The sequence below is a fragment of the Mesorhizobium sp. WSM4308 genome (genome assembly GCF_002294905.1).
Lineage (GTDB): Bacteria > Pseudomonadota > Alphaproteobacteria > Rhizobiales > Rhizobiaceae > Mesorhizobium.
Genome location: NZ_NSFW01000001.1, coordinates 511,759 through 606,281, shown reverse-complemented (window position 1 = coordinate 606,281; position 94,523 = coordinate 511,759). Strand labels below are relative to the sequence as shown.

88 protein-coding genes and 4 pseudogenes (1 of these 92 running past the window's edge) are annotated in these 94,523 nt (G+C 63.5%); 55 read left to right on the top strand and 37 right to left on the bottom strand.

Features of this window, described 5'->3' with window-relative positions:
• Positions 1 to 194, top strand: a pseudogene (locus tag CK227_RS02880) (glutamine--fructose-6-phosphate aminotransferase); the annotation flags it as partial.
• 102 nt (positions 195 to 296) lie between these two features.
• On the opposite strand, the gene CK227_RS02875 reads toward CK227_RS02880, so the two are convergent.
• Positions 297 to 1,352, bottom strand: coding sequence for an ornithine cyclodeaminase (locus tag CK227_RS02875; protein ID WP_095771416.1), 1,056 nt, complete (start codon positions 1,350 to 1,352; stop codon positions 297 to 299).
• Positions 1,353 to 1,354: 2 nt separating this feature from the next.
• Positions 1,355 to 2,287, bottom strand: a complete 933-nt coding sequence (rocF, locus tag CK227_RS02870; RefSeq protein WP_095771415.1) for an arginase — start codon at positions 2,285 to 2,287, stop codon at positions 1,355 to 1,357.
• A gap of 133 nt (positions 2,288 to 2,420) precedes the next feature.
• Between rocF and CK227_RS02865 the strand changes: the two genes are divergently transcribed.
• Positions 2,421 to 2,861 (top strand): Lrp/AsnC family transcriptional regulator, encoded by a 441-nt coding sequence (locus CK227_RS02865; protein ID WP_095771477.1) that lies wholly within the window; start codon positions 2,421 to 2,423, stop codon positions 2,859 to 2,861.
• A gap of 68 nt (positions 2,862 to 2,929) precedes the next feature.
• Here the strand turns inward: CK227_RS02865 and CK227_RS37135 are convergent.
• From CK227_RS37135 to CK227_RS02850, 3 genes and pseudogenes are all read right to left on the bottom strand, one after another.
• Positions 2,930 to 3,042, bottom strand: a pseudogene (locus CK227_RS37135) (L-rhamnose mutarotase); the annotation flags it as partial.
• A gap of 35 nt (positions 3,043 to 3,077) precedes the next feature.
• Positions 3,078 to 3,752: a GntR family transcriptional regulator gene (locus tag CK227_RS02855; RefSeq protein ID WP_095771414.1), complete on the bottom strand. Its 675-nt coding sequence runs from the start codon at positions 3,750 to 3,752 to the stop codon at positions 3,078 to 3,080.
• Between the two features lie 167 nt (positions 3,753 to 3,919).
• Positions 3,920 to 4,768: a LysR substrate-binding domain-containing protein gene (locus CK227_RS02850; RefSeq protein ID WP_095771413.1), complete on the bottom strand. Its 849-nt coding sequence runs from the start codon at positions 4,766 to 4,768 to the stop codon at positions 3,920 to 3,922.
• 93 nt (positions 4,769 to 4,861) lie between these two features.
• Between CK227_RS02850 and CK227_RS02845 the strand changes: the two genes are divergently transcribed.
• A complete protein-coding gene (locus tag CK227_RS02845; protein WP_245318054.1) occupies positions 4,862 to 5,863 on the top strand; it encodes a bile acid:sodium symporter family protein in 1,002 nt (333 codons plus the stop codon).
• Here the strand turns inward: CK227_RS02845 and CK227_RS02840 are convergent.
• Positions 5,860 to 7,404: a GMC family oxidoreductase gene (locus CK227_RS02840; RefSeq protein WP_179296367.1), complete on the bottom strand. Its 1,545-nt coding sequence runs from the start codon at positions 7,402 to 7,404 to the stop codon at positions 5,860 to 5,862. The genes CK227_RS02845 and CK227_RS02840 overlap by 4 nt on opposite strands.
• A gap of 149 nt (positions 7,405 to 7,553) precedes the next feature.
• On the bottom strand, positions 7,554 to 8,186 hold the full coding sequence (locus tag CK227_RS02835) for a GntR family transcriptional regulator (RefSeq protein WP_019860102.1): 633 nt from the start codon (positions 8,184 to 8,186) through the stop codon (positions 7,554 to 7,556).
• 220 nt (positions 8,187 to 8,406) lie between these two features.
• On the opposite strand from CK227_RS02835, the gene CK227_RS02830 reads away from it, so the two are divergent.
• The 10 genes from CK227_RS02830 (at position 8,407) to CK227_RS02785 (ending at position 17,865) form a co-directional block, all read left to right on the top strand.
• Entirely contained in the window at positions 8,407 to 9,243 is an 837-nt protein-coding gene (locus tag CK227_RS02830) for a 2-(acetamidomethylene)succinate hydrolase (protein WP_095771410.1), read from the top strand.
• A 42-nt stretch (positions 9,244 to 9,285) separates the two neighbouring features.
• The gene (locus tag CK227_RS02825) at positions 9,286 to 10,425 is read left to right on the top strand and encodes an NAD(P)/FAD-dependent oxidoreductase (RefSeq protein WP_095771409.1); all 1,140 of its coding nucleotides are present in this window, start codon (positions 9,286 to 9,288) and stop codon (positions 10,423 to 10,425) included.
• A 69-nt stretch (positions 10,426 to 10,494) separates the two neighbouring features.
• Positions 10,495 to 11,085 (top strand): amino acid synthesis family protein, encoded by a 591-nt coding sequence (locus CK227_RS02820; protein ID WP_095771408.1) that lies wholly within the window; start codon positions 10,495 to 10,497, stop codon positions 11,083 to 11,085.
• A 30-nt stretch (positions 11,086 to 11,115) separates the two neighbouring features.
• A complete protein-coding gene (locus CK227_RS02815) occupies positions 11,116 to 11,574 on the top strand; it encodes a YbhB/YbcL family Raf kinase inhibitor-like protein (RefSeq protein ID WP_095771407.1) in 459 nt (152 codons plus the stop codon).
• Positions 11,575 to 11,644: 70 nt separating this feature from the next.
• Entirely contained in the window at positions 11,645 to 12,367 is a 723-nt protein-coding gene (locus tag CK227_RS02810) for a class II aldolase/adducin family protein (RefSeq protein WP_095771406.1), read from the top strand.
• A gap of 111 nt (positions 12,368 to 12,478) precedes the next feature.
• A complete protein-coding gene (locus tag CK227_RS02805; protein WP_095771405.1) occupies positions 12,479 to 14,110 on the top strand; it encodes a choline dehydrogenase in 1,632 nt (543 codons plus the stop codon).
• A complete protein-coding gene (fhmpcd1, locus tag CK227_RS02800; protein WP_095771404.1) occupies positions 14,107 to 15,036 on the top strand; it encodes a 5-formyl-3-hydroxy-2-methylpyridine 4-carboxylate 5-dehydrogenase in 930 nt (309 codons plus the stop codon). Before CK227_RS02805 ends, fhmpcd1 begins: the two co-directional genes overlap by 4 nt.
• 130 nt (positions 15,037 to 15,166) lie before the next feature.
• Positions 15,167 to 15,997: an ABC transporter ATP-binding protein gene (locus CK227_RS02795; protein ID WP_095771403.1), complete on the top strand. Its 831-nt coding sequence runs from the start codon at positions 15,167 to 15,169 to the stop codon at positions 15,995 to 15,997.
• The gene (locus CK227_RS02790; RefSeq protein ID WP_095771402.1) at positions 15,994 to 16,821 is read left to right on the top strand and encodes an ABC transporter permease; all 828 of its coding nucleotides are present in this window, start codon (positions 15,994 to 15,996) and stop codon (positions 16,819 to 16,821) included. The genes CK227_RS02795 and CK227_RS02790 overlap by 4 nt, the downstream gene beginning before the upstream one ends.
• 33 nt (positions 16,822 to 16,854) lie before the next feature.
• On the top strand, positions 16,855 to 17,865 hold the full coding sequence (locus CK227_RS02785) for an ABC transporter substrate-binding protein (protein WP_095771401.1): 1,011 nt from the start codon (positions 16,855 to 16,857) through the stop codon (positions 17,863 to 17,865).
• 37 nt (positions 17,866 to 17,902) lie between these two features.
• Here the strand turns inward: CK227_RS02785 and CK227_RS02780 are convergent, their stop codons facing one another.
• Positions 17,903 to 18,328, bottom strand: coding sequence for a hypothetical protein (locus tag CK227_RS02780; RefSeq protein ID WP_095771400.1), 426 nt, complete (start codon positions 18,326 to 18,328; stop codon positions 17,903 to 17,905).
• Positions 18,329 to 18,427: 99 nt separating this feature from the next.
• Here CK227_RS02780 and CK227_RS02775 point away from each other — a divergent pair, with 99 nt between their 5' ends.
• From CK227_RS02775 to CK227_RS02745, 7 genes are all read left to right on the top strand, one after another.
• The gene (locus CK227_RS02775; RefSeq protein ID WP_095771399.1) at positions 18,428 to 19,456 is read left to right on the top strand and encodes a BMP family protein; all 1,029 of its coding nucleotides are present in this window, start codon (positions 18,428 to 18,430) and stop codon (positions 19,454 to 19,456) included.
• A gap of 77 nt (positions 19,457 to 19,533) precedes the next feature.
• Complete coding sequence (locus CK227_RS02770; protein WP_095771398.1) at positions 19,534 to 21,102, top strand: ABC transporter ATP-binding protein; 1,569 nt, start codon at positions 19,534 to 19,536, stop codon at positions 21,100 to 21,102.
• On the top strand, positions 21,099 to 22,196 hold the full coding sequence (locus CK227_RS02765) for an ABC transporter permease (RefSeq protein WP_095771397.1): 1,098 nt from the start codon (positions 21,099 to 21,101) through the stop codon (positions 22,194 to 22,196). The genes CK227_RS02770 and CK227_RS02765 overlap by 4 nt, the downstream gene beginning before the upstream one ends.
• A gap of 3 nt (positions 22,197 to 22,199) precedes the next feature.
• Positions 22,200 to 23,135: an ABC transporter permease gene (locus CK227_RS02760; protein WP_095771396.1), complete on the top strand. Its 936-nt coding sequence runs from the start codon at positions 22,200 to 22,202 to the stop codon at positions 23,133 to 23,135.
• Between the two features lie 47 nt (positions 23,136 to 23,182).
• Positions 23,183 to 23,989 carry a 4-pyridoxolactonase gene (locus CK227_RS02755; protein ID WP_095771395.1) on the top strand — a complete coding sequence of 269 codons (807 nt, stop codon included), beginning with the start codon at positions 23,183 to 23,185 and terminating at the stop codon, positions 23,987 to 23,989.
• A gap of 25 nt (positions 23,990 to 24,014) precedes the next feature.
• A complete protein-coding gene (locus CK227_RS02750; protein WP_095771476.1) occupies positions 24,015 to 25,193 on the top strand; it encodes an alanine--glyoxylate aminotransferase family protein in 1,179 nt (392 codons plus the stop codon).
• A 38-nt stretch (positions 25,194 to 25,231) separates the two neighbouring features.
• On the top strand, positions 25,232 to 25,978 hold the full coding sequence (locus CK227_RS02745) for an SDR family NAD(P)-dependent oxidoreductase (protein WP_095771394.1): 747 nt from the start codon (positions 25,232 to 25,234) through the stop codon (positions 25,976 to 25,978).
• 74 nt (positions 25,979 to 26,052) lie between these two features.
• Here the strand turns inward: CK227_RS02745 and CK227_RS02740 are convergent, their stop codons facing one another.
• Positions 26,053 to 27,015, bottom strand: coding sequence for a dihydrodipicolinate synthase family protein (locus tag CK227_RS02740; RefSeq protein ID WP_095771393.1), 963 nt, complete (start codon positions 27,013 to 27,015; stop codon positions 26,053 to 26,055).
• Between the two features lie 108 nt (positions 27,016 to 27,123).
• Between CK227_RS02740 and CK227_RS02735 the strand changes: the two genes are divergently transcribed.
• The 11 genes from CK227_RS02735 (at position 27,124) to CK227_RS02685 (ending at position 37,129) form a co-directional block, all read left to right on the top strand.
• The gene (locus CK227_RS02735) at positions 27,124 to 28,164 is read left to right on the top strand and encodes a proline racemase family protein (protein ID WP_095771392.1); all 1,041 of its coding nucleotides are present in this window, start codon (positions 27,124 to 27,126) and stop codon (positions 28,162 to 28,164) included.
• Between the two features lie 100 nt (positions 28,165 to 28,264).
• Positions 28,265 to 29,392, top strand: coding sequence for a serine hydrolase domain-containing protein (locus CK227_RS02730; protein WP_095771391.1), 1,128 nt, complete (start codon positions 28,265 to 28,267; stop codon positions 29,390 to 29,392).
• 311 nt (positions 29,393 to 29,703) lie between these two features.
• Entirely contained in the window at positions 29,704 to 30,657 is a 954-nt protein-coding gene (locus CK227_RS02725) for a PilN domain-containing protein (protein ID WP_245318053.1), read from the top strand.
• A gap of 2 nt (positions 30,658 to 30,659) precedes the next feature.
• Positions 30,660 to 31,253 carry a type II secretion system protein GspM gene (gspM, locus tag CK227_RS02720; RefSeq protein ID WP_095771390.1) on the top strand — a complete coding sequence of 198 codons (594 nt, stop codon included), beginning with the start codon at positions 30,660 to 30,662 and terminating at the stop codon, positions 31,251 to 31,253.
• Positions 31,250 to 31,807, top strand: a complete 558-nt coding sequence (locus CK227_RS02715; protein WP_095771389.1) for a hypothetical protein — start codon at positions 31,250 to 31,252, stop codon at positions 31,805 to 31,807. The genes gspM and CK227_RS02715 overlap by 4 nt, the downstream gene beginning before the upstream one ends.
• The gene (locus CK227_RS02710; RefSeq protein WP_095771388.1) at positions 31,804 to 32,730 is read left to right on the top strand and encodes a hypothetical protein; all 927 of its coding nucleotides are present in this window, start codon (positions 31,804 to 31,806) and stop codon (positions 32,728 to 32,730) included. Before CK227_RS02715 ends, CK227_RS02710 begins: the two co-directional genes overlap by 4 nt.
• Positions 32,727 to 34,370, top strand: coding sequence for a GspE/PulE family protein (locus CK227_RS02705; RefSeq protein WP_095771387.1), 1,644 nt, complete (start codon positions 32,727 to 32,729; stop codon positions 34,368 to 34,370). Before CK227_RS02710 ends, CK227_RS02705 begins: the two co-directional genes overlap by 4 nt.
• Positions 34,370 to 35,587, top strand: coding sequence for a type II secretion system F family protein (locus CK227_RS02700; RefSeq protein ID WP_095771386.1), 1,218 nt, complete (start codon positions 34,370 to 34,372; stop codon positions 35,585 to 35,587). The genes CK227_RS02705 and CK227_RS02700 overlap by 1 nt, the downstream gene beginning before the upstream one ends.
• Positions 35,584 to 36,057 (top strand): GspH/FimT family pseudopilin, encoded by a 474-nt coding sequence (locus CK227_RS02695; protein ID WP_095771385.1) that lies wholly within the window; start codon positions 35,584 to 35,586, stop codon positions 36,055 to 36,057. Before CK227_RS02700 ends, CK227_RS02695 begins: the two co-directional genes overlap by 4 nt.
• A complete protein-coding gene (locus CK227_RS02690; protein WP_179296366.1) occupies positions 36,039 to 36,413 on the top strand; it encodes a prepilin-type N-terminal cleavage/methylation domain-containing protein in 375 nt (124 codons plus the stop codon). Before CK227_RS02695 ends, CK227_RS02690 begins: the two co-directional genes overlap by 19 nt.
• A complete protein-coding gene (locus tag CK227_RS02685; RefSeq protein ID WP_245433471.1) occupies positions 36,410 to 37,129 on the top strand; it encodes a general secretion pathway protein GspJ in 720 nt (239 codons plus the stop codon). The genes CK227_RS02690 and CK227_RS02685 overlap by 4 nt, the downstream gene beginning before the upstream one ends.
• A 21-nt stretch (positions 37,130 to 37,150) precedes the next feature.
• On the opposite strand, the gene gspG is transcribed toward CK227_RS02685, so the two are convergent.
• The 8 genes from gspG to CK227_RS02630 all read right to left on the bottom strand — a co-directional run bounded on the left by gspG (position 37,151) and on the right by CK227_RS02630 (position 50,957).
• Positions 37,151 to 37,621, bottom strand: a complete 471-nt coding sequence (gene gspG / locus CK227_RS02680) for a type II secretion system major pseudopilin GspG (RefSeq protein ID WP_179296365.1) — start codon at positions 37,619 to 37,621, stop codon at positions 37,151 to 37,153.
• A complete protein-coding gene (locus CK227_RS02675) occupies positions 37,621 to 38,115 on the bottom strand; it encodes an A24 family peptidase (RefSeq protein ID WP_095771384.1) in 495 nt (164 codons plus the stop codon). Before CK227_RS02675 ends, gspG begins: the two co-directional genes overlap by 1 nt.
• A 2-nt stretch (positions 38,116 to 38,117) precedes the next feature.
• The gene (gene gspD / locus CK227_RS02670) at positions 38,118 to 40,244 is read right to left on the bottom strand and encodes a type II secretion system secretin GspD (protein WP_095771383.1); all 2,127 of its coding nucleotides are present in this window, start codon (positions 40,242 to 40,244) and stop codon (positions 38,118 to 38,120) included.
• A gap of 496 nt (positions 40,245 to 40,740) precedes the next feature.
• The gene (locus CK227_RS02660; RefSeq protein WP_095771382.1) at positions 40,741 to 41,205 is read right to left on the bottom strand and encodes an Imm26 family immunity protein; all 465 of its coding nucleotides are present in this window, start codon (positions 41,203 to 41,205) and stop codon (positions 40,741 to 40,743) included.
• Positions 41,206 to 41,219: 14 nt separating this feature from the next.
• Positions 41,220 to 43,226, bottom strand: a complete 2,007-nt coding sequence (locus CK227_RS02655) for an RHS repeat-associated core domain-containing protein (protein WP_095771381.1) — start codon at positions 43,224 to 43,226, stop codon at positions 41,220 to 41,222.
• Between the two features lie 228 nt (positions 43,227 to 43,454).
• Positions 43,455 to 43,763 (bottom strand): hypothetical protein, encoded by a 309-nt coding sequence (locus CK227_RS02645; RefSeq protein WP_095771380.1) that lies wholly within the window; start codon positions 43,761 to 43,763, stop codon positions 43,455 to 43,457.
• 15 nt (positions 43,764 to 43,778) lie between these two features.
• Entirely contained in the window at positions 43,779 to 49,880 is a 6,102-nt protein-coding gene (locus tag CK227_RS36610; protein WP_179296363.1) for an RHS repeat-associated core domain-containing protein, read from the bottom strand.
• A gap of 438 nt (positions 49,881 to 50,318) precedes the next feature.
• The gene (locus CK227_RS02630; RefSeq protein ID WP_095771379.1) at positions 50,319 to 50,957 is read right to left on the bottom strand and encodes a MarR family winged helix-turn-helix transcriptional regulator; all 639 of its coding nucleotides are present in this window, start codon (positions 50,955 to 50,957) and stop codon (positions 50,319 to 50,321) included.
• Between the two features lie 119 nt (positions 50,958 to 51,076).
• Here CK227_RS02630 and CK227_RS02625 point away from each other — a divergent pair, with 119 nt between their 5' ends.
• Complete coding sequence (locus CK227_RS02625; RefSeq protein ID WP_095771378.1) at positions 51,077 to 52,606, top strand: MDR family MFS transporter; 1,530 nt, start codon at positions 51,077 to 51,079, stop codon at positions 52,604 to 52,606.
• 167 nt (positions 52,607 to 52,773) lie between these two features.
• Positions 52,774 to 53,793, top strand: a complete 1,020-nt coding sequence (locus tag CK227_RS02620; RefSeq protein ID WP_095771377.1) for an NADP-dependent oxidoreductase — start codon at positions 52,774 to 52,776, stop codon at positions 53,791 to 53,793.
• Positions 53,794 to 53,977: 184 nt separating this feature from the next.
• Here CK227_RS02620 and CK227_RS02615 read toward each other — a convergent pair whose 3' ends face one another.
• Positions 53,978 to 55,300 (bottom strand): MFS transporter, encoded by a 1,323-nt coding sequence (locus CK227_RS02615; protein WP_095771376.1) that lies wholly within the window; start codon positions 55,298 to 55,300, stop codon positions 53,978 to 53,980.
• A 215-nt stretch (positions 55,301 to 55,515) separates the two neighbouring features.
• Between CK227_RS02615 and cyoA the strand changes: the two genes are divergently transcribed.
• The 9 genes from cyoA to CK227_RS02570 all read left to right on the top strand — a co-directional run bounded on the left by cyoA (position 55,516) and on the right by CK227_RS02570 (position 64,693).
• Complete coding sequence (gene cyoA, locus CK227_RS02610; RefSeq protein ID WP_095771375.1) at positions 55,516 to 56,697, top strand: ubiquinol oxidase subunit II; 1,182 nt, start codon at positions 55,516 to 55,518, stop codon at positions 56,695 to 56,697.
• Between the two features lie 10 nt (positions 56,698 to 56,707).
• Positions 56,708 to 58,705, top strand: coding sequence for a cytochrome o ubiquinol oxidase subunit I (gene cyoB / locus CK227_RS02605; protein WP_095804124.1), 1,998 nt, complete (start codon positions 56,708 to 56,710; stop codon positions 58,703 to 58,705).
• 9 nt (positions 58,706 to 58,714) lie between these two features.
• Positions 58,715 to 59,341 carry a cytochrome o ubiquinol oxidase subunit III gene (cyoC, locus tag CK227_RS02600; protein WP_095771374.1) on the top strand — a complete coding sequence of 209 codons (627 nt, stop codon included), beginning with the start codon at positions 58,715 to 58,717 and terminating at the stop codon, positions 59,339 to 59,341.
• Complete coding sequence (gene cyoD / locus CK227_RS02595) at positions 59,338 to 59,715, top strand: cytochrome o ubiquinol oxidase subunit IV (protein ID WP_095771373.1); 378 nt, start codon at positions 59,338 to 59,340, stop codon at positions 59,713 to 59,715. The genes cyoC and cyoD overlap by 4 nt, the downstream gene beginning before the upstream one ends.
• On the top strand, positions 59,712 to 60,527 hold the full coding sequence (locus tag CK227_RS02590) for an SURF1 family protein (RefSeq protein WP_245318051.1): 816 nt from the start codon (positions 59,712 to 59,714) through the stop codon (positions 60,525 to 60,527). Before cyoD ends, CK227_RS02590 begins: the two co-directional genes overlap by 4 nt.
• Complete coding sequence (locus tag CK227_RS02585; protein WP_095771372.1) at positions 60,524 to 61,876, top strand: ATP-binding protein; 1,353 nt, start codon at positions 60,524 to 60,526, stop codon at positions 61,874 to 61,876. Before CK227_RS02590 ends, CK227_RS02585 begins: the two co-directional genes overlap by 4 nt.
• A complete protein-coding gene (locus tag CK227_RS02580; RefSeq protein ID WP_179296128.1) occupies positions 61,866 to 62,402 on the top strand; it encodes a response regulator transcription factor in 537 nt (178 codons plus the stop codon). Before CK227_RS02585 ends, CK227_RS02580 begins: the two co-directional genes overlap by 11 nt.
• A 318-nt stretch (positions 62,403 to 62,720) precedes the next feature.
• Entirely contained in the window at positions 62,721 to 63,329 is a 609-nt protein-coding gene (locus CK227_RS02575) for an isochorismatase family cysteine hydrolase (protein WP_095771370.1), read from the top strand.
• A 101-nt stretch (positions 63,330 to 63,430) separates the two neighbouring features.
• Positions 63,431 to 64,693, top strand: coding sequence for a DUF763 domain-containing protein (locus CK227_RS02570; RefSeq protein ID WP_095771369.1), 1,263 nt, complete (start codon positions 63,431 to 63,433; stop codon positions 64,691 to 64,693).
• A gap of 35 nt (positions 64,694 to 64,728) precedes the next feature.
• Here the strand turns inward: CK227_RS02570 and CK227_RS02565 are convergent.
• The 5 genes and pseudogenes from CK227_RS02565 to CK227_RS02545 form a co-directional block, all read right to left on the bottom strand.
• Positions 64,729 to 65,173, bottom strand: a pseudogene (locus tag CK227_RS02565) (PPC domain-containing DNA-binding protein).
• A gap of 56 nt (positions 65,174 to 65,229) precedes the next feature.
• Positions 65,230 to 65,547, bottom strand: a complete 318-nt coding sequence (locus tag CK227_RS02560) for a plasmid stabilization protein (RefSeq protein ID WP_095771368.1) — start codon at positions 65,545 to 65,547, stop codon at positions 65,230 to 65,232.
• A 102-nt stretch (positions 65,548 to 65,649) separates the two neighbouring features.
• Entirely contained in the window at positions 65,650 to 67,362 is a 1,713-nt protein-coding gene (locus tag CK227_RS02555) for an HAD-IIB family hydrolase (protein WP_095771367.1), read from the bottom strand.
• An 11-nt stretch (positions 67,363 to 67,373) separates the two neighbouring features.
• Positions 67,374 to 68,339 (bottom strand): SDR family oxidoreductase, encoded by a 966-nt coding sequence (locus CK227_RS02550; protein ID WP_095771469.1) that lies wholly within the window; start codon positions 68,337 to 68,339, stop codon positions 67,374 to 67,376.
• Positions 68,340 to 68,420: 81 nt separating this feature from the next.
• A complete protein-coding gene (locus CK227_RS02545; protein WP_095771366.1) occupies positions 68,421 to 68,621 on the bottom strand; it encodes a KTSC domain-containing protein in 201 nt (66 codons plus the stop codon).
• A gap of 138 nt (positions 68,622 to 68,759) precedes the next feature.
• On the opposite strand from CK227_RS02545, the gene CK227_RS02540 reads away from it, so the two are divergent.
• Positions 68,760 to 69,374: an alpha-ketoglutarate-dependent dioxygenase AlkB gene (locus CK227_RS02540; protein ID WP_095771365.1), complete on the top strand. Its 615-nt coding sequence runs from the start codon at positions 68,760 to 68,762 to the stop codon at positions 69,372 to 69,374.
• A gap of 22 nt (positions 69,375 to 69,396) precedes the next feature.
• On the opposite strand, the gene CK227_RS02535 is transcribed toward CK227_RS02540, so the two are convergent.
• Positions 69,397 to 70,182, bottom strand: a complete 786-nt coding sequence (locus CK227_RS02535) for an SDR family oxidoreductase (protein WP_095771364.1) — start codon at positions 70,180 to 70,182, stop codon at positions 69,397 to 69,399.
• 101 nt (positions 70,183 to 70,283) lie between these two features.
• Here CK227_RS02535 and uxuA point away from each other — a divergent pair, with 101 nt between their 5' ends.
• Positions 70,284 to 71,468 (top strand): mannonate dehydratase, encoded by a 1,185-nt coding sequence (uxuA, locus tag CK227_RS02530; protein ID WP_095771363.1) that lies wholly within the window; start codon positions 70,284 to 70,286, stop codon positions 71,466 to 71,468.
• Between the two features lie 13 nt (positions 71,469 to 71,481).
• Here the strand turns inward: uxuA and CK227_RS02525 are convergent, their stop codons facing one another.
• Both CK227_RS02525 and CK227_RS02520 read right to left on the bottom strand, forming a co-directional pair.
• Positions 71,482 to 72,342: a sigma-70 family RNA polymerase sigma factor gene (locus tag CK227_RS02525; protein WP_095771362.1), complete on the bottom strand. Its 861-nt coding sequence runs from the start codon at positions 72,340 to 72,342 to the stop codon at positions 71,482 to 71,484.
• Entirely contained in the window at positions 72,342 to 72,818 is a 477-nt protein-coding gene (locus CK227_RS02520) for a carboxymuconolactone decarboxylase family protein (protein ID WP_095771468.1), read from the bottom strand. Before CK227_RS02520 ends, CK227_RS02525 begins: the two co-directional genes overlap by 1 nt.
• Before the next feature lie 273 nt (positions 72,819 to 73,091).
• Here CK227_RS02520 and CK227_RS02515 point away from each other — a divergent pair, with 273 nt between their 5' ends.
• Entirely contained in the window at positions 73,092 to 74,531 is a 1,440-nt protein-coding gene (locus tag CK227_RS02515) for an FAD-binding oxidoreductase (RefSeq protein WP_095771361.1), read from the top strand.
• A gap of 124 nt (positions 74,532 to 74,655) precedes the next feature.
• On the opposite strand, the gene CK227_RS02510 is transcribed toward CK227_RS02515, so the two are convergent.
• A complete protein-coding gene (locus CK227_RS02510; protein WP_245318050.1) occupies positions 74,656 to 74,859 on the bottom strand; it encodes a hypothetical protein in 204 nt (67 codons plus the stop codon).
• Between the two features lie 522 nt (positions 74,860 to 75,381).
• On the opposite strand from CK227_RS02510, the gene CK227_RS02505 reads away from it, so the two are divergent.
• The 3 genes from CK227_RS02505 (at position 75,382) to CK227_RS02495 (ending at position 78,029) form a co-directional block, all read left to right on the top strand.
• Positions 75,382 to 76,401 (top strand): isopenicillin N synthase family oxygenase, encoded by a 1,020-nt coding sequence (locus CK227_RS02505; protein ID WP_095771360.1) that lies wholly within the window; start codon positions 75,382 to 75,384, stop codon positions 76,399 to 76,401.
• Between the two features lie 298 nt (positions 76,402 to 76,699).
• Positions 76,700 to 77,389, top strand: coding sequence for an SDR family NAD(P)-dependent oxidoreductase (locus CK227_RS02500; protein ID WP_095771359.1), 690 nt, complete (start codon positions 76,700 to 76,702; stop codon positions 77,387 to 77,389).
• 388 nt (positions 77,390 to 77,777) lie between these two features.
• Positions 77,778 to 78,029, top strand: coding sequence for a DUF768 domain-containing protein (locus CK227_RS02495; RefSeq protein ID WP_095771358.1), 252 nt, complete (start codon positions 77,778 to 77,780; stop codon positions 78,027 to 78,029).
• A gap of 59 nt (positions 78,030 to 78,088) precedes the next feature.
• Here CK227_RS02495 and CK227_RS02490 read toward each other — a convergent pair whose 3' ends face one another.
• The 3 genes from CK227_RS02490 to CK227_RS02480 are packed head-to-tail and all read right to left on the bottom strand — an operon-like array spanning position 78,089 to position 81,801.
• Complete coding sequence (locus CK227_RS02490; protein WP_095771357.1) at positions 78,089 to 79,225, bottom strand: P1 family peptidase; 1,137 nt, start codon at positions 79,223 to 79,225, stop codon at positions 78,089 to 78,091.
• A gap of 2 nt (positions 79,226 to 79,227) precedes the next feature.
• Positions 79,228 to 80,793, bottom strand: a complete 1,566-nt coding sequence (gene xseA / locus CK227_RS02485) for an exodeoxyribonuclease VII large subunit (protein ID WP_095771356.1) — start codon at positions 80,791 to 80,793, stop codon at positions 79,228 to 79,230.
• A 51-nt stretch (positions 80,794 to 80,844) separates the two neighbouring features.
• Entirely contained in the window at positions 80,845 to 81,801 is a 957-nt protein-coding gene (locus CK227_RS02480) for a LysR substrate-binding domain-containing protein (RefSeq protein WP_095771355.1), read from the bottom strand.
• 177 nt (positions 81,802 to 81,978) lie between these two features.
• Here CK227_RS02480 and CK227_RS02475 point away from each other — a divergent pair, with 177 nt between their 5' ends.
• Positions 81,979 to 82,269: a DUF1127 domain-containing protein gene (locus CK227_RS02475; protein ID WP_095771354.1), complete on the top strand. Its 291-nt coding sequence runs from the start codon at positions 81,979 to 81,981 to the stop codon at positions 82,267 to 82,269.
• 172 nt (positions 82,270 to 82,441) lie between these two features.
• On the opposite strand, the gene CK227_RS02470 is transcribed toward CK227_RS02475, so the two are convergent.
• The 4 genes from CK227_RS02470 to CK227_RS02455 all read right to left on the bottom strand — a co-directional run bounded on the left by CK227_RS02470 (position 82,442) and on the right by CK227_RS02455 (position 86,445).
• Positions 82,442 to 83,437, bottom strand: a complete 996-nt coding sequence (locus CK227_RS02470; RefSeq protein ID WP_095771353.1) for a DUF937 domain-containing protein — start codon at positions 83,435 to 83,437, stop codon at positions 82,442 to 82,444.
• A gap of 77 nt (positions 83,438 to 83,514) precedes the next feature.
• Positions 83,515 to 84,888: a glutamate--cysteine ligase gene (locus CK227_RS02465; RefSeq protein WP_095771352.1), complete on the bottom strand. Its 1,374-nt coding sequence runs from the start codon at positions 84,886 to 84,888 to the stop codon at positions 83,515 to 83,517.
• A 143-nt stretch (positions 84,889 to 85,031) separates the two neighbouring features.
• Positions 85,032 to 85,766 (bottom strand): 16S rRNA (uracil(1498)-N(3))-methyltransferase, encoded by a 735-nt coding sequence (locus CK227_RS02460; protein ID WP_095771351.1) that lies wholly within the window; start codon positions 85,764 to 85,766, stop codon positions 85,032 to 85,034.
• Positions 85,767 to 85,797: 31 nt separating this feature from the next.
• Positions 85,798 to 86,445 (bottom strand): hypothetical protein, encoded by a 648-nt coding sequence (locus tag CK227_RS02455; RefSeq protein ID WP_095771350.1) that lies wholly within the window; start codon positions 86,443 to 86,445, stop codon positions 85,798 to 85,800.
• An 87-nt stretch (positions 86,446 to 86,532) separates the two neighbouring features.
• On the opposite strand from CK227_RS02455, the gene CK227_RS02450 reads away from it, so the two are divergent.
• Together CK227_RS02450 and CK227_RS37780 are read left to right on the top strand one after the other, a co-directional pair.
• Positions 86,533 to 87,240, top strand: coding sequence for a type 1 glutamine amidotransferase (locus tag CK227_RS02450; protein ID WP_095771349.1), 708 nt, complete (start codon positions 86,533 to 86,535; stop codon positions 87,238 to 87,240).
• Positions 87,241 to 87,530: 290 nt separating this feature from the next.
• Positions 87,531 to 87,662 (top strand): hypothetical protein, encoded by a 132-nt coding sequence (locus CK227_RS37780; RefSeq protein WP_257784452.1) that lies wholly within the window; start codon positions 87,531 to 87,533, stop codon positions 87,660 to 87,662.
• Between the two features lie 44 nt (positions 87,663 to 87,706).
• Here the strand turns inward: CK227_RS37780 and CK227_RS02440 are convergent, their stop codons facing one another.
• From CK227_RS02440 to CK227_RS02430, 3 genes are read right to left on the bottom strand one after another with little or no spacing between them, the layout of a single operon-like run.
• Positions 87,707 to 88,474, bottom strand: coding sequence for a metallophosphoesterase family protein (locus tag CK227_RS02440; protein WP_095771348.1), 768 nt, complete (start codon positions 88,472 to 88,474; stop codon positions 87,707 to 87,709).
• Between the two features lie 37 nt (positions 88,475 to 88,511).
• A complete protein-coding gene (locus CK227_RS02435) occupies positions 88,512 to 89,648 on the bottom strand; it encodes an alpha-hydroxy acid oxidase (RefSeq protein WP_095771347.1) in 1,137 nt (378 codons plus the stop codon).
• Between the two features lie 25 nt (positions 89,649 to 89,673).
• Positions 89,674 to 90,477: an FCD domain-containing protein gene (locus CK227_RS02430; protein WP_095771346.1), complete on the bottom strand. Its 804-nt coding sequence runs from the start codon at positions 90,475 to 90,477 to the stop codon at positions 89,674 to 89,676.
• A gap of 208 nt (positions 90,478 to 90,685) precedes the next feature.
• Here CK227_RS02430 and CK227_RS02425 point away from each other — a divergent pair, with 208 nt between their 5' ends.
• The 4 genes and pseudogenes from CK227_RS02425 to glcE form a co-directional block, all read left to right on the top strand.
• The gene (locus tag CK227_RS02425) at positions 90,686 to 92,008 is read left to right on the top strand and encodes a DUF3422 family protein (RefSeq protein WP_095771345.1); all 1,323 of its coding nucleotides are present in this window, start codon (positions 90,686 to 90,688) and stop codon (positions 92,006 to 92,008) included.
• A gap of 279 nt (positions 92,009 to 92,287) precedes the next feature.
• Positions 92,288 to 93,783 (top strand): annotated as a pseudogene (locus CK227_RS02420) (FAD-linked oxidase C-terminal domain-containing protein).
• A gap of 4 nt (positions 93,784 to 93,787) precedes the next feature.
• Positions 93,788 to 94,372, top strand: a complete 585-nt coding sequence (locus tag CK227_RS02415) for a hypothetical protein (RefSeq protein WP_095771344.1) — start codon at positions 93,788 to 93,790, stop codon at positions 94,370 to 94,372.
• Positions 94,369 to 94,523: the beginning of a glycolate oxidase subunit GlcE gene (gene glcE, locus CK227_RS02410; RefSeq protein WP_095771343.1), read on the top strand. The gene runs 1,051 nt beyond the window's last position; 155 of the gene's 1,206 nt are visible here — the first part of the coding sequence; the start codon lies at positions 94,369 to 94,371; its stop codon lies off the right edge, out of view. Before CK227_RS02415 ends, glcE begins: the two co-directional genes overlap by 4 nt.

Sequence of the window (94,523 nt, the reverse complement as noted above, 5' to 3'; positions counted from 1 at the left end):
TCACCGATGCCAAGGGCGCCGCACAGGTGAGCGTCAAGACGATGGAGACGATCATCCTGCCGGACGTTCCCGAAATCATCTCGCCGATCATCTATGCGCTGCCGATCCAGATGCTGGCCTATTTCGCTGCCGTGTTCATGGGCACCGACGTCGACCAGCCGCGCAATCTGGCGAAATCGGTGACCGTGGAGTGACGGCAACGTCGATGGCCGTCATCTCGTCGAAGGGACGATCGACAAGACCTGCAGTCACTCTCAATGCCTGCGGGATCGTTCGCGGCATCCCATCGGTTCTGGTTATGCCGCGCTCTGCATGGCCGCTCTCAGCAGCATGCCATAGAGGTCGCGCGGTTCGTCCGGATCGGCCAGCAGATCGAGCTCCTCGTAAAGGCCCGTTGCCTGCAGCTGGTCGCGCACATAGCGCAGCGCCGAAAAGTCCTCGATGGCGAAGCCGACGGAATCGAACAGCGTGATCTGCTTGGCGTCCCGGCGGCCTGACGCCTGGGCGGCGATGACTTGCCAGAGCTCGGTCACCGGATGGTCGGGATCAAGCTGTTGGATTTCACCCTCGATGCGTGTCTGCGGCGGGAACTCGACGAAAATGTCGGAGCGCAGCAGGATGTCCCTGTGCAGCTCGGTCTTGCCGGGGCAATCGCCGCCGACGGCGTTGATGTGGACGCCGGCGCCGACCATGTTGTCGGTGAGAATGGTGGCGCATTGCTTGTCGGCGGTAACGGTCGTGATGATCCCGGCCCCTTCGACCGCTTCCTGCCCGGTTTCGCAGATGGTGATGTCAAACCCCATGCCAGCCAGGTTCTTGGCGCATTTCAGCGAGGCGGATCGGTCAATGTCGTAGAGCCTGAGCCGGTCGACGCCGGTCAGCGCCTTGAAGGCGATCGCCTGGAATTCCGATTGGGCGCCATTGCCGATGATGGCCATGGTGCGTGCGCCGCGCGGTGCCAGATATTTGGCCGCGACGGCGGATGTCGCGGCGGTGCGCAGCGCGGTGAGAATGGTCATTTCGGTGAGCAGCATCGGGTAGCCGCTGCCGACATCGGCAAGCACGCCGAACGCGGTGACCGTCTGCAAGCCCTGGCGCATGTTCTTGGGATGGCCGTTGACATATTTGAAGCCATAGAGCCGCCCGTCGCTCGTCGGCATCAGCTCGATGACGCCGTCATGGCTGTGTGAGGCGATGCGAGGCGTCTTGTCGAAAAGCTCCCAGCGGCGGAAATCTTCCTCGATATAGCTGGCGAGCTCGGTCAGGAAGCGCTCGACACCGATGGTGATCACCAGCTTCATCATCCGGTCGACGCTGACGAAGGGGACGATGTTCAGCTTTGCCGTGGTCATGATCAAAAGCTCCCGGAATGGCTGCGGGTCGGGCGGTCCATGATGCGGCGGCCCATCAGGCTCGCCGTCAGGTCGACCATAAGCGTCGCGGTTCGGCCACGCTCGTCCAGAAAAGGATTCAGCTCGACCAGGTCGAGACTGGAGACGAGGCCGCTGTCGGACAGCATCTCCATCACCAGATGCGCCTCGCGGAACGTCGCGCCGCCGGGAACCGTGGTGCCGACGGCCGGCGCAATCGACGGGTCGAGAAAGTCAACGTCGAGACTGACATGCAGCAGCCCGTCTTCATCAGACACGCGCGCCAGGAAGGCGCGCAGCAACGGCGCGATACCATGCTCATCGATGGCGCGCATGTCGTGCACTGTCACGCCCGCCTGGTTGAGCGCGCTGCGCTCGGCCGGGTCGACACTGCGCAGGCCCATGGTGCAGATGCGCTTGGGGTCCACCGCCGCCGGCAGGTCCGGGAAATAGCCGCTGAAACCCGGCTGGCCGCTGGCGTAGGCGAGCGGAACACCATGCAGATTGCCGCTGGCGGTCGTGTCCAGCGTGTGGAAATCCGGATGCGCGTCGAGCCACAGCACGAACAGCGGGCGCCCGGCCTCGGCGGCGCGGCGGGCGAGGCCCGACATGGTGCCGGCCGAGATCGAATGGTCGCCGCCGAGAAAGATCGGCATGGCGTCCTCGCTCGCCGTGTAGGCCGCCGCGGCAATGGCGGATGTCCAGGCCGATATTTCGGGCAAGGCCTTCAGCGCCAGATTGCCATGCACGACGCGCCTCGCCGTCACTGGCTGGACGGCGCCCATATCCTCGACGGTGTGGCCGAGGCCGGACAGCACCTCGGCAAGCCCTGCCGTCCTCAGCGCACTCGGCCCCATTTCGCAGCCCATTCTGCCGGCGCCGTCCTGCACCGGCGCCCCGACGATCTTGCAACGCATTGTTTTCCCGCGGCCAAAGTTCGAATGGCGAGAGGAGAACACGGCGAGCCGGCAATATGAACAGGTAGAATTGGCAATCCGAGAAGTATAACCTATCATAATGGCGGCCGAATTTATCAAAATGGGAATCCCGATGGATGCTTTGGACGAACGGCTCGTAACCTTGCTGCGGCATGACGCCCGGCGCAGCGTGTCGGACCTTGCCGTCGATCTCGGCGTCTCGCGCGCCACGGTTCGGGCACGCATGGAGAGGCTGGAACGGTCGGGCGACATCATCGGCTACACGGTGGTGCTGCGCGCCGACGCCGTCGATCAGCGCATCCGCGGCATCATGCTCATCGAGATCGAAGGCCATGCCGCCGACCGCGTGGTTCGGGCGCTGGGTGGCTTCCCGGAAGTCTCGACCATCCATACCACCAACGGTCGCTGGGATCTGGTGGTAGAGCTCGGGACGGCGTCACTGACTGATTTCGATGCGGTGCTACGGCGTATCCGATTGATACCCGGCATAACGGGCAGCGAAACGAGCCTGCTCCTGGCGACGCCGCGCACGACGCGGGCACGACTGACGTAAGCACACCTTCAATGAAGTTCTGGCGGCCGAGGACGTTCTCCCCGACGAAGCCGAGGGGAAATAGCGCGGATGTTGGCGCGGCTTATGACGGCGAGAACCTCCGCCAGACCGCGGCGTGGACGCGCTTGTATTCAGCGATCGCCTTAGCCTTCAGGCCGATGCACAGTCCCATTCTTCGCATGGGCTGATCGTATCCGTTGCGATCGACGGCGAGCGTCAGCCGAGAAGCTCGGCGGCGACTTCGAGTGTGTTGCGGAACGACGTCTCGAGATGATTCTCCATCGCCTGCGCAGCGCCCTCGGCGTCGTGTCGCTTCAGCGCGTCGAGAATGGCCTCGTGCTGCTCGATCGTCTGCTCGCCATAGCCGGGCTTGGGAATGGCGAGATAGCGGCCGCGGTCCATCTGCGCCTTGGAGATGTCGACGGCCCGCCAGATCATCGGCAGGCCGCAGATCTCGGCAATGGTGCGGTGGAAGACGTCGTCGAGCTGGATCGCGGTGGCATACCGGCCACGTGCTATGGCGAGCTTGTGCGCCGCCATATTATCCTCCAGCAGTTCGGCGGACGCCGGCGTCAGCTTGGCGGCGGCGCGCCTGGCGCTTTCCATCTCGAGCGCCCGGCGGATGACATAGGCCTCTTCCAGGTCGGCGCGGCTGATCGGTGCGACATAGGTGCCGGTCTGCGCCAGGATTTTCACCAGGCCTTCGTCGCTGATGCGCTTGACCGCTTCCCGCACCGGGGTGCGCGATACGCCGAGCGCCTCGGCGATGGCCACCTCGTTGATGACTTCACCCGGTTTCAACTGGCCGACGACAATCAGATTGCGGATCTTGTGATAGATTTGATCGCGCAGCGGCAGCGCCCGATTGAGTGTCGAAGGATCCAGCTCCATGGCAAATCCGTATCTTCGTTCGCCTGAGACGGTCAATAGAATGTCAATGCACCAGGAACATGGGGCCCAGGGTCTCCCTAACAGCTATGAGGCATCAGCCAGATGTTTCCGGGGGTGAAGGCTCTGTTCAACGTCAATTTCGTCGCAGGCATCCGCAACGCAATAGGTCAGCGCAGACCTCTCACCTTGGTCAGAATATCTTCCGACAGCGCCGAGACGAGCGCCCTGTCGGCGCCCTTGCTGGGGATCAGGACAAACTCCACATCCTCCAACGGCGGCAGGCGCCCGGATGGAATCTCTTTCAAACCCGAGGGCGACATGCTTTGCGGTTGCACCAGAACCCCCATGCCGGCCCGGGCGGCGGCGGTCAGGCCGCTCAGGCTCCCGCATGTGCAGACAATACGCCACGGCATGCGATGCCGTTCGAGCACTTCCAGCGCAATGCCACGCGTGACGCTCGGCGCGGGGAAGGCAATCAACGGCAAGGCCGCGAGCGACAGGACGTGTTCCGGATCGCGGGCGAGCCAGACAAGCGGCTCGCGATAGACGAGCCGGCCACGGCTGTCGCCCAGCCGACGCTTTGCCAGAACGAGATCGAGCTCGCCATTGTCCTGCATCTGGTAGAGCACGCCGCTCAACGCCACGGTCAGTTCAAGGTCAACGGATGGGTGAGACCGGACGAAATCCTCCAGCACCAGCGGCAGCCGGCTCGTCACCAGGTCCTCGGATACGCCGAGCCTCAACGTGCCCCGCAGCCTCTGTGCGGTGAAAAGCGCCTGCACCTGTCCCTCTATCGACAACAGGGTCCGGGCATGGCCGAGCAGGGCTTCGCCGTCTGGCGTCAGCACCACCTTGTGCGTATCGCGGGCCAGCAACTGCCTGCCAAGCGCGGCCTCCAGCTTGCCGATGTGCTGGCTGACGGTGGATTGCCCGAGCCCCAGCCTCTCCGCCGCGAAGGTAAAGCTTCCCATCTGCTGGACGGCGACGAAGCTGCGAAGTTGGACCAGATTGAGCATTGATATCTCAAATTACGATAACTGTTATTCCTTGTATCCCATTTCACAATGCACGAAAAGGCAGCACTGGACTTACTCTGGAGCGAACATGTCATGCGCCGCTTTCTGCCGGACACCTTTCTGATCCTCCTGTTGTGCACCGTCGCGCTTGCGTCGCTCGCGCCGGCGACCGGGACGTTCGCGGGATGGTTCGCGATCGCGACAAATCTTGCCGTGGCGCTGCTGTTTTTCCTGCATGGTGCAAGGCTCTCGCGTGATGTCGTCGTCGCCGGCCTGATGCATTGGCGCCTGCACCTGGTGATCCTTATGACGACCTTTGGCCTGTTCCCGCTGCTGGGGCTGGCGCTTGGCTATCTGCCCGCCTCGATCCTGCCCAAGCCGCTTTATCTCGGCATTCTGTTCCTCTGTGTCCTGCCGTCGACGGTGCAGTCATCGATCGCCTTCACCTCGATCGCCGGCGGAAACGTCCCCGCGGCCATCTGCTCGGCCTCCGCCTCCAACATCTTCGGCATGTTCCTGACACCCTTGCTCGTCGGCCTGCTCTTCTCCATCGGTGGCCATGGCGGTTTTTCGTGGGACGCGGTGAGCCAGATCCTGCTGCAGCTGCTCCTGCCTTTTGCGCTCGGACAACTGCTGGAACCGCGCATCGGCAACTGGATACGCTCCCGCAAGACACTGCTGATGCCTGTCGATCGCGGCTCGATCCTGATGGTCGTCTATCTGGCCTTCAGCACGGCGGTCGCCGAGGGGCTGTGGCACATGTTCTCGCTGCGCGACATTGCCGTGGTCGTTGTCGCCGACATGGTGCTGCTCGGCCTGGTGCTTGTGCTGACGACCTATGGCAGCCGGCTTCTCGGCTTCGACAGGGCCGACCAGATCACGATCACCTTCTGCGGTTCGAAGAAGAGCCTGGCGAGCGGCGTGCCGATGGCCAATGTGATCTTTGCCGGCCAGGGCGTCGGCGCGATCGTTCTGCCGCTGATGCTCTTCCACCAGATACAGCTCATGGTCTGCGCCATGATCGCGCAGAAATATGCCAAGGCGGCGCACCGGCCTGCCATACTGCAAGCCGAGCAAACGGCCTCGGTGGCTTAGTACTGTCGGGCGAAAGTCTCGGCAATCGCGAGGACCGCGGCATGAATCGGTCCCGCGGTGAGGTTGGGCATGATCGAGGCGTCCACGACAAAAAGATTGTCGAGCGCCTTGAGTCGTAGATTTGCATCGACGACGGCGTCCGGGTCCTTGCCCATTCTGCAGGTGCCGCAGGGATGGTGGTGCGTGATGACCGATCGCGCGATGAAGTCGTCCATCTCGGCCACACTGTTCAGCACGCCTGGCAGGAGTTCGCGCTCTCGCCAACCGGCGAGTTCATCTCTGTGCCCGATGGTCCGGGCTGCCTCGAGTGCTGTGCGAAACCGCTCGCGGTCTCGGCCGGTTTGCAAGTATGCCGGGTCGATGATCAACCGATCGCCGAGCTCAGGCCCACTTATGCGCACGCTGCCGCGGCTCGTCGGGTGGGTGATGCCGAACAGCAGCGAGTAGGCGGTGCCTGCGGCGGATGCCTTGAAGCGTTCCGACACGATCGGCGCGACACCGCAGCCAACGACAATTTCAGGCTGCCCGGCGGCGGTGAAGCTGTCAGCCCGCATATAGGCCATCGATTCCGAATGTTGGAGGCGCGATGGCGGCACCGGTTTGCGGGCCGCGTAAAGGTTGCCGGCGCCAAGCAGGTGATCCTGAAGGTTTCGACCGATGTCAGGCATATCGATCAGGCAGTCGACCCCCGCTGCATCGAGCACATCGCGCGGACCGATGCCCGAACGCATCAGCAAGGCCGGACTTTCCAGCGCTCCGGCACAAAGCACAATCTGATCCGCAAACACTTCGACCGAACCCTGTCGCCCCACGACCTCGAGGCTGCGGACCTGATTGCCCTCCAGCTTGAGCCGCCGCACCCGGGTGCCCGTGAGGATGGTCAGGTTCTCGCGGCCTCGAACCGCCTTTGTGAGCCAGGCATCCGCCGCCGTAACCCGGCGCCCGTCGCGAATGTTCAAGGAGTTCGGGGTGACGCCGATCATCTCTCCGCTGTTGTGGCCTTCAAGGCGAGGCAGACCCAACGATGCGCCTGCCTCGATGAAGGCGCGAGCAAGTGGACTGACTTCGTCCGCCGGCAAATGGATCGGCAACGGCCCGCCCTTGCCGTGAAGGCCGTCGCCACCAAGCGGGTGGTCCTCGATAGCCTGGAAAACGGGCATAAGTTCATCCCAACTCCATCGGCGATCCTCGGTTGCATCAACCCAGGCCTGGAAGTCTGACGGATGACCGCGCATATAGCCCATCGCGTGCAGGCAACTCGAGCCGCCGATCAACCGCCCGCGCGCCCAATGATGCACCCGGCCCGCGGTGCCGGCTTGCGGCTCCGTGCGATAATCCCAATCGTAGCTGCGGCCCTGCAGCGCCGGCCAGGCAGCAGGGTTCCAGATGTCCGGGTCCGTCGGCTCCTCGCCGGCCTCGATCAGCAGAACGCGGCTGCCTGGATCTTCGCTCAGCCGCGCGGCAAGCAACGACCCGGCCGACCCGCCACCGACGATGACGATGTCGCAATTCGGTGCGTGCTCTACATTGGCCCCGGTCATCGTCACTCCATCTGCCACTTGCCGGTTGCGATAGTCGTCATGTCCGACACCGACACGGAGAAACCCCGCGCATCGATCCGCCTTTGGCCGATCCGAAACGTCATGAAGGACTTCGAGTCTTCAGACGGAACCTCAGTCCATCGAAGAACTCAAATTCCGTTGTCCATGGATATCTTCGCCGCCGCTTTCGCCCTCAAGACGTGCTGCTTCGAGGCCTTGCGGGCGGCTTTCTCGTCGCCGGCGGCGATGGATTCGAATATCTCCCTCATCTCCGCCAAGCTGCTTTGTGCTCTGCCCTCCAGCGACATCGATCGTCCTCGAAAGAAGCTGATCCGCGCCACCAGACCGCGGTGGACTTCCTCCAGGATCGGGTTGCCGCAATTGGCGAGTATGATCGAATAGAAATCCGCGGCGGTCATCACCTGCGCCAGGCTGTCGTTGCTGGAAGCCGCCTCTTCGAATGCGGAAAGCGATTTCTCGAGTTCACGCAACTGTTCCGGAGAAATCCTTAGCGCGCATCGTCCCGCGGCCTCGACTTCCAGCAACTCTCGAACCTCGTAGATGGCGGTTGCCACCTCCCAGGAAAGTGCCGGTATCGACGGCCCGCGGTTGGGCACGATCTCGATCAGGCGCTCGGCCTCAAGACTGCGCAAAGCCTCCCTCAGCGAGGGGCGGCTGATGCCGAGTTGTGTGCACAGTTGACTTTCGATGAGGCGGCTACCCGGCTGAAACAACCCGGAGAAGATCGCCAGCCGTAACTTGTCGACGGTCTCCCGTTGCACTGTCCGTGGCGAAATCCGCAAATTCAAATCTGGGGGCATTGGTAACGTCTCATGGCCTTTGAGTCGCAAAACTGAAGCAGCATACGCCACGCCGTGCAAATTTGACAGCAGGATAGCCAGATTGTCAAATATGAAGATTGTCAGACAATCGGCTTGACGTGACCCCAGTCTGTATGATCCTTTTGCGGGAGACGGGCAGCGAGGCGAGGATCCAAGGATCATGGACATGGCGGCAGACATGGCTTCCGACCACTTCATCTCGCGACGCGTCGACATTGGCCGCATCACCTTGAACGTGCGCCAGAGGGGCAGCGGCCCCTTGATGCTGTTCTTCCACGGCATCACCTCCAACTCCGCCGTCTTCGAGCCCTTGATGGCTCGGCTCTCGGACCGGTTTACGACGATTGCGGTTGACCAGAGGGGGCATGGCCTCAGCGACAAGCCGGAAACTGGCTACGAGGCGAATGACTACGCGCACGACATCGCCGGCCTGATACGCACGCTCGATCGCGGCCGTGCCATCCTCGTCGGACATTCGCTTGGTGCTCGAAATTCGGTCGCGGCCGCGGCGAAATACCCGGATCTGGTGCGATCGGTCGTCGCGATCGACTTTACGCCGTACATCGAGACCGATGCCTTGGACGCGTTGGAAGCGCGCGTGAACGCGGGGAGCCAGCTTTTCGAGAATGTGAAGGCCGTCGAAGCATACCTCGCCGGCCGCTATCCGAACATTCCCGCCGACGCCATCAAGATCAGGGCTGAAAGCGGCTATCAGCCGGTCGACGGCGGATTGCGTCCATTGGCATCGCCCGCGGCAATGGCGCAGACCGCCAAAGGCCTGCGATCGGATCTGGTGCCCGCCTACCGAGATGTGACGAAGCCCGTCCTCATCGTTCGAGGCGAGGCGAGCAAGTTGGTTTCGGCGGCGGCACTGGCGAAGACATGCCGGCTGCGGCCTGACCTGCCCGTCGTCGTCGTACCGGGCGCCGACCACTACGTCAACGAGGTATCCCCCGAGATCACGTTGAAAGCCATCACCAACTTCATAGACGCTTGACGGCCGAGCGCCGTCTTCTTGCACGCAGCATCAGGATAGAAAATGGCCAATGTAAACAAAACTCCGGGCAAAACGCGTCGTGCCGAGGTCGCCGGCGGCGGCTTTGCAGGCCTGACAGCCGCCATCGCTCTCAAGCAGAATGGTTGGGATGTCAGGCTGCACGAAAAGAGTTCGGAACTGCGGGCATTCGGCGCGGGCATCTATCTCTGGCACAACGGCCTTCGCGTGCTCGAAGGGCTGGGCGCCCTTGACGGTGTTCTCCAGGGCTCGCACACGCCTCCGACCTACGAGACCTGGATGCACAACAAGTCGGTTTCCAAGGAGACGTTCAACGGTCTCCCCTGGCGCATCATGACCCGCAGCCACCTGCACGATGCGCTGGTCAACCGGGCCCGTGCCCTGGGTGTCGACATCCGCGTCAATTCCGAGGCCGTTGGCGCCGATCCGGAAGGGCGCTTGACCCTCCAGACCGGCGAGGTTCTCGAAGCCGACTTGATCGTCGGCGCCGATGGCGTCGGCTCCAAGGTCAGGGATTCCATCGGCTTCAAACAGGATCGCTGGGTTTCGAAAGATGGTCTCATCCGGCTGATTGTCCCGCGCATGAAGAAAGAGCTCGGCCATGGCGAGTGGGACAACACCATTGACATGTGGAACTTCTGGCCGCGTGTTCAGCGAATTCTCTATTCGCCCTGCAATGAGAATGAACTCTATCTCGGCTTGATGGCTCCGGCCGCCGATCCTCGTGGATCGAGCGTGCCGATCGATCTCGAAGTTTGGGTCGAGATGTTTCCTTTCCTGGAGCCGTGCCTGATCGAGGCGGCCAAACTGAAAACCGCCAGGTACGATAAGTACGAAACGACCAAGCTGGATAGCTGGACAAGAGGCAAGGTCGCCCTCGTGGGGGATGCCGCGCATGCCATGTGCCCGGCTCTTGCCCAGGGCGCCGGTTGCGCGATGGTCAACGCCTTCAGCCTGTCGCAGGACCTGGAAGAGGGCTCTTCGGTCGAGGATGCGCTTGTCGCTTGGGAGACGCGCATTCGCCCGATCACGGATCGCTGCCAGGCCCTGTCTGGCGACTATGCGGCGAACCGCTCGCTCTCGAAAGGAAACATGTTCACGCCGGCGGCGCTGGAAGCCGCCCGTTACGACCCGCTGCGCCGTGTCTACTCGTGGCCGCAGTAGCGTCGGGCCAGCCGGTCAAAGAATTAATCGGTGCGCGCGGAAACAGCGCGCGCCTTTCAGGAGATAAAGATGAATTATTCCAGTGAAGTCGAAAGAGATTATGATGTCAGGGGATGGTACTCCTCGGTCCAGGAAAGCCGGCATGACGGCGGCACGCCTGGCGAAACCCTCGTCAAAGTCGCGACTGGCGTTGTCATTCGCAATCCCTTCGCCGGAAAGTTCGTCGCCGAACTGTCCGATCTGACCAATCCGAGTGCAGCGATCGGTCATGCGCTCGGCGAGAGGGCCGTGGCGCTGCTCGGCAACAGGACGGTCGAAAGCTATGGTAAGGGCGGTATCGCGGGTACATCAGGCGAACAGGAACATGTCGTCGCCTGCATCACCACGGTGTTCGGAGATCCGCTGCGGCAGCAGGTGGGGGGCGGCAAGGCCTGGATCTCGTCGGTCAGCAAGGTCGCTGTCGCCGGCACGACCATCGATATCCCGCTTGCCCACAAGGACGAGCTCTATATCCGTTCCCACTACGATGCCGTTACCTTTTCCGTGCCGGATGCTCCGCGCCCGGACGAACTTCTGATCTGCGTCGCCGTCGCATCGGGTCCGCGCGTGCACCAGCGCGTCGGCGGCAAATCCGTCGCCGACCTCAAGGCCGGCGCCTAGTTCGATCGAATTGCTGAAAGGACGAATTCCATGCCCCTGAACATCAAGGACCTCAAGATCACGTCCGCGGATTTCCAGCCGCTCGGGAAAATGCGAGACGAGCATGCCGGCGACAAGGGCAACGTATTGCCCAGGCTCAGGGTCAGCGGCGTCCCGGCAGCGACGAAGGAGCTCGCGGTCATCTGCCACGATCCCGACGCGCCCCTGCCCAACGGCTTCACGCATTGGGTCGTCTACGGCATCGATCCGTCGACCACGGATCTTTCTGGAGCACAGGAAAAGTTCCGCGTGGGACCCAACGGCGCCGGCGGCAAGCAATATTACGGGCCTCAGCCCCCCGCTGGCCATGGAGAGCATCACTACTACTTCTGGGTCTACGCCCTGGACACGAAGGTCGAGGGGACGCCCACCAGGGAGGAGTTCCTGCAGAAATATGCCGGCAACATCATCGAGCAGAACCGGATCGTCGGCATCTACGAAAACAAGTGAAATCCACGGCCCTGGCGACCGATAACAACAACAAGAATGGTCGCCATCGCCGCAATGGGAGAATTTGGAAATGACAGACAACAGCCCCGCGCGTCAGAAGGTCTTCGAGGAACTCGTCACGGCAACGAAGATACTTCTCAACGAAGGCATCCTGGATACGTTCGGGCACATCAGTGCCCGGGACCCTGAGGATCCCCAGAGTTTCTTCCTGGCTCAGAAGCTTGCTCCGAGCCTGATAACGGTCGATGACATCCTGCGTTTCAATCTCGACGGCGAGACCTCGGACAACCGGCCGTCCTATCTGGAGCGCTATATTCACAGCGAGATCTACAAGGCGCGGCCGGACGTTCAGTGCGTGCTCCACAGTCATTCTCCGGCCGTCCTGCCCTATTGCTTCACCGACCAGCCGCTGCGGCCCGTGACCCATATGGGTGCTTTCCTTGGCGACGCCGTCCCGGTCTATGAGATACGCGACAAGCAGGGAGACGACACCGATCTCTTTGGCGGCAGCCGGAGCGTCTGCGGGGACATCGCTGAAAGCCTCGGGAACTATCCCGTCGTGCTCATGGCGCGCCATGGCGTCGTGAACGTGGGCAATTCCGTCCGGGAAGTGGTGTTCCGGGCCTTCTATCTTGAACAGAACGCCGCGGCGCAGACAGCCGGCCTGCAGATCGGCACCATCAAATATCTGTCGCCGGGCGAGATCAAGACGGCAGGAAAACTCGTCGGCGCCCAGATCGATCGCGGGTGGGATCACTGGTCGCAGCGCCTCAGGCAAGCGGGTCTCGCCTGATGTCCGTCGGGCTTTGAACATCAGCTGGAAAAGCTTGGTGTCGGCCAGGCTTTTCCAGCCTCCATCGCAATAGTTCTCTGACGCCGGGCGTCGGACGAAAGCAATGAAACCATGCCGCACGCGGAAAGTTACGATTACATCATCGTTGGAGCCGGATCGGCCGGTTGCGTGCTCGCCAACCGGCTGAGCGCCGATCCGCGATGTTCGGTGCTGTTGCTGGAGGCCGGCGGCTGGGACCGCGATCCGATGATCCACATCCCGCTTGGCTGGGGCAAGATTCTGACCGAGCGCCGCCATGACTGGATGTATTTCTGCGAGCCGGAAGACAATGTCGGCGGACGCAGGGTCGAGTGCGCGCGCGGCAAGGTCATTGGCGGATCATCGTCGACCAACGCCATGGCCTATGTGCGGGGAAATCGCGGCGACTACGATCGCTGGGCAGCAACAGGGCTCAGCGACTGGTCGTACGACAAGGTGCTGCCGTATTTCCGCAAGCAGGAAAGCTGGGAAGGGGGCGCGGACCAGTATCGCGGTGGCAATGGCCCGGTCAGCACCCAGTTCTGCCGCTACAAGGACACGCTGATCGACGCCTTCGCGCAAGCCAGCGTGCAGGCAGGCTATGAGCAGACGAAGGACTACAATGGCGAGCGGCAGGAAGGTTTCGGCCGCCTCCAGATGACGATTGCGAAAGGTCGGCGCGCCTCGACCGCGTCAGCCTATCTGCGGCCGGTGCTGAAGCGGCCCAACCTGACCGTTGTGACGGAAGCGAGCGCAACCAGGATCGTGCTGGAGGGTGCGCGCGCCACCGGCGTCACCATCAACCATCGCGGCGGCGAGCGCACGATTGTCGCCCGCAAGGAAGTGCTGCTTTCCGGTGGCGTGATCAACACGCCGCAACTCATGATGCTGTCGGGCATCGGGGCGCAGGATGAGCTTGCCGCGCACGGTATCCAGACGCGGGTCAACCTGCCGGCGGTCGGCAAGAACCTGCAGGATCACGTCTCGGTCATTCTCATGTACCGGCGCCGCGCTCCGGGCGGCCCTTTCCTGCGCAACATGCGTGCCGATCGGATCGGCTTCGATTTCGTCAAGACCTACCTGACGGGTCGCGGTTTTTCCGGCGACGTACCCGGCGGGGTTGTCGCCTTCCTCAAGAGCGGTCCGGCGCGACCCTTGCCGGATGTGCAGCTGCTCTTCACGGCGGCGCCGCTCGCGGCATGGCCATACTTGAAGCCGTTCAAGGCGCCGTTTGCGGACGGCTTCGCAACGCGCATCGTGGCGACACAGCCCGAAAGCCGGGGAGCGGTGAAACTGGCCTCGGCCGATCCTTCCGCGGCGCCCCTGATCCACCAGAATTTCCTCGCCTCGCCGAAGGATTGGGAGTCGCTTCGGGCCGGCTTCCGGGTGGCAAGGGATCTGGCCGCGCAGCCCTCCATGCAGCCCTTCATCGAGGCGGAGTTCTTTCCCGGCCCGAAGTGCCAGAGCGACGACGAGATCGACGAGCATATCCGCAAGACCTCCATCACCGTGCATCATCCGGCCGGGACCTGCCGGATGGGGGCCGATGCGGCCTCGGTCGTCGACCCGCAACTGCGGGTTCGCGGCGTCGCCGGGCTTAGAGTGGTGGACGCTTCCGTCATGCCCGACCTGATCTGCGGAAACATCAACGCGGCAGTGATCATGATTGCCGAAAAGGCCGCCGACCTCATCGCGAGCTCAAAAGAAAGCAGGGCAGTGCAATGATCCGAAATATCGCCATCATCGGCCTGGGTACGATGGGACCGGGCATGGCCGCCCGGCTCGCCAGAGGCGGCCTGCAGGTGGTCGCCTGCGATGTTGCCCCGGCAGCGATAGAGCGCGCGCGATCCATGCTGAGCGTGGCCGAGACCGTTCTCGACGCCTTGGGCATCGCGCCGCCGTCGGCCGGCGTCGGGACGGTTCGCTTCACCGACGATATCGGCGATGCGGTATCCGGCGCCGACCTCGTCATCGAGAACGTTCCTGAAAACATTTCGGTCAAGGCCGATGTCTATCGCACCATCGACAGTCTGATTGCCTCCGACACGATCGTCGCGTCCGACACGTCGGGTATCCCGATCACCAAGCTGCAGGCGCATATCTCGCATCCCGAGCGGATGGTCGGCATGCACTGGTCGAACCCGCCGCACATCATCCCGATGATCGAGGTGATCGCCGGCGAGACGACCGCGCCGCAAACCGTGGCGACGATCCGCGATCTCATCCGCTCGATCGGCTTGCTGCCGGTGGTGGTGAAGAAGGACGTCCCCGGTTTCGTCGAAAACCGCGTGCTCTATGCGCTGCTTCGCGAGGCGGTCGACCTCGTCGAGCGCGGCGTCATCGATCCGGAAGATCTCGACACATGCGTGTCCTGGGGCATCGGGTACAAGATCGCCGTGATCGGGCCGATGGCGCTGCTCGATATGGCGGGGCTGGATATCTACAAGTCCGTCTCGTCCTTCCTCAACGCCGATCTCTCCAATCGCGACGATGTCGCGCCCATGGTGCTGGAAAAGACCAACGCGTCGAAGTTCGGCATCAAGTCGGGCGAGGGCATGTTCTCCTATACGCCCGAGCAGACCAAGGCGCTGCAAGGCGAGAGGGCGCGCAAACTCGTCGCGGTGCGACGCATCCTGGAAGGCCGGGAGTAGCCAATGGTCTATCGAGCTCACAAAGCCGGCTGGGTTGGGGAGGTCGTAACGGCGGCCCCTTGTGCCAACGGCGCCTTCGCGGACTGGACGGTGCGGCTGCGGTTAACGCCGGCGCATGGGGTGGCAAGCCATGCGCGTTGAAACCATTCGAGCAGCCGGCGGCCGGCCCGCCCATATCCGTCATGACGACCTGATCTCCGCCAAGGGTGTGTCGGTGGTCATGGCCAAGCAACTGGTTCTGCAGAATATCGATCTTTCGGTGCCGAAGGGGTCGTTTGTCTCGCTTATCGGTCCGTCCGGTTGCGGCAAGAGCACCTTGCTCAAGGTCCTGGCTGGGCTTGTCGATCCGACGAGCGGCAGCGTTTCGATTGCCGGGCTTTCGCCTGTCGAAGCAGCGCGCAAGCGCATGATCGGCCTCGTCTTCCAGGACGCCAATTTGCTTCCCTGGAAGAACGCCGTCGACAACGCATCGATGCTGCTCGGCATCGCCGACAAGTCGCTCTCGCGTGCTAAGTTGCGGGCGCGCGGCCAGGAGATGCTGGAGCTGGTGGGGTTGGGCGACAGCGCCCACAAGCGCCCCCATGAATTGTCCGGCGGCATGCGCCAGCGCGTCGCCATCGCGCGGGCCCTGGCGCTCGATCCGGCGGTGCTGCTGATGGACGAGCCGTTCGGCGCGCTCGACGCCATTACCCGCGATGCCATGGGCCAGTCGCTGCTGGAGATCTGGCAGCGCACCGGCAAGACCATCGTGCTCGTCACCCATTCGATAGATGAGGCCATTCACCTGTCGCGCCATGTCCACGTGCTGGGGATCAAGCCTGGGCGGATCACCGAAAGCCTCGACATTGGTCTGCCCTATCCGCGCGACCTGTCGGTCACCGAGGATCCGGAGTTCGTCAGGCTGGTGGTTCAACTGCGCACTATGCTGCGCGCCAGCCATCAACCGGGAGGTGCGTCGTGAGCGATCAACCCACCACCAATTTCTCCGAGTCGCGGCCCGAATCGCGGCCTGCCTCAAGCTGGGGCGCGGCGACAGGCAGCTGGCTTCCGGCGGTCATTCTTCTGCTGGCGACGATCGTGGTGTGGGAAGCCGTGGTGCGGATTTTCGCCATATCCGCCTTCATCATTCCCGCCCCCTCCGAGATCGCGCAATCGCTGGTCGCGCAATGGGGAACGCTGATGCAAGCGACGCTGGTGACGGCGGGCGAGATCCTGTTCGGATTCCTTGTCTCTGTCGCGGTCGGCATTGCCATCGCGCTGGTCATCGTGCGCTTCGACTGGCTGGGGCGAGCGCTCTATCCGCTGGTGGTGCTGTTCCAGAACGTGCCCAAGGTGGCACTGGCGCCGATCTTCATCCTCTGGTTCGGCTATGGGCTCGCGCCCAAGATCGGCCTGATCCTGGTCATTGCCTTCTTCCCGGTGACATTGTCGATGCTGGCGGGCATGCAGTCGGTCGATCGCTCGCTGCTGTCGCTGATGAATTCGGTCGGCGCCAGCCGCACGCAGATCCTGTTCAGGATTCGCGTTCCGCATTCGCTGCCCAACCTGATGGCTGGAACCAAGATCGCCGCGACGCTCAGCGTCATCGGCGCCATCGTCGGCGAATTCGCCGGCGCATCGGACGGGCTCGGCTACGTCATCCAGTTCGCCTCGACCCAGCTTGATACCGCCCTGGTCTTCGCTGCCCTGCTCCTCGTCTCGGTGTTGGGCATAGCCTTCTACTACGCGGCCGAAATTCTCGAACGCATCGTGGTGCCGTGGGCGCCGAAATTCAGCCAGTCCTAGGTCCGCTCTCAACCAACGAAAAAGGGAACAAAAATGCTCAGACGCTCACTCATCAAGGCAGCCGCGCTTGCGGCGTGTGTCGGGACACTCGGTTTCTCGAGCGTCGCCCTGGCGGCCGACAAGGTCAACGTCCAGCTCGACTGGGTGGTGCGCGGCAACCACGCCATGTTCTTCGTCGGCAAGGAGAAAGGCTTCTTCGCCAAGAACGACATCGACGTCGCCGAGATCCGCAAGGGGTCGGGCTCGCCGGACGCCATGCGGCTGGTGGGCAACGAGAACGCTGATTTCGGTTTCGGCGATCTTCCCACGCTCGCCGTCGCGCGGTCGCAGAATGTTCCCGTCGTGGCCTTGGCGGCCGTCAACCAGCACTCGCCGCTGGCGATCATCTCGCTGGCGAAGACGACGAAGCTCACCAAGCCGGCGGATCTCAAGGGTCTCACCATCGGCATTCATCCGGCCGGTTCGACCTACATCTTCTTCAAGGGCTTCCTGGCGGCCAACGGCCTGACCGAGAAGGACATGACGCTGAACAGCGTTTCGCCGCCCTATGAAAGCTATCTGCTTCTGGGCCGGGTCCAGACGGTGGTCGGCTATGTCGATGCCGAGGTTCCCGAACTGGAGGCCAAGGCCGGCGGCCCCGGTTCGCTCAGCATCATGATGGGCTCGGACCATGGCTGGAAGGCCTATGGCTCGGGCCTGTTCACCTCGCAGACAATGATCAAGGACAAGCCCGAAATCGTCGCCCGCTTCGTCAAGGCGTACAGGGAGGCCTTCGACTATGTCGTGGCGCACCCCGAAGAGGCAGCCGAGATCACCGCCAAGGCCGCACCCGGCTACGCCGACAAGAAGGATGTGCTTCTGGCGCAGATCAACGCCGACATCGCGTCGACCTTCACCAGCCCGGACACCAAGGAACACGGCCTCGGCTGGATGACGAAGACGCAATGGGAGGAAACGCTGAAGACGCTTACCGATCAGGGCGTGCTCAAGGCGGCCTTGTCGGCGGACGACGTCTTCACCGACAAGTTCCTGGCCAAGGAATAGGCCGCGCCATGTCGCGGGCAAACGGATCGATGAGCGCCTACCGGCAGACCAGCGTGTCCTGCTCCACGCCGCAGGACACGGCGCGCGCTCCCTTGGCCGCGTCGGTGGGCTCAAGCGTGATCTGCACGCGGGTGGCGTATGCGCGGCCCGACAGGCCGCACCACAGCCGCTCGACCGGCAGGTTCTCGCGCTTGTCGTTGAGGATCGTGAACGTGCCGGTCTTGGCATCGAACCAGAGCTCGACGCGGGCGCTCTTGCCCGCCTCGACCGTCGCGATCCCTGCCGAATACCAGTGGGCGAAGTCGGCATTGCAGGACAGCCCTTCCTTGCCCGCATTCGAAATCGTCAACGGCACCATGTCGAGCCCGTCGGTGCCCTTGCGGACGATGACATGATGCAACTCGACCGCGTTGGCAAAGGATGTGAACGCCAGCGCCACAGGGAGAATGTAACGGATCTTCACTTTGCCTGAGCTCCATGGGTAAATTTTCTCAGGCAGTCTACCTCGCTTCTGCGCAATAACAACAAGAATATTGATTGGCAAATCAACGGAGAGGGTAACATGTTAAAGATTCTAAAAAGCAGTGTAAGTGCAGTTATACTTAGCGGTATCTTGATTGGTGGCGCTCTTGCAGGTGAAATCAAGTCGATCGCCATCCTGACGCCCGAAGAAGGCACCGATTACGGCTGGAACCAGCAAGGCATCGACGCCGCCAAGGCGGCTGGCAAAGCCGCCGGCGTCGATGTGGTCGTGGCCCAGGGCCTCGGCTATGGCGACGTTCGTCCGACCTTGCGCGAACTTGCGTCAGACGGCGCCAGCCTGCTGATCGCCCACGCCAGCGGCTACAACACCTCGGCGCCTGAAATCGCCAAGGAGTTGAAGGTTCCGGTGGCGATCGTCGACACGCCGAACGGCCTGGAGAAGGGCCTCGTTGCCGATTACACGCTGAGCGGCCACCAGGGCGCCTATCTCGCCGGCCGTCTCGCCGCCAAGGTGTCGCGTTCCAAGTCCGTCGGCATCGTCGTCTCGGGCGAACCGCCATCATGGAATTCGCAGTCGGCGGCGTTCGCGCAAGGCGTGAAGGCGGAAAACCCGGACGTCAAGATCACCTATGCGGTGATCGGACCGGCCGCCTACAGCGATGCGGCCGGCGGCAAGCGCGTCACCGAAAGCGTGATCGCCTCGGGCGCCGACATCATCTTCGGCCAGGGCAACGGTTCGAGCTTCGGCATGCTGCAGGCGGTCGAAACGACTAAGGCAGCGGATGGCGGCAAGGTCTATTTCATCGACGTCATCGGTGACAAATCGCCGATCGACAAGGGCTTCCTGCTGTCGTCGGTGGTGTGGAACATCGAGCCGGTCTATGCGGCCATGATCGCCGACATCAAGGCCGACACGTTCGGCACCAAGCACTACACGATCGGTCTCAAGGACGACTCGGTGAAGCTGCTGAAAACCGCTGCCATTCCGGACAATGTCTGGGCCGAAATCCAGACGCTGCGCGAAGACGTCATTTCCGGCAAGATCAAGGTCGATCCGGTCTATGACGCGGCCGCTGTCAGGGCGCTGATGACCAGCGTCGCCCAGTAAGCGATCACGGGTCAGCCGCCGGAGGGGTGATCCGTTCGCCCCTCCGGCCGATTACCATTCTTTGGTGCAGGGCTTTCATGAGCGGTTCTTCTTCATCGTCCGTTGTCGGGCGCGACATCGTCGCGCTTGAAGGCGTGACCAAGCGGTTTCCCGGCATTGTTGCCAATGACAGCGTCGACCTGTCGATCCGTCCCGGCGAGGTGCATGTGCTGCTCGGCGAGAACGGCGCGGGAAAATCCACTTTGATCGGCATGCTGTCGGGCCTGCAGCAGCCGGACGAAGGGCGCATACTGGTCGACGGCAAGCCAACGCCGATCACATCGCCGCGCCATGCGCTGGCGCTGGGCATCGGTACTGTCTTCCAGCACATGATGCTGGTGCCGACGCTGACGGTGGCGGAAAACCTGTTGCTTGGCGGACCCTGGTGGCAACGCCCCAGGACCGAGGAGCTCGAAGCGCGCGTCGCCGAGATCACCCGCAGTCTCGGCATCACGGTGAAGCTGCATGCCAAGGTGTCGGAGCTTTCGCTTGGCGAGCAGCAGCAGGTCGAAATCCTGCGCGCCATGGTGCGCAACAGCCGGCTGCTGATCCTCGACGAGTCCACCTCCATGCTGACGCCGAAAGGCATCGACGAACTTGGCGCGCTGATGCGTCGCCTCGTCGAGCAGGGCCTGGCCATCGTCTTCATCACCCACAAGCTCAAGGAGGCGGCGGCCTTCGGCGACCGCATCTCGGTGCTGAAGCTCGGCCGCAAGGTCGGCGAGATCCCACCCGAGCGGTTTCGCGCGCTGGGCGAACAGGCGATCATCTCGGAGATCGTGGAACTGATGTTCGGCAAGCAGAAGGACGATCCGGAAGCTGTCGAGCGTCCGGTCCGTACAGTGCGGGCCGAAGCGGCGCCGCTGCTTCAGGTCGCGGATCTGGCGGTCGCGCCGACCGACAATGCGCCCGGCCTGTCGTCGATCTCCTTCGACATCCGCCCGGGCGAGATCCTGGGCATCGCCGGCATCGACGGCAACGGGCAGAAGCAGCTGGCCGAAGCGCTGGCCGGCCAGCGCGCGGCGACCGGCGGTTCGGTGCGGCTGGAGGGCATCGCCATCGAGGCGCTGAGCGTCGGCGAACGCCGTCGGCGCGGACTGCGTTATCTGACCGACGACCGGCTCGGCGAAGGCACTGTCGGCACCTTCCCGGTTTCGATCAACTTCTTCCTCAAACAGGTCGGCGCTGCGCCGTTCTGGCGCCACGGCGTCGAGCAGCGTGGCGAAATCGACGAGCGCGCCGCCCAGCTCGTGCGCGAATACGACGTGCGCACGCCAAGCCTGAAGACGCCGGTCGCCCGGCTGTCCGGCGGCAACATCCAGAAGGTGCTTCTGGCACGCGAACTGGCCGAAGGCGCCAAGGTGGTGATCTTCAACAAGCCGACCTATGGGCTCGATCTCGCCAACACATTGGCGTCGCGCCAACGCATCCGCGATACGGCGGCCCGCGGCCTTGCCGTGCTGCTCATCTCCACCGACCTCGAGGAGTTGCTCAGCATGTGCGACCGCGTCGCCGTCATCGCCAACGGAGCGATCGTCGGCACGGTCGAGAACACGGACGATGCCCGCACCAGGATCGGCCGCCTGATGATCGGACTTGCCGCATGAGCATCGACACCGCCCCCACCACCAGTGCCGCCGCGCTCGATGCCACGAGCGCGGCGGCGACGCGTCGCGACATCCTGCATCGGCTGCTGATGACGCTCGGCCCGATCCTCATCGCTCTCGTCATAGCCGGCTGCATCCTGCTTGCCGTCGGCGTCGACCCGCTCGCCTATTACGGCTTCGTGCTGGAGAAAGGACTGTTCTCCCCGCTCGGCATCCAGCAAACGCTGACCCGGATGGCGCCGTTGCTGTTTCTTGCCGCCGGCCTGATCGTCGCCTTTCGCGCGGGCATGTGGAATCTCGGCGGCGACGGCCAGTTCCTGCTTGGCGCGGTGACGGCGGCGGCCAGCGCGCCCGTACTCGTTCAGATCATGCCGTCCTGGCTGGCGCAGACCTTTTCTTTCCTCATCGCCATGGCGGTGGCGATGATCTGGTCGCTGGTGCCGGCTCTGCTGCGTGCCTATCAGGGCGTCAACGAGATCATCACCACGCTGATGATGACGTTCCTGGGCACCTCGCTCGCCAATGTTCTGGTCAAACTGGTGTTTCGCGATCCCAGCACGACCGTGCCGCAGACACGTACGCTGCCGGTGGAAGACCGGCTGCCGCGCCTGTTCGAAACGACCATCACCAGCGGCCTGCTGCTCGGCCTGGCGGCGATCATCATCGTGCATCTGGCGATGACGCGCACGGCGTTCGGGCTGAAGCTCCGGATCGTCGGCGCCAATCCGCGCGCCGCGGTCCATGCGGGGCTCGGCGTGTCTGGCCTGACCGTCACTGTTTTCGCCATTTCGGCCGGGCTGGCCGGCCTTGCCGGCGCCGTCGACATCATCGGCGTCCAGGGTAACGTCCGCGCCGACTGGAATCCCGCCTACGGGCTGGCGGTCATTCCGGCCGTGTTCCTCGCCCGCATGAACGGCTTTGCCGCCATCGGTTTCGTGTTCCTGCTCTCGGTGCTGTCGATCGGCGGCGAGAGTGCGGCCCGGCGGCTCGGTGTGCCCAATCATTTCACGCTGGTGCTGGTCTCCATCGTGCTGATCGTGCTGGCGCTCGCCGAATATGTCGACCATCGCTACAACCAGTCGAGAAAGGCTTAGGGCATGACCGGGCTCTTCAGCGAAGTCTTTCTCAGTGCGCTGCTGTTCGGCGCCGTCACCGCGGCGATCCCGCTGCTGCTGGCCGGCCTCGGCGAGCAGATGTCGGAAAAAGCCGGCGTGCTCAACATCGGTATCGAAGGCATGATGCTGGCCGGCGCCTATCTCGGCTTCGTCGGCGCCTTCTATTCCGGGTCGTTGTGGCTGGGCTTCCTTACAGGTGCCGCCGGCGGCGTCGCGGTGGCGCTGATCATGGTGCTGCTGTGCGTGCGCATCGGGCTGAACCAGATCGTCATCGGCATCGCGCTGACGCTCGGTCTAGAAGGCCTGACGGCACTGCTTCATCATTTCCAATTCTCGCGCAGCTATCCCCGCCTGCCGGCGGCGGACGCTACCGTCATTCCGCTGTTGTCGGATATTCCTGTCGTCGGGCCGGCCTTCTTCAAACACCATCTGATCGTCTATCTGGCGGTCGCGCTGGTGTTCGGCATGGGCTATCTCTATCGGCGCACGCAGCTCGGCCTCAATCTGCAGGCGGCCGGCGACAAGCCGGCAGCACTCGATGTCGCCGGTATCGACGTCATCAGGACCCGGACGATCGCGGTGCTGACGACCGGCGCGCTGGCCGGGCTCGGCGGCGCCTATCTCGCCAATGTCGGGGCCGGCCTGTTCATTCCGTTCATCACCAATGGCGCCGGCTTTCTCGGCATCGTGCTGGCCATGCTGGCGCGCGGCCGCCCGGTCTGGGTGCTGTTCGGCGCCCTGCTGTTCGGCGTCTGCCTGTCGCTGACGACGGCCATGCAGGTGGCCGGCATCAACATACCGACCGACGTCATCCAGATGCTGCCGTTCCTGGCGGTGATGATCATGCTGGTGTTGTTCGGCCGGCGTGCCAGCCTTCCGGCGGCACTAGGCATTCCATACGAGCGCGGCGCGCGCTGACCACAATCAGATGCGCGGAAGGGACCCGCGCCAAACAGGAGGCAAGAATGTCGGATACCAAGGTCTACCTGCTCGACGGCGGCTCGCTCGTTCTCGACGGCTATCACGTGTTCTGGAATCGCGGCCCGGGCGGCGAAGTGCGCTTCCCCGTCTATTCGATCCTGATTGAGCATGCCGAGGGCCGGTTCCTCATCGACACCGGCTACGACTACGATCACGTCATGAAGGTGCTGCCCTTCGAGAAGCCGATCCAGGAAAAGCACCAGACCATTCCTGGCGCGCTTGCGCTGCTCGGGCTCGAACCCAAGGACATCGACGTCGTCGTCAACTCGCATTTCCATTTCGACCATTGCGGCGGCAACAAGTATTTTCCGCATGCCAAGAAGATCTGCCATCGCTCGGAAGTGCCGCAGGCGTGCAATCCGCAGCCTTTCGAACATCTTGGCTATTCCGACCTGAGCTTCTCGGCGGAGGCCGCCGAAGCGCGTGGCGCGACCGCGCAACTGCTGGAAGGCACGACGCGCGCCAACTCGACCTTCGAGGGCATCGACGGCGACGTCGATCTCGCCAAGGGCGTCAAGCTGATCTCGACACCAGGCCATTCGATCGGCCACTACAGTCTGCTGGTCGAGTTCCCCAAGCGCAAGCCGATCCTATTCACCATCGACGCCGCCTACACCCAGAAGAGCCTGGAGACGCTGTGCCAGGCGGCCTTCCACATCGACCCGGTGGCGGGAGTCAATTCGATGCGCAAGGTGAAGAAGCTCGCCGAGGACCATGGCGCCGAGCTGATGTACTCGCACGACATGGACAACTTCAAGACCTACAGGACCGGCACGCAATTCTACGGCTGACCGCCGCCAATCCGGAGACAAGATGATGCCCTATCCCGAACACGCCGATCCGGTCATCACCCTGACCGCGGGGCCGGTGAACGCCTATCCAGAAGTGCTGCGCGGCCTCGGCCGCACGGTGCTTTATGATTACGATCCTGCGTTCCAGCTCTTCTACGAGCGTGTGGTCGACAAGGCGCAGAAGGCGATGCGGCTGTCGAACAAGCCGGTCATCCTGCATGGCGAACCGGTGCTCGGCCTCGAGGCGGCGGCGGCGTCACTGATCGCGCCTGATGACGTCGTGCTCAACCTTGCCTCGGGCGTCTACGGCAAGGGCTTCGGCTTTTGGGCGAAACGGTACTCGCCGCATCTGCTCGAGATCGAGGTGCCCTACAATGAGGCGATCGACCCGCAGGCGGTCGCCGGCATGCTCAAGGCGCATCCGGAAATCACCATCGTCTCGGTCTGTCATCACGACACCCCGTCCGGCACCATCAATCCGATCGACGCCATCGGTGAGCTGGTTTCGGCGCATGGCGGTTATCTCATCGTCGACGCGGTCTCGTCCTTTGGCGGCATGAAGACGCATCCAGAAGACTGCAAGGCCGATATCTATGTCACCGGCCCCAACAAATGCCTGGGCGCTCCTCCCGGCCTCACCATGATGGGCGTCAGCGAGCGGGCCTGGGCCAAGATGAAGGCCAATCCCCTGGCGCCGCGCGCATCGATGCTCAGCATCGTCGATTGGGAAAACGCCTGGTCGAGGGACAAGCCGTTTCCGTTCACGCCGTCGGTCTCGGAGATCAACGGGCTCGATGTCGCGCTCGATCTCTACCTCAATGAGGGACCGGAGGCGGTGTGGGCGCGCCACGCGCTCACCGCCAGGGCCATGCGCGCGGGCGTCACCGCGATGGGCCTGGCGATCTGGGCCGCCAGCGACAGCATCGCGTCGCCAACGACTACCGCCGTTCGCACCCCCGACGGTGTCGACGAGAAGGCGCTTCGCCAGGCCGCGCGCGCCCGCTACGGCGTGGTGTTTTCGTCGGGCCGCGGCGAGACATTGGGGAAGCTGACGCGCATCGGCCATATGGGGCCGACCGCCCAGCCGATCTATGCGATCGCGGCGCTGACGGCACTTGGCGGCGCCATGAATGCCGCCGGCCAGAAACTCGCAATCGGAAAAGGCATCGAAGCGGCGCTGGCCGTTGTCGACGCCGACGCCTGAACAGACATCACCAGATCACGGATTGAGGGAGCATTTTCATGACTGAACGGCTTGCGGGAAAGACGGCCCTGGTTACCGGCGCCGCACAGGGTATCGGCAAGGCGATCGCCGCGCGGCTTGCCGCCGACGGGGCAACCGTCATCCTCAGCGACATCAACGCCGAAGGCGCCAAGGCTGCCGCCGCGTCGATCGGCGGGAAGGCGAGGGCGATCGCCTCCGACATTTCCGATCCGGCCTCGGTCAAGGCACTCTTCGCCGAAATCCAGGCTCTGACCGGAGGGATCGATATCCTGGTCAACAATGCCAGTATCGTGCCGTTCGTCGCCTGGGACGACGTCGATCTCGACCATTGGCGCAAGATCATCGACGTCAATCTCACGGGGACCTTCATCGTCACCCGCGCCGGCACGGACCAGATGCGCGCGGCAGGCAAGGCCGGGCGGGTGATCAGCATCGCTTCCAACACCTTCTTTGCCGGCACACCGAACATGGCGGCCTATGTCGCGGCCAAGGGCGGCGTGATCGGTTTCACCCGGGCGCTGGCCACCGAACTCGGCAAATACAACATCACCGCGAATGCGGTGACGCCCGGCCTGATCGAGAGCGATGGCGTCAAGGCGAGCCCGCACAACGAGGCGTTCGGCTTTGTCGAAATGCTGCAGGCGATGAAGGGCAAGGGGCAGCCGGAACATATCGCCGATGTGGTTTCGTTCCTGGCCTCCGACGATGCGCGCTGGATCACCGGCCAGACGCTGAATGTCGACGCCGGGATGGTCAGGCACTAAGTCAGACAGCGGCTGCTCAGCCCCGCGATGCAACCGGCGGCCGTAACCATGGCCGCCCGTCGCATCTGCCAGGCTCAGGCGGCGGACCTTGCAATCACACCGGGTTGCCTCGACCATTGGGCATACCAGCTGTCGAACAGTTTGAGCTGCGCTTCGGCATAGCCGCGCTGGCTGTCGGTCAGGGCATCCGTGTCGTTGAAGTGCAGCAGGTACTCGGGATTACCCTTCAGCACCATCATGTGCTTGAAATAGAGCACCAGGTCTGGGCCTTCGTCGAAGGAGGACAGCACGGCGAGCGCGGCGTCCAGTTCCAGCGCGCGCTGGCGGGCCTCGGCGTCGCCCTTGGCTGCCGCCTGGCTCAAGCCCACAAGGTGCAGCACTTCCTTTGGCAGGACGTTGCCGATGCCGGTGATGGCGCCGGACGCGCCGCAATTGACGAAACCGTGGAAGACCGCTGTGTCGACGCCGATCATCAGCGTGACCTCATCGTCGCGGCTGGTGATGTTTTCCGCCGCGTAGCGCAGATCCGACGGGCCGCCGAACTCCTTGAAGCCGACCAGGTTCGGATGTTCGGCGCGCAGGGCGAAGAACAGGTCCGCACGTGTGGCAAAGCCGTAATAGGGGCTGTTGTAGATGACCGCCGGCAGGTCGGGCGCGGCGGCAAGAATTGCCTTGAAGTGATGGCGCTGCGCCGTCACCGAGGGCCCGCGCGACAAGACACGCGGGATCACCATCAGGCCCCGGGCGCCGACCTTCTGGGCGTGCGCCGCATGCGCGACGGCCTTGGCGGTGTTGACCGCGCCGGTGCCGACGATCACCGGCACGCCGGCCTTCGCCAGGCGCTCGACGCCTTCCATGCGCTGCTCGTCGGTCAGGAGCGGCCAGTCGCCCATCGAGCCGCAATAGACCACAGCCGACATGCCGGCCGCGATCAGCTCTCGTCCCTTGCGCACCAGCGCGTCGAAGTCGGGCTGGCGGTCCTGCGTGCATGGGGTCATCAACGCCGGCATGCAGCCGGAAAAAACATTAGAGGTCATTTCGGATTCTCCTTGAGGCTTGCACGCGGATTGATCAGTTTGTCCCGAAGCGGCACGGCTTGCCAAGCAAAATAGTCGTGGCCGCCAGGGACCAACGCAGGAACAGCAATGCGCAGCAAAACCAGCATTCGTGTCGTCGGCTGTCATGCCGAAGGTGAAGTCGGCGACGTCATCATCGGCGGTGTCCTGCCGCCGGCTGGCCGCACGATGATGGACAAGATGATCACGATGGAGCGCGATCATGACCATATCAGGCGCATGCTGATCTGCGAGCCGCGCGGCAGCGTCGCGCGCCACGTCAACCTGCTCGTTCCGTCGACGCGCGAGGATTGCGCCGCCGGCGCCATCATCATGGAGCCGACAGAATATCCGCCGATGTCCGGATCCAACACGATCTGCGTCGCCACGGTGCTGCTCGAGACCGGCATGGTGCCGATGCAGGAGCCCGAGACGCGCTTCAAGCTCGACATGCCGGGTGGCGTCATCGAGGTGCGCGCGCAATGCCGCGACGGCAAATGCGTCTCGATCACGTTGCGCAACGCACCCGCCTTTGCCGAACGTCTCGACGCTGCCATCGAGGTCGAGGGGCTGGGCACGCTCATCGTCGACATCGCCTATGGCGGCATGTTCTACGCCATCGTCGATGCCAAGGCGCTCGGCTTCTCGGTCGCCCCCGACGAGGCGCGCGAACTGGCGGTGGCCGGCGAGAAGATCAGGCGGGCCGCGCGCGGGCAGCTCGATGTCGTGCATCCGCAATTCGACCATGTGCGCGGTGTGTCGATCGTCCAGTTCGCCATGCCGTTCCAGGGGCCGGGCAATGTCACGCGCAACACCTGCATTGTCTCGCCGGGCCGCTCCGACCGCAGCCCGACCGGAACGGGTACGTCGGCCCGCATGGCCGTGCTGCAGGCGCGCGGCATGATGGGCGTTGGCGACGTGTTGATCCACGAATCGATCATCGGCTCGCGCTTCACCGGCAGGATCGTGGAGCTGACGGAAATTGCTGGGCGCAAGGCCATCGTTCCGGAGATCACCGGCCGGGCCTGGATTACAGGCGAGCACAGCTACTATCTCGATCCGACCGATCCCTATCCCCAAGGCTACGTGCTGTCGGATACCTGGGGCACCTCCACCTCGGTGAAGCAGTAGGCCGAAGCCGGCAATTCACTGGACTGGCGGGTTCTCGCCAAGCCAGAATGGCCTCAACGGCGGCATGCCCGTCATATCAGTACCTGGTGAGAATTCACGCATGAACATGGATGGTATCTGCGATCCGCGCTTTGGTGCCGTGCGCGCGGCGTTTGCCGAGTGTTTCGTCGAGGGGCTGGAACATGGCGGTGGCGTATCCGTCGTCGTCCACGGCAAGACTGTCGTTGACCTGTGGGGCGGTCATGCCGATGCCGCGCGAACCCGCCCGTGGCGGCAGGATACGCTGATCAATGTCTGGTCCTGCACCAAGGGCGTCGTGGCGCTGGCGATTGCAATGTTGGTGGAGCGCGGCAGGCTGGACTATGCCGCACCCATTGCCCGTTACTGGTCGGAATTCGCGGCCGGCGGCAAGGAGCGCATCACGCTCGACCAGGTGATGTCGCACCAGGCGGGGTTGAATGGTCTTGCCGTGCCGATGGACGAGGCGGGTATGTTCGCCTGGACGCCCTTTGTCGACGCGCTTGCGGCCATGCCGCCGCTCTGGGAGCCCGGCAGCCGCTGCATCTATCACGCGCTTACCTACGGTCATCTTGCTGGCGAAGTGCTGCGACGCGTCGACGGACGAAGCATCGGCCGCTTCATCGGCGAAGAGATCGCGGGCCCGCTCGGAGCCGATTTTCATGTCGGTCTGCCGGCCGGTGAGGATTCCAGGGTCGCCGAGATGATCGAAGGCCCCGGTGCCTCGGACTGGGTCGACTTTGTCCGCGCCTCGCCCTTTCCCCACGCAGCCGACAATCCGGCGCCCCGTGCATTGGCCCCCAACGACCGCGTCTGGCGCGCCGCCGAGGTGCCGGGCGGCAATGGCCAGTCGACGGCGCACGCACTGGCGCGTATTTACGGCATGATGGCAGCCGGTGGCGTCTGGGAGGGCCATCCACTGATCGGCCGCGCGGCAATCGAAGCGGCGGCGCGTCAGCGTGTTCGCGGCACGGACGAAAGCTTCGCCGCACCCACCGCCTTCGCCGCCGGCTATCAGATGGAAGATCCGGTCTATGGCGGCCGTGCGTCGCCGCAAACGTTCGGCCACACCGGCTGGGGCGGCGCCATCGGCTTTGCCGATCCCGGTGCCGGCGTCGGTTTCGGCTACGTCACCAACCGCATGCTGGGTTTTGACGACATGGACCCGCGCCGCAAGATGTTGATCGAAGCCGTATACAACTCGCTCTGACTGAATGGCTGAGAGCCAGCCGGGTCGTTCGGGATTGTAGGCCCATCCTTCCGATGGAAGACACATAGCTCCCTCGCTATCCCCCGGCGTTCCAACAAAAGCTGTGGCTAATCCCTCTCCTGCGCCTTCGCAAATATCCGCATCACGCCACCATCTGTAGTAGTCTCGGCCTGAAACCCCGGCTGAGAATCAGCCGGGGCGGCGGGTGGTTGATTGTGGCGACATTCAACGCGCAATTTCTGGACTTTTTCGACTGGTGGCTCGATGAGCTGCGAGAGGTCTGGACGCGGGTTGTTCCCAGGAAAGAGCAAGTGTCCGCCGCCGACTGGATCGTCAGCCTGGCGGATGACGGCATTCGTGTGCGCGAGGCCAAGGCGCCGGAGTTCCAGTCGATCCCGCTGACGCTGACGGCTTCCTCCGACGAGATACTGGCACTGCTCCAAGGCGGGTCTCGGCGCAGGCGGCCGAGCTTCGATATCAGCATCCAGCCAGGCCTGTTCCTGCCCCGCCATCTCGCGGCGCGGCGGTTGCCGGTTCGGCAGGCACGCGACATGGCCGAACTCGACCTTATGGCTTCGACGCCGATCGACCCGGCGCAGGTGCATGTCGTCTTCGCCGCGACGGCGGCGCAGGACAGCGTCTACCACGTCGTCAAGGCCAAGACGCTTGCCGCCGTGCTGGACGCGGTCCGCCGCGCCGGCGGGTGCGTTCGCTGCCTGTCGCTGTCGCACCCGGCCGGCACGCTGCGCGCCGATCCGCTGAGCCTCGCCGCCATCTGGCCGCCGACGGCGCGTGACCGGCGTGCCAGGACCGCCTGGATTGCGGCCCTTTCGGTGCTGGCCGGGGCCGTGTTGGTGACCTTCGTGCATGCGCATTGGCGCGCCTGGCAGGCCGAGGCTGAACTGGATACGCAGATCGCCGATGCGCAGGTGCTGGCCAAGGCGGCGCGCACCTCGCTGCAGAAGCGCCAGGCCGGCATTGAGCGGATCGAAAAGATCCGCCTGGAAAAGAAGACGACGGCATCGCTGGTGCGCGTATGGGCCGAGCTGACGCATCTGCTGCCCGACACGGCCTGGCTGACCGATCTCTCGGCCAAGGGCGACGACCTGACCATATCAGGTTTTTCCACCTCGGCCGCCGAGCTGATCCAGCCGATCGACGCCTCGCCACTGTTTTCGGCGCCCGAATTCGCCTCGCCGGTGGTGAAGGTTCCCGGTCAGGACGGCGAGCACTTCACCATTTCGGCCAAGATCGGGGCGCTCTGACGATGCTCTCCGCCATCCTCAACACGAGGCCGACGATCCGCCGCCTGATTGCGCTGGCGATCGCCGCGGTCACGGCCTGTGTGCTTGCCTGGCTGGTGTTCGCGGCGTTCGACAGCGTCGCCTCCGCACAGGCTGGGATCGAGGAAAAGCGCGAGCTTCTCGGCCAGCTGCAGAGCGTGGCCGCCCTGGCAAAGCGCCTCGACAGCGCCGCCAGTCCGGAAGCCGCGGCCAATCCCGAATTTCTCACCGGCGGCAGCGAGGCGATCATCCGCGGCGGGCTACAGACCCGGCTGAACGCGATTGCCGCCGCCAATGGGGTCAGCGTGCTGTCCGCCGGCAATGCACCGGTGCTCAGCGAAGCCGGCGTCGATTTCATCGGGCTGCGGGCCAACCTTTCGGGGCCGCTGGAAGGCATCCACAACGCCATTCTCGCCATCGAGACCTCGCTGCCGGTGCTGTTCATCCGCGAAGCCACTTTGCGGACCACCGATGTCAGGCCGGCGGCGGGACGGACCGGCGACCCCGAGCTTTTCGCCGAGATCCTGTTTTACGGGCCTTTGCAAACGCAGATGGCACCCGCCGGGGTCAAGCCATGACCGGGAAATTCACCGGCCTGGCGATTGCGGCGGTGATCGCGGCCCTCGCTTTGGTCAATGTCGCGCTCTACGATACGCCTGTCGACATCACACCTGTGGCCTCCGGCAAGGGGCACGATGGCGGCCCAACCTCGGTGGCGGGATCGCTGCAATTTCCCGAAGCCGGCGATTTCAGCGAGACGTTCCAGCGCCCGCTGTTCACGCCGACACGCCGGAAATTCGTGCCCCCGCCGGTCGCGCCGCCTCCGGTGGAGGTTGCCGTTGCGCCGGTCGAGCCGGCGCCGGCGCCACCACCACCCGAAGCCCCACCGGCCGTCGCCCCATCGCTGCTGGGCATCAGCATTCACGGCAGCGCCGCGAAGGCGCTGCTGCGCGTCGCCGGCAGCGAAGCCGCGGTCTGGTATGGCAGTGGCGACACTGTTGACGGCTGGAGGGTGTCGGCGATCGACAAGGATCAGGCCGTGCTGGAGCGGGATGGCAAGCTGGCGCGCATCCCGCTTTATCCGCCATGGAAGAATGCGCCGCCGTCACTCCCGAGCGAACCGCAACTATGAGCGACCGCGCTCCCCATGACAGGGCGGGCACCAACTCGCGGGATGAAAGCGCCCGCAGCGGCTTCTCGCTGGTTGCCGTGCTGGTGTTCATGCTGATCGTCTCGGCGATCGTCGTCCCCTTTGCCGTGACGGCCAAAACACGGTTGATGATCGCCAACAGCGAGGTCGAACAGGAGCGCCTGTCGCTGCTGGCCGAAGGCCTCGGCAATGTGGTCGCGAGCATGTTGACCGGCACCTCCGGCCGGCAACAGTTTCCGCTGGATTCCACGCCGGCATCATGCCGGTCGGCGGGGTTCAGTTTCGCCGTGCGCGTCCAGGATCATGGCGGGCTGATCGATCTCAATGCCGCGGATGACCGCCTGCTGGAGCTTGGCTTCGCGGCGCTCGGCTTCGAGCAGCGGGCGTCGACCGAACTGGCCAAGGCCGCGCTCCGGTTTCGCGACAACGCCAAGCTGTTCGCCGACCTGCCGCGGTCGAGAAGCGCCGTCGGGCCGCCCGAGGACAAGCAGGCGCCGTTCGAATCCGTATCCGAACTGCAGGAGTTTTCGGCACTGTCGTCGATACCCCTGCGGACCTTGAATGGCGTTTTCACGGTCAACTCGAAGCGTGGCACGATCAGCGCCGACCGCGCGCCAGACCGTCTGCGCGCCGCCCTTGCCGGTGGCTCCAGTGCTTCGGTCGTTCAGGCGGTGGCCGATGCGTCCGCCTATACGGTCGAAGTGGTGGTGAGGCGGGACGGCTCCGGCATCGCGGGCGAGGCCGGGTTCATCATCGAAAAATCTCCGACGGGCGCGGCATTCTCGCGCGTCTCCCGGAGCCCGGCCGCCGAAGCCGGCGCATTGCCGCCAGTCGCCGGCACCGCCGGCTGCGAGGTGCTTTTCGGCAATGAGACGGCGCAGATCCTGCGGGGGTGGAGCTCATGAACGCTGCCGTCCAGACGAAGGAGATCGAAGCGTTTCTCGCCTTTCTCGAGGGCGAGAAAGTGCTGACCGCGCATGCCGCCCAACGCGCCTTGGGGGCATCGCGAACTTCGGGACATCCGTTCGATACGGTGATGACGGAACTTGGGCTGATCGGCGAGCAGGAGCTTGCCAGCAGCCTCAGCCGCTACCTCGACGCACCGATGCCGGTCGAGATCCCCGAACAGGTCAGCCCCGAAATGCTGGCAAGCGTGCCGCTGGCCTATCTCCGGGAAAACGCCATCCTGCCGCTGCAGATGGACGCCGAACGGCTTGTCGTCGCCGTGGCGGATCCTTTCTCCTCGGCCACCATCGATGCATTGGCCTTCCACTATGAGCGGACCCTGGCGCTGCGCATCTTGCCAAGGCGCCTGATCGCCGAATGCATCGACCGCATCGAGCAATCAGCGCTGGCTGCCGTTTCGAATGGCGGCAGCAACGGTGAAATCCTGGATTTCGGCCCTGACGACCTCGAGCGCTTGAAGGATTTTGCCCGTGAGGCGCCGATCGTGCGCTTCGTCGCCGAGACCATCCACAAGGCGGTCGACGCGAGAGCCACCGACATCCACATCGAGCCGCTCGAGGACCATGTCCGCATCCGCTTCAGGCATGACGGCATGCTGTCCACCGTCGACACCGCGTCGATCGCGATGCTGTCCGGCATCTCCACCCGCATCAAGATCCTGTCGCGGCTCAACATCGCCGAACGGCGCCTGCCGCAGGACGGGCGCATGCGTATTGCCGTGCGCGGCCGCGACGTCGACCTGCGCGTCTCGGTCATTCCGTCCATTCACGGCGAGGCCATCGTACTGCGCATTCTCGATCGCGCCGGCGTCGAACTGAAGCTGGAGAAGCTTGGCTTCGATGGTGCCGCGCAGGCCAAGATCCGCAACATGTCGCAAGCGGCCAATGGCATCGTGCTGATCACCGGGCCGACCGGCAGCGGCAAGACGACGACGCTCTATTCGATCCTGGCCGAGCGTTCGCGGCCGGACGTCAAGATTTTCACCGTTGAGGATCCGGTCGAGTACCGCATGGCCGGCATCACCCAGTTGCAGGTCAATCCCGCGATCGACCTCGACTTCGCCGCTGCCTTGCGCTCGATCCTGCGCCAGGATCCCGACATCATCCTGCTCGGGGAGATTCGTGATCGCGAAACGGCGCAGGTCGCGGTCCAGGCGGCCTTGACCGGCCATCTCGTGTTCTCGACACTGCACACCAACAGTGCCGCAGGCGCGCTGACGCGCCTGCGCGACATGGGCATCGACGGCTATCTGCTCGGCGCGACGATCCGCGGCGTCATCGCGCAGCGGCTGTTGCGCCGTATCTGCCCGACCTGCCGGGGCGCGGAGCAGACCGGACCGGCCTGCCGCACCTGCAACGGCTCCGGCTACAGCGGCCGTACGGTGACCTATGAAATGCTGCAGGTGTCGCCGCGCATCGCCGAGCTTATCGATCAGGGCGCCGGCGAAATGGAGATCGGCCGCATTGCCGCCGAGGACGACCTCGTGCCGATGTCGGTCCACGCAACCGCGCTTGCCCGATCGCAGGTCACCACCATGGACGAGGTGCGCCGTGTCATCGATCTCGCGGGCGGTGACTGATGCCGGCCTTCGCCTATCGCGCCTACCTGGCCGACGGCTCGACGGAGGCCGGCGTTCTCGATGCGTCGACCAAACAGGACGCCGCCCGCAAATTGGCGCAGCAGGGCCGCCGCTCCTACCATCTTGCGCCGGTGAACAGCGAAAGGCCGCAGCTTCGCCTGCCGGGGCGCAGCGCGCTGACGCTGACCCGCAGGGTCGACCTCAGCCGACTGTTTTCCGAGCTTGCGGTGTTGCTGAACGCCGGTTTCACGGTCGACCGCGCCCTGGGCGCGGTCATTTCCGGCGAAGCCAACCGGCAGCGGCGCCAGCAACTGCAATCGGTGCTCGACCTGACGACCGGCGGCCGGCCGATCGCCGAAGCCTTTGCCGCTCTGCCGGGCATCACCCCGGACGTTGCCGCCTTGCTTGCCAGCGGCGAGCGCAGCGGCAAGATGGCCTTTATCTGCCACCGGCTGGCGGACACGTTCGAGGCGACGGCCAAGCGCCGCGCCGCGATCATCGAGGCGCTCGCCTATCCGGCCTTCCTGCTCCTGGTCATGAGCGGCGCGCTGGTCATTCTGGCAACGATCCTGGTGCCGGCGCTGGAGCCGATCTTCGAGGGCTCATCGGCCCCCAAGCCGTTCACCATGACCATGCTTTCCGCCTTCGGCACGGTGTTCCGCGACTACCCCTTCATTTTCCCGCTGGCTGCGATGCTTGGCCTGCTTTGTTATCTCCTGCTGTCCCGTTCCGCCGGCGCCAGAAGACAGCTTTCGCGCTGGCTGTTGAAGATCCCGCTGATCGGCGCGCTGGTCAGGGACGCCGTGATCGCGCGCTATCTCGAAACGCTTGCGCTGCTGCTCGGCAATGGCGTGGCGATGACCGAGGCGCTTGGCCTTGCCGCCAATGTTTCCAGGCAGAGTTCGCTGGCGGCAAGCTTTGCATCGATCGAAGACAATGTCGCCAATGGCGCCCGCCTGCACGGCGCGATCGTCAAGGCAGGGATTTTCGATCACGCGACAATGTCGCTGGTCTCCCTTGGCGAAGAGGCCAATGCGCTTCCCGTGGTGCTGGATCGCGCCGCCAGGATGCTTCAGCTGACGCTGACGCGGCGGATCGACACCGTGCTGAAGCTGTTGACGCCGGCGCTGACGATTTCGCTCGGTTTTCTCGTCGGCAGCCTGGTCATTTCGGTGATGACGACGATCCTCAGCATCAACGATCTGGCGCTGCAATGACCGCGGCTTCCGGAGCCAACGCACCGGCGGATGCAACAGCAGGATTCACCCTGGTCGAGATGCTGGTGGTGCTGGCGATCATGGCGCTTGTCGCGGCCATCGCCGCACCGGGGCTGGTCAGCCACTATCGCACCAGGAGCCTGGAGACGGTGGCCGGCGACATCACCATGCGGCTGCGCCTGTCGCGCACATCGGCCATCGCCACCGCCCGGCCGAAGCAGGTCCTTGTCGATCTGGGTAGCCGTCTCATCCGTTTCGGCGAACGAGACAGTCTGGCCTTGCCGGACGATGTCAAAATGACCGTCATCACCGGCCGGGAGACTGTCGTCGCCGACCGGCAGACGGTGCTGACCTTCCTTCCCGACGGCCGCGCTTCCGGCATGGACATCACGCTGCAGCAAAAAGGCCGGACCGCGCGCATCGCGGTCAACTGGCTGACAGGGCTTCCGACATGGCGAACCCTGCCGTGACCGGGTCATTGCCCCAACCGTCATCCGAAGATGGATTCTCGATCCTGGAGATGATCGTCGCCATGACGATCCTGGCGCTCGTGCTGGGCATCGCCAGCCAGTCGATCGTGCTGGCCAGCCGCAGCATTGCCGCGGCCAAGCGCCAGGTCGAAGCCGCCAGAACGGTTCGCATGATGCTGGCCGACTACGAGGCCCGGGCACAAACCGCGGCGCAACCCGGCTGGACCCTGAAGACCCGCACGATAGACGTCGCGAAAGCGAAGGTGACCGCTGTTCTCATCGAGAAGCCGGGCGGCGCGTTTCCAAGCGGGTCGTTTCTGACCTTTGTGCCGGCGCAAGGCCCGGCCGCGCCATGAGTTGGCCGCTCTCCCGCACTCGGACGAAGGCCCGCGCCGTTCGCCGTCATCTTGCGCGTGCTGCTTCATTGGGCGTCGATGCGCATCCGCAACCCTCTGCACCGGTGGCGGGTTTTGCGCTCATCGATGTGTTGGTCGGGCTGGCGCTGATCGGCGTCATCACATCGCTGATGATGGTCTTTCTCGGCCAGGCCCGAACGATGATGCGCATCGAAAAGGCAACCGAGTTCCAGATGGAGGCCGATGCCGCATCGCGGTTCCTCGAAACGGCGATCAGCCATGCCGAGCCTTTGCCCCTGTCGAAATCGTCGCCGGACCAGGTGCTCTATCTCAGCGGCGATGCTGCCCGGATCGAGTTCAATGCCGTTCAGGCGATCGGTTTCAAATCCTCCGCATTGCGCGAGATTACCGTGTCGCTTGGCGACGGAGGCCAGACGGGACCCGCCCTGGCCATCGTCCAGAAAACGCGGCGCGGCGGCAAACCCGGCGCAGCGGTGCCCGGCGAACCGGTGCGGCTGATCGGCGGCGTGAGTGCCATGAAATTCGAATATCTCGACAACGCGCTGGCGCCGCCATCATGGCTGCCGGGCTGGAATGCGCCGCGGCGACTGCCCGCCGCCGTGCGCTTCACCCTTTCGGTGGTACGCGATGGCGCGGCCTATTCATCGCGAGGGTTTGCCCGCCTCGATCTGGCCGGCCCCCCTCGCACGAATTGAGCGCGCTCTCACCGGCCGCCCTCAGTTAGTGACATCCTGGTCCTCGCCGGTTCCGTCGGGCTTGCCATCCTTGCCAAGGCTGCGAATGACCACGCCGCTGGCATCGGCCTTCACTTCGTAGGAGTAGGGCCTGCCCCATGGATCCTTAAGGCCGGTACTTCCCTTGAGATAAGGCCCGTTCCAGTGCGTTTCACCGGCCGGCTGCGCGACCAGGGCGTTGAGCCCCTCTTCGTCGCTCGGGTATTTCGCATTGTCGACATAGTAGAGTTCGAGCGCGCTTTCGATGTTGCGGATCTGCGCCTTGGCCGCATTGGTCCTGGCCGCGCCGAGATAGCGCAGCACCTGTGGCGCCGCCAGCGTGGCGATCAGCGCGATGATGGCGAGCACGACCAGAAGCTCGACCAGGGTGAAGCCGCTTTCGCGATCGTCGCGAGCACGGCCTTTTGCTTCGGAGGATTGAAGGTTTTCGGAGGGTTGAAGAAAGCGCATCATCAGAGCAGTCCCATGTCTAGACCTGCAAATTGCTCCAGCGCCCAGCTTGCGCCGAGGCCGATGGCGATGAACGGACCGAAGGCGACGCGGGCCCGCGCCGCCGCCGGCCCTGTCGCGACCACCTGTCCGCCGACGAACAGCAAAGCGCTGGCGCTGGCGATGAACAGCAGCACCGGCAACAGCAGCGGACTGATCCAGCATGAAGCGGCCGCCAGCATCTTGACGTCGCCGAGGCCGAGGCCGATCCGGCCGGTCATCAGGAAATGGCCGCGCCGCAGCAGCCAGGCAGCGGCGAAAGTCGCGGCGGCGAAGAGGATCTGCACCGGCACCCCCTCGGCGTCCGCCGCCAGCTGATAAGAAAGGCCGATGCCGGCGAGCGCCAGGTTGAGCCCGTCCGGAATGATCTGCCGGCGGAAATCGGTGATCGAAATGGCGGCGAGAACGGCCGCCAGGGCGACCGTGGCGGCAAGCACGAGAGAGGGGTGCGTAGCCATCGTCAATATGCCAGCCTCTTCAGATCCTGCTGCAGCTTGGTGCCGCCGCGCCGTTTCTGGATCGGCGTCTGCAGGCTGATCTTGCCGCGGAATTCGTCGGTCACCTCGCGGGCTTCATTGATGTCGCGCACGACATGCGGCCGGATGAAGATGATCAATTCGGTCCGCCTGATGGTGTCGTTCTTTTGCTTGAAAGCATTGCCGAAGATCGGGATGTCGCCAAGGATCGGCACCTGGCTGCGGTCGACACTGTTGTTCTGCTGGATGAGGCCGCCCAGTGCCAGGCTCTCGCCGTCATTGACCAGCACGCGCGTCTGGATCTTGCGCTGCTGGATGGTTGGCGAGTCGATATCGGAACTGTCCGTCTTGGTGACGTTGCTGACCTCCTGCTGGATGTCGAGCATGACCCTGCCGGCATTGTTGATGCGCGGCGTCACCGTCAGGATGACGCCGGTATCCTTCATCTGGACCGAGTTGATGATCGGCGCGCTGCCGTTGCCGGTGTCCTGCGACTGCTGGGTCAGGATCGGCACCTGGTCGCCGACCTGCAAGATCGCCTTCTGGTTGTTGAGCGCCATGATGGTGGGCGCCGAAATGACGTTGACGTCGGTGATCTTGGAAAGTGCGCTGAGCGTCACCTGGATGTTGTCGGTTGCATAGCTCCAGTTGAAGCCGGGCAGGGTGGCCGCCGCGGCGGCCTTGGCCACGTCGGTCACGGAGACCTTGGTGCCGCCATTCTCGAAGAACCAGCGCAGGCCGTATTTCAGGTCGTCGTTGAGCGTGACTTCGGCGATCACCGCTTCCAGCATAACTTGCGTCGGCAGCACGTCGACCTTGGTCAGGATCTGCTCGATGCGCTGGTAGTCGCGCGCCGTGGTCTGGATCAGCAGCGCATTGTTCTCGACATCGGCGACGACAGTGGCATGGGCGGGCGCCTCGTTGTCCTGCTGCGGCAGCGAGGGCGAGGGCCCGGTCAGCGGCGCCGGCGTGACGCCGTCCGACTGCATGGCGATCGGCGTCTGGTCGGGCGACACGTTCGAGCCGCCCGACTGGCCTTCGGTCTTCACCGTGGTGCCGAGAACCGAACTCAGCACCGATGCCAGTTCCTTGGCCGGCCGGTTCTGGATCTGGTAGACGAAGAGCTGGCTTTCATTGGTCTCGGCCAGCCTGTCGAGCTTGTTGATCCAGGTCGCGGCGCGCGCCAGATAGGCCGGGCGCGAGGTGATCACCAGCACCGAATTCAGCCTGTCATTGGGGATGAACTGGATGAGCTTGGCGCCCGGACCGTCCTTGGTGCCGAAGATCGAATCGAGTTCGGCGGCGACCGCTTCCGGCTTGGAGGTCTTCAAGGGATGCAGCGCCACCGACATGCCGCGCATCCAGTCGACATCGAACACCGAAACCGCCTCCCGGATCGCATTGAGGTCGCTGTCGCTGCCGGCGACGGTGATGATGTTGCGGGTGGAATCGACGCGCAGCACCGAGCCCTGGCGGGTGATCGGTTCCAGAATGGTCTTCATCTCGTCGGCGGCGATGAATTGCAGCTGCAGCACCTGCACCTTGACGCCGGGGCCGGACGGCGAGGTCGACGGCACGCTGACCGGCGGCGTGCTGGCCATGATCTCCGACAGCGGCACGATCTGGTAGGTGCCGCCGCGGCTGGTGATGCCGGCGGCGTTCACCGCCAGCGCCGATTGCAGGATATCGACCAGCGCATCCTGCGACACCGGCTGCGAGGTCTGCAGCGTGACGGTGCCCTGCACGCGCGGGTCGACGATGTAGTTGAGGTGCAGCGCATCGCCCAGCACCGCCTTGGCCGCGTCGGCGATCGGCGCATTGACCAGATTGAGCTCGAACTTGCCGGAACCATCGCTGGTCACCTTGGTGACCGGGGCGCCCGACGAGACGAACTGGCCAGTGCCCTGATACTGCGCGCCGTTGAAGCGCTGTGCCGCGTTCGACGCCGAAGTGACGGCGGCAGGCCCGCTATAGCCCGCCCGCAGCGGCGAGTTCTTGGCATGCAGGCTGTCGATGGTCTCGGTGAAGAAGTCCTTGCCCGGCGCGGAGGTGCAGCCGGCAACAGCCAGCAGCGTGAACAACACGACGCAACGACTCGGCTTGCTCGACATCCACCCGATTCCCCAAGGGCTTCAGTCTAGGGCTTCTTGCGAGTGGATGTCGGGAATGATGGCGGTGTTCGGGGTCTATCCACAGGGTAGGTGGGGGAGGGGAAAGGTCGGGAGAAGAATGTGTTCGATTTGGGGGTCGGTGGACAGCGCTTGCGCTCCAGAAGAGCGACCTGGTCTCGTTCGGGGCTGCTTTGGACTACAGAGGTGGCGTGGCTTTGGCGGCTGGGGTGTCAAGACGGTCTGGCAATAAATGCACTCTCACCGTAATTCGGGCGTGAAAAACACCTTGGCGCGCCCGTTGCCGCGTTGCGTCACACGTGGGTGCGGCAGACCTGCAACGACAATACGGGCAAGGCGAGCCATGCAGTTAATCTAAACACAGCGGCAGGCTAGCGAGCAGGGCAAAAGGTGCACTGTCACCGTAATTCGTGGCAAAAAAGTGCACCGTCATTGTAATTTTATCAACATAGCTCACATCGTTACCGTGATTCCTTGATCAATGGGGTTTCAGCTGCTCGGTCAGAATCAATTCGACGACTTCATATCCATGTAAACCGTCCCGCTCCAAATCGCCTGCTGAAGCCACGCTAGCTTGACCCTCCAGCTTCGATGGGTCAGAATCAGAGTATTTTCGAATAAGAATTCGGTTAGAAAGACTTTCTTTGTGAACGAAGTTTGGCATAGGCCATTTGTTCTCTACCCAGTTCTTCATTTGACCAATAATTGGCCAACTTCCATTAATTAAACCGAGATCGCCACATCGGAGGCATCTGACCGCGTTATCTGGACTTATGTCATTTAATTCATCCGCGTTTGGCAATTCCAGACGCATCGGTCCAAATAGATATACTAAAATAATCTTTCCCATTGGGGCCATACGGGCTACCAGGCCAAGCCCATAGCCACCTGATCTCAACGGAACGGCAAATAAGGTGCCTTCTCTATAGGGTAGTTTTCGCACTTTTTTAACTCCCTTTATTCGCCAAGCCGACTGATGAAATCGCGAGCAGCATTCATATATTCATTTATATTTCTATTTTGCTGACTTATTGGAGAAATACTATTCATAGGCGGATCGTAGTGTTCGTGCAGCATTTGCTCGAGGCCTCTCTGCTCTTTTAATACGTCGGTGAGATGCTCTTGTGTGAATGTAAGTCCTTTAGTTGCGTCAAGGCGAGCATGCTCAGCAGCTCGTCTGGCAAAATTGTTTGTCCGCCCTGTCCTCAAAACGTCACCGGCCTTATTTCTTAGCGAGTATGTGCCTCCTTTGGGGACGTTGTTAGACATATACGATGGACCAAAGAGTGCGTCCTTGAGGTCCTTCATCGCATCGGCCATCACACCGGCACCCAATAAAGTGCCTGCGACTGCGGGCGCTGTGGTCGCCGGCACTGCCGCGCCATCGGTGATTACATCCGATCCAGCCCCGAAGGCTATTGAACCAGCAGTAATCAACGCCCCAAGCTGCAACTTTCCCTGAGCAAGATAGGCTTTCCGAGCATTGTCGAAGAGCGACGGGGGGCCGGATGTGTCGTCTGGAGGGCCTGATGATTGGGGGTTGGAGTTGTCCGTGCCTCCCTGTCTGTCATTGCCTCCCAACAAGCTTTTCGCGGCATTGTAAGCATTAACCGCATCCAGGGCACCGTGCCCATTGGCGTCGCTCCTATTCACCGGGTCGTTCTGAGCATACGCATACCGGTTAGTCCCAACCCCTTCCTTGGTTGGATCCCAATCATCCGGCGAAATAAACCGCCCCAGCACCGGATCCATGTACCGCGCATTCAGATAAAGCAGCCCGGTCTCGGCATCGAAGCGCTCGCCGATATAGCCCTTCTGCGTCTGGAAGCCGGTGTTGAGGCGCTCGCCGTAGGTGGCGTAGTTGGTTTGCTCGACGATGGCGCCCGAGGCATCGGTGACCATGCGCACCGAGGCCAGGTGGTCGCGGTGCAGGAAGTATTTGACGCCGTTGACGACCTTAATGTCGGGATGGGGGTAGCGGGTGTAGATTTCCGCGCCCGGTGTCGCCGGGTCGATCTCGACGGACGCGTCGGGATAGAGCGTCGTCGCATAGCTCGATGTTTTCTTTGCCCGTGCTCCGTCAGGACCATAGGCAAGGTTGACGGTGTTGGAGGCGAGGCTGACCGTCTTCAGCCGGTTGGCCTCGTCCCAGCTCAGCGTGCGGCTGCCGTCCGATGTGAGATTGCCATTGGCGTCATAGGCCATCGCATTGGCACCAACACTGACGGGTGCATGCGGGCGAGGGGATGTGGCCGCGGGATAGACATAGCTGCCGGCCACACGGCTGCGTGAGATCAGATTGTCGTTGGCGGCATAGACGAAGCTTTCGCTCAAGCTGGTGTTGCCCAGATTGGTGCTTGAGGTCAGCCGATCGGCGTTGTCATAGCCATAGGTCCAGCTCCCGGAGGCAGTGAGCCCCGTGGTGCCGGTGATGCGGCCGAGAGCGTCACGCGCATATTGCTCATCGAGGAGAACGGTTGCGCCCTTCGAGGTGGTGACGCGCGTCACCCAGCGGCGCGTCGGCGAATAGGTGAAGCTTGTCTTCACGCCATTGGCGTAGGTGATCTCCTTCGTCTGGCCATCGGCTTCGTAAATGGTCGAGGTGATGAAGCCGGGAGCCGAGTAGAGCCTGTTGCCGGCGGTGTATTGCAGCGGGTCGTCCCAAGTGCCGAACCACAGGTCCGACGGCGCCTGATAATTCTTCAAGATCGTTTGGCCGGACCTGTCATGGATATCGACCGTGATGTGCGTCAGGCCGGCAATGGTCGTGTCATGCCGGCCAAGCTTGCCAAGCCCGTCATAATTGTAGCTGTGCGTCGCTGCCGCATTGGTCGAGGTGGTGAGCTGGCCGATATTGTACCAATAGCTTGGAGCCGCCTGGTCATAGGTGTTCTGGGTCAGCACAACCGGGCTGCCGCCAGGTGCGGTTGGGGTCTTCAGGAGCAACCATTGGCGGCGCGGCAATGCTGGATCGGCAGAGTCTTGTAGAGTGCGTAGACCTCGGGCGTGAAAAACACCTAGGCGCGGCCATTGCCCCGCTGCATCACGTGATGCGGCAGACCGGGGACGACAATACGGGCAAGGCGAGTCATGTACTCAATCCAGGAGTGACGGACTTCCATAGCGAGCATGACAGGCAATTAGTGCACTGTCGCCGTAATTACAGCAGTATCACCGTAATTCCACTAACATTCATTTTACAGTCTCAACAATTATCTGACCGTCGCTGTCGTGGTATACAAATATCTCAGGGGAGGAGATCAGATTTTCGTCCATCAATATATCGATGAATGAATTTCCATTGAATGTTATGGTGATTTTTTCCTCTTTGTTTCGGACTGATACTACTTTGAGCGTAATCGGTTCGCTGTCAATACGACAACATATCGCCGTATATACTGTGAAAGCGCTACCATCAGAGAACTGGATTTCGCAAGTATCTCCCGATTTCACCACCGCCTTTAGCTCTTTCCCAAGCAATTTTTCGCCAAGAAGGTTCATGTTCAAAGACCTCACTTAATTTGATATATGGGCGAAAGGGTTGTCTCGAGATATTGTCTTGCCCGTGTAGGGATCGACAGTTTGCAGAGCGCCATTTGTCTGTGGCGCAGAATATGTTGAATATCCGTTTGGATAGCCAGGACTTCTGCCCTTGGCAGGTGTTGGATCCATCATTCGTAAATTCATAGGTTTCGCTGTAGGGCCCACACCATCGACAAAAGCGCTCCCTGTTGTCGCTCCCGAACGATTTACGAAAGGTTGAGGCACAGGCGCAGAGCCTTTGGGAACTGGCATAGCCACACCCTTGGAGTTTACGATGAAGTCAGGTGCGGCCGGCAGGTTTTCAGGCACCGGCGCGTTCATTTTCATGCCGACAGCGTCCTGAGCGTAGTATCCCGGTCCTCCAAAATCACCGGGTGCCGCACAAGCGCCGCCGCAGATTGGTGCCGAGGTTGGGCCGAGTTTTCCTGCGGTCACAGGCTCATACCCGAAATCGCCGAAGTCGTCCTGAACTACATGATCGCCTACCGCGGCCTTGTTTTTCCCTTTGAATCCCAGATCGGACAGGTCATTGGCTGCCTTGTCTGCAGTTGCTTTCATATCTTTAGAGTTGGCGCTGCTGTCTGCTACCTTGTTCCCCCCGCCTGCCTCGTTTGCCAATGGAGCCTTACCTTCGTTTGGATCGATGGCGTGACCATTTGGATCGCCTTTATTGACCGGATCATTCAGCGCATAGGCATACCGATTGGTCCCAACCCCCGGCAGCGTCGGATCCCAATCATCGGGCGAAATAAACCGCCCCAGCACCGGATCCATGTAGCGTGCATTCAGATACAGCAGCCCGGTCTCGGGATCGAAGCGTTCGCCGATGTAGCTCTTCTGCGTCTGGAAGCCGGTGTTGAGGCGTTCGCCGTAGGTGGCGTAGTTGGTTTGCTCGACGATGGCGCCCGAGGCATCAGTGACCATGCGCACTGAGGCCAGGTGGTCGCGGTGCAGGAAATATTTGACGCCGTTGACGACCTTGATGTCGGGATGGGGATAGCGGGTGTAGATTTCCGCGCCCGGTGTCGCCGGATTGATCTCGACATCGGCGTCGGGATAGAGGGTCGTGGCGAAGCTCGAGCTCTTCTTCGCCCGCGCTCCGTCAGGACCATAGGCAAGGTTGACGGTGTTGGAGGCAAGGCTGACCGTCTTCAGCCGGTTGGCCTCGTCCCAGCTCAGCGTGCGGCTGCCGTCGGAGGTGAGATTGCCATTGGCGTCATAGGCGAGAGTCTTACTGCCGACCGCGGTTGGCGCATGCGGACGAGCCGCGCCCGCCGAGGGATAGACATAGGTGCCGGCCACACGGCTGCGTGAGAGCAGATTGTCGTTGGCGGCATAGACGAAGCTTTCGCTCAAGCTGGCGTTGCCCAGGTTGGTGCTTGAGATCAGCCGGTCGGCATTGTCATAGCCATAATTCCAGCTGTCGGAGGGTGTCCGCCCCGTGACGGTGGTGATGCGGCCAAGATTGTCACGCGCATATTGCTCATCGAGGAGAACGGTCGCGCCCTTCGCGGTGGTGACGCGCGTCAGCCAGCGGCGGGTCGGCGAATAGGCGAAGGCGGTTTTGACGCCATTGGCGTAGGTGATCTCCTTGGTCTGGCCATCGGCCTCGTAGACGGTCGAGGTGATGAAGCCGGGAGCCGAGTAGAGCCTGTTGCCGGCGGTGTATTGCAGCGGGTCGTCCCAAGTGCCGAACCACAGGTCCGACGGCGCCTGATAATTCTTCAGGATCATTTGGCCGGAGCGATCGTGGATATCGACCGTGATGTGCGTCAGGCCGGCAATCGTCGTGTCATGCCGGCCGAGCTTGCCAAGCCCGTCATAATTGTAGCTGTGCGTCGCCGCCGCATTGGTCGAGGTGGTGAGCTGGCCGATATTGTACCAATAGCTTGGAGCCGCCTGGTCATAGGTGTTCTGGGTGAGCACAACCGGGCTGCCGCCGGGTGCCGTTGCCGTCTTCAGCGTCAGCCGGTCCATCTGGTCGTAGCTGAGATTGGTGACCACGCCCCTGGCATCGGTCTGTTTGATCAGCCGGTTGGCGGCATCGTAGGCGTAGGTCCAGGTGCCGAGATCGGGATCGGTCGCCGACAGCCGGTTGCCGAGCATGTCGTAAGTGTAGGTCCAGGTCGAGCCGCTGGTGTCGGTAAGGCCGACCAGCCGGCCAAGCACGTCGAAGGTGCGGGTTTGCGCCAGCTGAAGACCGGCGAAGTCACGAACCACGCCCGCGACATCGCCACGCGTCGACCATGCCGTTCGGGTCTGGTGGCCGAGCTCGTCGGTCATTGTCGTGCCATGCAGTCGCGGGGTGGTGGTGGGCGCGGTGGCCAGGTCGTTGAGATAGCTGCGCTGGCTGCCATCCGGATTGACGGTCTTGGTCAGCTGGTCGGCCCAGTCGTAGCTGTTGGTGGTCCACTGCGGCGTTTGGTCGGTGAAATGCGGAAACGCGGTGCGCAGCACATTGCCGCGCGGGTCATAGTCGGTCTCGGTGAAGCGCCTTGGAGCAGCGGCGGTATCGCCGGGGGCTTCCACGCGATAGACCCGGCCAAGCCCGTCATAGCGGGAGACGGTAAAGTCCTCACCCGCGCCATTGGGCAGCGGCGTGTATTTGATCAACCGCTGATTGTTCGGATCGCCTTCGGCGAAGAACTGCGTCCTGACATAGGCGCCGGTGACGCTCTGCGAGATCTGATACGGACGGCAGAACGGATCGTAGGTGAAGGTTTTCACCAGGCCGTTGAAGTCGGTCCTGGTCGCCGGCAGGCCGCAGACAGAATTGTAGGTGGCGGTCGAGACAAAGCGCGTATCGGCGGTCTGCCCGCCCGTCGCGAAGTAACGCGGTGCCCGTTCGGTTACGGGGTAGAGGTGATAGGTGGCGTCATAGTCCCATTCGGTCTTGTGGCCGAGACCGTTGGTGGCCGAGATCTTGTTGCCATAGCTGTCATAGGTAAAGAACTGATGCGTCGCCTTCTGCGGCGTGCCGTAGAGATCATTGTAGTCCGCTGTCCAGGTTACGTTACCCCTGGTCGGCGGCGTGTTGTTATCGGTATGCTGGTTGTCATAGAAGCTCGCCTTGTAGCGGATGAATGGGAACGAATTGTCGAGGCCCGCCTGCGCGGTCTCGATGCGCGGCAGCGACACGATGTAGGCGCTGGTGTTGGGCGCAAACCACTTCTGGGTCCAGGTCTCGTCGCCGCTGGCGTCCGTGCGGCCATAGTCCTTGAGGCTGACGACATTGTTATAGGCGTCAAAGCCGCGCTCGACCCGGAGCGTGTACGTGACATTCTCGATGAACGTCGTGTCGGTCGCCGTGTTCTGCACGGTGTAGGGCTTTGCCGCCGTGTTGACCGCATAGGTCTCGGCCACCCGCTTGTGCACCGTGCCCGCGCCATCCTTCCACACCGTCAGCGACGGCAGGCCATAGCTTGCCAGATCCTGGCGATAGGTGGTCGTCACCGTCGAGGGTGCCGTCTCGCCATTGGCCAGCGGTTTTGTCTCGACGATCGAGGCGAAGCCCAAAAATTTGCGCGCCGCCGGGTCATACTTGCCGCCGGCATACTGATAGGTGCTCACCGCCGTCTGGCCACGGCCGTCGCTGACGGAGAGCTTCGTCACCGCATGCACCACCTGCGGCAGGTAGTTGTTCGTCCAGGTAGAGGACGGCGTGTACTCGGCCGCGACCGTGCCGCCGAGCTCCGTGATGATCTGCTTCAGCAGGTTCGGATTGCCCGTGCCGGCGTTCGAAATGAACCCAGGGAAGTCCGGCAAGCCGTCGCCGTTGAAGTCGCCGACCACCGTGCCGGCCGTCATCGACGAAGGCAACGTGAACTCCGCCGGCGTCATCGCCGTCGACGACGGCCGCAGCGAAAACACCCTGACCGGGCCAGTCCGGCCCTGAGAACTGGTCACAGTGCCTCCGATCGTGATGACGTCAGACTTTCCGTCATTGTCGAAGTCACGCAGAACAGCCGATGTCCCCGCCATGGAGGAGACCGTGTAGCTCTTGAAGCCAATACCAGTCGACAGCCACACTCCGGCGCTGATGTTGGAGCCGTTGTAGCGGAAAATATCGGTCGCCCCATCGCCATTGACATCTGCAAGAACGCAGGTGCCGTTGCCGGTATACCATTTTGTGGGGCAGGCGATCCCGAAGGAAGTCCCGCCGCCCTGCCAGGCGCCATCCGAAAGGACGCCTTTCCCAACGGAGCTTCCGTATGTGTACAGTGGCTGTTGCCGGCCGTTGCCGAGGAAATCGCCAATGCCCAGGGGCTCACTCCCTGCATTCAAGCTGTCAACGCCATCACCATCGAAATCCGTCACGATCCATGTTGACGGTTTGGTCCATGGCGAACTGGTTGGAAATGCATTGCAAATGGCTTGGTAACCGGCGAGCGAAGTTGGGCAGATGGTTCTCGTCAGGCCCAGCGAGGCATCTGTCATGATGATAGAGTTCGTCGTCGTATAGGTGACCCGGCCCGTTGCGCCATTGACGTAGTTCTGGATAGCAGAATCCGCGAAGTCCGTGGTGTTCTTGGTGGCCAGAAAGCGACCAGGTTGCGACAAATACCCCGGGGGGATCGAATCACTGTTGGTATTGTCGAGCGTGTCCAGAACCAGGGACACTGTCTCCGCCAGGGTTCCACTGGAACTGAATTTGTATATGTATTTGGTCCGCTTTAGCGCCGGGCAAGGACCTTGATTGTGCGTGCAAGTATCCACTGTCTGGATGGCGTCGCCAAAGATCTCATCTCGGCCATCAGCATCCAAATCCCCGACCTCCCTCGGCGAGGACACATCTCCTCGTCCTGCAAATGAGGTTGACACCGTCCCATACACCCCATCGGTATTCTGATACGTCATCTGGGCCATGACCTTCGCGGTGCCGCCGGTGATGGTGCCGTCGGCGGCGACGGTCGCATCGCTGCCGTAGCGCGTGACAGCGGTGAGCCGCGAGGCGTTGGAGAATGGCGCCTGGTCGTAGGTGAGCTTGTAGGCGGTGCGCAGCACGTTGTTGACCCAGACACTGATCGACTTGATGCGTCGGGTCGTCTCGGAGATGTCGCGCCCATTGCCCATCAGGATCGTATCGGGCCGCGTCTCGTAATGAAAACCGATCACCGTTCTATTGTAGGTGATCATGTTGGGATAACAGACCGGGCTCGCCGGGCAGGAGTAGCTGTAGCTGACGGTGTTGTTGTTGGTGTCGGTGACCGAGGTCAGCAGCCAGCGATAGTTCGTGGCAAGGTCAGAGGCCGCCATGCCCGCGACCGCCGCCACCGACTGGAAGGTCGAGACCGTACCATCCCTGTCGGTCACCTTCCATTCATTGGCTGCCGAACTGTACGCCATGCGGCGATAGGTTTCATTCTCGGTCGTATGGTTGCCGCCGTTCGAGCAGGACGGCGAGACCATGCCGGCCGTGCAAACAAACATCGGCTGGCCATCGAGCAGAAAGATATCGGTCGCTAGGAACTCGGGCATGCCATAGCCCGGACTCGCCCGCTCGATGACATCGAAGCCGTCGAGCCCCCAGGCATAGCCGAGCCAGCCCTGGTAGAGGCCGCCGAGCTTGGTCTTGCGCGACGAATTGTAGTTGAGCGCGATCTGCGGCTCGATGCCGTGGAAGGCGGGAACGTCGATACCGATGGCATAGCCGAGATTGCCGTTGCCGGCGGCCTTGGGCAGATCGACCTTCGGTGTGCCGATCGCCTCGGGATCGCCGCTGTCGGTCGTCGTGGTCGCGGCAGCCATTGCCTGCGCCGACGGCTCCTCCGGGGCGGCCTCGGTATCGCTGGTCTTGGCCGTCTCGGTGTCGGCCGCCTTGGTGCCATCCGTAGTGCTGGTGCCCTCGCCGGCTGCCTTGGCGTCGGCCGGCTTGGCGCCGACCTTGGCCGCCGCATCGGGACTGCTGCCGGTTCCTGATGAACCATCTCCGGTGGACTGCGACGACGGGGAACTCGACGGACCGCCCGCGGCCTGTCCGCCGGCTCCCAGCGCCGCTCCGCCATTGCCGTAACCGGCGGCAGAGTTCCCTGCAGTCGCGGAAGAGCTTTTGCTCTCCTGCGCAAGTGCTGCCATTCCTGCACTTCGGCTAATATAAGAGACAGAAGAAATATCCGCGCCGACGACACTCGCGACAAGCACTGCCGCGCCAACAAGCAACCGTTTCATGAGTCCCCCGAGCCAAGTTGCTTATCGTTACGCACCTTTCATTTGGTGGATACGACACGCTCTCGTCGCCAGGCCAATATCCACAGACTTATTTTCGGGGGAGAAAAAAGAACACTGCGCAAGCTCAGTGAACGGATCGAGCATCTTTCGAATGATGCATAGCCGGCATAGAAAGGCGGCGGAGAATGTCATGGTGGCGAGCGCTGCACTTGTCATCCGCCAAGGGTGGGCACGGACAACTCTTCGCCAGCTCTATCGCCTTCGACGGCAATGATCCATGCGCGCGCCTGTCGTGCGCTTCATCGGTTCGCGCCAACTCCGGCTGGCGGTCGAGCCCGGCAGCCCCTACACCGGTTCCGTCTCGTCCATCATCTGCTTGACGGCGTCGGCGGCCCTGCTCATCCCTGCTTCATCGATCGCCCAGCCGGCGAAGCGTTCCAGCAGGGTGGCGAACGTCACCAGCTCCTGCTCGTCCCATTGCGCCAGTGCCTCGGCGAAAATCCGCCATTTGGTCTGGCGCACCGCGCTCACCAGGCGCTCGCCCCTGGCGGTGAGCCTGAGGCAAATGCGGCGGGCATCGAGTTGCGATGCGACGCGCAAGGCGTAGCCGCGCTCGACGATATCGGCCGAGATGCGGCTGGCGCGGGACGGGTCGATCCCCAGGCGCTCGGCGATGTTGCCGACCGTCACCTCGTCCGGCGGCGTGTCGCCGACGGCCGGATTGTGCGCGATGGCGATGATCACATCGAGATGGCTCACCTCCAGCGAAGGGTCGATGCGGGCCAGGATCAAGCGACCGAAGTCCCGGCGCTGGATGGAGCGGCGCACCTTGTTCAGCACCGCATCGATGGCGGCGACGGCGTCGGCCGCCGCGTCCGACAGGCCGTTGCTGCGCGCCAGATCGGCGAGATTCTGATCGCCATCCGTCTGGCATACGCCGGATAATCGGTCGGCCTTGCCCGGCCCGGTATCGTTGCTGCTCATGCCACAGCGCGCTAGCAAAAATATATGCCGATGTCAATTACATGCTTATAGCATATATTTGATGTTGACATATATCTGCTGTGGGCACATAAACCGGCCCCCGAACGTCGGAGACACCCATGAGCATCGACTCGACCCTCCCGGACGCACCGCCCGCAGAGGCCGTGGCCAGGCCCGACATGACGACGCTGGTCGTCTATTGCGGCGCGCTGATCGCCATGTTCATGGCCACCATCGACATGCAGATCGTCGTCACCGCCTTGCCCACCATTGCCGGCGAACTCGGCAACCTGCATCTGTTCGGCTGGGTCGGCGCCGCCTATCTGCTGTCCACCGCCGCCGTCGCGCCCTTCTATGGCAAGCTCGGCGACATGTATGGCCGCAAGAACGTGGTGTTGACGGCGATCGCCTTGTTCCTGCTGGGTTCGCTGGTCTGCGGCATGGCCTGGTCGATGGAGAGCCTGATCGCGGCGCGCGTCCTGCAAGGCATCGGCGGCGGCGGCCTGATGGTCTCGGCCTTCGCCATGATCGGCGAACTGTTCGGGCCGCGCGACCGTGCCAAATACCAGGGCTACAGTTCGGCGGTGTTCGCGCTGTCGTCGGTCCTCGGTCCCTTGGCCGGCGGCTATATCACCAGCCTGTTCGGGTGGCGCTGGGTGTTCCTGGTCAATCTGCCGATCGGCATCGTCGTGCTGGCGATCCTGGCATTCGCCATGCGCAGCCGGTTCAACGAGAAGAGGCACAGCATCGATTATCTGGGCGGCTTGCTGCTGGCCATCGGCACCACGGCAATCGTCTATTGGGGCTATCATGTGCTCGACCCCGCCGGACCGGACCTGCTCACCTTCGTGCTGCCGGTCGTAGCGCTGGCGGCAATCGCCTCGTTCATCCTGGTCGAGCGGCGGGCCGAGGAGCCGATCGTGCCCTTGCGGCTGTTCGGCAATTCGACAGTGCGCATCGTCTCGGGCGTGTCGGTGGTTGCCGGATCGGTGACGCTCGGCATGTTCTTCTATTTCGCGCTCTACATGCAGACGTTGACCGGGCTCAGTCCGGCCGAAGTCGGCTTCCTATTCCTGCCGGCTTCCCTGACCTCGATGGTCATCTCGATCGTGGCCGGGCGGGTGATTGCCGCGACCGGCCGCTACAAATGGATGCCAGTGGTGGCGATGGCTATTGGCGGGCTGTTGATGATAGGTTTTGTCTTCATCAATTCGCACACGCCAATCTGGGTGCTGGCGGTGATGATGGGCCTGTTCGGCATCAGCATGGGCCTGCAGTTCCAGGTGCTGATCGTGGCGATCCAGGCCGCGGCACCGCTGCAGGATATCGGCGCGGTGACGTCGCTGATCACCCAGGCGCGCACGATAGGGGCATCGCTGGGACTGGCGCTGAACGGCGCGGTGATGACCTGGGCTCTGAACCGGCAGACATCGCAGCTTCCCGCCGATGCCGCCGCTCTGCTGCCGGATGGCTTGACCGGGCTGACCCCGCATTTGGCGTCAAGCCTGCCGGCCGCGGCCCGCGACGTGGTGCTCGCCCATTATTCGAGTGGTTTCAACGTGATGTTCATCTGGGTGGCGGCGCTCTATTTCGTCGCCATGGCGCTGACGCTTCTGCTCGAGGATGTCCAGATCCCGAAACGGGCTTGAGCCCGAGCATCCCCCGGCGGCGACCCTCCAGCCATGCGGTGTCGCAGCGAATCCGACGAGGACGTTTGCACCGGACGACAGTATAAGGGGGTCGACGCCGCACGAGAATCCCGGCCCAATAGCCCCACCTGTTCTTCGCGTGGAACGTTGTTCAAAGGGAGCAGCCAATGTCGACTGAAACGAACATTCGCATCGTGCTTGCGGCGCGACCACAAGGCCGGCCGAAGCCGAGCGATTTTCGCATCGAGTCCGTTGGGATCACCCAGCCGGGCGAGGGCGAACTGTTGCTGCAGATCCTCTATCTGTCGCTTGATCCCTATATGCGCGGCCGCATGAACGCCACCAAATCCTATGCCAAGCCGGTAGAGATCGACGGCGTGATGGAGGGCGGCACCGTTGCGCGCGTCGTCAGATCCCGCCATGCCGGTTTCGCCGAAGGCGATATCGTGCTGTCGCACTCGGGATGGCAGGGCTTCGCCCTGTCCGACGGTGTCGGGCTGCGCAAGCTCGATCCCGCGGCGGCTCCAGTCACCACCGCACTCGGCGTGCTTGGCATGCCGGGCTTTACCGCCTATGCCGGCCTGCTCACCATCGGGCAGCCAAAGGCCGGCGAGACAGTGGTCGTGGCGGCGGCGAGCGGGGCGGTCGGCTCGGCTGTCGGCCAGATCGCACGCATCAAGGGCGCGCGCGCCGTTGGCATCGCCGGCGGCGCCGACAAATGCGCCTTCGTGCGACGGGAGCTCGGTTTCGACGCGGTCGTCGACCACCGGGCCGACAATTTCGCCGAGCAGTTAAAGGCTGCCTGTCCCGATGGCATCGACGTCTATTTCGAGAATGTCGGCGGTCCTGTCTGGGATGCGGTGTTTCCCCTGCTCAACGAGTTCGCGCGTGTGCCTGTCTGCGGGCTGATCGCTCAATACAACACCATCGCGGCTTCCGCCGCCGACCGGCTGCCAGCGCTGATGCAACAAGTGCTCTACCGCAGCCTGACGATCAGGGGCTTCATCCAGCGCGAATTTGTCGACCAGCGCTCCGTCTTCTATCGCGATATGGCCGGGTGGATCGCGTCCGGCCAGGTCCGCTACAGGGAAGATATAGTGGATGGCCTGGAGAACGCGCCGCACGCTTTCCTGGGCCTTCTCGAAGGCAGGAACTTCGGCAAACTCATCGTGCGGGTAGCGCAATAACTGCATCTCGCAAAGCGAAGCGGCGTCCCGCTGGCCGATTGGCCGGCAGGGTGCTCGAGTCCATCTTGTGGTCCTTCCGCGCAAAATACGCATGCGGTATTGGGCAGGCGAGCATGGCAATGGCCTGCCGGGCCGGTTCGGCCTTGCAATCGGCCGCACCATCCGTACTCGCGAATTGGGCGGATCAGTCGGGCTGGCGGTCCGCGGCCGGACGGCGCCTGTCGATCCACAGGGCAAGCAACGTGCAGGCAGCGCCTGACAGCAGATAGGCGCCGGCGGCGATGAGGCCGAAATTGCCGGCCAGCAGCAGGGCTGCGAGCGGCGCGAAGCCGGCGCCGAACATCCACGCCAGATCCGAAGTGATCGCCGAGCCGGTATAGCGATATTGCCGCGAAAAGCTCGAGGCGACGACGCCCGACGATTGCCCGAAGCTCAGCCCCAGCAGGATGAAGCCCAGCACCATGAACAGCGCCTCGCCGACGGCGCCGCCATCCAGGAGCTGTGGGGCAAAGCCGCTGAAGGTCGCGATGGCGATCGCCGAACCGCCGAGCAGCGCACGGCGTCCGACGCGATCGGCCAGCGGCCCCGAGGCGACGATGGCCGCAATGCCGAACAGCGCGCTCACCGCCTCGATCATCAGGAAGCGTGCCGGCCCCTCATTGGTGAACAGGAACACCCAGGAAAGCGGAAACACCGTGACCATGTGGAACAGGGCGAAACTCGCCAGCGGCGCGAAGGCGCCGATCACGACGTTTTGGCCCTCGGCCCTGATCGTGTCCCTGATGCGCGTCGGCTGCAGGTCACCGCTCTCGTACAATTTCGAGAATTCAGGCGTGACGACAATGCGCAGCCTGGCGAACAGGGCCACGACATTGATGGCGAAGGCGACGAAGAAGGGATAGCGCCAGCCCCAGGAGAAGAAGTCGTCGGCCGACAGGTTGGCGACGAAGAAGGCGAAGAGGGAGCTTGCCACGATAAGGCCGATCGGCGCGCCCAGCTGCGGGATCATGGCATAGAAGCCGCGTCGGTTCTGCGGCGCGTTCAGCGCCAGCAGCGAGGGCAGTCCGTCCCACGTTCCGCCGAGCGCCAGCCCCTGGCCGATGCGGGCAAGCGCCAGAAGCCACACCGCGACCGCACCGATTTCGCCATAGGCCGGCAGAAACGCGATGGCGACGGTCGACGTGCCGAGCAGGAACAGCGCGATCGTCAGTTTCGCGCCGCGGCCATAGGCGCGGTCGATGGCCATGAACAGCACGGAGCCGAACGGACGCGCGACGAAGGCCAGCGCGAAGATGCAGAAGGAATAGAGCGTGCCGACGAGCGGATCGTGCGTCGGAAACACCAGCTTGGGAAACACGATGACGGAGGCGATCGCATAGACGAAGAAGTCGAAGAATTCCGACGTCCTGCCGACGATCACGCCGACCGCGATATCGCCCGCGCTGACCTGGCCATGATGCGAGCCGATCAGTTCGCTGTTCGTTTCGGCAGTCGAAGTCTGAGCCATCTTATCCGTCGCCACCGCGTGGAATGAAGTGTCCGGAACCCAATTCCGGGGATTCCCCAAGGGTTCCATTGTGCACTGCACACTGCGCCAAAGCCATGCCTGCTGGGCATTGGACAAATTGTCCAATGTCACCACGGCGCCGCGAGCAGTAGCCCTTGGATCGATACCGCACTGCAACATGAACGGTTGTGGCGGTCCTTCGAGGGCAGCGTTTGATGAAACGATTTGGAGCCTTGCTTCTATTCCCCCTGGCCGGGCTGTTGAGCGGCTGCGATCTGGTCGTGCTTGCGCCCGCCGGCGATGTCGCGGCCCAGCAGCGCGACCTGCTCGTGGTCTCGACCCTGCTGATGCTGGTCATCATCATCCCGGTCATGGCGCTGACTGTCTTTTTCGCCTGGCGCTATCGGCAATCCAACACCGCGGCGACCTATGCGCCCGACTGGGATCATTCGACGAAGCTGGAGCTGGTGATCTGGGCGGCGCCCCTGCTCATCATCATCTGCCTTGGCGCGTTGACCTGGCTCGGCACGCATCTGCTCGATCCCTACCGCCGGATCGACCGCATCGAGCCCGGCCAGCCGGTCACTGAAGCGCACAAGCCGCTCCGGGTCGAGGTCGTGGCGCTCGACTGGAAATGGCTCTTCATCTATCCGGATTACGGCATCGCCTCCGTCAATGAACTGGCGGCGCCGGTCAACCAGCCGATCGACTTCCGCATCACCTCGTCGGCGGTGATGAATTCCTTCTACATTCCGGCCCTTGCCGGGCAGATCTATGCCATGCCGGCGATGGAGACGAAGCTGCACGCCGTCATCAATCGGCCGGGCACCTATAGCGGCTTCTCGGCCAATTACAGCGGCGCCGGCTTTTCGGGGATGCGCTTTGCCTTCCACGGCCTGTCCGACCAGGCTTTCGACCAGTGGGTGGCGCAGGCCAGGGCCGCGTCGGCGGCGCTCAGCCGCGACAACTATCTCGAACTTGAAAAGCCGAGCGAGAACGAGCCGGTCCGCCACTATGCCTCCGTCGATCCCGACCTTTATGGCGCCATCCTCAATCTGTGCGTCGAGCGCGGCAAGATGTGCATGAACGAGATGATGTCGATCGACGCCAAGAGCGGTCTCGGTCTTGCCGGTGTGCGCAACACGCTGCCGCTGCAATACGACAAGCTCGCCCGGCGTGGTGCGGTGTTCGGCAACGATCCCTCCTATGTCGCCAGCATCTGCACGGCGGAGGAGGCGGCTGCCGCGGCGCGCGCGACCAGCGATGCGACGCCAAAGGATTGGCCGGCCAGGAACCTTTCCCCGCTGCGCGGGGCAGGGCTGCTGAGGCCCGGGACCGAGAGCCGTCGCGCCGAGGCGGATACGCCGTCGCTCGGCCTGCTGCGGCGCGAATTGTGAGAGACAGCCGATGCCCGATACGCTGACCAAATTCATTTTCGGCCGTCTCACCTGGGACTCGCTGCCGCTGCATGAGCCGATCGTCGTCGCCACCTTCGTCGCGGTGGCGCTCGGCGGCATCGCCCTTTTCGGCGTCATCACCTATTTCAAGCTGTGGGGTTACCTGTGGCGCGAGTGGTTCACCAGCGTCGACCACAAGAAGATCGGCATCATGTACATGGTGCTCGGCCTGGTCATGCTGCTGCGCGGCTTCTCCGACGCCATCATGATGCGCCTGCAGCAGGCCATCGCCTTCAACGGCTCCGAGGGCTACCTCAATTCGCATCACTACGACCAGATCTTCACCGCCCACGGCGTGATCATGATCTTCTTCGTGGCGATGCCCTTCGTCACCGGCCTGATGAATTTCGTCGTGCCGCTGCAGATCGGCGCGCGCGACGTGTCCTTCCCCTTCCTCAACAATTTCAGCTTCTGGATGACGGTCGGCGGCGCCATCCTGGTCATGGCCTCGCTGTTCGTCGGCGAATTCGCCCGCACCGGCTGGCTCGCCTATCCGCCGCTCTCCGGCATCGGCTACAGTCCGGATGTCGGCGTCGATTATTACATCTGGGCGCTGCAGGTGGCGGGCGTCGGCACCACCCTGTCGGGCATCAACCTGATCTGCACGATCATCAAGATGCGCGCGCCCGGCATGACCATGATGCGCATGCCTGTCTTCACCTGGACGTCGCTGTGCACCAACGTGCTGATCGTGGCGTCCTTCCCGGTGCTGACGGCCGTGCTCTCGCTGCTGGCGCTCGACCGCTATGTCGGCACCAACTTCTTCACCAACGACTTCGGCGGCAACCCGATGATGTATGTGAACCTCATCTGGATATGGGGTCACCCGGAAGTCTACATCCTCATCCTGCCGCTGTTCGGCGTCTTTTCCGAGGTCACCTCGACCTTCTCCGGCAAGCGCCTGTTCGGCTACACCTCGATGGTCTACGCCACGGTGGTCATCACCATCCTGTCGTATCTGGTCTGGCTGCACCACTTCTTCACCATGGGCTCCGGCGCCAGCGTCAATTCCTTCTTCGGCATCACCACGATGATCATCTCGATCCCGACGGGAGCGAAGATATTCAACTGGCTGTTCACAATGTATCGCGGCCGCATCCGCTTCGAACTGCCGATGATGTGGACGATGGCCTTCATGCTCACCTTCGTCGTCGGCGGCATGACCGGCGTGCTGCTTGCCGTGCCGCCGGCGGACTTCGTGCTGCACAACAGCCTGTTCCTGATCGCGCATTTCCACAACGTCATCATCGGCGGTGTGCTGTTCGGCCTGTTCGCCGGCATCGCCTACTGGTGGCCCAAGGCCTTCGGCTTCAGGCTCGATCCGTTCTGGGGCAAGGTGTCCTTCTGGTGCTGGGTGGTCGGCTTCTGGTTCGCCTTCATGCCGCTCTACATACTCGGCCTGATGGGTGTGACGCGCCGCATGCGTGTCTTCGACGATCCCTCGCTGCAGATATGGTTCGTCATCGCCGCCTTCGGCGCGGTGCTGATCGCCGCCGGCATCGCCGCGTTCCTGATCCAGATCTTCGTCTCCATCCGCAAGCGCGAGGCTCTGACCGATCCGACCGGCGATCCCTGGGACGGCCGCACGCTCGAATGGTCGACGTCCTCGCCACCGCCCGCCTACAACTTCGCGTTCACGCCGGTCGTGCGCGACAATGACGCCTGGTGGGACATGAAGAAGGCTGGCTATGTCAGACCGCTCTCCGGCTTCAAGCCGATCCATATGCCGAGCAATACCGGCACCGGCGTCATCCTGGCCGCCTTCAGCGTGGCGCTCGGCTTCGGCCTGATCTGGTACATCTGGTGGCTGGCGGCGCTGAGCTTCGTCTGCCTGATCGCCACCGCGATCGGCCACACCTTCAACTATCACCGCGATTTCCACATTCCGGCTGCCGAGGTCACGCAGACGGAGGAGGCGAGGACGACGCTCCTCGCAGCCCAGGGCTAGGGTTTGATCATGGATTCGAGTGCAACCGCGGCCGGCACCGGACCGGTCTTCTACCTGGAAGAAGAGCATGCGCACGCCGAAGGCAGCAGCACCATGCTCGGCTTCTGGCTCTATCTGATGAGCGACTGCCTGATCTTCGCCATGCTGTTCGCGGCCTACGGCGTGCTCGGCGGCAATTACGCGGCGGGGCCAGCGCCAAAGGACCTGTTCGATCTCGATCTGGTGGCGGTCAACACCACCATGCTGCTGTTGTCCTCGATCACCTATGGCTTTGCCATGCTGACCATGGACAAGGGCCGCGTCGCGGCGACGCAAGCGTGGCTTGCCGTGACCGGCCTGTTCGGCCTGGCCTTCCTGTCGATCGAGCTCTACGAATTCGCACACATGATCCATGAAGGCGCCACGCCGCAGCGCAGCGCCTTCCTGTCGTCCTTCTTCACGCTGGTCGGAACGCACGGGCTGCACGTCACCTTCGGCACCGTCTGGCTGGTGACGCTGATGACGCAGGTCTCCCGGTTCGGCCTCACCGAGGCCAACCGCCGCCGGTTGATGTGCCTCTCGATGTTCTGGCATTTCCTCGACGTCGTCTGGATCGGCGTCTTCACCTTCGTCTATCTGATGGGGATGTTGCGATGAGCGCTCATGATCACGCCTCGGGTCACGGCCACGGCCATGGCGGGCCCGCGCACGGGTCGTTCAAGGGCTATCTGACCGGCTTCGTCCTGTCGGTGATCCTGACCGCCATTCCGTTCTGGCTGGTCATGAGCGGCGCCATCGACAACAAGCAGGCCACGGCCATCGTCGTCATGGCCTTCGCGGTGGTGCAGATCGTCGTCCACATGGTCTTCTTCCTGCATATGAACACCGCCTCGGAGGGCGGATGGTCGATGCTGGCGCTGATCTTCACGCTGATCCTGGTCGTCATCGTGCTGACCGGCTCGCTCTGGGTCATGTACCACCTCAACGCCAACATGATGCCCGGGCTTCACGACATGCGCGAGATGCCATGAGCCCGGCGCCGGGCGCGGGGAGGACCACTGTCGAAGTAAGGATCGGGCAGGCCGGCATCAGCTTGCCCGCCGCGCCAGGAAAGGATGCCGGCAGGTCATCCGCGTCGCGGCTTTTTCTCGCATTGCTTGGGCTCCTCGGCGTGACGGTGTTCGTTGGGCTCGGCATATGGCAGTTGGAAAGGCGGGTCTGGAAGCTCGACCTGATCGCACGCGTCGACCAGCGCATCCATGCGCCGGTTGTCGATGCGCCAGGCCCGGCGACATGGGGCGGCATGACCGCCGCGGGTTACGAGTACAGCCATGTGCGGTTGGCCGGACGCTTTTTGGGCGGCAAGAACACGCTCGTGCAGGCGGTGACGGAGCTTGGCGGCGGCTATTGGGTGCTGACGCCGATGCGGACCGACCGTGGCTTCGTCGTGCTGGTCAACCGCGGCTTCATTCCCCAGGAGCGCAAGGCCGAGTTCGAACAAGAAAGCGGCGGGCTCGGCTCGCCGACGGTCATCGACGGCCTGTTGCGCGTGAGCGAGCCGGGCGGCGGCTTCCTGCGCAGCAATGATCCGGCGGGCAATCGCTGGTATTCGCGCGACGTCGCCGCCATCGCAGCCACGCGCGGCCTGACGAACGACATCGCCCCTTATTTCGTCGATGCGGAAGCATCCGCGGGCTGGCCGCGCGGCGGCCTGACGGTCGTGACTTTCCGCAACAGCCACCTCGTCTATGCTTTGACCTGGTTCACGCTCGCTGCGATGCTTGCCGCGGCCCTGGCCGCGCCGATGATTGGCGCCCGCCGGCGGCGAGGACCGGCACGATGAGCGTCCCGACGCAAACGCTTCGCAACGACAAATCCTTCGCGGCCGCATCGCTTGCGGGCAGGAACGGCGCGGTTCCCGATCCCGACGCGGCGAACAGGAAGAACCTGCTCTTGCTCATCCAGCTGCGCTGGCTGGCGGTGGCGGGTCAGGTGCTCACCATTCTGGTGACGCAATACTGGTTCGACATCCCGCTGCCGCTGGGGGAGATGGCCGGGGTGGTGCTTTTCCTGGTCGGGCTGAACATCTTCAGCCTGCTCGCTTCGCGCGGCCAGCGGCCGATCAGCAACGCCCAGCTGTTCGTCGCGCTCATCTTCGACATGGCGGCGCTGACGACCCAGCTTTACCTCAGCGGCGGTGCCTCGAACCCGTTCGTGTCGCTCTACCTGCTGCAGATCACGCTTGGCGCCGCGCTTTTGACACCCTGGTCCACCTGGAGCCTGGTGGCCGCCGCTTCCGCCTGCTTCGTCTTCCTCACGTTCCAGTTCCAGCCGATCGCCATCCCGCATCACGGCGGCAGCGACCTGCTGGCCCTGCATATCAGGGGCATGTTCATCTGCTTCGTGCTGGCGGCCGGCCTGATCGTCATCTTCATGACGCGCATCAACCGCAATCTGCGCGAGCGCGACGCCTATCTCGCCGATCTACGCCAGCACTCGGCCGAGGAGGATCACATCGTTCGCATGGGCCTGCTGGCCTCCGGTGCCGCGCATGAACTGGGCACGCCGCTGTCGACCATCTCCGTCATCCTCTCCGACTGGCGCCAGATCCGCAGCGTCACGCGCAACCGCGAACTGGCCGGGGACGTGGCCGAAATGCAGGCGCAGATCGAACGCTGCAAACGCATCGTCTCGGGCATCTTGATGTCGTCGGGGCAGGCGCGGGGAGAGGGCACGATCCGCACCAGCATCCGCCATTTCCTCGACGATCTCGTCCAGGAATGGCGTGTCAGCCGCCAGCCGCTCAAGCTGGAGTACAAGAACGATTTCGAACCTGACGAGCAGATCGTCTCCGACACGGCACTGAAGCAGGTCATCTCCAATGTGTTCGACAATGCTCTGGAGGCATCGCAGGATTGGGTCGGCGTCGCCGCCGAGCGGCAGGGCGAGAAACTGGTGATTTCGGTGCGTGACCGCGGGCCGGGCTTTGACCAGGGTATTCTGGCCGCACTCGGTCAGCCCTATATGTCGAGCAAGGGACGGCCGGGCGGTGGCCTTGGCCTTTTCCTCGTCGTCAACGTGGTTCGAAAGCTGGGGGGCGACTTTTCGGCGCGCAACATGGAGCAGGGCGCCTGTGTTACGCTTTCGCTGCCGCTCGCGGCGCTGACCGATGGAGATGATCATGAGGCCTGATCGATCCCTGTTTATCGTCGAGGACGACGCCACCTTCGCGAAGACGCTGAAGCGCTCCTTCGAAAAGCGTGACTACGACGTCGTCGTCTGCCACGGCAGGGATGAGCTGCTCGGCGCCCTCGAAACAGCGGTTCCGGCCTACGCCGTCGTCGATCTCAAACTTGGCGCCGGCGGCTCCGGGCTGGAATGCGTCAAGCTGCTCAGCGCCCGTGACACGTCGATGAGGATCGTCGTGCTGACCGGCTTCGCCAGCATCGCCACGGCTGTCGAGGCGATCAAGCTTGGCGCATGTCATTACCTGGCCAAGCCCGCCAACACCGACGACATCGAAGCCGCCTTCGGCAGGGCCGAGGGCGATGTTTCCGTCTCGTTGAGCAGCCGTCCCACCTCGATCAAGAACCTCGAATGGGAGCGTATCCACGAAACGCTCGTCGAGACCGGCTTCAACATCTCCGAAACCGCGCGCCGGCTCGGCCTGCATCGGCGCACTTTGGCCCGCAAGCTCGAGAAACGCGTGGTGAGGTAGGCTCAACCATCGTTCTTCAGTGTCGTGGTGCGGCAGGACGATTCCGCAGCAAACCCAGATAAGCCGCTGGCCTGATCCATAATTGCAGTGGGGCTGTAACGAGGCCGGATCGTCGAACGCGCCGACATGCATCGCTCCTTGGTTGGGCGATGCGTCGTAGGTCGGGCTGAGCGGCGATCCACCGGCTGAACGCGGTTGACCAATCGCGTTGGTTGCCGCCGGCCCACCCAGGAACGAGTCCTCGCTTATGGCGTTCCCATGTCCTGGACGACAATGGGAGAAGTCCATGAGAAGACACCGCCAGCTGGGTATTCTTTGATGTCGGTGCCGGGCTTGGCATATGGGCCGTTGGGTCACGGGTGCATGCATGTCTGCGTGGATATGCAGCGGCTGTTTGCGGAACCGTCGCCGTGGGCGACGCCCTGGATCACGCGTGTCCTCCCCCAGATTGTGAGGCTCGTTGAAAGACGGGCAGAACAGACGGTCTTCACGCGCTTCCTGCCCGCGCGGAGGGCGGGGCAGGGTGTCGGGACATGGAGGCGCTACTATGAGCGCTGGTCTTCGATGGCGATCGACAATATCGGTCCGGAATTGGTCGAGTTGTTGCCGGCATTGGCCGCTTACTGCCCGCCGGCGGCGGTCATCGACAAGCATATTTATTCGCCCTGGTTTGAAGGCCGTCTGCGAGCCTTTCTGATGGAACATGAGATCGATACGCTGGTCATCACCGGCGGTGAAACCGACGTGTGCGTTCTGGCCACGGTGCTCGGCGCGATCGATTTCGGCTATCGCGTGGTTCTCGTCACGGACGCGCTGTGCAGTTCTTCCGATGCGACCCATGACGCCCTGCTCACCGTCTATCACCAACGTTTCGCGCAGCAGGTCGAAACGGTCGAGATGGAGACGGTTCTTTCGAACTGGACTTGAATGTCACCAGCGTCGAGGAGGCAGAAGCATCAGGTGCTTCTTCGCGCGGGCTCGGATACCTATCTGTCGAGACAAGACAGACATCGGAACGGGCAACGGAATTGGCGCAACGATCGGGCAGTGCTGATCTTCCACTTCACGGCGGTCGCGTGCCGAAATGGCTCGGCGACCGCATGACGCGGCTTGGCGCCGTGATGTGCGAGGCGATCATCCATCACTATGGCCGCAACGAGCTGCTGCGGCGGCTGGCGCATCCCTTCTGGTTCCAGTCCTTCGGCGCTGTCATGGGCATGGACTGGCACTCGTCCGGCATCACGACCAGCGTCGTCGGCGCCTTGAAACGCGGTCTGACGCCGCTGTCGGGCGAACTCGGCATTCATGTCTGCGGCGGCCGTGGCGCCCATTCGCGCAAAACTCCGCATGAGCTGGCCGCCATCGGCGAGCGCATCGGCTTCGACGGACAGCGCCTGGCAACCGTCAGCCGGCTTGTCGCCAAGGTCGACAGTGCCGCCGTCCAGGATGGGTTCGACCTCTATCTGCACGGCTTCATCGTCACCGACGACGGCGACTGGGTGGTGGTGCAGCAAGGCATGAACGGCGACAGCAAGGTGGCGCGCCGCTACCATTGGCTGTCCGAAGGTTTGAAGAGTTTCGTCGATCAGCCGCACGCCGCCATCGAGGGCGCCAACCAGGGCGAGATCGTCAACCTGACCGACCGCCGTGCCGAGGCCTCGCGCCAGGGACAGCTGGACCTGCTCCAGGACCTCGGCCCAGACCGCATCCTGCGCGAATTCGCTGCCCTGGATGCCGGTACAGCGGCGGCTCCGGAACAGCCGATGCTGCCGCATCTGATCATGCCGGCTCACCATGATGTGCGCGAAAGCGATATCGTCATGCGCCGCCTGCATGGCAACATGGCCGCTGCCGCCGAACGTGGCCCGGCGGATTTTTCCGAGCTTCTCCTGGTTCCTGGCGTGGGCGCGCGCACGGTGCGCGCGTTGGCGCTGGTCGCCGAAGTGGTGCATGGCGCGCCGTGCCGGTTTTCGGATCCGGGCCGGTTCTCACTCGCCCATGGCGGCAAGGACAGGCACCCGTTCCCGGTTCCGCTCAAGGTTTATGACGAGACGATCGGCGTGCTGAAGTCCGCGGTGCAGAAAGCCAGGCTTGGCCGCGACGAGGAAATCGGCGCGCTGCGGCGGCTCGACGATCAGTCGCGGCAGGTCGAACGATATGTCACCGGCCCCAGCCTGAAGGAAATCGTTGCCGGCGAATTCGACCAGTCGCACCTGCTTGGCGGCCGCAGCGTCTTTGGCTGGGAGCCGCCGCCGGACAAGGCACCGGCGGAGTTGGACAAGAAGGCATGACGGGTGCAGGCTGAACTCCGCAGTCGGGCTCGAAATCAACCGTCCAGGTCGATCAACGCAACGCCCAATTCCGGACGCCTGCTACGGCGCAGATGGCCGGGCGCCTCCACCAAAGTTCACTTCCAGCGTCGGTCGAACCATGGCCTCGAGCAGGTGTCCGCCCCGGGTCGTGCCGTCGCTCAATCCCAACACCGTATGAACGTGGAGACTGGGCTTGCCGTCATCGCCCAGCGCCACATCGCCAATGGCGCTCAGAACTTCGCATTGTTCGTCGATCGGGATTTTGCGGTAGGTCTTCGCATTGGGGTCGAACCAGCCCACGATCGCTCTTTCAAAGGCGCCGATCGCTGTCAGCGAAGCACTGTCGACTGCTTGATCGATCGCGAAGGCGGTCAGCGTGCCGAACGCTTCTTCGCCGGGGTCGAGCACCACGACAAATGTTCGCTGTCCGCCGGCCTCGTTGACGAGCCGCGATTTCATGCCTGTGCCCTCATCATGTTGGTCTTTCAGGACGGACCAAAGGGTGTTCGTCGGCGTCAATGGGCATGGTGCTCGGCATTCCGCTTGCGCGTTGCCGCGGCCTTCCTCGCCGATTCCGACCGACTTGCAGCCGGGCGTGCGGCTGACGCCTTGCCGCCGCTCTTGCCGCCCTTGTGTGCTGCCGGGTGGCCGGTGTGCTTGCCGCGCCCGGAGCCGCCTTCCTTCTTGCCGCCGCCATCATCCTTGTTGACCGTGGCCCAGGCGCGGCGTTCGGCCTCCTTCTCGGAGATGCCGCGCTTCTCATAGCCTTCCGCAATGTGGTCGGCTTTGCGCTCCTGCTTGTCGGTGTATTTCGATTTGTCGCCTCGTGGCATGGCCGTATCTCCTGTTGAACAGGGTCTGAACGTGAAGCCGCCGGGTGAGTTCCAACCGATGCCTGAAAAGCTCATGAACAGACAAAGCAGACGCGTTGCGCGCTAGTCTTCCGGTGCCGTGGCGGGAGCCGTGTAGCGGCGGCGCACTGCATCAAGCACACGCTTGCGGCTCTCCTCGGCGGAGAGCTTTTTATCGTTCTCCGCCTCGGCGGTTTCGCGCGCCAGATCCTTGTCCCTGATCTGGTTGCGGAACCATTTGGAATAGTCGCCGGCACGCAGGTGGAACTGCCAGGTCCTATCGTCGATGCCCTCGGCGATCTGAGCGAAAATCATCAGATTATGGGCCCTGAGGTTCATCGCATCGTCGGGGCCGTGGAAATAGAAACTGCCCGCCTCGTCGAGTTGCCCCTCGGCATATTTGCGGCTGTGCCGCTTGAGGGATTGACGCGGCTCGATGACCTTGACCATGGCGATCTTCTTGCGTTTCTGCGGTCGCCAGAACAGCACGCGCTCGCCCTTGGGCGAGGCCATGTCCTTTGGCGGGTCGATGCCGGTCTCGCTGCAGTAGGCCTTGACAACACCCTTTGCCTTGGGGCCAAGGGCGATGATGGCGGTCACCAGGCGCAGCGCGTCGGTCGAGATCGCTTCGGGATGCACTGTGATGAGCACCGTGCCCGGCAATTCCAGGGACAGGATCGCGCGCGTATCATCACGCCGCTTGGGCAGAAGATGGTGCGCTTCGTCGATGACAAGCCAGTGCGGCCTGGCCGTTCGACGTCGAAAACTGCCTAGGCCGGGCAGCAGGTCGGCAAAGAAATCTGGGCGTTCATTGACGCGCAGCGCCAATCCATTGATGACGACATTACTATCGGCTTTCTCGATGAGGTCCAGCACTTGCGCCTTGGTCGGCGCGCTCGAGCCGTCGCCCAGACGCACGGCGCCTTCGAGGCCGTCATAATCGCCTTCGGGGTCGAAGATGCAGAATTGAAACCCGCTCTCGACGAAGCGTTCCGTCAGCGCGGTGGCCAGGGTGGACTTGCCGATGCCGGAGCTGCCGGCGATGAGGATCGTGTCGGTTGGCGACAGGTAGATCTCGTCGCCGCCGGCGGAGCCCAGCACGATGCCGTCATGCCGCCTTGGCAGGATGTCGTGATCGCGTTTGATCAGCCTGTCGGCCAGTTCCTCCACGCCTTTCCCGCGTGCGCCACGCGTGACCAGATCCGCTGTGGTCTTGACCGCGGGAATTGCATTGTCGACGGCGACGCTGCAGCCGCAAGCCTTCAGGAAGGCATGGTCGTTCTCGGCGTCGCCGACACCGACCACATTGTGTGGCGACAGCCGGAGATCCTGCAGCGCCGCGGCCAGCCCGGTGGCCTTGTTGATGCCGCTCGGCAGGATCATCACCGCGCCCTTGTTGAAGATGATTTCCAGTTCGAGCCCCATCTTCTTGATGGTTTCGAGCACGGTCGTCTGATGCGGCTCCCAGGTCGCGACGATCGACCGGCCGACGGAAAGCGGCTTGACGCCCTGCTTCTTCAGTCTGGAGACGAATTCGGTTTCCGGCGAAGGTGAGATCACCCGCTCTTCCTCACTGGCCGGCGTGTAGATCAGCGCTCCGTTCTCGGCGACCACCTTGTCGAAAAGGCCGATCTCGGGAAAGACGCGTTTGAGGTCGGGCAGCTCGCGCCCCGTGACGAGCACCAGCTTGCGGCCACTTTTCTTGAACCGCTCCAGCGCGGCAAGGGTCGTCTTCGAGACGATCCCGTCATGCGCCAGCGTGCCGTCGTAATCCGTCGCCAATGCGATGAAATACATTGCATTGGACCTCAGTAGCCGCCGACCACGGGCAATATCTCGCCGGTGATGTAGCTCGAGCAATGTGGCGAGGCGAGAAACACATAGGCCGGTGCGAGTTCCTCCGGCTGCGCCGGCCGCTTCATCGGTGTGTCCGCGCCGAACTTCGAAACGTCACCGGCCTCCTTGTCCGAAGGGTTGAGCGGGGTCCATACCGGACCCGGTGCAACCGCGTTCACCCGGATGCCCTTGCCGAGGAGATTGCCGGAGAGGGCGCGGGTGAAGGCATGGATGCCGCCCTTGGTCATGGAGTAGTCGACCAGCGCCTTCGACCCGTCGATGCCGGTGACCGAACCGGTGTTGATGATGGCCGAGCCCGGCTTCATATGCGGGACGGCTTCCTGTGCCATATGGAAATAGCCGTAGAGGTTGGTCTTCAGCGTCGTGTCGAAATGCTCTTCGGTCAGTTCTGCGAACTCGCTTGAATGAATCTGGAATGCCGCATTGTTGACCAGCACGTCGATGCGGCCGAATGCCTTGACCGTTTGCGCCACCGCGTTGCGGCATTCGTCGCGTTCGCTGACGTCGGCCTTCACCAGGATACAGCGCCGTCCCTCCGCCTCGACGGCGGACTTTGTCGCCTTGGCATCCCTGTCCTCGGCCAGATAGACGATCGCAATGTCGGCGCCCTCGCGGGCGAACAGAACCGACACCGAACGGCCGATGCCGGAATCGCCGCCCGTGATGAGAGCGACCTTGTCTTCGAGCTTTTTCGATCCGAGGTAGAAGGGCGCATCGTAGAGCGGCGCCGGTTCGATCGCCCATTCATCCCCCGGCTTGGGATGATGTTGCTCGGGAAAGGGTGGCTCGGGGTATTTTCGGGCGCCTGCCTGCATGGCGTGTTGGCCCTTGCCGTTGCCTTTCGATTTGTCCCTGGCATCGATGCCACGCTGGATGCGACGCTGCTTGGCGGCTTCGCTGGCTGTCCTGCTCTGCATGGCTCTCTCCTCGGCTTCGAGGAGGAACAACGCGCGTCGGACGAAAAGGTTTGCGCAAAAAAGACGATCATGCCGCCCGCGTCATGCCACACGGCGGTAGCTGTAGTGATCCCTGATGAATTCATTGAAGAAGCGGCCTTTCGAGGCAGCTTTCCTGAAAGCGGCATAGGTTGCCGGGGCAACCTCCGCATAGTCGTAGCGATGGCCGCTCGGCACGAACCAGACGGAGAGGATTCTGGTCGCGGGATCGTATTGTGTGCTTCGGATCGCGGTCGACGGCATGTTGGCTACCTGACTGCTCAGCTAGATAAATCCGCCAGGCGTGGTTCCGGTTCCCAGTCGTCATTCATCGCATCATCCATCAACCGCCGAGGCGCCGCTCGTATTGCCCTGCTGCTCCGCCCTTACCATCTAGGCGGGATGTCACGCCTCAAATCGAAAGCAACCGGCCGGGCCCTGGCATTCCAGCATGACCTCTTTGGTGACGCCGAGGATTTGCCGGAGGGCTTTGCCTATCAGCCCGGATTCATCACGCAGCAGGAAGAGACAGAGCTTGCCCGGCATCTCGAGGGACTGCCGTTCCAGGCGTTCGATTTCCATGGCCATCTGGCAAACCGGCGTGTCGTCGGGTTTGGTCTGCGCTACGATTATGACCGGCGCGAAGTGGTCGAGGCGCTGCCGATCCCAGACTTCCTGCTGCCTGTGCGCGACAAGGTCGCGGCCCTTGCGCGCCGGCCTGTCGAGGCTTTCGCGCAGGTGCTGATCAATGAATACCGGCCTGGCGCCGGTATCGGCTGGCATCGCGACAAGCCGCATTTCGAGGATGTCGCCGGCATCTCGCTGCTGGCGCCCTGCAGTTTCCGGCTGCGGCGAAAGAGCGGTGACGGGTGGGAGCGCCGGACCATCGTCGTCGAGCCAAGATCGGCCTATCTCATGACGGGACCTTCGCGCACGGAGTGGGAGCACAGCATCCCGCCGCTTGCCGAGCATCGCTACTCGATCACCTTGCGGACACTGCGGTCTCGAAACCCCTGAGGCCAAGCCGATCGCCGAGGCTCTACTTGACGCCAATGCCGGCGGTCAGGCCGCCGTCGATCCTGTAATCGGCGCCGGTGCAGAAGCCGGCTTTTGACGAGCACAGGAAAGCGATGAGCTCCGCCACTTCCTCCGGCTCGCCGATGCGGCCAAGCGGATGGGCAGCGCCGAAGCGCTTGTAAGCTTCCTCGACATCGGCGTCGCTGCCGTGGTCGCCACGCGCGGCCTTTTCCAGGATCGGCGTGCGGATCGAGCCGGGGCTGACCGAATTCACCCTTATGCCTGCTGCCGCGTAATCGAGTGCCAGCGAGCGCGTCAACGTGTGGATGGCGCCCTTGGTCGTGGCATAGGCGGCAACGTTCTGCTGACAGGCGAAGCCTTGCACCGAGGCGACGTTGACGATAGCGCCGCCGCCGCGCTTGATCATTTCCGGAATGCCGAAATGGGCGGTCAGGTAGATCGAGCCGACATTGACCGTCATTGCCCGGTTCCAGGTTTCCCAATCGGTCGTCGTCGCGGTCCCGTAGGGATGGACCGCAGCGGAATTGACGATGATGTCGATGCCGCCGAATTTCACGACGCCGGCGACTACCGCGTCGCGAACCTGATCGGAAACGGACACGTCGACCGTTTGCACCAGCGCATCCGCTCCGGCCTTGGCAAGGCTTTCCTGCATGGCGGCATTGGCGGCTCTGTCGATGCCGCAGGCGACGATCGCCGCACCTCCCTGCGCCAGCCGCCTCGCGGTGGCGAGCGCGATGCCGGTAGTCCCCGTCACCAATGCCACCTTGCCGTCGAAATCCTTCATCGCAGGAGCTCCTTCATGCGCAACAAAAACCCGGTTCTGAGTTTGACACTCATCGTAGTCAAACAATAGGTTGCCGGTCTCTCGCAAAAAGGACAGTTGCAATGGAACAGTGCTGGCGCTGGTATGGTCCGGATGATCCGGTGACACTCGATCATGTCAGGCAGGCCGGTGCCACCGGCGTGGTTTCGGCGCTTCACCACATCTACGATGGCAGGGCCTGGCCCGAAGCCGATGTGCTCGAGCGCAAACGGATCATCGAGGCCGCCGGCCTCACATGGTCGGTGGTCGAGAGCATCCCGGTCCACAATTCCTTCAAGATCGGCGCGCCGGAACGCGAGCGCTACGCCGGCTACTATCGCGACAGCATCCGCACGCTGGCCAAGGCAGGTATCAAAACGATCTGCTACAATTTCATGCCGGTGGTGGACTGGACGCGCACCGACCTCATGTATCGCCTGCCGACTACCGGCTATGCCTTGCGTTTCGACGCCATCGATTTTGCCGCCTATGACCTTTTCGTGCTGCAGCGCAAGAACGGCGCCGCCAGCTATACGCCGGCGCGGATCGCCGAAGCCGAGAAGCGGCTGAAGGCGTTGACGCCAGAGCAGGTCGATCAGATCGAGCGCAACCTCATCGCCGGTCTGCCGGCAACCGAGCGCAAGTATGACCGCGACAGTTTCCGCGAGGCTTTGACGGAGTATGATGGGATTGGGCCTAAGGAGTTGCGCGACAACCTCGCCTGGTTCCTGCGCGAGATCATTCCGGTCGCCGAAGGGGAGGGGGTGCGCATGTGCATCCATCCCGACGACCCGCCCTTTTCGCTCTATGGCCTGCCGCGCGTCGTTTCGACCGCGCAGGATGCTCGCTTCATCCTCAGCGCCGTCGACAGCCCGGCCAATGGGCTGACCTTCTGCACCGGCTCCTACGGCACGCGCGCCGACAACGACATCGTCGCCATGGTCAAGGAATTCGCCGACCGCATCCATTTCGTCCATCTGCGCAACATCACGATCGAGGAGGACGGGTCGTTCTATGAAGCCGAGCATCTCGAGGGCGGGACCGACATGGCGCATGTCATCCTCGCTCTGATGCAGGAGGAGGCACGTCGTCGCAAGGAGGGCCGTGCCGACTGGCGCATCCCGATGCGGCCGGACCATGGCCACCTGCTCGCCGACGACATCGGCAAGAAGAAGATCAATCCCGGCTACTCGCTGATCGGCCGGCTGAAAGGCCTCGCCGAGTTGCGTGGCATCATGCGTGCGGTCGAGCAGCTCGGGCTGCCGTGACCAGCCAGGCACCTCAATGCAGGTGCCTGAGCTTGTCGGGATTGCGCACGACGTAGATCGCCGCGATCTTCCCATCCTCGATGTCGAGTGCGGTGGTCTGGAATTCGCCATCGGCTTCCAGGGTGACGAACCCCGGCAATCCGTTGATGAAACCGACGCGGACAAGCTTCGAGCCATGCGTGCGCAACCAGGCGGCGACCTGTTCATACTGTCTCATGACGGCATCCAAGCCCAGGGCCGGCTGCGTGGCCGCCGGGCGCTTGCCGCCACCGTCGGCATGGGCGATGACATCGGTCGCCAGCATGGCGCCAAGCGCCTTCATGTCGCCGTTGCGCGAGGCCGTGAAGAAGGCCTCGGCCAGCGCCAGGCCGCGTTGCCTTTCTACCGTGAAACGGGGCCGCGCCTCGCGGACATGGCCACGCGCCCGGGCCGCGAGCTGGCGGCAGGCCGCCGGGTCGCGCTCGATGGCGGCCGCGACCTCGTCGAACCCGAGCCCGAACACATCGTGCAGCAGGAAGGCGGCACGCTCGAGCGGAGACAGGCGCTCCAGCACCAGCATCAGCGGCAAGGTTACGTCCTCCACCTCGTCCTCGTCCACAACGGGGTCGGGAAGCCAGGGGCCGACATAGGTCTCGCGTTTGTGCCGCGCGGATTTGAGCTGGTCGAGACACAGCCGCGTCACCGTGCGGCGCAGGAATGCCTCGGGTTCGCGGACGGCACTGCGGTCGGCCTTCATCCAGCGGATGAAGGCCTCCTGCACGGCATCCTCGGCGTCCGACACCGAGCCCAGCATGCGGTAGGCGACACGCATGAGCTTTGGACGCAGCGGGCCGAAGCCCGCCGCGGCGTCGTCGTCGGGCGCTGAGCTAGTCATCAGACCGCGGCCACCCGGGCGGCCTTCACGGCAGCCGGGTCGGCATACAGGCCGAAACCGACGGCGATGCGGTTCCAGGCGTTGATGATGTTGATCGTCAAGGTAAGCTTGATCTGCTCCTCCTCCGTGAAATGCGCCTTCAACGCATCATAGGCGCTTGCATGGCTGGTACCTTCCGAGAGCCGGGTCAAGGCCTCGGTCCAGCCGAGTGCGGCGCGTTCGCGGTCGCTGTAGCAGGGCGCTTCACGCCAGGCGGGCAAAAGGTAGATGCGCTGCTCGGTTTCCCCGTTCTCGCGCGCTTCTGTGGCGTGAAGATTGATGCAGTTGGCGCAGCCATTGATCTGCGAGGCACGCAGCTTCACCAGTTCGGTGAGGCTGTGCTCGAGACTGGCGGCGGCGGAGAGCTCGATCGAGGATCGCTGCCAGTTCTTCATCAGCGAAGGGGCGGCGGCAAAGAGGTCGATTTTTGCGGTCATGGTGGGCTTCCTTCTGTTGGTGCCGACCGCATGACGAGGCAGCATCTGCCAGTGTGACATGCCTGCCAGGATTTTTTGTCCGCTATGCATCGTTCCCCTCAGTTGCTCCGGAATGCTTCGCGGCGTCGGCCAAGCGACCTTCGACTGGTCACCGCCCTTGATGCGCGCCAAGCGGCGGCTCACCGTCTGGCGTAACTTGCGCGATGTCTAACATAAGAGCAGAATTGAAGGCGTTTGAAGGAGATCGGCTCATAAGCAAATCGGGAGGAAACCATGAACACCATGAGCCTCACCACGCTTGATCGCGGCAAGACGACAATCGACGCCGCAACCATCGAAACGCTTTCGGCACAATTGCGCGGCACACTGCTTCAGCAGGGGGACGCAGCCTACGACGAGGCCCGCACCATCTGGAATGCCATGGTCGACCGGCGCCCCGGGGTGATCGTGTGTTGCGTGGGCGCCTCCGACGTCATCCGTGCCGTAAATTTCGCCAGGGAAAACAGGCTTCTCGTCTCCGTGCGCGGCGGCGGCCACAACATTGCCGGCAGCGCCGTCTGCGATGGCGGCCTGATGATCGATCTGTCGCCGATGAAGTCGGTGCGGGTCGATCCCGCCGCACGGCGGGCATGGGTTGGACCCGGCGCCACGCTCGCCGATGTCGACCGCGAAACGCAGGCCTTTGGGCTGGCGGTGCCGACCGGCATCAATTCGACCACCGGCATATCAGGCCTGACCCTGGGCGGTGGCTTTGGCTGGATCACCCGCAAATTCGGCCTGACAATCGACAATCTTGTCTCCGCCGATGTGGTCACCGCCGACGGCATGTTGCTGCGCGCCAGCCAGACGGAAAATCCGGACCTGTTCTGGGCATTACGTGGCGGCGGCGGCAATTTCGGCATTGTCACGGCATTCGAGTTTCAGCTCCACCAGATGGGTCCGCAGGTTCTGTCTGGGCTTGTCGTGCATCCTTTCGCCGACGCCGAGAAGGTGCTGGAGGAGTATCGCAACGCGCTCGAAACAGCGCCCGACGAACTGACCTGCTGGGTGGTCATGCGCCAAGCGCCGCCACTGCCCTTCCTGCCGGCCGAGTGGCATGGCAAGGATGTTCTGGTGCTGGCCATGTGCTATTGCGGTGATCTCCAGGCGGGAGAAAAGGCGACGAAGAAGCTTCGCGCCATCGGTTCGCCGATAGCCGATGTCGTCGGCCCCAACCCGTTCGCCGGCTGGCAGCAGGCATTCGACCCATTGCTCGCCCCCGGCGCCCGCAACTACTGGAAGAGCCATGACTTCACCGAGCTCTCCGACAGGGCAGCTGAGGTCGTCACCGAAGCGATACGTGAGCTTCCTGGCCCGGAATGCGAGATATTCATCGGCCATGTCGGCGGTGCGGCGGGCCGTGTGGCGCAGAACGCGACGGCGTTTCCGCAACGCAGCTCGCACTTCGTCATGAATGTCCATGCCCGCTGGCGCGAACCGGCAATGGACAGGGCTTGCATCGGCTGGGCGCGCGGCCTCTATGAGGCGGCCAAGCCCTATGCCGCCGGCACAGCCTATGTGAACTTCATGCCTGAGGACGAGGTCGACCGGGTGGAAGCGGCCTATGGCGGCAATTACCAGCGGCTTCTGGAGATCAAGCAGCTCTATGACCCGCTGAACCTGTTCCGCATGAACCAGAATTTGTGGCCGAAACAAAGCCGGCGGGCCGCCTGAGCCGCCCGCATGGCAGTGACGAAAGCCCGCGCCTCCGCTACAGGCGCGGGCTTTCGCATGGCCATGGGTCTGGCTCTTCCGCGGCTCAGTTCAGATGGGCTGCCACAGCGTCAGGCGCTGGTCCTCACGAAACCGTCTCCGTTTCGTGCGCGGGCAGCGCCGCCGCCAGCCGGTTCGCCCACTCCTCGATGCCGGCCCGGTTCGCCAGCAAATCCTGCCGGATCTCGACGAGGACGGCGGGGATGCCCCGATCGTCGCCATGGACAGGCACGGCGTAGTCGGCGTCGCGGCTGATCACATAGGGCACGTTGGCCGGCCCGAGCCGCATCTCGCGATCTCCTCTTGAGCGATCGGCCCCTCAGGGAACGGGACCAAAGCGATTAACGCCGGTCTGGACAATCGCCCTCGAGACAATAGCTCTCAATTCGACAGGAACGGGTAGCTGAAAGGTGGTTGCCAATAGTGTTTGATATTACGGCGGACTGTTGCCGTGATGTGGCCCAATCAAATCGCCGAATGACAGGCACGATTTCGCCCTTCTGCCTTGTACTTGCGGGCTGAAAGGACGGTGCCATCGAAGCAGCCGCCGAGCGAGGCGGAGCGGCCCCGCTTCGCCTGAATTCCTTCGGACCGCGCTCATCATCCGCTTGTCCCTGCGAATGGAAAAATTGTTCGTCACGGCAGCGCCTAAGGGCCGATCGTTCCTTTCCCGGCCATCCGAAGTCGATAAGACTAGCGCGCAATGATGGCGGTTAGGGTCGCGCAAAAAGTGCCTGCATGTTTAATCGGCTGGGTTTTTCGGACGGAATTTTCAAACAACATCCGGAAAGCACTGGGAAAGGAGCTTGATATGCCCAGAATAGTGCCTGTGCTCGATCTGAGCCGTCTTGAACAAGGCGCGTCGGAACGCCGGACATTTCTAGCGGATCTTCGTTCCGCGTCGCGCGACATCGGCTTTTTCTATCTGGCCGGGCATGGCATCTCCTGGGCGGAGATCAGCGAGGTGCTCACCGCGTCGCGCCAGTTCTTTGCCTTGCCGAAGGCCGACAAGCTGGCGATCGAGATGGTCAAGTCCTCGCAGTTTCGCGGCTACACCCGCGCCGGCGGCGAACTGACCAAGGGCAAGGAGGACTGGCGCGAGCAACTCGACATCGGCGTCGAACGCCAGGCAATCGCGCAAGGGCCGGGAATTCCCGCCTGGACGCGGCTGCAGGGACCGAACCAGTGGCCCGCGGCGCTGCCGGATCTCAAACCGGCTCTGCTTGCCTGGCAGAGCAAGGTGACGGCCGTGGCGATCCGGCTGCTGAAAGCCTTCGCGCAATCGCTCGATCAGCCCGAGGATGCCTTCGATCCGATCTACAGCAGCGAGCCCAACCATCGCATGAAGATCGTGCGCTACCCCGGCCGTGATGCAACCGATGGCGACCAGGGTGTCGGCGCGCACAAGGATGGTGGCTTCCTGACACTGCTGCTCCAGGATGACAATAAGGGGCTGCAGGTCGATTATGACGGCAGCTGGGTGGATGTGGACCCCATCCCCGGCACGCTCGTCGTCAACATCGGCGAATTGCTCGAACTGGCCTCCAACGGCTATTTGCGCGCGACCGTGCATCGCGTGGTGACGCCGCCCGCCGGCGTCGAGCGCATTTCGGTGCCGTTCTTCTTCAGTGCCAGGCTCGATGCGACGATCCCGCTGCTTGGCCTTTCCGAGGAACTGGCGGCACAGGCACGCGGGCCGGCCAGCGATCCGGACAATCCGCTGTTTCGCGATGTCGGAACCAATGTGCTGAAAAGCCGGCTACGCTCGCATCCCGACGTCGCTCGGCGCCATTATGCGGATCTGCTCGAAGGGGAAAGCCGGGTTGGCTGACCTTCCTCCGTAAGAAAGGACAGGATTTTCGCCGTTCTGCCCGATCTTTGGAAAACAATTCGTCGTATCTGTCCGCGAATCGGTTCAAAAGAGCAAAATCCGTTCGGTGCTTTCCTCCCATTTCGCCGAGCGGTGTTCCCCTCTGAAGGTTATGACCTTCTTTTTGGCCGGGCCGGTTTCGCGCCCGGCCTTTTTCTAGCCACGTTGCGCGTTGCCGTCGCCGCGCTGATCCGGCAAGTTCACCGCAGCTCATTCGCCAGCCATCGACCGCGGTCCCGTGGAAAGAAGGAGAGGTTTCATGACATCCAATGTCGCAATTATCGCCGGTGCGGGTTCCGGCTTGAGCGCCTCGCTGGCGCGCCTCCTCGCGAAGGAAGGGTTCAGCGTCGTTCTGGCCGCCCGCAACATTGAGAAGCTTGGTGCCTTGCAGGCCGAGACCGGCGCGCAGGCCGTGGCAACGGATGTTTCCGATGCCGCGTCGGTGGAGCACCTGTTCGATGTCGCCGACAAGGCCGGTCCGCTCTCGCTGGTGATTTTCAACGCCAGCGGACGCGCCCGCGGACCAATAGCCGAACTCGATCCCGAGGCCGTCCGTCAGGCTTTGCTGGTTGGCGCCTATGGCGGGTTCCTGGTTGGCCAGCAGGCGGCTCGCCGGCTTGTCGCGCGAGGATCGGGCTCGATCCTTTTCACCGGCGCGACGGCCAGCGTGAAGGGGTTCGCCGGCTCCGCCGGTTTTGCCATGCCAAAATTCGGCTTGCGCGGGCTGGCCCAGTCCATGGCCCGTGAACTGGCGCCGAAGAACGTCCACGTCGCGCATTTCATCATCGATGGCGCCATTGCTTCGGCCACGTCCGGACAGGAGTCCGGCCCGCAGGATCGCCGGCTGTCCCCGGACGCGATCGCCGAGGCCTATCTCTCCATTCATCGCCAGCACCGCAGCGCCTGGACCTGGGAGATGGAGCTCAGGCCCTGGGTTGAGACCTTCTGAAGGGGCTGGCGAGGTGCGACGTTCCGGGAGTCGACATTGCATGGGGATATCACTATATAGCGGCGGCTTCGACCGGCGCGCCAAGCGCAGCCTCCGGAGCGACTGTAAAAATGTGTTACGCATTGCGCCATCATTTGTGACGAAAAATCGGCTGGAAAACCGGAAAAGCAAATAGAAACAGTGGCGCGAAGCTGGATTGATCCAGCTCACGGAAGCAACCCTCCAGAATCAGAAATGTGCTTGAATCCTCGATTTCCTTCGGCTCTGTGGACCCTGCACGGCATTGACTTGCCGGCTGGCCGCGACTCGGCTGGAATGGGAGGATGCATCCTTTGCGGGATGCCGACGTTTATGATTACCAACGGCTTTGCCGCCAGGGAACAGCAGTATGAGTGAACACGCGATCGAGTTCTTGCGGGGATGGATCGGCGAAAAGGTCCATTGCCAGTCCCAGGCCAGGATCGACAAGCAGGCTGAGACCTTGGCCAGGGAATGTGCCGCCAAGGCTGCGGAAGTCGGTATTCCCCTGGAAGATATCCAGGAAGAAGTCGGCGACATCCAGGAACTCATTGCCTCCCGGCTCGAGGAGGCCGCCGAGGCCGACGAGGACCAGCATGCGGTCAGCAAGGCCGCGGAATAGATTTTACCCGGAACTCTCTGTTATCTGAATGCGCGGGCCCTTCGGCCCGCGTTGTCGTCTCAGCCGAACGTTTCTTTCAGCCCGAATTTCTCTTTGACCCACGCCTTCGGCAGCGCCGGCACGAAATTGCCGTCGCGCCCGGTCATGTCGTCATTGGCGGCCAGGGCGTTAAGGATCGATTCCTCCACCGTCTGGATCACCGCATCGAAGAAGGGATCGATGTCTGTATCGGGAATGAAATCGGCCTTGGCGATCCGGCCCGACGGCGCAAGTGCGGCGGCAGGATTGGCTGTCGAGAAGGCGAGAAAGATGTCGCCCGAACTGTGATAGCCAAAGCCGCCGGTCATCGCGACGCCCAGCGGCACCCGGCGTGCCAGCCGCTTCATCTGGTGCGGCAGGAACGGCGCATCGGTGGCGACAACGGCGATGATCGAACCCTTTTCGGCGCGCGGCGTGCCTTCGCGGATCGCGGGCTCCGCGAGTTCGGATCCGGCGCGCAGGCCACGAACGGTGAAATTGCGCCGCTTGCCGAAATTCGACTGCACGAAGGCGCCGACCGTGTAGGAATTTCCCTGCCACCCTATGATGCGCGACGCGGTGCCCGAGCCGGCCTTGAAGCCGAAAGTGATCATGCCGGTGCCGCCGCCGACGCTGCCTTCCTCGACCGGGCCGCCGGTTGCGCCATCGAGTGCCTGGGCAACGTGCTCTGATGTCAAATGGTGGCCATTGATGTCGTTGAGAAACCCGTCATAGGTCTCCGCCGCCACCGGCAGGCCCCAGGCGCTGTCGACCGCGATAGGCAGTACGCGTTGCATCCAGCGCAGCGTGCCATCACGCGAAACACCGCAGGAATGCGTGTTGGTGATGGTGATAGGGAAGTTGAAAGCGCCGGTTTCCTCGATGATGTGCGAGCCGGTCAGCTCACCATTGCCGTTCTGGCTGAAGATGCCGGCGAAGACCGGTGTAGCCAAGTCGGCGCGCGGTCTGGGCAGGATCGCCGTGACACCGGTGCGCACCGGCCCCTTGCCGACGACGAGCGGCCCGTCGCCTGAAATCAGCGTCGCATAGCCGACCGCGACACCGGGCACGTCGGTGATTGCGTTGAACGGCCCGGGCGTTCCGTCGAAACCGATGCCGAAGCTGCGTGCGCGCGGCTTGCCGCTCGGCGTGGCCAGATGGTGCGGATTGTCGGTCATGGTCAGAACAGCGACCCCTGATTGCCGGGTTCTTTCGCCTTGGCCGCCGGCCTGGCTGCCGGCTTTGGCCGCGCTGCGCCGCTGGTTGCCACCGCGTCCGCCGTCCCGTCGGCGAACTCCAGCGAAAGCGCCATCCCCGATGCCACGTCAGCCGCCTGCTTGATGACGGCGCCGTCGGCATCCTTCACCAGCGCGAAGCCGCGCGCGAGCACGGCCTTGTGCGAAAGCGTGGTCAAGAGGCGTTCGGCCTGGCTCAACTGGCCGCGCAGGCGCTCAAGGCGCAGCGAGATGACCCGATCCTGCCGCCTGGCGAGCGCCGCCAGCGTGTCGGCCTGCAGTTTTTGCCGGCGCGCGATCGGCGCCGGCGACAGCCGCGTCGCAGTGCGCGCGAAGCGCGCGCGACATTCGCGCACAATGGCAAAGAACGCCGCCTGCGCGCGAGCAAGGTCACGCCCGGTCAGCGTGCGCGCCTCGTTGATGCGTCGCGACAGCGTGGCCGGCGTCAACCTCTGGGCCTGGAGACGCGCCCGCTTGCGATCGACGCTGACGGACAGGCCGCGGCCGAGCCTTGATGTCGCCTCGTCGAGGCGCCGGCGCGGCAGCGCCAGCAATTGATCGGGCGAGGGCAGTGCGCGTGCCGCCGCGCGCGCGGCCTGCCGCTTGCGTTCGAAATTGCGCAGCACCGCCGCCTTGAGCCGCGCGCCAAGGCTGGCCAGCGTCGCTTCGAGGTCGGCCTTCACCGGCACGGCGATTTCGGCCGCGCCCGTCGGTGTCGGCGCCCGCACATCGGCGACGAGGTCGATCAATGTCCAGTCGGTTTCGTGGCCGACAGCGGAAATCACCGGAATGCCTGAGGCCGCAACGGCGCGGGCCAGCGCCTCGTCGTTGAAGCCCCAGAGGTCCTCGAGGCTGCCGCCGCCGCGCGCCACGATCAAGAGATCGGGGCGCTGGATCGAACCGTCCCAGGTCAGCGCGTTGAAGCCGGTGACGGCATTGGTCACTTCCGCACTCGCGGTATCGCCCTGCACGCGCACCGGCCAGACCAGCACATGCAGCGGAAAGCGGTCCTTGATGCGATGGATGATGTCGCGGATGACGGAGCCGGTCGGCGAGGTGACGACGCCGATGACGCGCGGCATGAAGGGCAGCCGGCGTTTGCGGCCGGCATCGAAAAGCCCCTCCGCCTGCAGCCGGCGCTTGCGCTCCTCCAGCAGCGCCATCAGCGCGCCTGCGCCGGCAGGCTCCAGATTGTCGATGACGATCTGGTAGTTGGACTTGCCGGGATAGGTGGTGAGCTTGCCGGTGGCGATCACCTCCATCCCTTCCTCGGGGCGGAATTTCAGCCGGCTCATCGTGCCTTTCCACACCACGGCGTCGAGTCGGGCACGGTCGTCCTTCAGCGCGAAATAGGCATGGCCGGAGGAATGCGGGCCGCGATAGCCCGAGATTTCGCCGCGCACCCGCACATTGCCGAAGACGTCCTCGACCGTGCGCTTCAGCGCGCCGGAGATCTCGCTCACCGTGTATTCGGTGGCGTTGGTGCGTGATTCGGATGCTGCTTCGCTCATCGGCCGATTGGGGGCTGGTTGGCGCCCCGCGTCAAGGCGCCACGATCCTTCCTACCAGCCCGGCAGGATCTGGTTCGCCTTGGTCCGCCTGATCTTGGCGTAGGCAAGTGCCGCGAAATCGAATGTCCCGGCCTCTTCGACGAGCGGCACCGAGATGTTGTCCAGGCTCTCCGAGATGTGGCGGGCGAGCGCATCGACGATCTCCGGCCGCGAGGTCTGGCCGCGCATGATGCCGATGCGGCAGTCGGGCAGGGTTCCGAAGCCGTCGGCTTCGCCCAGCACCCGCATGCCGGGCCTGAGTGCGCATTCCGGCAGCACCGAGATCGCCAGGCCCGACAGAACGGCGGCGGTGATGACGGTCGCCGAGAAGCTGGTGAACAGGATGCGATAGTCGCGGTTCTGCTGGTCCAGCACATCGACGGCGGCGCGCCGCCAGATGCAATTCGGCCGGCCAAAGGCCATCGGCAGCGTCTCCTGTTCATGCGTCGCATGATTGGCCGAGGTGACCCACAGCAGCGGTTCGCGCCGCACCACTTCCGACTGGCCGCGCACGTCATTGTGCGTCACCAGCGCGAGGTCGAGATTGCCGCGCTTGATATGCTCGACCAGCCCCGGTGTCGGCTCGCAGATGACCGTCAGCTCGACGCGTGGGTTGGAGCGGGTGAAGCGCGCCATGATCTCGGGCAGGAAGCGGTCGGCATAGTCGTCCGGCGTGCCGATGCGGATCGTGCCTTCGAGCCGCTGGTCGTCGAAGGCGGCGAGCGTTTCGCGGTTGAGGTAGAGCAGCCGTCTTGCATAGGAGAGAAGCTTGTCGCCTTCCTCCGTCAGCCTGTTGGAGCGCCCCTCCTTCTCGAACAGCGGCTTGCCGATCCGCTCCTCCAGCCGGCGCATCTGCATCGACACCGCCGACTGGGTCCGGTGCACCTCTTCTGCCGCCCGCGTGAAGCTGCCGGTATCGGCGATCGAAATGAAGGTTTGCAACTGATCGAGATCGAGCGGCGCTTTCATTGGCGTGATCCATCACTGGTGTTGATGGTAAAGATTAAAAACATTCGTTGGATTAATCAATCGGCCGATGGCAAATTGCTGACATCCACATGAAGGCATGTGAATCGAAGCCGGAACGGCCGCTGTCGCCAGCGCCGACTGCTTGGCTTTGTGTGTTCGAGACTGAAGGAGACCGACATGACCACGATCGATTTCGCCACCGAGACCTCGCGCATCACCTCGCGTCCGGCCGTTGCGACGCGCGTGGCCAATACCGTCTTCAATATCTACCGCGCCTGGAAAAACCGTCGCGCCTTCTACCGCCTTGGCGAGATGTCGGACGCCGAACTCGCCGATATCGGCCTGACGCGCGCCGACCTGCATGTCGCCATCGACGTGCCGTTCGGTCGTGACCCGACGGCGATCCTGCGCGAAATCGCCAGTGATCGCGTCGAAACGATCGAGGACATCGACCGCAAGGTGGCCTGATCGGCTGATTTCGGTCCTGCTGAACCTTTTCAGGGCTCAGCGCGACCAAGGATTATGCAGGCTCCCCCACTCCCTGCCGGTTCCCCGCCGGCCTGCCTGCACGTTGCCCGGTCCTCCCAAGGACCGGGCTTTTCTTTTCTGGCTTGCTCGGAAAGGGCTCTTGGTTTGGAGCCTAGCGCCGGTCCATGTCCCGCTTGAACTGGTCGAAGATCGTTTCCACGCCCTTCTGGTAGTCGTCACGCTGCTGGGCGCCGGTCTCGAACATCTTGCCGAACAGATCGTCGAACGGGTTTCTTGGCCGGCCGCTCGGGTTGGTCTGCGGCGGCGCCTGGCGCTGCTGCGGTGCCTGCGGCTGCGGCGCCGGCTGTCCGCCGCCAAATCCGCCCCCGCCACCTTGCCGCAGCATCTCCTCGAAGATCTTTCCCAGCGGATTGTCGCCGTAGGGGCTTTGCGTCTGCTGCGGCTGCGCCCGGCCCTGCGGCTGCGGCGTGCCGCCACCAAACATATCCTGCAGCACCTTCCCCAACGGATTGTCGCCATAGGGATTGGGTGCCGGCTGCGGCTGGCTTTGCCCGCCGAACATGTCCTGCAAGACCTTGCCGAGCAGGTTGTCCATCGGGTTCTGGGGCTGCGGTGCCTGGCGTTGTTGTGGCGCCGGAGCCTGCATGCCGCCCTGCCGCATCATCTGCTCGATGATCTCGCCGAGAGGGTTGCTGCCGCCGCCAAAACCGCCGGCGGCCTGCATCTGGTTTGTCGTCTGCTTGAACAGTCCACCCATCACCATCGAGGCGATCGCCGGCAGCATCTGCTGCAGGATCTGCTGGCTGACGCCACTCGCTTGCGCCGCCTGGCTGGCGACGGCGCGCGACAGGTCCTTCGAGCCGAACAGGTGTCCGAGAATGCCGTTGCCTTCGTCGACGCCCTGCGGCGAGAAGGCCCGGGTCGCGTCCTCGAAATATTTGGCGTGCTGGCCGCTTGCCATCGCCGTCATGAAGGCGCCAAGCCCGTAAGGATCGGCGGTGTTGCGTTGCAACCCCTGCGAAAAGGCCGGCAGCAGGGCGGCGACTGCTGCCTGTGTCTGCTGCATTGAAAGCCCATATTGCTGGGCAAGGGCCTGCATGCCGTTGCCGTTCTGGGCCTGCGCCAGCATGTCGAACAAGGTGGGCATCGGCGTCTCCTCCTGAATTCCTCGGAAGGGAGCCTAATTCGTTTCAACGGTCGATTGAAGCGGCTTTTGCCGCTGGCTTAATAGGCGTATTCCATGAACACCGGCTCGATCGAGCCACCCCAGCGCGTGTGGTAGGCCGAAAGCATCTCCTCGGCGCTGGTCGTGCCGCGCGCGACCACCTCGTCCAAAGTGTTGAGGAACGAGGTCTCGTCATAGCCGTCGCGGTTCTTCTTGCCGCGGTTCTTCAGCCCGGTGCGCGAAATGGCCAGCACATCGCGCGCGATCTCGCGCAGCGTGGCGTTGCGGAAGGGCGCGGCAATGCCGAGTTCGGGCACGGCGTTGCGCATCGCCAGCACTTCCTTGTATGTCCAGCTCGAGGTCAATGCCTCGGCTGCGTCGAGTGCCGCCTCGTCGTAGAGCAGCCCGACCCAGAAGGCCGGCAGCGCGCAGATGCGCCGCCACGGGCCGCCATCGGCGCCGCGCATTTCGAGGAAACGCTTCAGCCGCACATCGGGGAACAGTGTCGACAGGTGGTTCGCCCAGTCGCCCATCGTCGGCAGGCCGTCTGGCACTTCGTTGCGCGCGGCGCCGGCCATGAACTGGCGGAAGGTGATGTGCGTCATGTCGTGATAGTGGCCGTCGCGGATGACGAAATACATCGGCACGTCGAGCGCCCATTCGACATAGTCGGCGAAGCCGAAATCGGGCGAGAAGCAGAATTCGAGCAGGCCCGAGCGCTGGTTGTCGGTGTCGCGCCAGATGTCGCCGCGCCAGCTCTGCAAACCGTTCGGCCGGCTTTCGGTGAAGGGCGAGTTGGCGAACAGCGCCGTCGACAGCGGCTGCAGCTTCAGCGACACCTGCATCTTGCGGCGCATGTCGGCTTCGCTCTCGAAGTCGAGATTTACCTGGATCGTGCAGGTGCGGTACATCATGTCGAGGCCCTTGGTGCCGACCTTGGGCATGTAACGCGTCATGATCTCATAGCGCGACTTCGGCATTTTCGGCGTTTCGGCCAGCGACCATTTCGGGCTGCCGCCGAGCCCGAGGAAGCGGATGCCCATCGGCTCGGCGATCTCGCGCACCTGCGCCAGATGCGCATTGCCCTCGCGACAGGTCTGATGGATGGTTTCCAGCGGCGCGCCGGAAAGCTCGAACTGGCCGCCGGGCTCGAGCGAGATCGCGCCCTGGCCGGTCGGTTCGACCAGGCCGATGATGCGGCCGTCGTCGATGATCGGATCCCAGCCAAGCTTTGACTGCATGCCTTCGAGGATGGCGCGGATGCCGCGCTCGCCGCCATAGGGCACAGGCGCGTTGCCATCGACATAGAAGGGGAACTTCTCGTGCTCGGTGCCGATGCGCCACTTGTCGCGCGGCTTGTTGCCCTCGGCCAGGTGGTCGACGAGTTCGTCGACGCCTTCGATCGGCCGGAAATCGGTTGTGTCGCGCGCCATCGCTGTGCCCTCAGAGACGGTCGGGTGACCGCCGGCGGTAAATGGACGAAATGTCAGTAGCCGATCAAGCGAAAAATCCTGAGCCACAGGTCAAGAGGAATTGAAGGCCACGAACCGGGCGGCCTCTTGCAAGACATCGCGTCCTACCAGTCTCCGACAGTTGCCTGCATCACCGCAAGTGCGGCCACCGCCGCCGTGTCGGCGCGCAGGATGCGGGGGCCGAGCGGAATGGCGGTCACGAAGGGCAGGGCGCGCAGCATCTTGCGCTCGTCATCGGAAAAGCCGCCCTCCGGCCCGACCAGCAGCGCGAGCTTCTTCTCCTTTACGGCCTGCAGGGCAGGCAGCGGATTGTTGGTCGAGGCGTCCTCGTCGCAGAAGACCAGCCGCCTTTCCTTGTCCCAGCCGGTCAGCAGGCGTTCGAATTTTTCCGCCTCTCGCACTTCTGGAACCGCCAGGATGCCGCATTGCTCGGCGGCCTCGACGACATTGGCCCGCAGCCGATCGATGGACGGCTTGGCCACTTGCGTGTGCTGCGTGATGACAGGCTGCAGGACGCCGGCGCCCATCTCGACCGCTTTCTGCACGAGATAGTCGAGCCGGCCCTGCTTCAGCGGCGCGAAACAATAGATGAGATCGGGGAGGGGTGGCTGTGGCCGTTGCAGCGCCAAGACCTTGAGTTTGACTGCCCTCTTCGACTTCGCCGCGATGGCCGCCGACCATTCGCCGTCGCGGCCATTGAACAGCAGGATTTCGGCACCTTCGCCAAGCCGCAGCACATGCATGAGATAATGGCTCTGCTGTTGGTCGGCATCGAACTCGGCATCCGGCCCGAGGGCGTCAGGCACGAACAGACGTTGCATCTTGTAATTGGCGCGCATCGCCGAGGAATGAGCGAGCCGGTGGCTGGCGTCAACCCTCGGCCGACGGATGCCACACCGGACGAAAGCCATGCCTCAGGACGGCAAGCGTTGTCCCGGGGGTCAGCAGCACAAGCGCATTGTCTTCCAGCTGGCCAAGACCGGCGGGTGGGCCATATCCGGCGAAGGACCAACGCAACGCCTTGCCGTGACGCACGGCATAGGCGTTGCCGCCGGTGCCCACCACCGCGCCGTCGGGCAGGCTGGACAGCTCATGCATCGCCACAGCAGGGCGTTTGCCACCCGACGCCAGCCGCTCCTTGTGCAGCCTTTTGTCGACCTGTGGCGCGCGGGGCTCGGCAATGCCGAAGGCTTCGCCGAAGCGGCCGACAAAATCCCTGGCCCGTTCGCGCTGGCAAAAGAAGCAGGGCCGATGACCGGCGGCCAGCGCCGTCACCTCGTCGAGGAAGAACAACTCGGTCCAGCCGGCCTTGCCTCCCGGCCTGTTACGGCCCATCGGCTCGCGCCGGACATTGCGGAATTGGCATACGCAGATGATCCAGGCCTGAAGCGCCCAGCGCTTCCTCAGCAGCGTCTTGGTCGCGGGATCGTGGATGATGCCGCGATTGCCGGTGAACAGCCCGCGCTCGGGCACGGCGTGGATGGCGCCGAACGGATCGACCCGGTTCTGCAGTGGCATAGTTCTCTCCCAGAATACGATCTTGGCTGCAATGCGGGCGGCATGATATCGCTCGTGACATCTTTTTCATGTCAGCAGGGTTTTGCGATGCGGGTGCTGGTGGTCCAGAACTACGACAAGACCGGCCTCGGCCAGGTCGGTGCCGCCCTTGCGGAAGCCGGCGCCGATCTCGACGTGCGCCTTCCTTACAAGGGTGATCCCCTTCCCGAAGATGCGAACGGGCACGATGCGATGGTGGTGCTCGGCGGCGGCCAGAATGCGCTGGCCGATGATGAGTATCCCTATTTCCCCGCACTGCTCGAACTCACCCGCGATTTCGCCGGCAAGGACCGTGCCGTGCTCGGCATCTGCCTTGGCAGCCAATTGGTCGCCCGCGCCTTCGGCGGCGAGAACCGCATCGGCGGCGCCAATGAGTTCGGCTGGCGCCGCGTGTCGCTGACGCCGGACGCCAAGGCCGATCCGGTGCTGGGCGCCCTGCCGGAAAAATTCCCGATCTTCCAGTGGCACGACGACACGTTCGAACTGCCGCAAGACGCCGTGCGGCTGGCTGGCAACGAAGTCGCCGAAAACCAGGCGTTCCGTGTCGGCCGCGCCATCTATGGCTTCCAGTTCCATTTCGAGGCCGACCGGCCGATGGTGAAGGACTGGAGTACCTCCTTCGCGTCGACCATCGCTTCGCGGCATCCCGATTGGGCCGACAAGCTCGATGGCGAAATGGCCCTTAACGGACCCGACGCCGATGCCGCCGGTATGGCGATTGCCCGCGCCTGGGTAGCCACGATCTACACGATCTAAGAGTCTGCCCCTGGCGCTCCGCGTGACATAATTGGCACGCAGCCGTGAAACCGGCTGGGGAAAACCCGTTTCATCCTTGGCTTGTGTCCGACCGCCATCCTAGAAGGCGCGCGCTCTGCATCGGCTGTGCAACCAGGTTGAACCTTTTGTGTGACCCGTGCGACACACCTCCGATACAGAACGCGCTTAGAAGCGCGAAATCGTCGAAACTTTGAAGCGAATTCTCCGTTTCAACGCATTGGTAACCGCCTGGTGCACAGATGCAGCAAGCTCAACAAGAGATGACGTCCGTGAAAGCAGCGCTTCTGTCCTTTGCCATGTTGTCCGCCATCGTGCTGTGCGGTCTCGGCATCTATTCCGCCGATGCCGCCAACAACCACAACGCCGTCGACGGCTACGGCGTCACCGCCTCGCTTCGCTAAAAAAGCCGGCCCTCTCGCGACGCATCCCTGCGACGTAGCTGGGCTCAAGCTCCCTTTACAGCCATTTCCAGGATGCGTTTGTCCGCCCCGTCAACGACGAGGGCGGTCAGCATGCCTGATTGCCAGGCAAGCGTGTCGACATTGACGCGGTTGGCCATCACTTCGGCCTCGGGGACGGGTGTGTGGCCGTGCACCACGATTTTTGGGAACAGGCCGGTGTGATCGTGGAAAAGGTCGCGGATCCAGATCAGGTCCTGCGGGTTCTGCTTGTCCAGCGGAATGCCTGGCCTGATGCCGGCATGGCAGAAGAAGAAGTCGCCGAACGTTAACGAGAACGGCAGCGAGCGCAGGAAATCGACATGGCCCGGCGGCATCGCCTCGAGCAGGGCCTGATGTCCGCGCTTCATCATCTCCATCTTGCCGAACCAGCTGGCGTCGTTGGTGAGCGATACACCATAGGACAGCGCCGTCTGGACGCCGCCATAGCGCATGAAAAGCCCTTCCGGGTCGGGGGTCCTGAGGAAATCGAGAAAGCCGATGTCGTGGTTGCCCGCCAGCATCAGATGGCGCGGATCGCGTTCCCGCGCCGCGATCAGGAAATCGATGACGCCCTTGGAATCCGGTCCGCGGTCGACATAGTCGCCGAGATGGATCACCCGCCAGTCGCGAACCGGTTTCCACTCCAGCTCGCTCTCGATGCGCTGGTGCATGGCTGCCAGCAGGTCGAGCCGGCCATGCACGTCGCCGATCGCGTAAAGTCGCACACCCTCCGGCCCATGGGCGTCGAGAAAATGGATGCCGGGTTCCGCCAACGCGTCGTGGTCTCCGTGGTCAGGCTGTCACCCGACCCTAGCGCCGGAGCTGGTCCTTGCCCATGTCGGTGACCAGACGTTTTCCGCACAGAGCCAGCGTGATGTCCATCTCCTTGCGGATGATTTCCAACGCTTTGGTAACCCCTTCCTTGCCGAGCGCGCCCAGGCCGTAAAGGAATGGGCGGCCGATATAGGTGCCCTTGGCGCCGAGACAGAGCGCTTTCAGCACATCCTGGCCGGAGCGGATGCCGCCGTCCATATGCACTTCTATTCTGTCGCCGACCGCGTCCGCGATTTCTTCCAGCGCCATGATCGAGGACGATGCGCCGTCGAGCTGGCGCCCGCCATGGTTGGAAACCACGATCGCGTCGGCGCCGGTCTTGGCCGCCATCAGCGCGTCCTCCTTGTCGAGGACGCCTTTGAGGATCAGCTTGCCGCCCCAGCGTTCCTTGATCCAGGCGACATCCTTCCACGACAGCTGCGGGTCGAACTGCTCGTTTGTCCAGGACGACAGCGAAGAGACGTCGCCGACACCCTTGGCGTGGCCGACGATGTTGCGGAAGGTGCGGCGCTTGGTGCCGGCGATACCCAGGCACCAGCGCGGCTTGCTGGCCAGGTCGATGATGTTGGCCAGCGTCATCTTGGGCGGCGCCGAAAGCCCGTTGCGCACGTCCTTGTGGCGTTGGCCGAGGATCTGCAGGTCGAGCGTCAGCACCAGTGCCGAGCATTTCGCCGCCTTGGCGCGGTCGATCAAATCGAGCACGAAATCCTTGTCGCGCAGCACATAGAGCTGGAACCAGAACGGTTTCGTCGTCGCCGAGGCGACATCCTCGATCGAGCAGATGCTCATCGTCGACAGGGTGAAAGGCACGCCGAATTCCTCGGCCGCCTGCGCCGCCAGCATCTCGCCATCGGCGTGCTGCATGCCGGTCAGGCCGGTGGGCGCCAGCGCCACCGGCATCGACACTTTCTGGCCGATCATGGTCGATTCCAGCGAGCGGTTGCTCATGTCGACCATCACGCGCTGGCGGAACTTGATCTTCTGGAAGTCTTCCTCGTTGGCCCGATAGGTGCTCTCGGTCCAGGCACCGGAATCGGCGTAGTCGAAGAACATCTTGGGCACGCGCCGGCGGGCGAGATCCTTGAGGTCCGCGATGGTGAGAATGTCGCTCATGATGGTCCCCGCTTGATCTTATTCACTAGGAGCGTCTGCGCGCCGGTTCGGTATCGCCGGCTTCCGAACGCTGCCGCAGCCGCAGCCGTGACACGCGTTGCCAGTCGCCGCTGCGCTCGGCTTCTGCCATCGACCGCTCGACATAGGTCATGTGGTCCATCGCCGCGCGCCGGGCAGCGTTGGGATCGCCGGCCTTGACCGCGGCGTGGATTGCCTTGTGCTGCGCCAGCAGCGCCTCGCGCGCGCCAGGCACGGTGAAGACCAGCAGCCGGTTCTGGAAGACGCCTTCCGACAAAAGCCGGTAGCAGGAGCGCAGCGTGTGCAGAAGCAGGATGTTGTGCGCGCATTCGCAGATCGCTTGATGGAACTCGACGTCGATCCCGGCCTCGTCGTCGAAATCGCCGGTGCGATGCGCCTCGTCCATGCGCGCCATGATGCGGTCGAGCAGCGCCAGGTCTTCCGGGGTGGCGCGCCGCGCCGCGTATTCGGCGGCTATGCCTTCGATCTCGCGGCGGTATTCCAGATAATCGGTCACCGCCTTGCGATGCATCGAGATCAGGTCGGCCACCGGCTTTGTGAACAGCTGGCCGATGATGTCGGCGACATGCGTGCCGCCGCCTGCCTTGGTCGTCAGCAGCCCGCGCCCTTCCAGCGCCTTCAGCGCGTCGCGCAGGATCGGCCGCGATACGTCGAACTGGCGTGCCAGTTCGCGCTCGCCCGGCAGCCGGTCGCCGGTGCGCAGCACGCCTTCGAGGATGAGGCTTTCGATCTGCTGCACCACCTCGTCGGCGGTGCGCGAATGCTCGATCCTGGAAAAAATATCGCTCAACAGCTGTGCCTGGGAATTGAACCGGTGTCGCGCAGGATAAAGCCTGCGTCGCCAACTGGTCAAATTATTTATCCAATTGGTCGAAACGTGTCGGTTTCGCCGTCCGGCGCAATATCATCTCCGGCTAAACTTGTTGTTTGCGTCGTCAGCCTATTGGCTCTAGAGGACGCGACTGCAAGAGGGTCTAGAGAACCCCGGGGGACAAGCCGTGTCAGACGACCCGTCCAATCTCGAATTCCAGCCGCGCGCCAAGGGCAGCGTCATGGGTTTCCCCGCGCATGAGGGCCGGCCCGGCGCGCTGGGAGAGGTCCATGCCAGGCCGCATCCGCTCATCGAAAAGCCGCGCGTCCTGATGCAACTCGCCTTCATGACCGAGGGTGGCTCCGGCGTCGACCATGCCGTGCTTTCCGAACTGTCGCGGCGTCTTGGCATCGCCGCGCCCGACCGTCAGGCCCGCCATCACGCCATGAAATGGGGCAAGGGCTCGCTGCGCTGGGAACGGCATACGGAGTTCTCGACCTATCTGTGGGAAGGTCCGCTTTCCGAAAGCGGCAGGGCGCAGGAGGACACACCCTTCGGTAACGGCTTTTCGCCGCCGGGCACCGTCATTTCGGGTATCCGGCTCGAGATCCGCAAATGGACGCAGGCGAGCGAGCGGCTGATCGCCGCTTTCGATCCGACCAGCCTGTGCTACTCGCTGGTCGAGCGCGGCAATGCGGCCATCGTCACGGATTTCCGCCAGGATGGCGACGGCATGACCCGCATATTGGTGCTTGACCGCGGCCTGACGCCGGCGCGCACCGGGGCGCTGTCGCAGCGGCTGATCGACATCGAAACCTACCGGACGCTCGCCATGCTCGGCCTGCCGCTGGCGCTGACCTTGTCCGGCCGCGCCCGCCGCATCGAGGACAGGCTCGCCCAGACCACGCTGGAAATGAAGGTTGCCGAGACCCGTGACAGCCAGACTTTGCTCGCCGACCTGACCGAACTTGCCGCCGAACTGGAGGCCGACGCTGCCTCCAGCCTCTACCGCTTCGGCGCCAGCCGCGCCTATGACGGCATCGTCGTCGAGCGGCTGGAAGCGCTCGAGGAAGAGGCCGTGCCAGGCTACGACACCTGGGGCGGGTTCCTGCAGCGCCGGGTCGCACCTGCCATGCGCACCTGCCGGTCGGTCGAGGAGCGGCAGGCCAATTTGTCGCGCAAATTGACCCGCGCCACGACGCTGCTGCGCACCTGGGTCGATGTCGAGGTCGAGAAGCAGAACCGCGATTTGCTCGCCTCGATGAACAACCGCGCGCGGCTGCAGCTGCGCCTGCAGCAGACCGTCGAAGGACTCTCGGTGGCCGCCGTCTCCTATTACGTGGTCGGCCTCATCGGTTATGTCGCCAAGGGCGCCTCGATCTTCGGCCATGCTTTCGCGCCGGAAGTCGTCACCGCTGCCTCGGTGCCGGTCGCCATCCTGCTGGTCTGGTGGGGCGTGCGCCGCGTGCGCCGCATGCATTCCGAGCCGGCCAAGCACCCCGGCGAATAGCGGCAGCCCTACCCTCCAACTTGTGGGGAGGGTCGGCTCATGATCGTAGCGAAGCAAAGATCGTGAGCCGGGGTGGGGGTCTTCATAAGCGCCGCGCTGCCCCCACCCCGCTCACTTCGTTCACGACCCTCCCCACAAGAGGGAGGGTAAGACAGCGGCAGATTGCCGCTGCGGAAGGTTCTCTCGTCTCGTGAACGTGGGCTCCGCCACCACGGCATTTGCAACCAGCGCGCTTCACTGGTAAAAGATTTTGACCAGTCAAGCAAAATGAGGCTGCTGATGTCCGGCCTGGCCATGCCGAAACCTGACGACGCCACGATGCGCCGGCGCGACGAGATCGTCGCCGACATGCGCATCATCGTGCCGGGCGAGGGTGTGGTCGACGCGGCCAATGCCATGCGCGCCTTCGAGAGCGATGGCCTGACCGCCTATCGGCAATTGCCGCTGGTCGTCGTTCTGCCCGAGACGGTGGCGCAGGTCTCCCGCCTGCTGAAATACTGCAACGACCGCAACATCCGCGTCGTGCCGCGCGGTTCCGGCACCTCGCTGTCGGGTGGCGCGCTGCCGCTGGAAGACGCGGTGCTTCTGGCGATGAGCCGCTTCAACCGCATCCTTGCGATCGATTTTCCAAATCGCATCGTCGTCGCCCAGCCGGGCGTCACCAATCTCGGCATCACCACCGCCGTCGAGCAGGAGGGCTTTTACTACGCCCCCGATCCATCCTCCCAGATCGCCTGCTCGATCGGCGGCAATGTCGCGGAGAATTCAGGCGGCGTGCACTGCCTGAAATACGGCCTCACCGCCAACAATGTGCTCGGCATCGAGATGGTGCTGATGAATGGCGAGGTGGTGCGGCTCGGCGGCAGCCATCTCGATGCCGAATGCTACGATCTGCTTGGCGTGATGACCGGTTCCGAAGGCCTGCTCGGCGTCGTCACCGAAGTCACGGTCCGCATATTGAAGAAGCCGGAGACGGCGCGCGCGCTGCTGATCGGCTTTCCGACCAGCGAGCAGGGCGGCCAGTGCGTCGCCGACATTATCGGCGCCGGCATCATTCCCGGCGGCATGGAAATGATGGACCGGCCGGCGATCCACGCGGCGGAGGATTTCGTCCACGCTGGCTATCCCCTCGATGTCGAGGCGTTGCTGATCGTCGAGCTCGACGGGCCGGGCGTCGAGGTCGATCACCTCATCACCGCTGTCGAGGCGATCGCCATAAGCAACGGCTCGACCACCTGCCGCATCTCGCAATCCGAGCAGGAGCGGCTGAGCTTCTGGGCCGGCCGCAAGGCGGCCTTCCCGGCGGTCGGTCGCATCTCACCCGACTATTACTGCATGGACGGCACAATCCCCCGCAAGGAACTGCCGCGTGTGCTCGCCGGCATGCGCGAGCTGTCGGAAAAATACGGTCTCGGCGTCGCCAATGTCTTTCACGCCGGCGACGGCAATCTGCATCCGCTGATCCTCTACGATGCCAATGTTCCCGGCGAACTCGACAAGGCCGAAAGTTTTGGCGCCGACATATTGCGCCTCTGCGTCAAGGTCGGGGGCGTGCTGACGGGGGAACATGGGGTCGGGGTCGAGAAGCGCGACCTGAGCCGGAAATGTTCAACCAGGTCGATCTCGACCAGCAGATGCGCGTCAAATGCGCCTTCGACCCCAATCACCTGCTCAACCCGGGAAAGGTGTTCCCGCAACTGCGCCGGTGTGCGGAGCTGGGAAGGATGCATGTGCATCGCGGGCAAGTGGCGTTTCCGGATATTCCGAGGTTTTGAGAGGATGCTGTTCCGGGACCAGACCCTTGCGGCCATTGCGTCGGGCGAAGCGACGCTCGCCTTTCGCCGCTGGCGGCGGCCGACGGTCAGGGCTGGCGGGCGGGTGAGAACGGCGTCGGGCGTCGTGCTGATCGGCGATATCACGGTCGTGGAGATGTCCGCACTGACGGAAAAGGACGCCAGCGCGGCTGGCTTTCCGACACTCGCGGCCCTGCGGGAGATGCTTGGGCCTGATGACGGCACCCCGGTCTATCGCATCGAACTCACCGGTCTTGAGCCCGACGAGCGGGTTGCCTTGCGCGGCGAGGCCTCGCTGTCCGATGCGGATTGGCACGTCCTGACCTTGCGCTTTGCCCGCTGGGACAAGACGGCGCCTGGCTATTTCCCGTCGATCCTGCGGGCAATCGGCGCCCATCCGGAAGTGCGGGCGGCGGACCTGGCGGCCAAGGCCGGCGTCGAGACGCCGAAATTCAAGCAGGATGTCCGCAAGCTCAAGGAACTCGGGCTCACCGAGAGCCTCGAGATCGGTTACCGGCTGTCGCCAAGGGGCGAAGCCGTGCTCGAGAAGCTCAGGGAGCACAGGCTTTGACGACTTTCACCCCGAAAACGTCAGGCGAAGTCCTGTCCACCATTGCCTGGGCGGTGGCGGAAGGGACGCCGCTCGAAATTATCGGCCATGGCTCCAAGCGCGGCATCGGCCGTCCGTTGCAGACCGAGCACACGCTCGACCTGTCGAAACT

Bases quoted from the DNA above. Each gene is read 5' to 3' on its own strand.
- CK227_RS02875 (WP_095771416.1), bottom strand. From the start codon at position 1,352: ATGACCACGGCAAAGCTGAACATCGTCCCCTTCGTCAGCGTCGACCGG.
- rocF (WP_095771415.1), bottom strand. From the start codon at position 2,287: ATGCGTTGCAAGATCGTCGGGGCGCCGGTGCAGGACGGCGCCGGCAGA.
- CK227_RS02865 (WP_095771477.1), top strand. From the start codon at position 2,421: ATGGATGCTTTGGACGAACGGCTCGTAACCTTGCTGCGGCATGACGCC.
- CK227_RS02855 (WP_095771414.1), bottom strand. From the start codon at position 3,752: ATGGAGCTGGATCCTTCGACACTCAATCGGGCGCTGCCGCTGCGCGAT.
- CK227_RS02850 (WP_095771413.1), bottom strand. From the start codon at position 4,768: ATGCTCAATCTGGTCCAACTTCGCAGCTTCGTCGCCGTCCAGCAGATG.
- CK227_RS02845 (WP_245318054.1), top strand. From the start codon at position 4,862: ATGCGCCGCTTTCTGCCGGACACCTTTCTGATCCTCCTGTTGTGCACC.
- CK227_RS02840 (WP_179296367.1), bottom strand. From the start codon at position 7,404: ATGACCGGGGCCAATGTAGAGCACGCACCGAATTGCGACATCGTCATC.
- CK227_RS02830 (WP_095771410.1), top strand. From the start codon at position 8,407: ATGGACATGGCGGCAGACATGGCTTCCGACCACTTCATCTCGCGACGC.
- CK227_RS02825 (WP_095771409.1), top strand. From the start codon at position 9,286: ATGGCCAATGTAAACAAAACTCCGGGCAAAACGCGTCGTGCCGAGGTC.
- CK227_RS02820 (WP_095771408.1), top strand. From the start codon at position 10,495: ATGAATTATTCCAGTGAAGTCGAAAGAGATTATGATGTCAGGGGATGG.
- CK227_RS02815 (WP_095771407.1), top strand. From the start codon at position 11,116: ATGCCCCTGAACATCAAGGACCTCAAGATCACGTCCGCGGATTTCCAG.
- CK227_RS02810 (WP_095771406.1), top strand. From the start codon at position 11,645: ATGACAGACAACAGCCCCGCGCGTCAGAAGGTCTTCGAGGAACTCGTC.
- CK227_RS02805 (WP_095771405.1), top strand. From the start codon at position 12,479: ATGCCGCACGCGGAAAGTTACGATTACATCATCGTTGGAGCCGGATCG.
- fhmpcd1 (WP_095771404.1), top strand. From the start codon at position 14,107: ATGATCCGAAATATCGCCATCATCGGCCTGGGTACGATGGGACCGGGC.
- CK227_RS02795 (WP_095771403.1), top strand. From the start codon at position 15,167: ATGCGCGTTGAAACCATTCGAGCAGCCGGCGGCCGGCCCGCCCATATC.
- CK227_RS02785 (WP_095771401.1), top strand. From the start codon at position 16,855: ATGCTCAGACGCTCACTCATCAAGGCAGCCGCGCTTGCGGCGTGTGTC.
- CK227_RS02775 (WP_095771399.1), top strand. From the start codon at position 18,428: ATGTTAAAGATTCTAAAAAGCAGTGTAAGTGCAGTTATACTTAGCGGT.
- CK227_RS02770 (WP_095771398.1), top strand. From the start codon at position 19,534: ATGAGCGGTTCTTCTTCATCGTCCGTTGTCGGGCGCGACATCGTCGCG.
- CK227_RS02765 (WP_095771397.1), top strand. From the start codon at position 21,099: ATGAGCATCGACACCGCCCCCACCACCAGTGCCGCCGCGCTCGATGCC.
- CK227_RS02760 (WP_095771396.1), top strand. From the start codon at position 22,200: ATGACCGGGCTCTTCAGCGAAGTCTTTCTCAGTGCGCTGCTGTTCGGC.
- CK227_RS02755 (WP_095771395.1), top strand. From the start codon at position 23,183: ATGTCGGATACCAAGGTCTACCTGCTCGACGGCGGCTCGCTCGTTCTC.
- CK227_RS02750 (WP_095771476.1), top strand. From the start codon at position 24,015: ATGCCCTATCCCGAACACGCCGATCCGGTCATCACCCTGACCGCGGGG.
- CK227_RS02745 (WP_095771394.1), top strand. From the start codon at position 25,232: ATGACTGAACGGCTTGCGGGAAAGACGGCCCTGGTTACCGGCGCCGCA.
- CK227_RS02740 (WP_095771393.1), bottom strand. From the start codon at position 27,015: ATGACCTCTAATGTTTTTTCCGGCTGCATGCCGGCGTTGATGACCCCA.
- CK227_RS02735 (WP_095771392.1), top strand. From the start codon at position 27,124: ATGCGCAGCAAAACCAGCATTCGTGTCGTCGGCTGTCATGCCGAAGGT.
- CK227_RS02730 (WP_095771391.1), top strand. From the start codon at position 28,265: ATGAACATGGATGGTATCTGCGATCCGCGCTTTGGTGCCGTGCGCGCG.
- gspM (WP_095771390.1), top strand. From the start codon at position 30,660: ATGCTCTCCGCCATCCTCAACACGAGGCCGACGATCCGCCGCCTGATT.
- CK227_RS02715 (WP_095771389.1), top strand. From the start codon at position 31,250: ATGACCGGGAAATTCACCGGCCTGGCGATTGCGGCGGTGATCGCGGCC.
- CK227_RS02710 (WP_095771388.1), top strand. From the start codon at position 31,804: ATGAGCGACCGCGCTCCCCATGACAGGGCGGGCACCAACTCGCGGGAT.
- CK227_RS02705 (WP_095771387.1), top strand. From the start codon at position 32,727: ATGAACGCTGCCGTCCAGACGAAGGAGATCGAAGCGTTTCTCGCCTTT.
- CK227_RS02700 (WP_095771386.1), top strand. From the start codon at position 34,370: ATGCCGGCCTTCGCCTATCGCGCCTACCTGGCCGACGGCTCGACGGAG.
- CK227_RS02695 (WP_095771385.1), top strand. From the start codon at position 35,584: ATGACCGCGGCTTCCGGAGCCAACGCACCGGCGGATGCAACAGCAGGA.
- CK227_RS02690 (WP_179296366.1), top strand. From the start codon at position 36,039: ATGGCGAACCCTGCCGTGACCGGGTCATTGCCCCAACCGTCATCCGAA.
- CK227_RS02685 (WP_245433471.1), top strand. From the start codon at position 36,410: ATGAGTTGGCCGCTCTCCCGCACTCGGACGAAGGCCCGCGCCGTTCGC.
- gspG (WP_179296365.1), bottom strand. From the start codon at position 37,621: ATGATGCGCTTTCTTCAACCCTCCGAAAACCTTCAATCCTCCGAAGCA.
- CK227_RS02675 (WP_095771384.1), bottom strand. From the start codon at position 38,115: ATGGCTACGCACCCCTCTCTCGTGCTTGCCGCCACGGTCGCCCTGGCG.
- gspD (WP_095771383.1), bottom strand. From the start codon at position 40,244: ATGTCGAGCAAGCCGAGTCGTTGCGTCGTGTTGTTCACGCTGCTGGCT.
- CK227_RS02645 (WP_095771380.1), bottom strand. From the start codon at position 43,763: ATGAACCTTCTTGGCGAAAAATTGCTTGGGAAAGAGCTAAAGGCGGTG.
- CK227_RS36610 (WP_179296363.1), bottom strand. From the start codon at position 49,880: ATGGCAGCACTTGCGCAGGAGAGCAAAAGCTCTTCCGCGACTGCAGGG.
- CK227_RS02630 (WP_095771379.1), bottom strand. From the start codon at position 50,957: ATGAGCAGCAACGATACCGGGCCGGGCAAGGCCGACCGATTATCCGGC.
- CK227_RS02625 (WP_095771378.1), top strand. From the start codon at position 51,077: ATGAGCATCGACTCGACCCTCCCGGACGCACCGCCCGCAGAGGCCGTG.
- CK227_RS02620 (WP_095771377.1), top strand. From the start codon at position 52,774: ATGTCGACTGAAACGAACATTCGCATCGTGCTTGCGGCGCGACCACAA.
- CK227_RS02615 (WP_095771376.1), bottom strand. From the start codon at position 55,300: ATGGCTCAGACTTCGACTGCCGAAACGAACAGCGAACTGATCGGCTCG.
- cyoA (WP_095771375.1), top strand. From the start codon at position 55,516: ATGAAACGATTTGGAGCCTTGCTTCTATTCCCCCTGGCCGGGCTGTTG.
- cyoB (WP_095804124.1), top strand. From the start codon at position 56,708: ATGCCCGATACGCTGACCAAATTCATTTTCGGCCGTCTCACCTGGGAC.
- cyoC (WP_095771374.1), top strand. From the start codon at position 58,715: ATGGATTCGAGTGCAACCGCGGCCGGCACCGGACCGGTCTTCTACCTG.
- cyoD (WP_095771373.1), top strand. From the start codon at position 59,338: ATGAGCGCTCATGATCACGCCTCGGGTCACGGCCACGGCCATGGCGGG.
- CK227_RS02590 (WP_245318051.1), top strand. From the start codon at position 59,712: ATGAGCCCGGCGCCGGGCGCGGGGAGGACCACTGTCGAAGTAAGGATC.
- CK227_RS02585 (WP_095771372.1), top strand. From the start codon at position 60,524: ATGAGCGTCCCGACGCAAACGCTTCGCAACGACAAATCCTTCGCGGCC.
- CK227_RS02580 (WP_179296128.1), top strand. From the start codon at position 61,866: ATGAGGCCTGATCGATCCCTGTTTATCGTCGAGGACGACGCCACCTTC.
- CK227_RS02575 (WP_095771370.1), top strand. From the start codon at position 62,721: ATGTCGGTGCCGGGCTTGGCATATGGGCCGTTGGGTCACGGGTGCATG.
- CK227_RS02560 (WP_095771368.1), bottom strand. From the start codon at position 65,547: ATGCCACGAGGCGACAAATCGAAATACACCGACAAGCAGGAGCGCAAA.
- CK227_RS02555 (WP_095771367.1), bottom strand. From the start codon at position 67,362: ATGTATTTCATCGCATTGGCGACGGATTACGACGGCACGCTGGCGCAT.
- CK227_RS02550 (WP_095771469.1), bottom strand. From the start codon at position 68,339: ATGCAGAGCAGGACAGCCAGCGAAGCCGCCAAGCAGCGTCGCATCCAG.
- CK227_RS02545 (WP_095771366.1), bottom strand. From the start codon at position 68,621: ATGCCGTCGACCGCGATCCGAAGCACACAATACGATCCCGCGACCAGA.
- CK227_RS02540 (WP_095771365.1), top strand. From the start codon at position 68,760: ATGTCACGCCTCAAATCGAAAGCAACCGGCCGGGCCCTGGCATTCCAG.
- CK227_RS02535 (WP_095771364.1), bottom strand. From the start codon at position 70,182: ATGAAGGATTTCGACGGCAAGGTGGCATTGGTGACGGGGACTACCGGC.
- uxuA (WP_095771363.1), top strand. From the start codon at position 70,284: ATGGAACAGTGCTGGCGCTGGTATGGTCCGGATGATCCGGTGACACTC.
- CK227_RS02525 (WP_095771362.1), bottom strand. From the start codon at position 72,342: ATGACTAGCTCAGCGCCCGACGACGACGCCGCGGCGGGCTTCGGCCCG.
- CK227_RS02520 (WP_095771468.1), bottom strand. From the start codon at position 72,818: ATGACCGCAAAAATCGACCTCTTTGCCGCCGCCCCTTCGCTGATGAAG.
- CK227_RS02515 (WP_095771361.1), top strand. From the start codon at position 73,092: ATGAACACCATGAGCCTCACCACGCTTGATCGCGGCAAGACGACAATC.
- CK227_RS02510 (WP_245318050.1), bottom strand. From the start codon at position 74,859: ATGCGGCTCGGGCCGGCCAACGTGCCCTATGTGATCAGCCGCGACGCC.
- CK227_RS02505 (WP_095771360.1), top strand. From the start codon at position 75,382: ATGCCCAGAATAGTGCCTGTGCTCGATCTGAGCCGTCTTGAACAAGGC.
- CK227_RS02500 (WP_095771359.1), top strand. From the start codon at position 76,700: ATGACATCCAATGTCGCAATTATCGCCGGTGCGGGTTCCGGCTTGAGC.
- CK227_RS02495 (WP_095771358.1), top strand. From the start codon at position 77,778: ATGAGTGAACACGCGATCGAGTTCTTGCGGGGATGGATCGGCGAAAAG.
- CK227_RS02490 (WP_095771357.1), bottom strand. From the start codon at position 79,225: ATGACCGACAATCCGCACCATCTGGCCACGCCGAGCGGCAAGCCGCGC.
- xseA (WP_095771356.1), bottom strand. From the start codon at position 80,793: ATGAGCGAAGCAGCATCCGAATCACGCACCAACGCCACCGAATACACG.
- CK227_RS02480 (WP_095771355.1), bottom strand. From the start codon at position 81,801: ATGAAAGCGCCGCTCGATCTCGATCAGTTGCAAACCTTCATTTCGATC.
- CK227_RS02475 (WP_095771354.1), top strand. From the start codon at position 81,979: ATGACCACGATCGATTTCGCCACCGAGACCTCGCGCATCACCTCGCGT.
- CK227_RS02470 (WP_095771353.1), bottom strand. From the start codon at position 83,437: ATGCCCACCTTGTTCGACATGCTGGCGCAGGCCCAGAACGGCAACGGC.
- CK227_RS02465 (WP_095771352.1), bottom strand. From the start codon at position 84,888: ATGGCGCGCGACACAACCGATTTCCGGCCGATCGAAGGCGTCGACGAA.
- CK227_RS02460 (WP_095771351.1), bottom strand. From the start codon at position 85,766: ATGCGCGCCAATTACAAGATGCAACGTCTGTTCGTGCCTGACGCCCTC.
- CK227_RS02455 (WP_095771350.1), bottom strand. From the start codon at position 86,445: ATGCCACTGCAGAACCGGGTCGATCCGTTCGGCGCCATCCACGCCGTG.
- CK227_RS02450 (WP_095771349.1), top strand. From the start codon at position 86,533: ATGCGGGTGCTGGTGGTCCAGAACTACGACAAGACCGGCCTCGGCCAG.
- CK227_RS02435 (WP_095771347.1), bottom strand. From the start codon at position 89,648: ATGAGCGACATTCTCACCATCGCGGACCTCAAGGATCTCGCCCGCCGG.
- CK227_RS02415 (WP_095771344.1), top strand. From the start codon at position 93,788: ATGCTGTTCCGGGACCAGACCCTTGCGGCCATTGCGTCGGGCGAAGCG.